This window comes from Pseudomonas sp. 22490, assembly GCF_052044465.1.
GTDB lineage: Bacteria > Pseudomonadota > Gammaproteobacteria > Pseudomonadales > Pseudomonadaceae > Pseudomonas > Pseudomonas aeruginosa.
The window spans coordinates 56,109-168,609 of the sequence record NZ_JBQENS010000006.1 but is presented as its reverse complement, the minus strand read 5'-3'; the positions used below and the strand labels follow the sequence as shown (position 1 = coordinate 168,609).

Below are 112,501 nucleotides of genomic sequence, written 5' to 3'. Positions count from 1 at the left end.
GGTTGTACTTGAGGATCGAATCGAACACCGACAGGCGCACGAACGGCTCGCCGAAGTGGAAGACCTTGTCGCCGTAGGGCACGTCGGTGGTACCGAGTACCGCCTGAGCCAGTTCGCGGAACAGTTCCTCGGTCAGGTCCATGTTGTCTTCGTAGTCGGCGTAGGCCTGGTAGAACTCGAGCATGGTGAACTCGGGGTTGTGCCGGGTCGAGACGCCTTCGTTACGGAAGTTGCGGTTGATCTCGAAGACCTTCTCGAAACCGCCGACCACCAGGCGCTTGAGGTACAGCTCCGGGGCGATGCGCAGGAACATGGCCATGTCCAGCGCGTTGTGATGGGTCTCGAACGGCTTGGCCGCGGCGCCGCCGGGGATGGTCTGCAGCATCGGGGTCTCCACTTCGAGGAAACCGCGCTCGCTGAGGAAACGGCGGATGTGGGCGATGACCTGGGAACGCACGCGGAAGGTGTGGCGGGTTTCCTCGTTGACCATCAGGTCGACGTAGCGCTGGCGGTAGCGCTGCTCGGTGTCGGTCAGGCCATGGTGCTTGTCCGGCAGCGGACGCAGCGACTTGGTCAGCAGGCGCACGCTGGTCATGTCGACGTACAGGTCGCCCTTGCCCGAGCGGGCCAGCACGCCTTCGGCGCCGATGATGTCGCCCAGGTCCCAGGTCTTGATCTCGGCCAGGGTTTCTTCCGGCAGGGTCTTGCGGTTGACGTAGACCTGCAGGCGCTCGCTGCTGTCCTGGAGGACGATGAAGGAACCGCGATTGAGCATGATCCGACCGGCCACCTTGACCGGGATCGCTGCAGCTTCCAGCTCTTCCTTGGTCTTGTCGGCGTACTGTTTCTGCAGGTCCGCGAAGTAGGCGTCGCGGCGGAAGTCGTTGGGGAAGGCGATGGCCCGGGCTTCGCGCACGGCGGCAAGTTTTTCCTTGCGCTGGGCGATCAGCTTGTTTTCTTCCTGTTGCAGTTCGTGCTGGTCGAGTTGTTGGTCGCTCATGGTCTTGGTGGTTCCTGGTTAGGCTCTCTTGCCTGTGGAAACGGATTGCAACAGGGGCGAAAAGCGTAGCGAACGCCGGCCAGGCAAGGCGGGAAATGGCGAGGACACGGAGTTCACGATCGTAAAAAACGAGCAGTCCGAACCATTTTCCAACGCGGCCTGGCCAGGCGCAGCAGCTTTATAGCCCCTGTTTGAGGCTGGCTTCGAGGTATTCGTCTAGATCGCCGTCGAGCACCTTGTCGCAGTCGCTGCGCTCGATACCGGTACGCAGGTCCTTGATCCGCGACTGGTCGAGCACGTAGGAGCGGATCTGGTGGCCCCAGCCGATGTCGGACTTGGAGTCCTCCAGGGCCTGGGACGCAGCGGTACGCTTCTGCATTTCCAGCTCGTACAACTTGGCCCGCAGCATCTTCATCGCGGTGTCCTTGTTGGCGTGCTGGGAGCGTTCGTTCTGGCACGCCACCACGGTATTGGTCGGCACGTGGGTGATCCGCACCGCCGAATCGGTGGTGTTCACGTGCTGACCGCCCGCGCCGGAGGAGCGGTAGGTATCGATGCGCAGGTCGGCCGGGTTGATCTCGATCTCGATGTTGTCGTCGATTTCCGGCGATACGAACACCGCGGTGAACGAGGTGTGGCGACGGTTGCCGGAGTCGAACGGACTCTTGCGCACCAGGCGGTGCACGCCGATCTCGGTGCGCAGCCAGCCGAACGCGTACTCGCCCTTGATGTGCACGGTGGCGCCCTTGATGCCGGCGACCTCGCCCTCGGACAGCTCGATGATAGTGGCGTCGAAGCCGTGCTTGTCGGCCCAGCGCAGGTACATGCGCAGCAGCATGTTGGCCCAGTCCTGGGCCTCGGTGCCGCCGGAGCCGGCCTGGATGTCCAGGTAGGCGTTGTTCGGGTCCATCTCGCCGCTGAACATGCGGCGGAACTCCAGCTTCTCGAGGATCTCGCGCAGACGCTCGACTTCGTTGGCAACGTCGTCGACGGCGCCCTCGTCGTCTTCCTCGACCGCCATGTCCAGCAGGTCGCGGGAGTCGGCCAGGCCGCTGGTCAGGTCGTCCAGGGTTTCCACCACCTGCGCCAGCTGGGCGCGCTCGCGGCCGAGGTTCTGGGCGTATTCGGGGTTGTTCCAGACGTTGGGGTCTTCGAGCTCGCGGTTTACTTCGACCAGGCGATCATGCTTCTGATCGTAGTCAAAGATACCCCCGAATGGTCTGGGTGCGCTCGGAGAGGTCCTTGATGCTGTTGAGGATCGGGTTGATTTCCATGGCTGGCGCTCACTCGCGGGAAAACGTCGAAAAGCTGCGAAGTATACTGCACTTGCGCCCCACAGGCAGTACGCCGGCCTCTATTTAATGCCGGCCGGCGACGCATGGCCGCCGCGCGCCGCTCAGCCCGCCGGGGCCGGCGGCACCGGCTGTTCCATCAGGCCGACCTGGTTGCGGCCATTGTTCTTGGCCTGGTAGAGCGCCTGGTCGGCCATCTCGATGAGAACCCGGAAGGTTTGCCCGCCGCCGCCCGGCACCAGGGTGCTGACGCCGATGCTGACGGTCAGGTGCGAGCCCGGGCGTGGCTGGTCGTGGCTGATCTGCAGGCTCTCCACCGTGCGCCGGACCTTCTCCGCCAGCAACCGTGCGCCGCCCGGCGAGGTGCCCGGGAGGACCATGGCGAACTCCTCGCCGCCGTACCGAGCCGCCAGGTCCGAGGACCGACTGCAGCCCTCGCGGATGGCCCCGGCGACCTGGCGCAGGGCCTCGTCGCCGGCGACGTGGCCGAAGGTGTCGTTGTAGCTCTTGAAATAGTCCACGTCGATCATCAGCAGCGACAGTTGCGACTGCTCGCGCAGCGAGCGGCGCCACTCCATCTCCAGGTATTCGTCGAAGTGACGACGGTTGGAGAGCCCGGTCAGGCCGTCGGAGTTCATCAGCCGCTGCAGCACCAGGTTGGTCTCCAGCAACTGCTGCTGGCTCTCGCGCAGCGCCCGATAGGCCTCGTCGCGTTGCTGCAGGGCGATGTACGAACGCGAGTGGTAGCGGATCCGCGCCACCAGCTCGATGGCGTCCGGCAGCTTGACCAGGTAGTCGTTGGCGCCGGCGGCGAACGCCGCGCTCTTCACCGTCGGCTCTTCCTTGGTCGACAGGACGATGATCGGGATGTCGCGGGTCGCCGGGTTGCCGCGGTAGGCAGCGAGCAGCGTGAGGCCGTCGACGCCGGGCATCACCAGGTCCTGGAGGATCACCGTCGGCTTGATCTGGTTGGCCACCGCCACCGCCTGCTGCGGATCGGAACAGAAGTGGAAGTCGATGCCCGCCTCGCTCGCCAGCGAGCGACGCACAGCCTCTCCGATCATGGCCTGATCATCGACAAGCAGTACCATGACCGCGCCGTCCAGAGGGGCGCCCAGGTCGGTCTTGCTCTCATGAGGGTTGTGCATGTTTCTCTCCGGGACCGGGGCCCCTCGTATCAAATTGAATGCTGTTCCACGCACCGCCGCGGCGGGCGCCGGCGCCTACCCTGGCGCCTGGCCGGACTCGCGCCCGGCTAATTGAATACCTCCGCCAGGCGCGGGGCGATCTTTTCCAGGGAAAGGATCTGCACCGCTGCATCGATCGCCGCCGCGGCCTTCGGCATCCCGTAGACCGCGCAACTGGCCTGGTCCTGGGCGATGGTGAGGAAACCGCGCTCGCGCATCTGCTTGAGGCCCTGGGCGCCGTCGCGGCCCATGCCGGTCAGCAGCACGCCCACGGCATCGCCACGCCAATAATTCGCCACGCTCTCGAAAAACACGTCGATGGACGGCCGGTAGACGAAAGAACGCGGTTCGGCGGTGTACACCAGCGAACCGTTGCGCAGCAGGCGGATGTGATTGTTGGTCCCCGCCAGCAGGATCTGCCCCGGTATCGGCGGCTCGCCATCGCGCGCCAGGCGCACCGGCAGCTTCGATTCGCTGGCCAGCCATTCGGCCATGCCGGCGGCGAAGACCTCGTCGACATGCTGCACCAGCACCACCGCGGCATTGAAACTGGCCGGCAGTTGCTTGAGCAACACCGCGAGCGACGCCGGACCGCCAGCCGAGGCGCCGATCGCCACCAGACGCTGGCGCGCCCCGCCGGCCTTCGGCGGCACCACCTGGACCTTGCCACGGTTATCGCGCTGGCCAATCAGCCAGCCGACGTTCTGAATCTTGCGCAACAACGGCGCCGCCGCCGTTTGCGGGTTGCCGATGCCCAGCGCCGGCGTGTTCACCGCATCGAGCGCCCCATATCCCATCGCTTCGAAAACCCGGTGCACATTCTGCTCGATATCGACGGTAACAATCACGATCGCGCAAGGACTTTCCGCCATGATCCGACGAGTTGCCTCGACGCCGTCCATCACCGGCATGAGCAGGTCCATCAGCACCACGTCGGGCGTATCGGCGGCGCACTGGGTCACCGCCTCGGCACCGTTGCTGGCGACCCAGACGATCTGGTGCTGCGGCTCGAAGGCCAGCGCGCGGCGCAGCGCCTCGACGGCCAACGGCATGTCATTGACGATTCCGATCCTCAACCCTGTGCTTCTCCGATCAGGACGACGACGGCATCCAGCAAGGCCTCATCGTGAAAACTGGCCTTCGCCAGATAATAGTCGGCGCCGGCGTCGAGACCGCGCCGACGGTCCTCCTCACGATCCTTGTAGGACACCACCATCACCGGCAGCGACTGCAGGCGGCTGTCGCGACGCACCAGGGTGACCAGTTCGATACCGTCCATGCGCGGCATGTCGATATCGGTGATGAGCAGGTCGAAATGCTCCGAGCGCAGGGCGTTCCAGCCGTCCATGCCATCCACCGCCACTGCCACGTCGTAGCCGCGGCCGAGCAGGAGCTTGCGTTCCAGCTCACGCACCGTGAGCGAGTCGTCGACCACCAGGATGCGCTTGCGTTGCGCCCCGCCGGCCTGCCGCCGGCTGCGATCGATGCGCTCCAGGCGGCCGCTGCTGAGCAGCTTGCCGACCGAATGCAGGAGGTCCTCGACGTCCAGGATCAGCACCGGCGAACCGTCGTCCAGCAAGGCGCCGGCGGAAACGTCGCGCACCTTGCCCAGGCGCGGATCGAGAGGCATCACCACCAGGGTACGCTCGCCGACGAAACGCTCCACGGCAACGCCGTAGACCGCATCGCGGTCGCGCACCACCACTACCGGGATGGCCCCTTCGGTGCGGCTGCTCTCGGGCCGCTGCAGCAGTTGCGCAGCCGAGACCAGGCCGACATGGCGCCCCTCGTACCAGAAGTGCTGGCGACCTTCGAGCTGGACGATCTCCTCCGCTTCCAGCTCGCACATGCGCTCGATGTGCGCCAGCGGGAAGGCGTAGGCCTCCTCGCCGATCTCCACCACCAGGCTGCGCACCACGGACAGGGTCAGCGGCACCTCGACGTGAAACAGCGCTCCCTGCCCCTGGCGTTGCTCCATGCGCACGCCGCCGCGCAACTGGCGGACCATGTGCTGCACGGCGTCCAGTCCGACGCCGCGACCGGACACCTCGGTGACCTGCTCGCGCATGCTGAAGCCGGGCAGGAAGAGAAACGCCAGGAGTTCCTCCTCGCTCAGTTGCGCCACGGTCTCGGCGGTGGCGAACTGGCGATTGAGCACGGTCTCGCGCAGGCGCTGCAGATCGATACCGCCGCCGTCGTCGCTCAGTTCCAGGACCAGCATGCCGGCGTGGTGGCGGGCGCGGATGGTGATCCTGCCCTCGGCCGGCTTGCCGGCGGCGAGGCGGGTTTCCGGCGCCTCGATACCGTGATCGACGGCATTGCGCAGCAGGTGGGTGAGCGGCGCTTCGAGTTTTTCCAGGACATCCCGGTCGACCTGGGTGCTTTCGCCCTCGACCAGCAGGCGCACCTGCTTGCCCAGCGAGCGGCCCAGGTCGCGAACCATCCGCGCCTGGCCGCTAAGGACGTCGGCGAATGGCCGCATCCGCGAGGCCAGCGCCGCGTCGTAGAGCACCTGGGCACGCTGGCCGCCCTGCCAGGCGAACTCGTCGAGATCGGCGATGTGCTGCACCAGCATCTGCTGGCATTCGCCAATCAGTTGCCGCGCCTCGCCGAGCATGGCCTGGGCCTGCGGGTCGAGGGCGGTTTCCTGGACCGTCTCGCGTACCACGTCGAGCGCGCGGCTGGCGCTGGACTGCAGGCGACGCAGGCGTTGCAGGGAATCGGCCAGCGGCTTGATGCGCTGGAACTCCACCAGCGACTTGCTGGAGATATCCAGCAGCCGGTCCAGGCGTTCGGCGGTGACCCGCAGGACCCGGCTGCGGCGCTCCTCGGCCTGTTCGCCGCCCGCCTGCCCGGCGGGCTCCTCGTCGTTGTCGTCGCTGGCGGCCGCTGACGCCGCTGGCGGCGCCTCGGGGACCGCTTCCGGCAGACCGGGAGTCGTCGCCGGCAGCTCCGCGCGGGCCAGCGGCAGGCCGCTGCGCACCAGGCCTTCGAGGCGCAGCACCAGGCCGTCGATCTCTTCCCGCCCGGCGCCTTCGGCCCAGCCTGCGTCGCCGGCTGGCGGGGTGCCGATACGCAGCAACAGGTCGCAGCCCTGGAGCAACGCATCGATATGTTCCGATTGCAGGAGCAGGCGTCCGTCCTGCGCCTCCACCAGGCAATCCTCCATGACGTGCGCCACGCGCACGCCGGCGTCCAGCCCGACGATCCGCGCCGCGCCTTTCAGCGAGTGCGCGGCGCGCATGCAGGCTTCCAGTTGGTCGGCCTGGGTCGGGCTGCGCTCCAGCGCCATCAGGCCGGCGTTGAGCACCTGGGTCTGGGCCTCCGCCTCGAGCCGGAACAGCTCGAGCAGGGACGCGTCTCTCATCTGGTCCGGGGTCATGCCAGGCTCCGCGCTACGGCTTGCAGGAGAGGGCCTTCGTCGAGCAGGGTGATGCTCCGCTCGCGCCATTGCAGCACGCCGGCCACGTGCCGGCGCGAGGCCTGGCCGTCGGCGTGGTTGGGCGGCAGTATCCGCGCCAGCGGAATCGCATGGATGCCGTCGACTTCCTCCACCGGCGCCACCACCGGACCGCCGGCGGCGGAAATGATCAGCATGCGCGGAACCACCCGGCGCTCGCTGACCGGCGCGGCGCCGGGTTCGAGATCCAGCAGTTCGCCGAGGGAAAGGCAGGCGACCAGCGCGCCGCGCACGTTGGTCACCCCTTGCAGGGCGCGCGAGCGCTGGTGCGGCAGGGAATGGATAGGATTCATCGGCGCCACTTCCACCAGGCTGCCGGTGGCCAGGCCGAACCACTCTTCGCCCAGGCGGAACACCAGGATCGAACGCGTCTCGCCGAGGTCGCTCTGTTCGCGCTGGCTGTCCATCGTTTCGGCGCTGTCGAGCTGGTCCTGGCGCAGGGCGATGCGGTCCAGCAAGTAGGTCGCCGCGGCAGCGTAAACCTCGCAGTTGCGGCAATGGACATGCTCGGCCAGGCGTTCGCAGGACTTGTCGCCATGCACGCCGATGCGGTTCCAGCAGTCATCCACCTGTTGGGTATCGAGCAAGGTCAGGCTCGCCTCAGCCATCTTTGTTCACTCCACGGGCCGCACGTTGCTGCAGGCGCCGGGCGCCGGCATGGTCGCCGCGAGCGGCGAGCAGCGCCGCCAGGTGCGCCAGCGCCTCGGCGTGCTGCGGCTCCAGGTACAGGGCCTTGCGGTAGAAATCCTGGGCTTCCTGCTCCTGCCCGGCGACATCGCTGAGCAGCCCGAGCCAGTAGAAGACCGTGGCCGACGGCCCACGCGCGGCCAGTTGGCGCTCGCAGGCGGCGCGCGCCTCGCGGTGCTGGCCGGCATCCGCCAGGCGGGCGATTTCGTCGAACTCGCCGACGGGACTGGCGAGGGGCTGGCCGCTGGCTGGCGGAACCAGGCTGGACAGCCGCTGGCGCGGTTTCGCCGGTGGCGGCGGCGAAGGCCGAATACCTCCAGGACGTTCGGTAACAACCGGATTCGACCGACTCTAGCCCTTCGCGTCCGCGCTGCCCGCCGGGAGTTTGCTTCGAGATATTGCCGGCCTCCCCGGACACCGTGGTAAAGCGCGACACATGTCACATTTCTCCAGATAGAGGCCTAGTGCCAGCAGAAAGCCCTTCGACGCGCCGGCATGGCCCTCTAAACTCCGCGCCCGCCCGCGACTGCGGGTCGGCGTCCGACGCCAGCCGCTCCGCGCGCATTCGCAACAGCAATCTGTGAACATGGCTCCCCCGAGCCACCCACTGCCTCGCAAAGGACTTCCCATGACCATCTCCCGCCGCGACTTCCTGAACGGCGTAGCCCTGACCATCGCCGCAGGCCTGACCCCCGCCGAGATCCTCCGCGCCGCCCCCGGCGGCCGCTACTATCCGCCCGCGCTCACCGGCCTGCGCGGTAGCCATCCGGGCGCCTTCGAAGTCGCACACCAGATGGGCTGGGAGAAGAAGACCTTCGATGTCGACCACCTGCCGATCGAAGAGGAATACGACCTGGTGGTGGTCGGCGGCGGCATCAGCGGCCTCGCCGCCGCCTGGTTCTATCGCGAACGGCACCCCGCGGCGCGCATCCTGGTCATCGAGAACCACGACGACTTCGGCGGCCATGCCAAGCGCAACGAATTCCAGGCCGGCGGGCGCACTATCCTCGGCTACGGCGGCAGCGAGTCGCTGCAATCGCCGAACGCCCTCTATAGCGAAGACGCCAAACACCTGCTGAAACGCCTGGGCGTCGAGCTCAAGCGCTTCGAGACAGCCTTCGACACCGACTTCTACCCCGGCCTGGGCCTGTCCCGCGCGGTGTTCTTCGACAAGGCCAGCTTCGGCGTGGACAAGCTGGTCAGCGGCGACCCGACGCCGATGGTTGCCGACGAGGTCCCCCGCGATCGTCTCAATGCCCGCTCCTGGCGCGCCTTCATCGGCGACTTCCCGCTGAGCCGCGAAGACCGGGAGGCGCTCATCGCGCTGTACGAGTCACCTCGCGACTATCTTGCCGGCAAGAGCGTGGAAGAGAAGGAAACCTACCTGGCGAAGACCAGCTACCGCGACTACCTGCTCAAGAACGTCGGGCTCTCGGAAACCTCGGTGAAGTACTTCCAGGGCCGCAGCAACGACTTCTCTGCCCTCGGCGCCGACGCCCTGCCGGCGGCCGACGCATACGCCGCCGGCTTTCCCGGCTTCGACGCCCTCGGCCTGCCGCAACCCAGCGAGGAGGCCCAGGCGGAAATGGACGAGCCGTACATCTACCATTTCCCCGACGGCAACGCCTCGCTGGCTCGGCTCATGGTGCGCGACCTGATCCCCGCGGTGGCGCCGGGCCGAGGCATGGAGGACATCGTCATGGCCCGCTTCGACTACTCGAAGCTGGACCTCGCCGGGCACCCGGTGCGCCTGCGCCTGAACAGCACCGCCGTCAGCGTGCGCAACCGCGCCGGCGGCGTCGATGTCGGCTACAGCCGCGCCGGCCACCTGCACCGGGTACGCGGCAAGCACTGCGTGATGGCCTGCTACAACATGATGGTGCCGTACCTGCTGCGCGACCTCTCCGAGGAGCAGGCCCACGCGCTGAGCCAGAACGTCAAGTTCCCGCTGGTGTACACCAAGGTATTGCTGCGCAACTGGCAGGCCTGGAAGACCCTCGGCATCCACGAGATCTACGCGCCGACCCTGCCCTACTCGCGGATCAAGCTGGACTTCCCGGTCGACCTCGGCAGCTACCGGCATCCACGCGACCCGCGGCAGCCGATCGGCGTGCACATGGTCTACGTGCCGACCACCCCGAACGCCGGCATGGACGCCCGCACCCAGGCTCGCGTAGGCCGCAGCAAGCTCTACGCGATGAGCTTCGAGCAACTGGAAAAGGACATCCGCGACCAGCTCCAGGCCATGCTCGGCCCGGCGGGCTTCGACCACCGCCGCGACATCACCGGCATCACCGTGAACCGCTGGTCGCACGGCTACTCCTACTTCATGAATACCCTCTACGACGACGAGGCGGAAAGCGAAGCGCTGATGGAACTGGCGCGAAGCAAGGTCGGCAATGTCGCCATCGCCAACTCGGATGCGGCCTGGGATGCCTACGCCCATGCCGCCATCGACCAGGCGGTGCGGGCAGTCCGCGAACTGGGTTGAAGGACGGCGACGGCAGCGGAACCCGCGCTGCCGTCGCGCCCTTCCGATGTCCAGCAAGACTGACAGAAATGTACTGACAGCGATTTCAACCCCTACTCCACGAAAGCCGTTCAAAGACCCTATGTTTCTCGGCCTCCCCTCGAAATAACCTAGGGAAAACACATAGGAAATTTCCTACTAGCATTCAGAAAAGTCCTGATTAAACCGACAGACACCATCGCTAGAATTCGAGCCCGTCCGGAGCTGCCTCCTGGCGGATTATCCGCCTGCCGGCGTTGCCGGTAGCCGCTGCGGAAACCTCCACCTCGATCGGGTTCGATTTCATGAAAACACGCGTCATCCTCGTCGACGACCACGCCCTCACCCTGATCGGCATGCGCTATCTGCTGAGTGCGTACGACGACCTGCGGATCGTCGCCCAGGCCCAGGACGCCGATGGCTTGCTGGCGCAGCTCGAAGCGCACCCCTGCGACCTGCTGATCACCGACCTGATGATGCCCGGCAGCCAGCAGGCCGACGGCTTGCGCCTGGTGCAGAAGGTCCGGCGGCGCTATCCGGACCTGCCGATCATCGTCGTCACCATGCTCGGCAACCCGGCACTCGTTTCATCCCTGCTCAAGCTGGGCATTCACGGCCTGGTGAGCAAACGCGGCATGCTCGACGATCTGCCCAAGGCGATCCGCCACGCCGGCCGTCGACCATTCATCTCGCGCTCCATCGCACACCTGCTGGAAGTGGGCGAAGCCGAGCACGGCAAGCCGCTGGCCAGCCTCGAACAACTCACCCCGCGCGAAGTGGAAGTGCTGCGCCTGTACGGCAGCGGCCTGGCGGTCGGGGAAATCGCCATCCGACTGTGCCGCAGCAAGCAGACCATCAGCGCGCAAAAGAGCAGCGCCATGCGCAAGCTTGGCCTGGACAGCAATGCCGGACTCTTTATCTACATCCGGGAAAACGGCCTGGCCTGAGCAGCGCGGCCGCGATATGTCCGCCCCGCCAGCCCGCGTCGCAAGGTCCGCGCAGCCGCTAGAATGTCCCGCAGCGCCGGGCGTCTTCCGTGCCCGCCTCCACCAAAGGACTCTTTTCACATGGACCGTAACCGCCGCCTCTCCGCCCGACTCTGCCTCCTGCTGCTGGGACTCGCGAGCCAGGCCGAAGCCCGCGAACCGCAGCCCTGCGCGTCGCGACTGCTTGACGCCGTAGCCAGGCAGGTCGGCCACGATGGCTGGATAGCCCCTTCGTACGAATCTTCCGGTCCGTTCCTCGCCGTGGCCTGCAAGCCCTGGCCGGACGACCCCGCGCAGACGGTGATCGCCATGGCCTACCTGGATCCGGGCGACACCGCCGTGGAAGGCGAACGCCACCCGCATCTGCTATTGGCCAAGGCCGACAGCCGCAGCGGCAGGCTGCTCGAACGCTACGACAGCGACTTCGAAGAAGACGCGTCCGTCGCCGTCGGCAGCGACAGCCTCTGGCTGGACACCGCGCGCTATCGCCTGAGCCCGACGGTGCGCGCCTTCGGCGTGGTATTCCATAGCGTGGCGCGTGGCGCCAGTTGTCCGGAAGCCGGCTTCGACAACCTGCTGACCCTGGTGGTGCCGGCCGGCGAAGGCAAGCTGCGGCCGGTGCTCAATACCTACCTGGATCAGTGGAGGACGCTGAAAGGCTCGGTCTGCTCCGCCGAGCCCGGGTTCGAACAGGAAGTCTCGCACCTGACCCTGGAACTCGGCCGCGGACGCTCCAACGGCTTTGCCGACCTGGTCGTCACCTCGCGGGTCAGCGACGGCGAAACGGAGAACGGCAAACCCTTGCGCACGGTGAAGCGCACGCTGCGCTATGACGGCGAGCGCTACCCGTTCGAGGAGTATTCGGACTTCTGGCACCGCCAGTGAGGGAAGGCCGTGGCCAGCAGCCACGGCGAAACAGCGGAACCGCGCGCCCGCCGCAAGGGGCGGACGCGCCCGGGGAACTCAGCTCTCGCTGGTTTCTTCGCTCTCTTCGGCGGGCTCCTGCTCCGGCTCGCCTTCGTCGCCCTGCTCCTCGTCCGACTGGCAATACGGCGTCGGGTCCTGCGGCCAGATCGCCTTGCCATTGCCGTCGAGCAACTGTTCGGCGCCGCAATCGGTGGTGGCCACGGTGAAGCGCGGCTTGCCGTTCAGGTCGTACAGTGCGCGCAAGGTTTCCGTCGCCTCGTCGCCAGTGCCGCTGACTTCGTAGCCCAGGATGTAACCCTGCTGCGGATTCACCTCCAGCTTCTGCCAGAGCGCCGGAACCAGCGTGCGTCCCTGGCGATCGAGCAACACGGTGTGGGCAGCGTTGTCCATACCGTCGAGAGCTTCCAGGAAACGACCGTCATACGCAGACTGGATGCTGATCAGTTCGCCCGGCTCCAGCAGCATCTTGCCGCTGCGGTCCATCAGGCCCACCACCGGCACCTGGCTTTCCGAACCCATGAAGCTGACGGTCTTCTGCGGCCCGCCCTTCTTCGCCACGACGAACAGGTCGTTGCCCAGCGCGCCGATCTGCGCATAACCCGGCTTCACCCACTCGCTGCCTTCGTCGAGGTTGAAGATGCCGAAGTCGGCGCTGAACAGGCCGGTGCTCACGCCGACGGCAGCCAGCCCGGGCACGTCGACGGTGTAGCCAAGCGCGGTGAGGCCGGCGCTGTCGGCCGAATCGTACTGCGGCTGCACCTTCCAGGCGCCGCTGCGATCGATCAGGCCGTACTTGCCCGACGAGCCATCTTCCATGCGCTGCTGGGCCAGCCCGCCCTGCTTGCCGAAGGCGCCGCAACCGGCGAACTGGGCGGCGATCGCCACCTTGCCCTGGTAGTCGAGGTAGCCACAGGGGCTGTCGTACTTCTCGCGGAACGCGACCAGGCCGTTGGCCGGGGTGCCCAGGTAATCGTAGCTCTTGCCGTCACCGACCACGTCGCCCTTGGCATCCACCAGTTGGGAGCCCTTGCCGATGACGCTGGCGCTCATCACGCCGTCGTGGAGGTCGCCCAGGCTCTCGTAGGCCACGGCCTTCTGTTCGCCGGTAGCGAGGTTGATGATCCACTTCTCCTCGCCACGCTCGGCGCTGATCAAGCCGCCGTGTTCGGCGACGCTGCCGTTGACCAGGGTGGTGTCGTAGAGCGCCTCGGTGAGCTGCTTGCCCTTGGCATCGAGGATGCCGCGCTTGCCATCGATCTCGTAGATGATGAATTCGTTGGCACTGTTGGGGTAGATGTCGTCGAAACGCGGCGCCTGGACTTCCTTGCCCTGGCCGTCGACCACGCCGTACTTGCCATCGCGGACGAAGCCATAGAGGTTGGGGGTGAGCAGCGACAGGGCTTCGCCGATATCGTCGCGCAACACCTTGCCGTCCTTCGCCTGGATCAGGTTCCAGCGCTCCTCGCGCGCCGCCATCAGGGTGCCCTGGTAGGCGCTGGCGACGATATTGTCGTAGTCGTTGTCGAACGGCACGAGCAGCTTGGCGTCCTGGTCGATCACCGCGCACTGGCCGTTGAGGCATAGCGGGATGCTCAGTGCAGCCATGCTCGGTGCGGCCGGTTGCGGCGCGACCGCCGCAGGCTTCGGCGCATCGTCGCCCTGGTTGCAGGCGCTGAGGAGCAAGGTGGAAACGGAGACGGCGAGGGTGTTGCGGCCGATACGCGACAGTCTTTGCATGCGGATATGTTCTCGTATGATCCCTGAGATATGTGTCCAGCCGCGATGCGCGCGACATCGCGGAACGCGGTAGCCTTCCCGACGGAAAGGCGCGGGCATGATGCCCGTGCCGCGGACCGCCTGGCAATGCCCTGATCCGTCGGCTCGGCGACAGGCGGCGCGCTTGCTGGCAGAATCGCGGCTTTCCGCAAACCGCGCAGGTACCGCCCCATGAACGACCGACTGCAGATCGAAGACCTCCTCCTGGGCGACGGCAAGGAGGTAGTGAAGGGTGCGCTGATCACCACCCAGTACAAGGGCACCCTGGAAGACGGCACGCTGTTCGACTCCTCCTACGAGCGCGGCCGGCCATTCCAGTGCGTGATCGGCACCGGACGAGTGATCAAGGGTTGGGACCAGGGCCTGATGGGCATGAAGGTCGGTGGCAAGCGACGGCTGTTCGTCCCTTCCCACCTGGCCTACGGCGAACGGCAGGTCGGCGCGCACATCAAGCCCCACTCCAACCTGCTGTTCGAGATCGAACTGCTGGAAGTGCTCACCCGCGACGACTGAGCCGAGGGACGGCGGCGGCCTCTGGCCGCCCGTGCCGAACCAATGCGCAGGACGAATAGTCGCTCGGCTACCCGCCCTGCACGAAGCCGGTTTCTCTTCTAATCCGCGGGGCGAGCCGCGGAACCCGTGGCAATGGCGCGAGGCAGGCCGTCCAGCGCACGCAGCAGGCAGAACCCCAGGACGGCCCCCGCCGCGCCCGCGACCAGCATCAGGCCGATCGCGCCCGACCAGTCGAAACGGCTGACGATCAGGCCGATCAGCAAGGGGCCGATCACCTGCCCCAGGTAGTTGCCCTGCATTACCCAGCCGATGGCCAGTGGCGTCAGCGAAGGCGCGGGCGAGGCCAGCGGCGCGGTCGCCAGCACGGTGGTGGGGAGCATGCCGGCGACCGCCGAGAAGACGAACCCCAGCGCAATCGCCAGGAGTCCCGGCGTCGCGGCATGGAAGAACGCCGCACCGGTGAGTCCCATCAGGATCGCGGTGCTCGCCAGCAAGGCGCCGGGACGTATGCCGCGGGAAAGGATGAAGCCCGCCGCGACATTGCCCAGGGCGTTCGCCGCGACGATGGCCGCGCCGATGAGTCCCGCAGTCTCCAGGGCGACGCCCAGGCGCTGCATGAGGAACACGGGGAGGAACGTCATCAGGGCGAAGAACTGCAGGTTGTAGGTGGTGAAGCCGAGCGCCAGCAGGGTGATCGCCGGAACCTTGAGCAACGTGCCAAGACCGGCCGGCCTCACGCCTGCCGCCCTGCGCCCATCGTCGGCAGGGACGCTGAGCGGCAGCAGCAGCGCCGCGACCAGTACCAGCAGTGCGCTCAGTTGCCAGTCGGCGCGCCAGTCCGCGAGCAGCGGCCCGAACAGCATCGAGAGGGCGATTCCGCCTGCCATGAAGGTGCTCCACAGACCGAACACCACGCTGCGCCGCGTCTCGCTGGTGATCCTGTGCAACACGGCGGGCGCCGCCACTACCACGATGAGGAAACCGAGCCCCTCGACGAAGCGAGTGGCAAGCAACCAGGCGAAGTCCTGCATCGACGCACCGAGCAGGCTCGCCCCGCCGAGAATCGCCAGCCCAACGGTCAGCAGCCGGCGATCTCCCCAACGACGCACCAGGAGGCCGGCGGCGATGCCGCCGAATACGCCGACGAACGGAAAGGCGGACATGATCCAGCTCAGCGCGGCGAGGTCGCCGCCGAAGCTCCGTTGCAGCGACGGCAGGGCGATGGTCGCCTTGCCGACATGCAGGGCAGCGGCGATGCCGGCGAAGATCACATTGGCAACTGCCAGCCATCGCGGGCTGGCCTGGGGGTGCGGACGAGCGAGAGTGGACGGGCTATCCATCGTTGCCTCCGGGCATGGAGTGGCGCCCGGCAAGATCGCCAGACGCTCTGCGCGGATTCTGATAGCTCAAGTTAACTTGAGGTAAAGAGCCCAGGAATCAAACGATGTGTTCCATCGCCCGCACCAATGGCAATCCGGCACGCCCGCTCAGTAGAAGTGCTCGCCGTAGAGGTCCCAGGCATTGCGCCGGGCTGCCCGGCGCAGCTGCTCGGTGTAATCCCGCCGGCCGACGGCGGATCGTCCCGAGCTGGCAGCGACAGCTTCGGTCTCGGTGCGGGACGGTTTGTTGCGCGGAGTGTTCAGGGACATGGCGGCGTCACCAGTTCATCCCCGTCGCCGGCCCGCTCAGCAGTGCCTTCGCCATGCCGCGGGCGGACGCCAGGTCCGGCGCCACGCTCACCGGCGGGCCGTAGACAGCCTGCAGCACCGGCGCCAGTTGCTGCAGGTCGGCGAGGTTGTCCGGCTGGCCGTTGGCACTGAGCAGGATGCCCCGGCAATGCTCGACGAAGCGCTGGCGATTTTCCTTGAGCCACAACACCAGGCGCTTGCGCGCCTGCTGGTCGCCTTCAGCTGTTTCCTGCGGGAGCGGCGGATAGACCAGGGCGAAATCGCGCTCGACGGCCAGCAGCGCCTCGACCTCCTCCAACCAGCGCTCGACATCGGCCAGCTCGCGGGGCATCTCGCGGACCTGGACCAGGGGAAAGGCATCGATATCCAACAGGCTCTTAGCGGGGGCATTCATGGGGGGACTCCTGCGGGGAGGCAAGGCGGAGGAATGAGCGGAAGTGCTTGCCAAAACAGTACTGTACGATACAGTTCTTAAATGACCAGCGTCAACCCTAACGAGAAACGCTCTCAGCAAACCGCCTGGAGGCTTGAACGGACCGTCCCGACGGCCCACCATGCGCACCTTCCGACCGCCACCCCGCGAGGCCCGATACCGCTCATGAACGATGCTTCTCCCCGTCTGACCGAACGCGGCAGGCAACGCCGCCGCGCCATGCTCGACGCCGCTACCCAGGCCTTTCTCGAACACGGTTTCGAAGGCACCACCCTGGACATGGTGATAGAACGGGCCGGTGGTTCACGGGGGACCCTGTACAGCTCCTTCGGCGGCAAGGAGGGCCTGTTCGCCGCGGTGATCGCCCACATGATCGAGGAAATCTTCGACGACAGCGCCGATCAGCCGCGCCCCGCCGCCACGCTGAGCGCCACCCTCGAGCATTTCGGCCGGCGCTTTCTCACCAGCCTGCTCGATCCCCGCTGCCAGAGCCTCTATCGCCTGGTGGTGGCGGAATCCCCGCGGTTTCCGGCGATCGGCAAGTCCTTCTACGAGCAGGGGCCGCAGCAGAGCTATCTGCTGCTCAGCGAGCGACTGGCCGCGGTCGCTCCTCACATGGACGAGGAAACGCTCTACGCGGTGGCCTGCCAGTTTCTCGAGATGCTCAAGGCCGACCTGTTCCTCAAGGCCCTCAGCGTGGCCGACTTCCAGCCGACCATGGCGCTGCTGGAAACCCGCCTCAAGCTGTCGGTGGACATCATCGCCTGCTACCTGGAACACCTGTCGCAGCGCCCCGCGCAGGGCTGAGCGACGCGCCGATCAGGCGGAGGGCGGCAGCGCCTGGCCCGGCAGTTCGGTGAGGTGGATCTCGGTGACCAGGGGTTCCTGGCGCGGCAGGGTACGTTCGAGCAGGGGTGAGAAACGCGCCAGCGCGCCGATCAGGTCCCACTGGGTCTCCAGGGCGGCCCCCAGCTCCGAGAGTTCGTTCAGGACCCGATGACCGACCCGTTGCAGGCGTGGCTCTTCGCTCTGGCTGAGCTCCACCGAAAGGTGCGCCAGCATGGTGGTCATGTTGTTCATGTTGCGTGTCGCCAGGACCAGGATATTGGCCAGCAGGGCGACATCGCTGTCAGGCAGGGAGGCGTGGGGAGAACCGGCGTTGGCGTGCATGCGAGCATCCTTTCTCGAAGTGCGGTCCGGAGCGAACGTCGCGGGAGAATAACATCATATTGCCATTACGCAATATCTCCCACGAAACGCTCAGGTTGATTTCCTGATGCCAGGCAGACCGCCAAGGTCGGCAAAGGTTTCCATCAGGTGGGCCGCCAGCGCCTCGCCGCGCCGACGGCCCCGACGGCTCACTGCATTTCCAGGGATTTGCGCGGCGGCGTGCTGCGATGAGCGGCTCGCAGGTACTGCGGCGGCCAGGGCATCTGCTCGTTGCGCAGTTCGTCGGCGGCGTGCAACGGCCAGTACGGATCGCGCAGCAGTTCACGGGCAAGCAGGATCAGGTCGGCCTGACCGGTGCGCAGGATATGCTCGGCCTGCACAGGCTCGGTGATCATGCCCACCGTGCCGCTGGCGATGCCGGCTTCCTTCTTCACCCGTTCGGCGAACTCGGTCTGGTAGCCCGGTCCTACCGGGATTTCCGCATTCGCCGCGGTACCGCCGGAAGACACGTCGATCAGGTCCACGCCCAGGTCCTTCAGGCGCCGGGCCAGTTCCACGGTCTCGTCGGGGTTCCAGCCATCCTCCACCCAGTCGGTGGCGGACAGCCGCACGAATAGCGGCAACTCTTGCGGCCAGGCCTTGCGCACCGCGGCGGTGACCTGCAGAAGCAGGCGGATGCGGTTCTCGAAGCAGCCGCCGTACTGGTCGCGACGCTGGTTCGACAGCGGCGAGAGGAACTGATGCAACAGGTAGCCGTGGGCCGCATGCACCTCCGCGACCTTGAAGCCGGCAGCCAGGGAGCGCTCGGCGGCGCGTACGAAGGCCTGCACCAGCGCCTCGATCTGCGCCTCGCTCAGGGCCTCGGGGGTCGTGTGCTGGGGATCGAACGGGATCGCCGACGGCGCCACCGGTATCCAGCCGCCGTCGCCGATCGGCACGCTGCCGTGCTTGCCCAGCCACGGCCGCCAGGTACTCGCCTTGCGCCCGGCGTGGGCCAGCTGGACCCCGGCGACCGCGCCCTGGGATTCGATGAAACGGGTGATGCGATGCAACGGCTCGACATGCGCGTCGCTCCAGATGCCGAGGTCGTCAGCGGTGATGCGCCCCTCGGGCAACACCGCGGTGGCTTCGACTATCACCAGGCCGGCGCCGCCCACCGCGCGGCTGCCCAGGTGCACGAGATGCCAGTCGTTGGCCAGGCCCTCCTGCGCCGAGTACTGGCACATGGGCGATACGGCGATGCGGTTGGGCAAGGTGATTTGACGCAGGCTAAGAGGCTCGAACAGCAGACTCATGGCAGGACTCCCGGTCGGTCTTGGAATAAGTGCTCACACCTGAACTTTAGACCGGGTTCGCGGAGGCCAACGGCCCAAGCGACATAAAGCAGCCGCCCTCCTGGCGGAAGACGGCTTGAGCGACCCCGACCGGCATTCCTTCCTGGAGTGCCGGCCGGGACCACCGAGCTTACAACGCGCTCGGGCAGGTCACGCCGACGGTGCTGAACGCCCGGGTGACGTCAGCCGCCGAGTAGTTGCGGTTCTGCGCCGAGCGAATCACCCCGCAGGCGCCGCTGTTGTAGTTGCTGGTGGCGGTCCAGTAGTAGCGGTTGGCGTCGACGAACACCTCGAAGGCCTTGCGGGTATCCCAGCCCGGCGAATTGGCCAACAGGTAGAACGCACGGTTGTACACGCCGCTGGAGTGGTGCACGTCGATGCCGTTGTAGTACTGCGACGCGTTGTCGATGGATCGCCCGTCGCGGCTGGGCTGGTCCATGTAGCGCAGCGCACCGCTGCCCTTCTTGATGTCGTAGCCGATCAGGAAGTCGTTCTTGCCGCGCATATAGAACTCGGCAGCCTCGCCGGCCATGTCGGAGAACGCTTCGTTCATTCCGCCTGATTGCCCGCGGTAGATCAGCCCGGAGTTCTGCTCGGTGAAGCCGTGGCTGACCTCGTGGGCCGCCACGTCCAGCGACACCAGCGGATAGAACATGGTGGCGCCGTCGCCGAAGAGCATCGCCGTGCCGTCCCAGTAGGCGTTCTCCACGCTGCGCCCGTAGTGCACCTTCATGTACAGCTTGTGGGTCAGCGGGCTGGTGCCGAACCAGTCCCGGTACAGTTTGAACACCACGCCGCCGAAGAAATGCGCGTCGTTCAGCGGCGAATAGGCGCCGTTGACCTGCTTGTAGGTGTTGGTCGGGCAGGCGAAGCGGAACGGCGTGGTCTTGCTGTCGTCGGTGCTGCTGTTCATGTCGACGGTGATGACGTTGCCGTCGTCCATCTCGCAGCGGTCGTTGACGATCAGCGGACCGTAGTCGCTACCGTAGGTGTACTTGCCGATCTTCTGGTTGCCGCCGGGGCCGCCCGCCTCGGCGTGGGCCAGGCCTTCCCACTGATCGAGCACTTCGCCGGTCTTGGCGTCGATGACGAAATGCGGCCGCGACAGTCCCTCGCCGGGAATCAGGTAGGAGACGTTGTAGACCAGTTGGGCGATGTTGTTCTCGCCCAGGCGGATCACCAGTTCCACTTTGTCATTCTCGGTCTTGCGGCCCTGGGCCTTCAGGCTCTTGGCCTGGGCCAGCACCTGCTCGGCGGATACCGCCGCGGTGGTGCTGCCCGGCAGGTCGGCAGCGATGTTGGCGACGAAATGGCCGCTGCGCTGCGCCGCCACGCTCTTGCCGGGACCCTTGACTTCGGTGATGGCTTCGCCGACCACCCGTACGCCGTTGTGGAATTGCTCGTAGCGGGTGACCTGCTTGCCGTTGGGCAGGGTCGTGCTGCGGATCGCTTTCAGTTCGTCGGCACCGCCAGCGCCGACCGCGGCTTGCAAGGTGACCGGGCCGGGCGCGCCCTGGGCAGCCTTGCTGGGGAGTTTGGACACGTCGATCAGGTCGGCGGCAAAAGCGGCCGGCGAAACACCCATGATCGCAACGAACAACAGGTCAAGCGTAGAAACCTTCTTCATCTTGTTCAGTTCTCCTGGTTTTTTCAGGCCGAAGTACTCGGCCGACGCTTACCGCCGCCTTGTGGGCTGATCGGAACAGCCGTATCAGTCCTTCGGGTAGAAGGAACTGCACTCCCCTGGCTCGGTCCCGTTTTCGACGGTGCTTTCGTGTACCAAAAAGAACCCGCGGCCAAACCTGCCAGAACTGGCAGGTAGCCTTGATTTCGCCGGAAATCTGTATGTTTTCGCTGGAATAGCTAGCAGAAAAGCAGGTGGCAGCTAGGTTGCCCCCAGCTCCGGGACGCGCTCAGCGAGGGGCCATGTGGACGATCATCAGTTGCACGCTTTCCTGGCCGCGGAATTCGTTGACGTCGAGCTTGTAGGCCAGCTCGGCCCAGCGCACGGTAGGGTTGGGCCACTGCTCGCGGTCGATGTTGAAGGCAATGCCATCCAGTTGCAGCGAGCCGCATTCGCTTTTCAGCACCAGCTTCAGGTGACGCTCGCCGACGATCCGCTGCTGCACCAGCTGGAACACCCCGTGGAACATCGGCTCGGGAAAGTGCTGGCCCCAGGGACCGGCCTGGCGCAACGCGCGCGCCAGCTCCAGGTGGAACTCCTGGATGCTCAACTGGCCATCGGAGAGCAGGCGCCCGGCCAGGTCCTCCTCGGCCAGTTGGCGGCGTACTTCGGCATCGAAGGCGGCGGAGAAAGCGCCGAAGTTTTCCTGCGGCAACGATAGTCCGGCAGCCATCGCGTGGCCGCCGAACTTGCTGATCAGCCCGGGATGACGGGCGGCTACCGCGTCCAGCGCGTCGCGGATGTGGAAGCCGGGAATCGACCGTGCCGAGCCTTTCAGGCTGCCGTCGCCGGCATCGGCGAAGGCGATGGTCGGCCGGTGGTAGCGCTCCTTCAGGCGCGAGGCGAGGATTCCGATCACGCCCTGGTGCCAGTCGGCGTCGAACAGGCACAAGCCGAACGGCAGTTGCTCCAGGCTCAGCTCCTTGAGCTGCGCCAGCGCCTCGCGCTGCATACCCTGCTCGATGGCCTTGCGGTCCTGGTTCAACTGGTCGAGCTGCACCGCCATGTCGCGGGCCAGCGCTTCGTCGTCGCAGAGCAGGCATTCGATGCCGAGGGACATGTCGTCGAGCCGACCCGCCGCGTTCAGGCGCGGACCGAGGATGAAACCCAGGTCGGTGGAGGTGATCCGTACCGGAGGCCGCCCGGCCACCTCCAGCAGCGCGCGCAAGCCCGGCCGGGCGCGGCCGGCGCGGATGCGCGCGAGGCCCTGGTGGACCAGGATGCGGTTGTTGGCATCGAGCGGCACCACATCGGCGACGCTGCCCAGCGCCACCAGGTCGAGCAGCTCGGCGAGGTTCGGTTCCTTCAGCCCGCGCCGGGCGAACCAGTCCAGCTCGCGCAGGCGCGCCCGCAACGCCAGCATCACATAGAAGATCACCCCGACCCCGGCCATGGCCTTGCTGGGGAATTCGCAGCCCGGCTGGTTGGGGTTGATGATCGCATCCGCCGCCGGCAGTTCCGGGCCAGGCAGGTGGTGGTCGGTGACCAGCACCTTGAGCCCCGCGGCTTTCGCCGCCTGGACGCCGTCCACGCTGGAGATGCCGTTGTCCACCGTCACCAGCAGGTCGGGACGCTTCTCCAGGGCCACGCCGACGATCTCCGGGGTCAGGCCGTAGCCGTACTCGAAGCGGTTCGGCACCAGGTAATCGACCCAGGCCGCGCCGAGCATGCGCAGGGCCAGCACGCCGACGCTGCTGGCGGTGGCGCCGTCGGCGTCGAAGTCGCCGACGATGAGAATCCGCTGGCCGCCCTCCAGGGCGTCCACCAGCAGCGCCACGCCCTCTTCGATGCCTTTCAGCCGCTGGTAGGGAATCAGCCGCGCCAGGCCCTTGTCCAGCTCCTCGGCGCAACGCACGCCACGAGCCGCGTACAGGCGCGCCAGCAATGGCGGAAGGTCGCCGAGATCGGGCAGGGTTTCGGGCAGGGGGCGGGGTTCGATACGCATCAGGTCACTCGTTCGGCTCGACGGAAGGAAACGGCGGCGGCGATCAACGCTCGCCCTGCAGCCACTCCAGCTGCAACTCGTGCTGGCCGTTCTCGTCGGTGACGAACAGGGTGCCCTCGCTGATCATCACGGTCCAGTTGATCGAACGCGGCAGGTCGCGGGACAGGCTCTCCAGGGGTTCCTGGGGCACTGCCGCGACGTTGATGTTCTTCAGGCTGCGCACACTGTCCAGCACCTTGGTCTGCCAGACCCGCAGGTTGCCATAGGCGAGCAGGCTGAAGCGCTCGCAGCGACGCGAGCACCAAGTGATGCGCTCGGCGTCCGGCTGGCCGACTTCGATCCAGTGCAGGACCCGGCCGTCCAGGCTCTTTTCCCAGAGCGCCGGTTCGTCCACGTCCGACAGGCCACGCCCGAAGGCGATCTGCTCGCCGTACCACAGCACGTAGGCCAGCAAGCGCACGGCCAGGCGCTCCTCGGTCTCGGAGGGGTGCCGGGCCACGGTCAGGCGCAACGTCTCGTAGACCCCGCGGTCCAGGTCGGTGAGGGAAATATCGGCTTTATAGGGCGTGGATTGCAGGGCCATGGGAATACCGGCGTGGGAAGCGAAAGGGCGCAAGTCTAACCTGAAACCCGCCCGCGTGCGGTCCGCCGGCCGACCGCCTGCCCTGCCTTTCTCGCGTCGCTGCCGCTCAGCGCGGGGCGTAGCGGCCCCAGAGTTCCTCGAACTCGCGCCGATAGGCGCCGATCAGCACGGCGTCGTCGGTTACCAGCAGGTTCTCTTCGTTGTTGACGCTGGCGCTGCGGGTCCAGTTGAAACTGCCGTTGAGCAGCCAGGCGCCATCCACCAGGGCGAACTTGTGGTGCATGTGGAAGGGACTGTCGTCGATTCGCAGCGGTACGCCGGCCTCGCGCAGCGCATGGATGTCGCTGCCTTCGTCGAACTGCTTGTCATCGTCGCTGATGATCCGCACCGGAACGCCGCGCCGATGGCAGGCCAGGATTTCCGCACTGAGCTGGTCGTCGGAGATGGTGAACACGCAGATGTCCAGGCTCTGCCTGGCCTGCCGGCACAGTTCGCGGATCTTCCGCCGACACTCCTCGCCGGGACTGAAATAGGCGCTGGCGCGGCTGCGCGGCGGCGCCGCGGTAACCTCCAGGGTGCGCACCACCTGCTCCAGCCACTTCAGGGCGGCTATCCGTTCGCCCTGCTCCTCCAGGAGGACCAGCTCACGCACCAGGTCGAAGGCACGGTTGCGCAGGAAACGCACCTGGTCGGGTGCCAGCTCGCTGCCCAGTTGGCGCAGTTCGTCCCGCTCCTCGTTGCTCAGCTTCAGATCGGCCAGGCTGTCGCGCAGCTGGCGGTCCAATCCGTCGAAGTCCATTTCCCGCTCCTCGTGTCCTCAGGGTTGATCGTTCTCCAGCGGCCTCTGCTCGCCGCCCAGCAACCGGCCCAGTTCGTCGAGGCGGCTGGATATCTCGTTGATGCGGTTGTGCGTGCGCAGGTCGACGTCGATCTTGCGGTCCATCACCTTGATCAGCGGCAGGAAACTGTCCTGCAGGCAGGCGGCAAGGCTCTCCAGCACCTGCTGCACGCCCGGCTGCGCAGGCGCCGTCACCTCGACATTCAGCGCCGGCGCACCCTGGCCGAGCTGGCGCAATCCAGCCAACAACTCGTCCCAGGGCGCCGGTTGTACCGGCTGGGGTTCGCGAGCCAGGCCACGGACGCTTTCCACAAGGTCGTTGAGCTGCGCAACCAGCCGTCCGCCGACGTCGGCGTCGCTGCCGCCCATGGACTTGTTGCGCAGGAAGTCACGCTTGATCTGCGCCCAGCGCTCGGCCTGCTCGGGGCTCTGGTTGCCGCGCAGTTCGGCGAGCTTCAGCAGGTTCTCCTCGGCTCCGGTGGTCAGCAGTTGCGACTCGCCCTGGTAGTGGTCGGCGATCAGTTGCAGCAGCTCGGCATCGTTCATCACCGCGGAGATCTTCTCCGCCATCTTGTTCATGTTGCGGTAGCTGCCCTGCAGCTTGAACGGCGGCTCGCTGCGGTACTGGTCGGCCTGGGCGGCGCTGGCGATGTACTGCTGGTTGACCTTGAGCACCACGTCGCGCACCTGCATGAGGCGTTGCAGGGTGCTGCTGATCTCGTTGATCTCGGCACCGCTGTAGCCGTGGGCCAGCTCGTTGCTGGAGAACGGCTTGCCCTCGGCCTTGGCGACGAAGCGATAGACGTCGGCCATGTCGCGGGTGGCCAGCGGCGCGAGAACCGGGTTGGAGGTCAGGGCGTTCTCGATGTAGCTGAGGGAGAACGCCTCCTGCATGCCGCTGAGGGTGTCGCCGAGGTTGTAGATGTCGGCGCGGTTGGCGAGCATGTCGGGAATGCGGAAGACCTCGCCGGACTCGGTGTAGGGGTTGCCCGCCATCACCACGCAGAACTTCCGCCCACGCATGTCGTAGGTCTTGGTCCGGCCCTTCCACACCCCTTCCACCCGGCGCGTGCCGTCGCAGAGGGAGATGAACTTCTGCAGGAACTCCGGATGGGTGTGCTGGATGTCGTCGACATAGAGCATCACGTTGTTGCCCATCTCCAGCGCCAGGTTGAGCTTCTCCAGTTCCTGCCGCGAAGTCGCGTCCGGCGCCTGCCCGGGGTCGAGCGAGCGCACCTCGTGGCCGAGGGCAGGACCGTTGATCTTCATGAAGATCAGCCCCAGGCGATGCGCCACGTACTCCATCAGGGTGGTCTTGCCGTAGCCTGGCGGGGAGATCAGCATCAGCAGGCCCATCAGGTCGGTGCGCTTGTTCTCGCCCACCGTCCCCATCTGCTTGGCCAGGTTGTCGCCGATGACACCCAGGTAGACGTCATTGATCAGCTTGTTGCGAACGAACGAGGACAGCGGTCGCGGCTTGAACTCGGCCAGGCGCAATGCCTCGCGCTCGCGTTCGACGATCTCCTGGCGCAGCGCCTGGTAGCGCCGCAGCCCCGGCAGGAATTGCTGGCGATGGCGACGCAGGCGGCCGAAGAAGTCGTCCACCGCCAGCGCCAGGTCGCGTTCGAAGATGCGCGGATGCTCGCCCATCAGGCCGTCGACCTGGAAGCGCAGGTCGACCTCGGTGATCCGTCGTGGCATCTCCTCGTCCAGCAACGAGAGCGCCACCGCCTCGTCCAGGTAGGCCGCCAGCGGCTGGAACTCGGCGTCGCCACATAGTCCGCGCAGCCAGTTGCCGGCCAGTTCCCACTGGGCGGCGGGCCGCTCGCCGAGACGCTCCAGGGTCTGCCGGTAGTCGTCCCATAGACGCGCGCCTTGCAGGCGCAGCTTGAGTCCTTCCTGCAATTGCCGGGCATATTTGCTGAAGGTGAATTCGGGACGCTCGGCGGACAATTCCCAGACCAGGTACTCGGCCGCCTCGTCGATATGCTGCGGGTCCAGCGCGATGGGCTGTTCGGCGAGCAGCGCACGCATCGCCGCGGCCACTTCGCCGCGAAGGGCGAGCAGGCCGTCGTCACGACCGAACATCTGCTGGATGCTGCGGCTGCTGCGTGCCCGCTCGGGCCAGCCGGCGACTTCCCGCTCCTCGCGCCGGCGGCTCCAGAACAGGCTGGCGAAGGCCCGCGCCGAGGGTGCGTAGCGTAGCAGTCCGGCGCTCTCGCGCAACGGCAGCAGGCGAACCAGGATCGCCGCCGCATCGTGGTCGTGAATGCCTTTCTCGTAGCCCTCCTTGTAGCGCGGTGCGGCGAAATCGCGGATCGCCCGCGCCAGCTCGTCCGGCTGCGCCAGCAGCGCCTGCAAGCGCTCCAGGCTGAAGCCATCGCGGCCCGCGTCGGCGGCGGCGAGCACTTCGCCGGCGAGATATTCGGCGCGGTACAGCGTCTCCGATTCGGATTCCAGGTTCACCTGCCAGAACTCGCGCAGCTCATCGAGCCGCGGGTCCTGCAGCGGTTCGAGGAAATCGGTGCCGGTCAGGTGCAGGTACAGCGCGTCGCCGCGCGGCATCAGGGTCAGGTCGAGTTCCTGGGTGTTGACGCTGAAGCGGTGGCGCGGGCCCAGGCGGATGACGTCGCCGCCCTCCTCGAACAGCTCGCTCTTGTCGCGCAATGCGCGGACCGCCTGGTCGCGCGCGGCCTTCAGGCGCGCCTCGACGTCGTCGGCCTTGACGCTGTCCTTCAATTCGCGAAGACGTTCGGCCAGTTCGCGCAACTTGAGGATCAGCGGGTCGGCGGCGAAGAACGCGTTCAGTTCCTCCGCCTGGGTGAAGCGCGCGGTGCGTCGTTGCAGGCTGTCGAGAATTCGCCGGGCGGCGTCGAGCAGTCCCTGGGCCTTGCGCTGGCGCTCGTCGAGCAGGGTCTGCTTGTGCGCTTCGAAGGTTTCCAGCAGCTCCTCGCGCTTGGCCAGGATGTCGCCGAGGAACTGCTCATGGTCGCCGAACTGGCTTTCCAGTTCCTCCAGTTGCACCAGCAGGCGCGACAGTTGCTCGTCGCAGCGCTCGGGGTCCTGGGCCTGGGCCAGGGCGTTGGTGATGCCCTGGCCGAACAGTTTGAACTGGGCGCCGAACTGGGCCACGGTCTCGCTCGAACCGAGTCCCTTGCGCCGCTGCTCGGCGCGCGCCTTGGCCTGGTTCAGGCGGGCGTAGATCTCCGAGATCGACTCGATGATGCGGGTCCGCTGGGTCGCGTCGTCGATGCGCAGCGAAGCCATCAGCGAGGACAGCATGTCGAGGTCGCCGGCCATCGCCTCCAGGGCCGCCAGCGGCTCGCCGAGCTGGGCCACGGTCTCGGCTTTCTGCGCCTCGCCATCGAGGCTCTGCAGGCGCTCCAGCAAGGGCTGCAGGGCCTGTTCGCTGGCGAGGAAGGTCGCGGTGGCGGCGGCCACCCGCTCGTGGGCCGCGAGCAGTTCGGCCTCCATGGCGTCGAGTCGCGCCACGTCGATGTAGCGGTACTCGCGGATGGTCAGCAGCAACCCACGCTGGGCGGTGATGCCGTTGAGCCCGTCGACGAACTGCTGCACCCGGTCCCAGCCGTCGGGCAGCAAGCCGGAGAGGAGCGCCTTGTGCCGCTCCTCCGCGTCGACCATCGCCTGGGCCGACTGGCGGCGGATACTTTCGACCTTCTCGTACTCGTCGAGCACCAGCTCGGCGGTCGCCGCCACTTCGCGCAACAGCGGCGCCAAGCCGTCCAGTTGGTCGCTGCCGAGCCAGTGGTAGACGTCGAACAGGCGCTGGGTGTTCTGGCACAGCAGCGAGTAGCGCTGGATCGAAACCGCCGGGGTCTCGATCTCCCGGCACAAGTCGTAGAGGTCGGAGACGCCGCGCACCAGCTCGGCATTGCCGATCCGCCCGAGAAAACCGCTACGCGCCGGTTGGCGGGCCGCGTACTCCTCGGTGCAGAACGGCGTCTGCCAGACCTGCATCGGATGGATGCGGGTCGGTTCCTCGCCTTCGGCGGCGAAGATCACCATGCGCCCGTCCTCCAGACGCGCGTAGCCGTGGCCGAACAGCGGATTCTGCAACTGGCGGTTGATCAGGTTGTAGGTGAGCAGCACGTTCCGCCCCTGCTCGGGATGGTAGAAAACGTACTGCACGTCCTCGCCGTTGGGCGAGCGTACCGAGCGCTTGAAGCGCATGCCTTCCATGGATTGCTCGAAGGTGCGGTACTCGCCGTTCTGCAGGTAGTAGCCGCCGGGGAAGATGATCCCGTGGTCCTCCGGCAACTGGATGCAGGCCAGGCCGATGGCGTCGATGCGCTCGACCTTGCCGGTCAGGCTGTTGAACACCAGGTAGCGCCACTGCTCCTCGCGATAGGGCAGGACCTTGAGCAGCAGCAGGCTGCCGAGGCGGGCGAACTCAACCTGCGCGTCGTCCAGCGACTGGGTCTTGTCCATCACCTCTTCGCGATAGATGCCCAGGCCGACCTCGGTGTTGTTCTCGACCTTGATGGTCAGGTCGCCGCCAATGGTCTCGACGAACAGGGTGTCGAGGATGTTCAGGTGCGGGAAGCGGCCCTCCACCACCATCTCGCGGGTAGCCCGCTGCCATTCGAAGTCGAACGGTGCCGGCAAGGCGATGTCGCGCTCGCCGCGGTTGTCGATGTAGCGGACCTCGCTGCCGTCGCTGGAGATCGACCAGCGGAACACGCGGATGTCGGTGATCCGCTCGCCGATCTGGAAGCTGGCCAGCAGCTTGCCGTCGCGGATCGCCAGTTGCAGCAGGCGGGTGTTCTTGTAGTAGGTGTAAAGCTCGTTGAAGTCGTTGACGAAGCCCGGCGCGGCGAGAAAGCTGTCCCCCAGTGGCACAGGCTCCGCCTCGTAGCCTTCGCTGCCCTCCACCAGGCGGTAGAGGGAGAACACGTCGGCCACGCCGGTTTCCTTGCGCAGGCCGATGAACACGTTGTAGCCGAACAGCAGGCAATCGCCGACCTGGACGATATCGCGGGCGATGCAGTTGTTCTCGGTACGGATGCGGACCCGGCCGATCACATCCATCTGGCTGTCGCCGAACTCCTCCAGGCGACTGGCGTTGAGCCTTTCGGCGGTCTGCCGCAGGCGCTGGCCCTGCTCCAGCAGGCGCTTGTGCAGCACCTCGTAGGCGCCGCCCTCGGCAACGGCCTTGTCCAATACGTCCTGCGCGGGAGTTGCGGCTTGAGTGTCCGACATCCTGGTCTTCCTGGGTCTACGGCGGTCATCGATGGAAACCGGCCCGAGCGGCCTGCCCCGGGCGCAGCCAACAGGCCACGCCAGGGGCTGCGCCGCTCAGGGCGCGGGCGGAACGCCTCCGCAGTTGGCGGAGGAGGCTGCGGGTCGACTCAGACTTCCGCCGCCGGCTCGTTCTCGTGGCCGCTCTTGCGTTCCGGCATCACCGCAGCGGCTGCGCCACGGCCGTTGAGCAGGCGGGCGAGGACGTCCTGCACCACCGGGCTCTTGCCGACCACACCTTCGATGGCCTTGCCCACCGACAGCGACTTGGCGAAGGAGTTGAAGAAGTCGCCCTCGCCGCCGACGATCTCGATGTTCGCCTTGCCCAGCGCGGTGGCGAGCACCTCGGCCTGCTCCTTGGCGATGTCCTTGTTCGCGGCGATGGCCGCCATGGCCTCCTCGAAGCTCTTCTCCAGCTGCATGCGGAACTCTTCGTGCTGGCGAGCGCTGTCGCTGAGGGCATCCAGGGCGCCGAACTTCTTGCCAAGCCCCTCGGCCTCGGCATTCAGGCGCTGCAGCAGTACTTCCGCTTCCGCGCTGCCCTGGTCCTTGGTGGCCTTGGCCTTGGCCGCGCCGAGCTGCTCCTCGCCGCGCGCCTGGGCGCCGAGCTTCTCGGCCAGCACCTTGGCTTCGGCCAGGCCGTCCTTCTCCTTGGCCGCGGCCTGCGCCTCGAGCACCCGGGCGTCGGCCAGGCCGCGCTCTTCGTCGCCCCTGGCTTCGGCGATCAGTTGTTCGGCACGTACCCGCGCCGCTGCCAAGCCATCCTTTTCCTTCGCCGCGGCGGTGACTTCCAGCACCCGCGCATCGGCCAGGCCCGGCGCTGCGCGCTCGGCCTCGATGCCCTCGGCCAGACGCTTCTTCGCCTCGGCCTGCTTCGACGCCGCTTCCAGCTCGGCCTGCGCCATGGTGTTGATTTCCACCGCCTTGTGCTTGGAGCGGGCCTCGTCGGCTTCCGCCTGCTTGACCTGGCGTACCAGCTCCTGCTCGGCTTCCGCCTGGGCCTGCAGCAGGATCACCTGCTTGACCCGCTCGGCCTCGGAAACCTCGCGCACCTCCTTGATCCGCTCCTCCTCCTGGGCCACGGTCTTTTCCACCGCGACGCGCTCGCGAATCACATTGGCGATGTTCTTGCGCTGCTCTTCCAGCGCCTTTTCCTTCTCGATCTTCTGCAGCTCCACCTCACGCTCGCGGGCGACGATCTCCAGGTCCTTGGCGCGGGTGACCTTCTCCACCTCGATGACCACCGCGCGCTGGCGGTTCTGCTGCGCCACCTCGACCTCGCGCTGGTGATTCTCGGTGCGCACGTCGATTTCCTGCTGCGCCTGGATCCGCGCCTGCTCGGCCTTCAGCCGCTCCTCTTCCTTGACCCGCGCGGTTTCCGCTTCCTCGCGGGCACGGATGGTCTCGATCTCGCGCTTCTGCCGGGCCTCGGCGTCAGCCTGCTGGCGCTCCAGGGCCAGGGCCGCCTCGCGGGTCTCGACGTTCTTCTTCTTGATCGCCAGCTCTTCGTTGCGCTCCAGTTCGTTGGTGATGACGTTCTGGGTGGCGGTCAGCTCGGTGATCTTGCGGATGCCCTCGGCATCGAGGATGTTGCTCGGGTCCAGCGAGTTCTTCGCGGTCTGCTCCAGGTAGTCGATGGCGACGTCTTCCAGGACGTAGCCGTTCAGGTCGTTGCCGATCACCTCGATGATGCGGTCACGGAAGTCCTGGCGATTCTCGAACAGCTGGACGAAGTCGAACTGCTTGCCGACGGTCTTCAGCGCCTCGGAGAACTTGGCATTGAACAGCTCGTTCACCGCCGAACGGTCGGAAGCACGGTCGACGCCGATGGCCTTGGCCACCTTGAGCACGTCGTCCTGGGTCTCGTTGACCCGCAGGTAGAAGGCAACGGTGATGTCCGCGCGCATGTTGTCGCGGCAGATCAGGCCGTCCTTGCCGCGCCGGTCGACCTCCAGGGTGATCAGCGAGATGCGCATGAACTCCTTCAGGTGGATCACCGGATAGACCAGCGCACCGGTGAAATGCACCTTGGGCGTCGACGACATGTCGTTGACGATCAGCGCGGTGCCTTGCGGGACCTTGATGTAGAAGGCCTTGAACAGGGCCAGCAGGCCCACGACCAGCAGAACGACCAGGCCCACTCCCAGCAGGAGGGGCATCAGCGACGTCATATCCATAGCAGCAGTTCTCCTTGATTCTCACCGAGCCCGGGTCAGATACCGCGGAACTCTTCCTCGGTAACGACCCGATAGGCGTGCTCCGCCTCCAGGTACTCCAGCAGCACGACGCGATCGCCGCGCTTGAAGCCTTTGTTCTCTTCCGCACGAACTTTCAGGATCAGCCCGGCGCCGCCGTCTTCCAGCAACGCCTCGCCATGTTGCAGGGTGACCCGCCCGCTGCGCACCACCGCGACCTGGCCCAGCACCGACTTGCTGCTGGTGCTTTCCAGCTTGCGGAACAGCGGCCGCAACGGCCGGCACAGCGTGGCCGCCAGCGGCGCCGCCAGGAACAGCGCGCCCACCGCCACCACGGCGCCCAACGGGTAGCGCAGCCAGCCGAGCGGCAATGCGCTGAGCAGCCACAGCTGGACGAAGTAGCAGAGGAACCAGGCGAAGAAGGACAGCAGGGTCAGCACCAGGGTGACCGGTACGCCGTTGAGTTTCAGCTTCGCCAGCAGCGCGGCGAGGCCTTCGGCCTGGCCGGCGCCATCGACGACCGACTCGGCGTCGAGATCGAGCACATCGATCTCGACCATGCCCAGGGCGACGATGCCCCAGTAGATGATCGCTAGGATCAGAAGAAAGCTGAACAGCACGGTCGGGAACGACAGCGCCGTCTGCAGGAAACCTTCCATTGTCGCTCTATCCCTGAAAAACGGGCCCGGACGCCTTCGCCGGGCCGCGGGCCTATCAGGCCTTGCCCTTTTCCTTCAGGCGCGCCAGCACGCCATCCACGCTGTTGCCCGAGGCCTTGATCCCAGCCGCGCGCAGCTTGGCGTCCAGCGCATCGTCCGGCGCCGCCGCGCTGGCCAGTTCGGCCGCGGCATCCATGGTCGCCGCGCGTTCGGCCTGGCGCTGCTTGATCCGCTCCAGGGAGTCCACCGCGGTCTGCAGCTTGCTCTTCGAGTTGCCGTAGCGCTGGGCAACGGCCATCTGCGCCTTCTGCACGCTCTCGGTGGCCTTGACCGTATCCACCTGTTGCTTGAGCTGGCGGATGTTGCCCTCGGCCTGGCTCACCGACTTGCGCAACTGGGCTACGCTGGCGGCGAATTCCGCGACCTGGGCACGCTCGCCCTCGAGCTGGTTCTCCAGGGTCGCGATCTTCTCCGCGACCTCCCGGGCCAGCTCCTCGTTGCCGGCCTCCAGTGCCTTGATCGCGTATTGCTCGTACTCGGCGACCTGGGCCGCGCCCTTCTCGACGCGCTCCTGGGCCAGGCGGTGGCGGGCCATGATCGAGGCCAGCGCTTCCCGCGACTTGCGCAGTTCGACGTCGGCGTCGCGGATCTCCTGGTCGAGGATGCGCAGCGCCTGGCTGTCGACGATCGCCTCGCCAACCTCGTTGGCTCCGCCGCGCAGGGCGCTCAGCAGCTTGCTCCATACCGTCATGATGGTGTCCTCCCTCAGGCCCGGGCTTTCAGGTAGCCGGCGTAGACTTCCGTGGCGCGGATCACGTTGCCGGCCAGGGTTTCGATTTCGTGCAGCACGCTGGCCAGCGACGAAGTCGTGCTCAACGCGCCGAACATGCTGTAGCAGCGCTCCTCGCCCGGCAGGTTGAGCAGGCCGATGCTCGACAGCGGGAACAGTTGCCGGCTGAGCAGGACCTCTTCGTTGAAGGCGGTCGCGTCGGTAACGTCGCTTTCCGGCCAGAGCAGCGCCTCGACGATGATCTGCTCGCCCTGGGGCGCGACGAACACCGGCAGGTCGCCGTATTCGCGCATGATCACGTAGAGACTCGCTTCCGCCCCCTCGATCAGCTCGATCTGGGCCTCGCCGCTGCTGAACAGCTCGGTGCCGCTCAGGGCCTCGGCCAGCGAGCGAGCGTTCCATACCCGGGCTTCCGTCATGTCTTCCTCCTTCTCCAAATGAGCCGCTCCGGCAGCCGGGCGACGCAGCATCCGCTCGATGCCGGCGAGCGCCGCGGCGTTCTCCGGCAAGATCCAGACTTCCTTCTTCACCAGGCCCTGCTCGCGCAGGCGCTGGCGAAAGACACGCTGATAATGGGCTGATGATTTCCGTTGCATGGACTCACACTACGAGATCACATGTAAGATTTCAACAGATCACATGTAATAAAACCCAACGCACGCGCATATCTACGCCGGGCCGGCCGGAGCATGGAAAAGAAACACGGGGAGGAAAGAGAGAAAGAAATGGCACGAGGGGCCTCCCTGGCTCGGTGTCTGGCGCGCTACATCCTGTATCGACTCCCGCATTAAACCCTCTATGCAAAAGGAATTGAAGGACCGCCGGGCATATCGGGAAAAAACGGGAAACGTCTCACCCTACCGCGGCACCCGCCCGCACCGCCGGCAAATGCTCTAGGCTATGCGCACACTGCAGCCTGACGGACACCGCATGGAACATTCGCCCAAACCGCTGGCCGGCCTGAAGGTGGTCGAGCTCGGCACCCTGATCGCCGGCCCTTTCGCCTCGCGGATCTGCGCCGAGTTCGGCGCCGAAGTGATCAAGATCGAGTCGCCCGACGGCGGCGATCCACTGCGCAAGTGGCGCAAGCTCTACGAAGGCACCTCGCTGTGGTGGTTCGTTCAGGCACGCAACAAGAAATCCCTGACCCTCAATCTCAAGCACGCCGAAGGCCAGGCGATCCTGAAACGCCTGCTCGGCGATGCCGACATCCTGATCGAGAACTTCCGCCCCGGCGTACTGGAAAAGCTCGGCCTGGGCTGGGATGTCCTCCACGCGCTGAACCCGCGCCTGGTGATGGTGCGCCTGTCGGGCTTCGGCCAGACCGGCCCCTACAAGGACCAGCCGGGCTTCGGCGCGGTCGGCGAGTCGATGGGCGGACTGCGCTACATTACCGGCTTCGAGGACCGCCCGCCGGTTCGCACCGGGATTTCCATCGGCGACTCGATCGCCGCCCTGTGGGGCGTGATCGGCGCGCTGATGGCGCTGCGACACCGCGAGGTCAACGGCGGCGAGGGACAGATGGTCGACGTCGCCCTCTACGAGGCGATCTTCGCCATGATGGAAAGCATGGTTCCGGAATTCGACGTGTTCGGTTTCATCCGCGAGCGCACCGGCAACATCATGCCGGGCATCACCCCCTCCTCCATCCACACCAGCGCCGATGGCCGCCACGTACAGATCGGCGCCAACGGCGACGCGATCTTCCGCCGCTTCATGCAGGCCATCGGCCGCGACGACCTGGCCAGCGACCCGCAACTGGCCAGCAACGACGGGCGCGATGCGCGCCGCGACGAACTCTATGGGGTTATCGACCGCTGGGTCGCCTCGCAGTCCCTGGAGGAAGTGCTGGCGGTGCTGGCGCGAGCCGAAGTCCCGGCCAGCCGCATCTACTCCGCCGAAGACATGTTCCGCGATCCGCAATTCCTTGCCCGCGAGATGTTCCTCTCGGCACGCTTGCCGGACGGCAAGCCATTCCGCATGCCTGGCATCGTGCCCAAGCTGTCCGCCACGCCAGGCTCCGCGGATTGGGTAGGCCCGGAACTGGGCGAGCATACCGATGCCCTGCTCGCCGAGCTGGGCTACGACAGCGAGGGCATCGCCGCCCTGCGCCGGGAAGGCGCCATCTGAACGGTACGCGGAGCCCTTCATCGGTGCTCCGCGGACAGGGCGGCCCCTCTCCCCTATCCAGCCAGGGAGAGGGGGTTATCCGCACGCTTCCACGAGCATGGCGCCATCCGGCAAGAGCCGCTGCACCGGCGCGCGCCTTCGGCCTGACCGCCCGATGCGCAACGCGCCCTCGAACGAGACGGTGCTAGCGCGACGAATACAGCAGCACGTGATCCCGCTCGCGGAAGGTCGCCAGCACGTCTTCCTCCATCCGCCCGACCAGCACCTGCAATTCCCGGCGAATGGTCTGCACGGCATCCTCGAGATAGCTTTCGTCGTTCAACTGCACCTTGGCGATGACCCGCTGCAACAGGGTTTCCCCCTGCGGATCGACCAGCGTGACCACCCGTCCGCCATCGGGCCGGGGCTGGCTGAGGGTGAAGGGATGGGGAGCGAAGGCATCGGCCAGTCGTTGCTTCAGGCTGTCCAAATCAGGTCTCCTGTTTCGACGAATAAGACTCGTCAAAGACCGAAAAAACGCGAATAGGGTTCGTCGATGCAAGCATTTACCGGACTAACGGCAGCATCTGGCGAAAGGCCACGTGCCGGCGCAAATAGCCATTCGAGCCGAACCAGGCCAACGCAACGATCAGCCCGCTATAAGGGAAGCACCGGGAAAAACTCCAACCATCCCACCCTCGCGCAACGCCTTCACCTGCTTGAAATTGCAGTATCCGGCGCGTCCGTCAGGCAGTAACAACGAGACTTCCCCCTGCGCATCGAACAGCGAGGATCTCATGACTGCCTTCGCATCCCCCCGCGGCGCCTGGCGCGCCTTCATCCTCGCGCTGGCATTCGCCGCCGGCACGGCACAGGGCTCGCTGCTGTTCGGCGCCGTGGGCCTGGCCAACGACCAGTACGCGCGTCCGGTCGCCGACACCGAGATCGCCAGCACCGCCGTGCTCGCCGATTGTCGTGGCTTCGTCGGGACCATCGCCAGGATCGTCCTGCTGGACGGCTCGATCCGCTGCAATGAGGCTTTTCCCTATGGCTTCGCCAGCCCGATCAGTACCAGCGTCTACTATCCGGCGGACATCGCCGCGTCCGACGCCAAGCTTCCGGTCATCACTTTCGTCGGCGGCATACTTTCCAACGCCGGCAACTATCACGAACTGATGAAACTGTGGGCCAGCCACGGCTTCATCGTGGTGATCTCCTCCGACTTCATCAATTCCTTCCCGCTGATGCACGCCCTCGGCATCCTTGAGGTCGCGAAACTGGACAGGGACCCGGGCTCGGCCCTGCATGACCGGGCCGACTTTTCCCGGACGCTGGTCGCCGGGCACTCCGCCGGCGGCCAGGCCACACTGCAGAGCGCCAGCCTCTCTGCACAAGCCCTGCAACTCATCGAGCCACGGTTGAAGCTGGTCGGCGCCCTGCCGATCGAGCCAGGCCCCCTGGCCATCGGTTCCACGGTAAAGACCCCGACCCTGCTGCTGACCGGACTGGCCGATGTGGTCGTGCCGCCGCTCAGTTGGCCGATCCTCTGGCAGGGCCCGTTGATCCGCGACGTGCCCGCCTGGGGCGCCACGGCCACCACGGCGACCCACTTCAGCCCGCTGCGACAGATCGAGTACAACGAGTTCGCCGGCATCAGCGTCGCCTGGGTGCTGTACCAAGGAAAGAACGATGCCCAGGCCCGCGACTATTTCGTCGGGCGCTACTACAAGCTGGCCAGCGACATCCAGTTCAACGATCCACTGAGGCTGCTCCGCCCCTCGCGCAACAAACTCGCCGCTGCCCTTTGAGAAGACATGAAAAGCCCGCCATCAAGGCGGGCTTCTTCCTTTCACGACAGGCTCAGAGCGGCTTGCCGCGATTGCCGTGCTGGCTGACGAAGGCCTGTACCTTGGCCAGCTCGTTCGGCAATACGGTGCAGCGCTCCTCGCGCTCGAACAGGTCGGCGAGGTGCGCAGGCAGCGCCGGCGCCTGGCCGATGCCGGCCTTCTCCACCGCTTCGGGGAACTTGACCGGATGCGCAGTGCCCAGGGTCACCATCGGCACGCTCAGGCTGCGCCGGCATTCGCGGGCGGCACGCACGCCAATGGCGGTGTGCGGGTCGAGCAACTCTCCACAGGAGCGGTATACCTCGGCGATGGTCTCGCAGGTCTGCTCGTCGCTGACCGCCAGGGAGTCGAACAGCTTGCGCGCCTCGGTCCAGCGCTGGTCTTCCACCGACAGCTTGCCGCTGGCCTTGAAGGCACCCAGCAGTTCGGCGACGGCCTTGCCGTTGCGGCCGTGCAGGTCGAACAGCAGGCGTTCGAAGTTGGACGAGACCATGATATCCATCGACGGCGACAGCGAGGGATGCAGGGTGTCCTTGTCGTAGCGATTACCGCTCATGAAGCGGTGCAGGATGTCGTTGCGGTTGGTCGCGACGATCAGCTGGCTGACCGGCAGGCCCATGTTGCGCGCCAGGTAGCCGGCGAAGATGTCGCCGAAGTTGCCGGTCGGCACCGAGAACGCCACCGAGCGATGCGGCGCGCCGAGCTGCAGCGCGGCATGGAAGTAGTAGACGATCTGGGCCATGATCCGCGCCCAGTTGATCGAGTTCACCGCTACCAGGCGGGTACCCTTGAGGAAGCCCTGGTCGGCGAAGCTGGCCTTGACCATCTCCTGGCAGTCGTCGAAGTTGCCTTCGATGGCGATGTTGTGGATGTTGTCGCCGAGGATGGTGGTCATCTGCCGGCGCTGCACCTCGGACACGCGGTTGTGCGGGTGCATGATGAAGATGTCGACGTTGTCGCAACGGCGGCAGCCTTCGATGGCCGCGGAGCCGGTATCGCCGGAGGTGGCCCCCATGATCACCACGCGCTCGCCGCGCTTGGCCAGCACATGGTCGAGCAGGCGGCCGAGCAGTTGCAGGGCGAAGTCCTTGAAGGCCAGGGTCGGGCCGTGGAACAGCTCCAGCACCCATTCGTTGCCGTTCAACTGGCGCAGCGGCGCCACTGCGTCATGGGCGAAGACGCCATAGGTTTCCTCGAGGATCTTCTTGAAGTCGGCATCGGCGATGCTGCCGGCGACGAACGGGCGCATCACCCGGAAGGCCAGCTCGTGGTAGGGCAGGCCGACCCAGGAGGCGATCTCCTCGAGGGTGAAGCGTGGCAGGTTTTCCGGGACGTAGAGGCCGCCGTCGCTGGCCAGGCCGGCGAGGAGGACATCTTCGAAGTTCAGGGCGGGCGCTTGGCCGCGGGTGCTGATGTAACGCATGTTCAAAACCTTCGCTGTTGACGCGGGCCCGCGAGCGGCGCCCGGCGTTCGATCAATTCAGTTGTTCGACACGGATACGGACCACCGGCCCGGACACGCCTTCCAGCGCTTCCAGGGCGGCGATGGCATCGTTGATGCGTTGTTCGATGACCCGGTGGGTAACCAGGATCATCGGCACCAGGCCGTCCTGTTCCTCGGCCTCCTTCTGCATGATCGATTCGATGTTGATGCCGCGCTCGGACAGGATGGTGGCCACCTGGGCCAGTACGCCCGGGTGGTCCTTGGCCTGGATGCGCAGGTAGTAGGCGCTTTCGCAGGCTTCGATCGGCAGGATCGGGTGGTCGGACAGCGCGTCCGGCTGGAACGCCAGGTGCGGTACGCGGTTCTCCGGATCGGAGGTCATGGCGCGGACCACGTCGACGAGGTCGGCCACCACCGAGGAAGCGGTCGGCTCCATGCCGGCACCGGCGCCGTAGTAGAGGGTCGAGCCGACGGCGTCGCCGTTGACCATCACCGCGTTCATCACGCCGTTGACGTTGGCGATCAGGCGATCCGAGGGAATCAGAGTCGGGTGCACGCGCAGCTCGAAGCCGCTCTCGGTGCGACGCGCCACGCCCAGGTGCTTGATGCGATAGCCGAGGGCGTCGGCGTAGTTGACGTCAGCGCTGGTCAGCTTCGAGATGCCTTCGGTGTAGGCCTTGTCGAACTGCAGCGGAATGCCGAAGGCGATCGAGGCGAGGATGGTCAGCTTGTGGGCGGCGTCGATGCCTTCCACGTCGAAGGTCGGGTCGGCCTCGGCATAGCCCAGGGCCTGGGCCTCGGCGAGCACGTCGGGGAAGGTACGGCCCTTCTCGCGCATTTCGCTGAGGATGAAGTTGCCGGTACCGTTGATGATCCCGGCCAGCCAGTTGATGCGGTTGGCCGACAGCCCCTCGCGGATCGCCTTGATCACCGGGATGCCGCCGGCGACAGCGGCCTCGAAGGCGACGATCACGCCCTTCTCGCGGGCCTTGGCGAAGATCTCGTTGCCGTGCACGGCGATCAGCGCCTTGTTCGCGGTGACCACGTGCTTGCCGTTCTCGATGGCCTTGAGCACCAGCTCGTGGGCCAGGGTGTAGCCGCCGATCAACTCGACGACCACGTCGATCTCGGGATTGCACGCTACGTCGAAGATATCGGCGGTGATGGGGGTCACACCGGTATCGCACTTCGGGTTCGGCCGGCGGGCGGCGATCTGCGCAACCTCGATACCGCGCCCGGCACGGCGGGCAATCTCCTCGGCGTTGCGTTTGAGTACATTGAAGGTACCGCCACCGACGGTCCCCAACCCACAGATGCCTACTTTGACCGGTTTCACGCTGGAACTCCCCATCTCACCTACGACGGCCGGACGCGCCGGCCTGCTATGGTTCCCCGATCGAATCGAGGTTGACGCGACCACTGTACGGGCCACGACACATCCTGGCGATGGATTCCGCCAGCGGGCGGCGGAAATCGCCAATGATGAAAACAAAAGAGCCGCACATTACGAAGCGGCTCTTTATTAGTCAATTGTTCGGCAGACCCGGCGCTATTTGGCCTCCAGCGCCAGCTTGGCCAACTGCTTGGCCGGCTGGTAGCCGGGGAGCAACTGGCCATTGGCAAGGACGATCGCCGGCGTTCCCTGCACCCCGACCATCTGGCCCATCTGGAACTGCTTGTCGACCGGGTTCTTGCACTCGGAAGACTTGATCTCCTTGCCGTTCATCATGGCGTCCATCGCCTTGGTCGGCTCCTTCGCACACCAGACCGCCTGCAGTTGCTTGTCGCCCGCCGACTGCGGCCCCTGGCGCGGGAACGCCATGTAGCGCACCTCGATCCCCTGCTCGGTCAGGTCCGGCACCTCGGCATGCAGCTTCTGGCAGTACGGGCAGGTGGTATCGGTGAACACCGTGATGTGCGCCTTGGCCTGGCCCTTGGCCGGATACACCACCATCTCGCTGGCGGGCACGCCGTTGATCGCCTTGGCGATCGCCTGGCTCTCGGCCTTCTCGGTCAGGTTGACCGGCTTGCCGTCCTTCACCTGGTAGAGGTAGCCCTGCATGACGAACTGGCCGTCGGCGCTGGCGTAGAGCACCCGGCCGCCCTTCAGCTGCACCTGGTAGAGCCCCTGCAGCGGGCTGCTGGCGATGGAGTCGATAGGCAGGTCCGGTTGCAGGGCCTGCAGGGTCTTGCGGATGTTCTGATCGGCATTGTCTGCCAGGGCCAGGGTACTCATCAGGCCGAGGGCGGCAGCAGCCAGAAAACGGGTCACGCGCATGTGTCACTCCTGTCGTGCGGTCGGCGAAGCCTACCATAGACCGCTATCCCGACGGGCCCGACGCTTGTCGCAGAACGCTACGAAAGCGCCTCTTTTCGGGTAGGTACGGATTTTTCGGACAAAGCGTCAGCCTCGCGGGTGGTGGCGTGCGTGCAGATCCTGGAGGCGGGCCCGGGCGATATGGGTATAGATCTGGGTGGTCGACAGGTCGCTGTGGCCGAGCAGCATCTGCACCACCCGCAGGTCGGCGCCATGGTTGAGCAGGTGGGTGGCGAAGGCGTGGCGCAGGGTGTGCGGCGAAATCGACGTGCCGATCGCCGCCACCTGCGCGTGATGCTTGATGCGATGCCAGAAGGTCTGGCGGGTCATCTGTTCGCCGCGCAGGCTGGGGAACAGCACGTCGCTGGGCCGCCCGCCGAGCAGGTCGCCGCGGGCCTCGCGCAGGTAGCGTTCGAGCCAGCCGATGGCTTCCTCGCCGAGCGGCACCAGGCGCTCCTTGCTGCCCTTGCCGAACACCTTGACCACGCCCTGGCGCAGGTTGACCTGCTCCAGGGTCAGGCCGACCAGTTCGCTGACCCGCAGGCCGCAGGCATACAGCACTTCGAGCATGGTGCGATCGCGCAGGCCCAGCGGGTCGTCGACTTCCGGCGCCGCCAGCAATGCCTCGACGTCCGCTTCGGAGAGGGATTTCGGCAACGGCTTGCCCAGTTGCGGCAGGTCCACCTGCAAGGTGGGATCCTCGGCGATCAGGCCATCGCGCAGGCAATAGCGGTAGAAGCCACGCAGGCCGGAGAGGAAGCGCGCGGTCGAGCGAGCCTTGTAGCCCTGTTCCAGGCGCCAGGCCAGGTGATCGAGGATGGCGTCGCGGCCGATGCCCTCCAGGCGCAGCCCGCGGCCATCGAGCCAGGCGTTGAACTGCTGGAGGTCGTTGCGATAAGCCTCGCGGGTGTTGTCGGCAAGGCCTTTTTCCAGCCACAGGGCATCGAGGAAACGGTCGATCAGGGGATGTTCGAGGGTACTCATGGATGAAGGCTGCGAACCAAATGAAAGCGCGGCTAGTCTTTCATAGCCTGGGCGCTATCGCGAGCGTTGGCCGTCATCGCCACGTAATGGTTAGTCAGGCCGGTCGACAGGAGGTCGGCCGGCTTCCCGTGCCCGCGGGAAAAAGCGGAGCCATGTGGCTCGATGGTTCGCCCCGGCTCAGGACGAGCGGAGCGACGCTGACAAGGAATCCTCGATGGACCAGAACGCTATCCTGCTCGCCCTCGGCGGCATCGGTGCCGCCGCCCTGCTCAGTCAATGGCTGGCCTGGCGCCTGCGCCTGCCAGCCATTCTTTTCCTGCTGCTATCCGGGATCGTCGCCGGCCCGCTACTCGGCTGGCTCGATCCGGACGAGATGTTCGGCCCCCTGCTGTTCCCACTGGTATCCCTGGCAGTGGCGCTGATCCTCTTCGAGGGCAGCCTGACCCTGCATTTCAGCGAATGGAAGGAAATCGGCACCGTGGTGCACCGAATGGTGACCATCGGCGCGCTCTCGACCTGGGGCGTGATCGCCCTGGCCGCCCACTACCTGCTCGACTTCAGCTGGGAAATGGCCCTGCTGTTCGGCACCCTGACCCTGGTCACCGGGCCCACGGTGATCGTTCCGATGCTGCGGGTGGTCCGGCCCAAGGCCGCGGTGGCGAACATCCTGCGCTGGGAAGGCATCGTCATCGATCCCATCGGCGCCCTGCTGGCGGTAGTGGTGTACAGCTTCATCATCTCCAGCGGCGAAGGCGATGGCTGGCTACACAGCCTGCAGACCTTCGGTGGAGTGATCCTCTGCGGCAGCCTGTTCGGCATCCTCGGCGGCTGGGCGCTGGGCATCGTCCTGCGCCGCCACTGGCTGCCGGACTACCTGCACAACCTGGCGACGCTGGCCGCGGTGCTGGGCGTATTCATCGCCTCGAACCGGGTGATGCACGAATCCGGACTGCTCGCCGTCACCCTGATGGGCATGGGCCTGGCCAACATGAAGGGCGTCGACGTACGGCAGATCCTGCACTTCAAGGAAAACCTCAGCGTCCTGCTGATTTCCGGCCTGTTCATCCTCCTGGCCGCGCGCCTGGACATCAATGCCCTGCTCGGCCTGGGCCCGGCGGCGCTGCTGGTGCTGCTGCTGATCCAGTTCGTCGCCCGGCCGCTGAACGTGGCGCTGTCGACCTGGGGTTCGCCGCTGAGCTGGCGCGAGCGCGCCCTGCTCAGCTGGATCGCCCCGCGCGGGATCGTCGCCGCGGCGGTCTCGGCGATCTTCGCCATCCGCCTGAGCGCCGAAGGCCATGCCCAGGCGGCGCTGCTGGTGCCGCTGACCTTTCTGGTGATCATCGGCACGGTGGTCCTGCAAAGCGCCACCGCCCGCCCCCTGGCGCGCCTGCTGAAGGTCGCCGAGCCCTCGCCCAGCGGCTACCTGATCGTCGGCGCCAATCCGGTCGGGCGCGCCATCGGCAAGGCCCTGAAGAGCCTCGGCAGCCGCGTGCTGCTGACTGATTCGAGCTGGGAAAACATCCGCGCCGCCCGCATGGACAACCTGCCCACCTATTTCGGCAATCCCACCTCGCAGCACGCCGAAGCCCACCTCGACCTGGTCGGCATCGGGCATTTGCTGGGGGTTTCTCCAGCCGGCGAGCTGAATACCCTGGCGGCCATGCGCTTCCGCCACGAGTTCGGCCATCGCCAGCTGTTCGGCCTGCCGACCAGCCAGGAAGCCAAGCGTACCGACAAGCACCGCTCCAGCGACGAACACCGTGGCCGTCCGCTTGGCCAGCGACCGCTGACCTACGCGCAGTTCGCCAGCCTGCTGTCGCGCGGCGCCGAAATCCGCACCACCCTGCTCACCGACACCTTCGGCTGGAACGACTACCAGGCGCTGCACGGCGAGTCCGCGATCCTGCTGTTCGCCCGCGATCCGAACGGCAGGATGCACGTCGCCACGCCACAGTCCACGCTGGCGCCGGGCACCGGCTGGACGCTGCTGTCGCTGATCGACGCGGAACCGTCAGTCAGCAAGTCGCAGGCCACGGAAATCGCCGACTAGACTTCAACGAACCGACGAAAGACCGTCGTCACCCTATCCAAGGTTGGGTGACAAACGAAGCCCACGAAGAGGATGATTGCATCTAGCCATCATCCTCTTTTTTCATCAGGCCATGACCATGTCCAATCAACAACATTCCCGCCTGGGCCAGATCCTGATCAACAAGGGGCTGATTAGCGCCGCCCAACTGGACGCCGCGATCCAGGCGCAGTTGAGCAACCACAAGCGCCTGGGCGAAACCCTGATCGAGCAGGGCCTGCTGAGCGAACGGCAACTGAAGAAGGCGCTGAAGAAGCAGACCAACCTGCGCCTGGCCGCGACCCTGGTCGCCGCCCTGCTCAGTCCGTTCCAGATGGCCAGCGCCGACATCCAGCGCATGCAGCCGCCAGCGGCCATGAGCCGCCAGGAACTGCCGAAGAACCTGCGTCCGCTGACCGACGTCGAGATGAGCAACGTCAACGCCCAGGGCCTCAACGAAAGCCTCGAGGGCCTGTTCCTGAAGGCCGAGGGCGGCGACGGACTGGCCGCGGTGAAGCAACTGGCGAAGCTGGTGATGCCGATGCTCGACAGCCTGGAGGCGGAAACCTCGATGAGCGACGTTCGCTACGAAACCGGCAAGACGCAAAGCACGCTCAACCCCGACGGCTCGGTCAACCTGCGCCTGCCGAGCAGTATCGGCGAGGTGCGCTTCGACAATATCCGCATTGCCGGCGCGCCGCGCGAGCAGACGTTCGGCAGCGTCAGCCTGCAACAGATCGACCTGTCCCAGGCCTCCCTGAAGATCAGCCTGCGGCCCTGATCCCAACCCAGGGCCGGATCGTCCGGGGATATGGAAAAGGCACCCGTGGGTGCCTTCTTTCTGCCTGTATCAAGCCGCCTGGCTGGCCGGGAACCCCGGCAGGACCGGAACCGGCCGCTTTTCGTCGTCGATGGCAACGAAGCTGAACAGGCCGTGTATGGCCTTCTCGCGACCGTCGGCGTACATGCTTTCCAGGTACACCTCGACCTCCACCTTGAGGCTGGTGTTGCCGACCTTGACCACCCGTCCGACCAGTTCGACGATCGAGCCCGCCGGGATCGGGTGGTTGAAGTCGATGCGATCGGTGGAAACGGTCACCAGCGGCAGGCGGCAGAAACGGGTCGCGGTGATGAACGAGACCTCGTCCATCCAGGCCAGCGCAGTCCCGCCGAACAGGGTGTTGTGGTGATTGGTGGTGGGCGGGAATACCGCCTTGGTCACACGGGTTTCGGAAAGCTCGGTGCGACGCAGGATTTCTTGCTCTCTGGGGGTCATGCCACGAATACCGGATGGAGTGGCTGCCTGGGTGCCGCGGATGTTGTACTGGTTATGCGCTGCCGTGGGCAGTAGGAAACGCCGCCGGAAAGGCGAACGCCAGACATGAAAAAAGCAGCCCTCGGGCTGCTTTTCTCGGAGAAGAACCGGATTAGACCAGTTTTTCCTTGATGCGCGCGGCCTTGCCGGACAGGGCGCGGAGGTAGTACAGCTTGGCCTTGCGCACGTCGCCGCGACGCTTGACGCTCAGGCTGTCGACGATCGGGCTGTAGGTCTGGAAGGTACGTTCCACGCCCACGCCGTTGGAGATCTTGCGCACGGTGAAGGCGCTGTTCAGGCCACGGTTGCGCTTGGCGATGACGACGCCTTCGAAGGCCTGCAGACGCTGACGGTCGCCTTCCTTCACCTTGACCTGGACGATCACGGTATCGCCGGGGGCGAACGCCGGGATCTCTTTGTTCATCTGTTCAGCTTCGATCTGCTGAATGATCTTGTTGGTCATGCTGTGCTCCTAAGACCGGCAATCGGCCAGCCATCGATACGTTAACTATCGTCCCGCTGACGGATATATTCCGCCAGCAGCTTCTGCTCTTCTCCAGAAAGCGAGCGGCTATCCAGAAGATCGGCGCGTCGTTCCCAGGTCCGCCCAAGGGCCTGCTGCAAACGCCAACGCCGGATGTGTTCATGGTTGCCACTGAGCAACACTTCAGGAACACGTTTGTCCGCGTACACCTCGGGTCGGGTGTAGTGCGGGCAGTCGAGCAGGCCATCCGTGAAGGAGTCCTCCTCGGCGGAATCTGCATGACCCAATGCACCGGGCAGCAACCGCGTCACTGCATCGACCAGCACCATGGCCGGCAACTCACCGCCGGACAGGACATAATCGCCGATCGACCATTCTTCATCGACGTGCTCTTCGATGAAGCGCTCGTCGATGCCTTCGTAGCGCCCGGCGATGAGGATCAACGCTTCCTCTTCGGCCAGTTCGCGTACGCCCGCCTGCGTCAGCTGGCGGCCTTGCGGCGAAAGGTAGATCACCTTCGCCTTCCTGCCCCCGGCGGCTTGCCTGGCATCCGCCAGCGCGCCCTCCAGAGGCTTGATCTTCATCACCATGCCAGGGCCACCGCCGAAGGGCCGGTCGTCCACCGTCTGGTGGCGGTCCTCGGTGTAGTCCCGTGGATTCCAGCAGGTCAGCGTGAGCAACCCCTGCTTTACCGCACGGCTGGTGATGCCATAGTCACTGATCGCGCGGAACATCTCCGGAAAGATGCTGACGACGCCCACCCACAAACGCTTGTCCATGGATGATCAGAAGTCCGCGTCCCAGTCCACCCGCATCTCGCCAGCGGCCAGGTCGATCGACAGCACGCACTGCCCGGTGTAGGGCAACAGGCGCTCGCGGTCGTCCAGGCTGCCCGCGCAGGGCTTGACCACCATGACATCGTTGGCACCGGTTTCCAGCAGATGGTCGATCACGCCGAGCAACTGCCCGCCCTGGTCGATCACCTTCAGGCCTTCCAGCTGGTGCCAGTAGTACTCACCTTCCTCGAGAGAGGGCAACTCGCTACGCGGGATGCAGATCTCGTAACCGGTGAAGGTGCGGGCCTCTTCGCGATCGTCGAGCCCCTTGAGCTTGGCGGCCAGGACCTTGCCATGCAGGCGCCCCCTGACCAGCTCGGCCTGCCGAATCTCGCCGTCGCGCCGGAGCGTCCAGCGGCGATAGTCCAGCAGGTTGTCCAACGGGTCGGTAAAGGAATACACCTTCACCTCACCGCGGATGCCGTACACCGAAACGATCTTGCCGATCACGACCAGGTCGTCGGCGGGTGTCGGCATTTCACTCATGACGGCTTAGGCGTTTGCCTTGGCAGCGTCCTTGAGCAGCTGAGCAACGCGCTCAGACGGCTGTGCACCCTGGCCGAGCCAGTAGGTAGCACGCTCCTGGTCGACGGACAGACGCACTTCGCCACCAGTCGCAACCGGGTTGAAGAAACCGATGCGCTCGACGAAGCGACCATCGCGCGCATTGCGGCTGTTGGTCACGGTCAGGTGGTAGAAGGGGCGCTTTTTGGAGCCGCCACGAGCAAGACGGATGGTTACCATGTGAACTTCGTTCCTGTAGTCGGTGCTTGCAAAATGAATGCACGCTGGGCCCACGGCCCGAAAGGCCGCATATTCTAAGGATTATCGGGGAATTTGCAAATCTCTTTTTCGGCCACCCATCGGCCGGCGCGGAGAGCGCGGGAAGCACACGGTCCGCCCGCCGGCCGACGGCGCGAAACCGCCGGCGTGGCCAGCGGCCGCGCGTCCGATCAAAGCTTGGGCATGCCCCCCGGGAACATACTGCCCATGCCTCGCATCATCTTGGCCATGCCGCCCTTGGCGGTGACCTTCTTCATCATCTTCTGCATCTGCTTGTGCTGCTTGATCAGCCGGCCGACGTCCTGCACCTGGGTACCGGAGCCAAGGGCGATGCGGCGCTTGCGCGAGCCGCTGATCATTTCCGGATCGCGCCGTTCGCCGGGCGTCATCGAGTTGATGATCGCCTCCATCTGCTTGAACTGTTTCTCCGCAGCACCCTGGGCATTGCCCATCTGCGCCAGGTTGACCCCGCCGAGCATCGGCAGCTTGTCCATGAGCCCGCCGAGGCCGCCCATGTTCTTCATCTGTTGCAACTGGTCGCGGAAGTCTTCCAGGTCGAAGCCCTTGCCCTTCTTGATCTTCTTCGCCAGCTTCTCGGCCTTGTCGCGGTCGAGGTTCTGCTCGGCCTGTTCGATCAGGCTGAGCACGTCGCCCATGCCGAGGATGCGCGAGGCCACGCGGTCGGGATGGAACGGATCGAGCGCTTCGCTCTTTTCGCCCATGCCGAGGAACTTGATCGGCTTGCCGGTGATCGCCCGCACCGAGAGCGCGGCACCACCACGCGCGTCGCCGTCGACCTTGGTCAGGACCACGCCGGTCAGCGGCAAGGCGTCATTGAAGGCCTTGGCGGTGTTGGCGGCGTCCTGGCCGGTCATGGCATCGACCACGAACAGGGTTTCCGCCGGCTTGATCGCCGCGTGCACCTGCTTGATCTCGTCCATCATGTCGGCATCGATGTGCAGGCGGCCTGCGGTATCGACGATCACCACGTCGATGAACTTCAGTCTCGCCTCGCGGATCGCCGCCTCGGCGATGGCCACCGGCTTCTGGCTGACGTCGGAAGGGAAGAAGGTTACGCCAACCTCGCCCGCCAGGGTTTCCAACTGCTTGATCGCGGCGGGTCGGTAGACGTCGGCGGAAACCACCATCACCGACTTCTTCTTGCGTTCCTTAAGGAAGCGCGCCAGCTTGCCCGCGGTGGTGGTCTTGCCCGCGCCCTGCAGGCCGGCCATCAGGATCACCGCCGGCGGCGCGACGCTCAGCGCCAGGTCCTCGTTGGCCGCCCCCATCAGCTCCTCGAGCTCGGCGCGGACGATCTTCACGAACGCCTGTCCCGGGGTCAGGCTCTTCGAGACCTCGGTACCGACGGCGCGCTCCTTGACCTTGTTGACGAAGTCCTTGACCACCGGCAGGGCCACGTCGGCCTCGAGCAGGGCCATGCGCACTTCGCGCAGAGTGTCCTTGATGTTGTCCTCGGTCAGCTTGGCCTTGCCGGTGACATGGCGAAGCGTCTGCGAGAGGCGGTCTGTAAGGTTTTCGAACATGCGCGATCCTTCCACGGGGGTTGCGGCAAGCGGCGGATTATAACCAAGAGCGCGTCGCGGGACACGCGATGAAAGACGGAGTGTGTGTCCGGCGACGACCGGAGGCCAGCCTCAAGTCCTTGATTTGCCGATGCGTTCCGTCTTTGCCGAAGCGACCGCCGGACCATGAGGTCGCGGCGCCCGCGGCAGGCGGTCCGCCAACCCGGCCACAGGTACGAGAGAACTGTTCGCAACGGCTTTCTCGCGACGCTCGATCTATGCCAAACTCCCATCCTTTCGGGCCCGCGATTACAAGGACTTATGCATCCCCTGCTGCCCAGCCTCATCGCTGCTGTTCTCTATCTCGGCACCGCCGCCTACCAGGGTGCCTGTGTGTCCAAGCGCACCGCGCCGGGCAAACCCCTGCTGCTCCTGTTCGGACTCCTGGCACTGGTCGCCCACGCCTTCAGCCTCTACCAGCAATTGCTGACCCCGGCCGGCCTGGTGCTGGACTTCTTCAACGCCGCCAGCCTGATCGCCGCCGCGGTAATTCTCCTGACCCTGCTGGCGACCTTGCGGATACCGGTGGAGAACCTGCTCCTCCTTCTATTCCCGCTGGGTGCCCTCACCACCCTGCTGGCGGTACTCATCCCCCACGGCACCGTCGAGCCGATCAACGAACAGCCAGGCATTCTGGCCCACATCCTGCTCTCGATCCTGGCCTACGGCCTGCTCACCATCGCGGTGTTCCAGGCGCTCTTGCTGCTGCTCCAGGACTACCGCCTCAAGCACAAGCATCCGTCCGGGCTGATCCGCAACTTCCCGCCCCTGCAAACCATGGAAAGCCTGCTGTTCGGCTTCCTCTGGGGCGGCTGGTCGCTGCTTTCGCTGTCGCTGCTGTCCGGATGGCTGTTCGTCGACAACCTGTTCGCCCAGCACCTGGCGCACAAGACCATCCTGTCCTGCTTCGCCTGGGTGGTCTTCGCCGTGCTCCTCTGGGGTCGCCACCAGCTCGGCTGGCGGGGCCACAAGGCGATCCGCTGGACCCTGGCCGGTTTCTGCCTGTTGATGTTGGCGTACTTCGGCAGCAAGCTGGTGCGGGAATTCATCCTGCACATCTGATGGGCCTCCTTCATGGATGAGCTGCACCCCGGGTACCTGGTCGGCCTGCTGGTTCTCCTGGTCGCCTGCTCGGCGTTCTTCTCCTGCGTCGAGACCGCCCTGCTCAACCTCGACCGTTACCGCCTGCGCCTGCAGGCCAAGCAAGGCCTGCGCGGGGCCCGGCGCAGCAGTTGGCTGCTGCTGCACGACGACCGCCTGCGCGGCACCCTGTTGTTCGGCCGCACCCTGGTCAACGTCAGCGCCGCCGCCCTGGCCAGTTGGGCCGCGCTGCGCCACTGGGGCGTCATCGGCCTGGCCGTCGCCATCCCCGGCATGACCCTGCTCCTGCTGCTGTTCGGCGCCCTGCTGCCGCGCCGCTACGGCGCCCTTCGCTCGGAACGCGTCGCCCTGCCGCTCAGCCTGCCGCTCCTGATCCTGCAGCGCCTGTGCTGGCCCCTGCTGTGGCTGCTGACCCTGCTGAGCAACGCGCTGCTGCGCCTGCTCGGCGTCGCCGCGGCGGAACAGGACGACAGCGGACGCAGCCGCGACGAAGAGGCCCTGCATCCGGCCGACAATCCCCAGGCCAGCGAGGTCAACCGGCATGACATGCTGCTCGGCCTGCTGGACCTGGAGAAGGTCACGGTCAACGACCTGATGATCCCGCGCAACGAAATCGAAGGCATCGACCTCGACGACGAACTCGAGGTCATCGTCGAGCAGTTGCGCACCACCAGCCACACCCGCCTGCCGGTCTACCGCGACGACGTCAACCAGATCGAAGGGGTCGTGCACATGCGCCAGATCGCGCGCCTGCTGACCCAGGGCCGCCTGACCAAGGAGAATCTCCGCCAGGCCTGCATGGAGCCGTATTTCGTGCCGGAAAGCACGCCGCTGTCGACCCAGTTGGTGAACTTCCAGAAGGAGAAGCGCCGTATCGGCGTGGTGGTCGACGAATATGGCGAGGTGATCGGCATCGTCACGCTGGAGGACATCCTCGAAGAGATCGTCGGCGACTTCAACGACCTCGACAGCCTCGACAACCCGGATATCCAGGCCCAGGAGGACGGCAGCTTCGTCATCGACGGCAGCGCCAACCTGCGCGAGCTGAACAAGTCGCTTGGCTGGCAATTGCCCTGCGACGGCCCGAAGACCCTCAACGGCCTGGTCACCGAAGCCCTGGAGCAGATCCCCGATTGCGCGGTGTGCCTGCGCATCGGCCCCTACTGCCTGGAAATCCAGCAGTCGGCGGAAAACCGTGTGAAAAGCGTGCGCGCCTGGCATCCCCGCGCGCTGACCCCGCTGGTCGAAAGCGACGCCAGCGTCTGATCCGGGATTGCCGAACCGGCCCCGCGGCGCTCTATAATCGACCCCAGCTTATCCAGCCCTGCCGCCGGTTCCGCCGCTACCCGCAGCCCGAGCCCCGGCCAGTCACCCGCCAGTCCCGCCTGCCCGCCCGGCCCCGATGCCGACGGTACCAGCCGGCGCACGGCGCGCAGCCCCATCCTCCCTGCGCGACCGATCTCGTCCGCCCCACCCGGGCGCCGCGCCGCCGCATCGGCGCACTGGCCATAACCATCCGGCCGCACGGAAGCACTCCGTCGTGCCCCGACTGCCAGGGACCTTCCCACCATGACCGCCGCCACCCTCGCCGCCGACGCCGCTCCGGAACCGGCCAACTCGACCACCCGGGTCGCAGTCGCCAGCTTCATCGGCACCGCCATCGAGTTCTACGATTTCTACGTCTATGCCACTGCCGCCGCCCTGGTGATCGGTCCGGTATTCTTCCCGCAGACATCCGGCACCGCGCAGATGCTCAGCGCCTTCCTCACCTTCGGCATCGCCTTCCTCGCCCGTCCGCTGGGCTCGGCGCTGTTCGGCCACTTCGGCGACCGCATCGGGCGCAAGTCGACCCTGGTCGCCTCGCTGCTGCTGATGGGGGTGTCCACCACCCTGATCGGCGTCCTCCCCGGCTACGACAGCATCGGCTACTGGGCGCCGTTGCTGCTCTGCGTGCTGCGCTTCGGCCAGGGCCTCGGCCTCGGCGGCGAGTGGGGCGGCGCCGCGCTGCTGGCCACGGAGAACGCGCCGGCCGGCAAGCGCGCCTGGTTCGGCATGTTTCCCCAGCTTGGCCCGTCGATCGGCTTCCTCGCCGCCAACGGCCTGTTCCTGGCCCTGGCGATGCTGCTCAGCGAGGAGCAGTTCCGTGAGTGGGGCTGGCGGATCCCGTTCCTGCTCAGCGCGGCGCTGGTTGTGGTCGGCCTCTACGTACGCCTGAAGCTGGCGGAAACCCCGGTGTTCGCCAAGGCCATGGCCAAGCACGAGAGGGTCCGCCTGCCGATCGCCGAGCTGTTCGCCCAGCACTGGCGGCCGACCCTGCTCGGCGCCCTGGCGATGGTGGTGTGTTATGCGCTGTTCTATATCTCCACGGTGTTCTCGCTGAGCTACGGGGTGGCCAGCCTCGGCTTCAGCCGCGAGGAGTTCCTTGGTCTGCTGTGCCTCGCGGTGCTCTTCATGGCCGCCGCCACGCCGCTGTCGGCCTGGCTCAGCGACCGCTTCGGACGCAAGCCGGTACTGCTGCTCGGCAGCCTGGCGGCGATCGCCTCCGGCTTCGCCATGGAGCCGCTGCTCAGCCAGGGCTCGACGTTCAGCGTCGCCCTGTTCCTCTGCATCGAGCTGTTCCTGATGGGGGTCACCTTCGCCCCGATGGGCGCGCTGCTGCCGGAAATATTCCCCACCCACGTGCGCTACACCGGCGCGTCGGCGGCCTACAACCTGGGCGGCATTCTCGGCGCCTCGGTGGCGCCCTATATCGCCCAGAAGCTGGTCGGCATCGGCGGCCTGGGCTGGGTCGGCGGCTACGTCTCCGCAGCGGCGCTGCTCAGCCTGCTGGCGGTGCTGTGCCTGAAGGAAACCCGCGACAACGACCTCGGCGCAGTGTCCTGAGTCTCGCTCAGGCTACCGCGACGCCGCCCTTCTCCCTCGCCGCCAACCAGTCGGCGAGGGCCCCGGCCCAGACCTGGTAGCCCAGCTGCGACGGATGAAAGCCGTCGATGGCCAGGTAGCCCGGAAGCAGGTCCAGCGAGATCGGGCAGTAGCCGGCGCCGGTCGCGCCAGCGAGATCGCACAGCGCCTCGTCGAGCAGCCGCCCGCGCCACCCCAGCAGGGCCCGCAGCAACCCGGGCAAGGCGGAAAAATGCTGCAGCGGCGGCACCGCGGTGCAGGTCACCTGCGCGCCGGCCGCCTGGAAGCCGTCGATCAGGGCCGCGCAGTCGGCGCGCCAGCGTTCGAGGGAGCGCAGGCTGGTGGTGTCATTGACGCCGAAGACCAGGATCACCTGGTCGAAGAAACGTCCCGCCACCTGCGGTAGCAAGCGTTCGCGCGCCTCGCCGCTGGTGATGCCGTTCTCGCCCAGCGCCTGCCAGGCCACCGGGCGCCGCAGACGCTCGCCCAGCGCCGCGGCCAGGCGGCCGGCCAGGGCGTAGTCCAGGCAACTGGCGCCGACCCCGGCCACTGTCGACTCACCGAACAACAGCAAGCGCAGCGGCTCTTCGGCACCGGACCCACCGACCAGCCCTTCGCGAGGTCCCGCCGCGGGCGCCAGGCGCAAGGCTCGGCGGCGGGTGCGGATAGCCAGCGGCACCGCCAGCGGCAGCAACGGCAGAGCCGCCGCCCACCAGGCCAGCGTTGCCAGCCGGCGCATCTCAGAGTTCGACGCGAACCGCCTGGGCGGCCCGGGTCGCCTTGGCGCGGGCGGCGTCGATAGACTCGTCGCGCGCCAGGGCCACGCCCATCCGCCGCTGGCCATCCACTTCCGGCTTGCCGAACAGGCGTAGCGCCGTATCCGCCTCGCTCAGCGCGGCACCGAGGTTGGCGAAAGCGACCTGCCGGGACTTGCCTTCCACCAGGATCACCGCCGAGGCCGACGGGCCGAGCTGGCGGATCACCGGGATCGGCAGGCCGAGGATCGCCCGCGCGTGCAGCGCGAACTCGGAAAGATCCTGGGAAATCAGGGTCACCAGGCCGGTATCGTGCGGGCGCGGCGACACCTCGCTGAACCACACCTGGTCGCCCTTGACGAACAGTTCGACGCCGAACAGCCCGCGTCCGCCGAGGGCCTCGGTCACTGCCCGGGCGACCCGCTCGGACTCGGCCAGGGCCTGCGCGCTCATCGCCTGCGGCTGCCAGGACTCGTGGTAGTCGCCCTTGACCTGGCGGTGACCGATCGGCGCGCAGAAAGTGGTGCCGTCGACGTGGCGCACGGTGAGCAGGGTGATTTCGTAGTCGAAATCGATGAAGCCCTCGACGATCACCCGGCCCTTGCCGGCGCGCCCGCCTTCCTGGGCATAGTCCCAGGCCGCCTGCAGGTCGTCGGGGCCTTTCAGGACGCTCTGGCCCTTGCCCGACGAACTCATGATCGGCTTCACCACGCAGGGGTAGCCGACGCGCTCGACGCCACGGCGGTAGTCCTCGAAGGTATCGGCGAAGTGATAGGGCGAGGTCGGCAAGCCGAGCTCCTCGGCAGCCAGCCGGCGGATACCCTCGCGGTTCATGGTCAGTTGCGCGGCGCGGGCGGTGGGCACCACGGTGTAGCCTTCGGCCTCCAGCTCGACCAGGGTCGCGGTGGCGATGGCCTCGATCTCCGGCACGATGTAGTGCGGCTTCTCCTGCTCGATCACCGCGCGCAGGGCGGCGCCGTCGAGCATGCTGATCACGTGGCTGCGATGTGCCACCTGCATGGCCGGCGCGTTGCCATAGCGATCGACGGCGATCACTTCGCAACCCAGGCGTTGCAGCTCGATGGCGACTTCCTTGCCCAGCTCGCCGGAGCCACAGAGAAGGACGCGGGTCGCGCTCGGCGACAGGGGGGTACCGATACGGGTCATGGAAGAACCTCGGAAATGAAAGAAAACGGAATCAGCTTCAGGCGGAACCGCTGACCAGCCCTTGCGCCTTGGCGCGCTCGAAACAGCGACCGAGCACCTCGCGGCGCTCGTCGTTGCTCATCAGGCCCCAGCGGGTGATCTCGGCCGCCGTGCGCTGGCAGCCGATACAGATGTCCTGCTCGTCCAGCGCGCAGACATGCACGCAGGGCGAAGCCACCGGTCGCTCGTTCACGCCGGGTCCTCGACGAGGTCGCGGGCGTAACGGCGGGCATTGTGCACATAGTGGGCGGCGCTGGCCTCGAGCATTTTCTTCTGCGGCTCGCTCAGCTCGCGCACTACCTTGCCCGGCGAGCCCATCACCAGCGAGCCGTCGGGAATCTCCTTGCCCTCGGGAATCAGCGCGTTGGCGCCGATGATGCAGTACTTGCCGATCTTCGCCCCATTGAGGATCACCGCGTTGATCCCCACCAGGCTGTAGTCGCCCACGCTGCAACCATGCAGCATGGCGTTGTGGCCGACGGTGACGCCCTTGCCGAGGGTCAGCGGATAGCCCATGTCGGTGTGCATCACCGAGCCGTCCTGGACGTTGCTGTGCTCGCCGATATGGATCAGCTCGTTGTCGCCGCGCAGCACCGCGCCAAACCAGACGCTGGCGCCGGCATCCAGGCGAACCTTGCCGATCACCGCTGCGCTGGGCGCGATCCAGCTGTCGGGATGGGTTTCGACGCGGGCATCGCCCAGGCGGTATTTCATCGCGATCTCCTCATGGCCGGGGTCTGCGCCCCGTCGGTCAACTCAGTTTGATGAACGAAGCCGGCGGCGTGTGCAGGTCGATGGGGTCGTCGTACAGCAGGTTGACCAGCTCCACCACCATGATGGCCGTCAGGCCCCAGATCTTGAACTCGCCGAAGCGATAGCTGGGCACGTACCAGCTGCGGCCGAAGTAGTCGATACGGTGGGTGACCTCGCGCGGGTCGTCGCGAAAGAAACTCAGCGGCACGTTGAACACCGCGGCGATCTCGCCGTCGTTGGGCTGGTACTCGACGAAGTCGGGAATGAAGGCGACATAGGGAGTGACCTCGATGCCATGCCGCGAGACCAGGGTGCTCAGCGGCCCGACCACTTCCACCAGGCCCGGCGGCAAGGCGATCTCCTCCTCCGCCTCGCGCAGGGCGGTGCGCACCAGGTCGGCATCTTCCGGGTCGCGCCGCCCGCCGGGGAAGGCGACCTCGCCGCCATGGGTGGACAAACCGGCGGCGCGCAGGGTCAGCACCAGCTCCGGATCGTCGCTGCGGGTGATGGGCACCAGCACGGCCGCTTGGGGGAAGCGCTGGTCGGTATCCAGTTGGCGGGGGCGGTGCGCCTCGATGCGTTGGCGCAGCTCGTCGAGCGTGCAGTTCATACTGCCGGGGTTTCCGAGGTCTTGTCGTTTCCCCGAGATCATGGCACGAAAGCCCCGGCCAGCCCACCCCTCCCGCACGGGGCCTTGTCGCCTCCCGGCCAGCCGAGCAAGATAGGCCTTTCCCCGAAGAAGAACCTGGCATGAAATTCTGCAGCCTGTGCGGCGCCACGGTGGTCCAGCGCATCCCGGACGGCGACAACCGCCTGCGCTACGTCTGCGACGCCTGCCACACCGTGCACTACCAGAACCCGCGTATCGTCGCCGGCAGCCTGCCGGTGTGGGACGGCCAGGTCCTGCTCTGCCGTCGCGCCATTGCGCCGCGCCTGGGCTACTGGACGCTGCCGGCCGGCTTCATGGAGAACGGCGAGACCCTCGCCCAGGCGGCGGCCCGCGAGACAGAGGAAGAAGCCAACGCGCGGATCGGCGACCTGCAGCTCTATACCCTTTTCGACCTGCCGCACATCAGCCAGGTCTACCTGTTCTTCCGCGCCGAGCTGCTCGACCTGGATTTCTCCGCCGGCGATGAAAGCCTGGAGGTGCGGCTTTTCGACGAAGCGGAGATTCCCTGGTCGGAGCTGGCTTTTCCGACCATCGGCCGTACCTTAGAATGCTACTTCAGCGACCGCCGCGAAGGCTGCTTCCCGGTGCGCAACGAAGCCATTGCACCTATGCTGGCTTCCTATAAGAAAGACTGAACGCCAAACACTCGAACACCGCCGCCGTTGCGGCTCAAGGGAACATCGGGGATTTCACTTCCATGCGCTGGTTGCTTGCTTTGCTGTGCTTGACCTTCGCCAGTCTGACCCAGGCCAATGCCGCGCCGAGCCTGGAAGGCAAGGTGGACAAGGTCCTGGTGCTCAAGTCCGAGCGAAAACTGCTGCTCCTCAACAAAGGCAACGTCCTGAAAAGCTACCGTGTCTCGCTGGGCAAGCGCCCGACCGGCCCGAAGCTGGCCGAAGGCGACAACCGCACCCCGGAAGGCTTCTACTGGATCGACTGGCGCAAGACCAGCAACAACTACAACCTCTCCATGCACATTTCCTACCCCAACGCCCGCGACGTGGCCAAGGCCCGGGAAAAGGGCCTGCCGGCCGGTGGCATGATCATGATCCACGGCACCCCGCTGGATGACGAATACCCGGAGTGGTACTTCTCCACCCTGGACTGGACCAATGGCTGTATCGCCATGAACAACACCGACATGCGCGAAGTCTGGAGCGTGGTGAAAGACGGCACGCTGATCGAGATCCGCCCCTGACAGAACCAGGCTGATACCACTCGTCAGCCGTCAGCCACGCCAGGAACGCCGCCGCGAGATTTTCCGGCGGCGTTTTCTTTTATCCGTCAAACCCTTGCATCCCTTACTCAGGCCGAGTCAATCGACGGGACGGCTGGCTGACGCGTGCGCGACGCACAACTGGCATTGACGTGGTATTCAAGTGGTATTAGTTTTCCCAGCATTACCGGGCGACAACAACACAATCCGCATCGGAACCTCTCATGAAGACAGCCCACGACCTGCTCCTGGCCCTGCGTCCCGACGAGGCGCAACCCACCCCCCTCTATCTGCAGCTGGCGCGCAATCTCGAGAGCGCGATCCATGCCGGCCAGTGGAAAGCGGAGGAAGCGCTGCCCTCCGAACGCAACCTCAGCGAAACCCTGAACATTTCCCGCGTCACCGCGCGCAAGGCCCTCGAAGTACTCTTCGAGCAGGGCCTGATCCGCCGCAACCAGGGCTCCGGCACCTTCATTACGCCGCGTCTCGAACAACCGTTGTCGCGTCTCTCCAGCTTCAGCGAGATGCTCCGCCTGAAAGGCTTCACCCCCGGCTCCACCTGGCTGGAGCGCGGCATCGCCCTGCCCACCCACGACGAACTGATCCGCCTCGGCCTCTCGCCGACCGAGAAGGTCACGCGCATGAAGCGCCTGCGCAAGGCCGACGGCACAGTGATGGCGATCGAGAACAGCACCCTGCCGGCGCGCCTGCTGCCGGACCCGACAGCGGTCGGCGATTCCCTCTACGAATACCTGGACGGCATCGGTCGCCCAGTGGTCCGCGCCCTCCAGCACGTGCGCGCGATCAACGCGTCCGCGTCCGATGCCGCGCTGGTCGGCATCGCGCCGGGCACCGCGATGCTGCTGATGACCCGGATCGGCTACCTCGAGGACAACACCCCGATCGAGCTGACCGACACCTACTGCCGCAACGACTACTACGACTTCGTCGCCGAACTGCGACGCTGACCGACACGGAGCCGCCATGCTCGAAGGCAACATTCTCACCCCGCAAGGCTGGGTCCTCGGCCGCCTACACATCCAGGACGGGCGTATCCAGCGGATCGAAGGCGAGCCCTGCGACCCGGCCGGCAACGCCGATCCGTACCTGCTGCCAGGCTTCATCGACCTGCATGTGCACGGCGGCGGCGGCCGCGACATCATGGAAGGCGGCGACGCCTTCGCCACCATCGCCCGCACCCACCGGCGCTTCGGCACGACCTCGCTGCTGGCCACCACCATGACCGCACCGCGCGAGGAGATCGCCGACATCCTCAGCCAGCTCGGCGCTTACTGCCGCCGCTCGCTGGAGGGCGGTTCACGGATACTCGGCGTGCACCTGGAAGGCCCCTACATCAACTCCGGCAAGCTCGGCGCGCAGCCCAACTTCGCCCATGCCGCGGTGCTCGAGGAAGTCGAGGACTACCTGCGCCGCGCGCCGATCCGGGTGATCACCATCGCCCCCGAGATCGCCGGACACCGGCCGCTGATCCGCGCCCTCGCCGAGCGCGGCGTACGCCTGCAGATCGGCCATACCCTGGGCAGCTACGAGGACGGCGTGGCCGCACTGGAAGCCGGCGCCAGCAGCTTCACCCACCTCTACAACGCGATGACCGGCCTGCACCACCGCGAACCGGGTATCGTCGGCGCGGCCCTGGCCCACGCACGCTACGCCGAGCTGATCCCCGACCTGCTGCATGTCCATCCCGGCGCCATCAGGGTGGCCCTGCGTTCGATCCCGTGCCTGTACTGCGTGACCGACTCCACCGCCGCCGCCGGCATGCCCGACGGCCAGTACAAGCTCGGCAGCCACACGGTGACCAAGTGCCTGGGCGGCGTGCGCCTGCCCGACGGCACCCTGGCCGGCAGCACCCTGACCATGGACCAGGCGCTGCGCAACCTGGTGAAGATCGGCCTGCCCCTGGCCGAAGCCTCGCAACGCCTTTCGCAATTCCCCGCCGATTACCTCGGCCTCGCCGAGCGCGGCCGCCTGGCGCCCGCAGCCTGGGCCGATGTGGTGCGCCTGGATCGCTCCCTGGAACTCGACGCCGTGATGGTGGAAGGAGAACTCGAATGACTTCGCTGATGCTCGAGGAAGCGCTCTCCGCCGCCGCGGTGGCGAGCCGTCAACTGGCCGTGCTCGACGCTTGCCTGCCGGCGCTTGGCCAGCGCCTGCGGGAGGTCGATCCAAACCTGGCGCTGACCGTCGCGCGCGGCAGCTCCGACCATGCCGCCAGCTACTTCGCCTACCTGGCCATGCAGCACGCCGGCTTGCCGGTGGCCTCGCTGCCCATGTCGGTAGTGACCCTGAACCGCTCGCCGCTGCGTGTCGCCGGGCAGGCCGTCTTCGCTTTCTCGCAGTCAGGACAGAGCCCCGATCTCGTGGACAGCCTGCGCATCCTGCGCGAACGCGGCGCCCTGGGCATCGCCCTGGTGAATGCCGAAGATTCGCCGCTGGAAGCCGCCAGCGAATTCGTCGTGCCGCTCTGCGCCGGCACCGAGCGCAGCGTCGCAGCGACCAAGAGCTTCATCGCCACGCTCAGCGCCAGCGCCCGCCTGCTCGCCCACTGGCAGCGCGACAATGCCCTGCTGGCCGCCGGCCAGGGCCTGGCGGCCGGGCTGGAGCAGGCCGCCAGGCTCGACTGGTCGCCGGCCATCGAGGCCCTGCGCGACTGCCAGCGGCTGATGGTGATCGGTCGCGGCGCCGGCTACGCCATCGCCCAGGAGGCCGCGCTGAAATTCAAGGAAACCTCGGCGATCCAGGCCGAGGCCTTCAGCAGCGCCGAGGTCCGCCATGGACCGATGGCGCTGGTCGAGGAGCGCTATCCGCTGCTGGTGTTCGCTCCCCGCGGCCCGGAGCAGGAAGGCCTGCTGGCGCTCGCCGAGGATATGCGCCAACGCGGTGCGCAGGTATTGCTCGCTGCCCCGGACGACATCGCCGAACGCGACCTGCCGCTGCAGCGCGCCGCGCATCCGGCGCTCGATCCGATCCTGGCGATCCAGAGCTTCTACGTCATGGCCGCCGGCCTGGCCGAAGCCCGCGGCATGGACCCGGACCAGCCACGGCACCTGAGCAAAGTCACCCGAACCCACTGAGCCTGAGCGCGCGCCCATGAACAACAAGAATCTCGCCCTCAAAGCGCCCCTGAGCGGCCCCGTGATGCCGCTCAACCGAGTACCCGACCCGGTGTTTTCCAGCGGCACCCTGGGCGAAGGCATCGCCATCGACCCACTCAACGACTGCCTGCACGCGCCCTGCGCCGGGCTGGTCAGCCACCTGGCGCGAACCCGCCACGCGCTCAGCCTGCGCGCCGACAACGGTGCCGAGCTGCTGCTGCACGTCGGCCTCGATACAGTACAGCTGCAAGGCGAAGGCTTCGAGGCGCTGGTCGAGGAAGGTGCGCGGGTGATCGAGGGCCAGCCGCTGCTGCGCTTCGACCTGGACCGCGTCGCCCGCGGCAGCCGCAGTCTGATCACGGTGATGATCCTGACCAACGGCGACGGCTTCCAGGTACGCCCGCTGACCACCAACCCGGTGGAGGTCGGCGCGCCGCTCCTGCAACTGAGTCCGGAGAAGGCCGAGCAACGTCCGGCCAATCCCGCGCCTGGCGAAGGCTCCGCGCAGCGCCAGGTCCGCGGGCGGGCGCGGGTCGCCCATCATGGCGGTCTGCACGCACGCCCGGCAGCGCTGCTACGGAAGACCGCGCAGGGCTTTTCCAGCCAGGCCGAACTGCACTTCGCCGGGCAGGTGGCCAGCGTCGACAGCCTGGTCGGCATCATGGGCCTGGGGGTCGCCGAACAGGACGAGGTAGAGGTGATCTGTCGCGGCGAAGACAGCGAGGCGGCCCTCGACGCCCTGCTCGCGGCCCTCGCCAGCGCCACCGCGGGGGCTCCGAAGGAGGCCCCGCGCGCCATCGCCTCGGGCGAGCCGGCGCGACCTGCGGCTGTCGCCGGTACCCTGGCCGGCGTCTGCGCTTCGCCCGGCCTGGCCAGCGGTCCCCTGGCGCGGCTCGGCGCCATCAGCCTGCCGGCGGATGACGGCCGGCATCGTCCCGAGGAACAGCACCTCGCCCTGGACCAGGCCCTGCAACGGGTGCGCGACGACGTACAGGGGAGCCTGCAGCAGGCCAGGCTCGGCGGCGACGAGAACGAAGCGGCGATCTTTTCCGCGCATCTCGCGCTGCTGGAAGACCCGGGTCTGCTGGACGCCGCCGACATGCTGATCGACCAGGGCGTCGGCGCCGCCCACGCCTGGCACCGGGCGATTCAGGCCCAGTGCGAGATTCTCCAGGCGCTGGGCAACCTGCTGCTGGCCGAGCGCGCCAACGACCTGCGCGACCTGGAAAAACGCGTGCTGCGGGTGCTGCTCGGCGACACCGCACCGTTGCGGGTGCCTGCTGGGGCCATCGTCGCCGCCCGGGAGATCACCCCCTCCGACCTCGCGCCGCTGGTGGATGCCGGCGCGGCTGGCCTGTGCATGGCCGAAGGCGGCGCCACCTCCCACGTGGCCATCCTCGCCCGTAGCAAGGGCCTGCCGTGCCTGGTGGCGCTCGGCGCCGGGCTGCTGGAGCTGGAGGAAGGCCGGCAGGTAGTACTGGACGCCGGCCAGGGCCGGCTGGAACTCAGCCCCGACGCTCGACGCCTGGAGCAGGTCGCCTTGCAAGTGGCGCAGCGCGAGGAACAACACCGCCGCCAGCAGGCCGATGCGCAGCGCGAGGCGCTCACCCGCGACGGCCGGCGCATCGAGATCGGCGCCAACGTCGCCTCGCCGCGCGAGGCCGCCGAAGCCTTCGCCAACGGCGCCGACGGGGTCGGCCTGCTACGCACCGAGTTTCTCTTCCTCGAGCGCCGCGCCGCGCCCGACGAAGAGGAGCAGCGCAACGCCTACCAGGAGGTCCTGGACGCCATGGGCCAGCGCAAGGTGATCATCCGCACCATCGATGTCGGCGGCGACAAGCACCTCGACTACCTGCCGCTGCCGGTGGAAGAAAACCCAGCACTGGGCCTGCGCGGCATCCGCCTCGGCCAGGCGCGCCCGGAGCTGCTCGACCAGCAGTTGCGCGCGCTGCTGAGGGTCGAACCACTGGAACGCTGCCGGATACTGCTGCCGATGGTCAGCGAGGTCGACGAACTGCGCGCCATCCGTCGCCGCCTCGGCGAGCTGGCCACGCAGTTGGGGATCGAGCGCCTGCCCGAACTCGGGGTGATGATCGAGGTGCCCTCCGCCGCCCTGCTCGCCGATCAACTGGCCGAACACGCCGACTTCCTCTCCATCGGCACCAACGACCTGTCGCAGTACGCCCTGGCCATGGACCGTTGCCACGCCGGCCTGGCCGACCGCATCGACGCCCTGCACCCGGCGCTGCTGCGGCTGATCGCCCAGACCTGCGCCGGAGCAGCCCGCCACGGCCGCTGGGTCGGCGTCTGCGGTGCGCTGGCCTCGGACCCGCTGGCGACACCGGTACTGGTCGGCCTCGGGGTCGAGGAATTGTCCGTCGGGCCGAACCTGGTCGGCGAGATCAAGACCCGGGTGCGCCAGCTCGACGCCGCCGAATGCCGCCGCCACGCCCAGGCGCTACTGGACCTGGGCAGCGCCCGGGCGGTGCGCGACGCCTGCCTGCAACACTGGCCGCTGGCCTGACAAGAACAATCGGAGACCACCGCCATGCCCCCGTTCCTGATCGAAAGCCTGCAACGCCTGGGCCGCGCCCTGATGCTGCCGATCGCGATCCTGCCGATCGCCGGCCTGCTGCTGCGCCTGGGCGACGTCGACCTGCTCGACATTCCGCTGGTCCACGACGCCGGCAAGGCGATCTTCGCCAACCTGGCGCTGATCTTCGCCATCGGCATCGCCGTCGGTTTCGCTCGCGACAACAATGGCACCGCCGGCCTCGCCGGCGCCATCGGCTACCTGGTGATGATCTCGGTGCTCAAGGTGATCGATCCGGGCATCGACATGGGCGTGCTCTCCGGCATCATCAGCGGCCTGGTGGCTGGCGCCCTGTATAACCGCTTCAAGGACGTGAAGCTGCCGGAATACCTGGCGTTCTTCGGCGGCCGCCGCTTCGTGCCGATCGCCACCGGGATCAGCGCGGTCTGCCTGGGCCTGCTGTTCGGGGTGATCTGGCCACCGCTGCAACAGGGCATCAACGGCCTCGGCCAACTCATGCTGGAAAGCGGCAGCTTCGGCGCCTTCGCCTTCGGCGTGCTGAACCGCCTGCTGATCGTCACCGGGTTGCACCACATCCTCAACAACCTGGTGTGGTTCGTCTTCGGTAGCTTCACCGACCCGGAAACCGGGCGCGTCGTCACCGGCGACCTGGCGCGCTATTTCGCCGGCGACCCGAAGGGCGGCCAGTTCATGGCCGGGATGTTCCCGGTGATGATGTTCGGCCTGCCCGCCGCCTGCCTGGCGATGTACCGCAACGCCCGTGCGGAGCGGCGCAAGCTGATCGGCGGGCTGCTCCTGTCGATGGCCTTGACCGCCTTCCTCACCGGCGTCACCGAGCCGGTGGAGTTCGCCTTCATGTTCCTCGCGCCGCTGCTCTACCTGCTGCATGCGCTGCTCACCGGCCTGTCCATGGCCCTCACCGACCTGCTCGACATCCGCCTCGGCTTCACCTTCTCCGGTGGCGCCATCGACCTCGCCCTGGGCTGGGGCCGCTCCACCCACGGCTGGATGCTCTGGCCGCTGGGCCTGCTCTATGCCGGCATCTATTACCTGGTGTTCGACTTCTGCATCCGCCGCTTCAACCTGAAGACCCCGGGCCGCGAAGACGACGCGAGCAGCGAATCGGGCGACAACGCCGAAGCCGAGCGCGCCCCGGCATTCATCCGCGCCTTGGGTGGCGCAGCCAACCTCGAAGTGGTGGACGCCTGCACCACGCGCCTGCGTCTGCGCCTGGTCGACCGCGACAAGGCCTCGGACGCCCAACTCAAGGCCCTCGGTGCGATGGCCGTGGTACGTCCGGGCAAGGCCGGCAGCCTGCAGGTGGTGGTCGGCCCACAGGCCGACAGCATCGCCGACGAGATCCGCCGCGCCCTGCCCTTCGATACGCAACCGGGCGAAGCCGTACCGCCGCTGGGCAGTCCGCACACAGCCGAAGAGGTGGTGGCGATGCAGGCCACCGTCGACGCCGCCGAAGCCCAGGCCTGGCTCGGCGCCCTCGGCGGCGCCGGCAACCTGCGCGAGGTACGGGACGTCGCACTGACCCGCCTGCGGGTCAGCGTGGCGGACGAACGCAAGCTGGCCACCGAGCAACTGCGTCGTCTCGGCGGACAGGGCGTCAGTTCCCTCGCCGGCGGCATCTGCCATATCCTGGTGGGCCCCCGCGCCGCGGCCCTGAGCCAGGCCCTGCAACCGCTGCTGCGGCGCTGACGGCAGGAGGGCTGGACCTCGGCCAATCGGCGGATAACCGCCAAGCGGTTATTCGCCCCACGCCACAGCTCCCCCGTTCGGGTTCGATAATCGCGAAGCGGTTGTTCGCGCCACGCCACAGCCCCGGGTCGGGCTCTCCCCGTGAGGCGGATAACGAAAAGGGCGGCCACTGGCCGCCCTTCTTGCTTGTCCGAGGAAAACTCAGAAGACCATGTCGGTCAGGCGCCAGACTTCGTAGGCCGGGGTCTCATAGGGATGCGCCGCCTTCAGCGCCTTGACGCTGGCGTGGATGAGCTCGTCGGCCACCACCAGCTCCACTTTCCACTCCGCCACGTGCTCGACCTGGCCGACCTGGCCCAGGTAGGGTTGGCTACCGTCCAGGGGCCGGAACTGGCCCTGGCCAAGGGACTGCCAGCAGCAACTGTCGTACGCCCCGATGCGCCCGCCACCCGCGGCGAACACCGCTTGCTTGACGACATCCAGATGGCTCTCAGGCACATAGAAACACAGCTTGTACATCGTTTTCTCCGCACGAATCGAATGCTGCACGAGGCGGTCGGTGGTTGTGCGACTGCCGACGCCAAATAATGGCACTTTGCCTTGACATGATGAATATTTGACGCTGCCTTTACGACAGATAAGCGCAACATTTGTTCGCTCGTCACAACACCTTCGTGCGGGCGTTCACAGATTTACGTTCAGCCGCGGAAACGCCGCCACCTGGCCTTCAGCCCGGAGGCGGAAGGCGCATGGCTGCCGTCGCAATACGGCAGGTCGGCGGAGCGCCCGCAGCGGCACAACAGCAACAGGCGCTCGCGGGTCGCGTGGAGCGTCAGGCCGTTGCGGCAGTCGGCGGGACAATCGGGAAGCGAAGCCGAAGCCCCGCAGGTACAGAGCCGCAAGGTGTCGCCGGGAGAGACCCGGCGAACCTCGGGAAGAAGGTCGGGCGACGAGTTGGAGTCCGCATCGCCCGCCATGCCGGATCAGTCCACCCAGACCCGGGCGTTGCGGAACATGCGCAGCCAGCCGCCGTCTTCCTGCCAGTCGTCCGGACGCCAGGAATTCTGCACGGCGCGGAACACCCGCTCGGGGTGCGGCATCATGATGGTGACCCGGCCGTCGCGGCTGCTCAGCCCGGTGATGCCGCGCGGCGACCCGTTGGGGTTGGCCGGGTAGGCTTCGGTGACCTTGCCGTGGTTGTCGACGAAACGCAGCGACACGCAGCCGGAAAGGTCGGCCTCGAGCAACGCTTCCTCCGACTCGAACTCCGCATGGCCTTCGCCATGGGCGATGGCGATCGGCAGGCGCGAACCGGCCATGCCCTGCAGGAAGATCGACGACGACTCCTGCACCTGGACCATCGCCACCCGCGCCTCGAACTGCTCGGAACGGTTGCGCACGAAGTGCGGCCAGAACTCGGTGCCGGGAATCAGCTCGTGCAGGTTGGACATCATCTGGCAGCCGTTGCAGACGCCGAGGGCGAAGCTGTCCTTGCGCGCGAAGAACGCCTGGAAGCCGTCGCGGGCGCGGGCGTTGAAGAGGATCGACTTGGCCCAGCCCTCGCCGGCGCCGAGCACGTCGCCGTAGGAGAAGCCACCGCAGGCCACCAGGCCCTTGAAGGCGTCCAGGTCGACCCGCCCGGCGAGGATGTCGCTCATGTGCACGTCGATCGCGGCGAAGCCGGCGCGGTCGAACGCCGCGGCCATCTCCACCTGGCCGTTGACGCCCTGCTCGCGGAGGATCGCCACTTTCGGCCGCACGCCCTTCTTGATGTAGGGCGCGGCGATGTCGTCGTTGACGTCGTAGCTGAGCTTGATCGACAGCCCGGGGTTGTCTTCGTCCAGCAGCGCGTCGAACTCCTGCTCGGCGCAGTCGGCGTTGTCGCGCAGACGCTGGATCTGGTAGCTGGTCTCGCTCCAGATGCGTTGCAGGATGCGGCGCTGGGCGCTGTAGACGGTCTCGCCGTTGTAGTTCAGGTTGATCTCGTAGCCGTTGACCGGCTGGCCGATCACCGCCACGCAGTCGTCGAGACCGGCGGCGCTGAACTGCGCGAGGACTTCCGGAGTGGCACCCTCGCGAACCTGGATCACCGCGCCCAGTTCCTCGCTGAACAACACGGCCGCCAGCTCTTCGCGGCTATCGGCCAGGGCATCGAGGTTCAGCTCGACGCCGCAGTGACCGGCGAAGGCCATCTCCAGCACGCTGGTGATCAGGCCGCCGTCGGAACGGTCGTGGTAGGCGAGGATATGGCCGTCGGCATTGAGCCCCTGGATCACCGCGAAGAAGGCTTTCAGGTCCTCGGCGTCGTCGACGTCCGGCACGGCGCGGCCGAGCTTGCCGTGGACCTGGGCCAGGATCGAGCCGCCGAGACGGTTCTTGCCGCGGCCGAGATCGATCAGGATCAGGTCGGTCTCGCCCTTGTCCAGGCGCAGTTGCGGGGTCAGGCTCTGGCGCACGTCGGCGACCGGGGCGAAGCCGGTGACGATCAGCGAGACCGGAGAAGTGACGCTCTTGTCCTCGCCATTGTCCTGCCAGCGGGTCTTCATGGACATCGAGTCCTTGCCCACCGGGATGGTGATGCCCAGTTCCGGGCACAGTTCCATGCCCACGGCCTTGACCGTGTCATACAGGCGCGCGTCCTCGCCGGGGTGGCCGGCGGCGGCCATCCAGTTGGCGGAAAGCTTGATGTCGGACAGCTTGCCGATACGCGCGGCAGCCAGGTTGGTGACCGTCTCGCCGATGGCCATGCGTCCGGAAGCCGGGGCGTCCAGCAGCGCCAGCGGGGTACGTTCGCCCATCGCCATGGCCTCGCCGGTGTAGACGTCGAAGCTGGTGGCGGTGACGGCGCAGTCGGCCACCGGCACCTGCCAGGGCCCGACCATCTGGTCGCGGGCCACCAGCCCGGTGATGGTGCGGTCGCCGATGGTGATCAGGAAGCTCTTGCTGGCCACGGCGGGATGGCGCAGGACGCGCTCGACGCTTTCCTGCAGCTCCAGCCCGGCGGCGTCGAAATCGTCGCCCAGCTCGGCCTCGCGGGTGACCGCGCGGTGCATGCGCGGCGCCTTGCCGAGCAGGACTTCCAGCGGCATGTCCACCGGCTTGTTGTCGAAATGGCTGTCGGCGACGGTCAGCTGGCGCTGCTCGATGGCCTCGCCGACCACCGCGAACGGGCAGCGCTCGCGCTCGCAGATGGCCTTGAAGGTCTCGAAGTCGGCGGCGTCCACCGACAGCACGTAGCGCTCCTGCGACTCGTTGCACCAGATTTCCAGCGGGCTCATGCCCGGCTCGTCGTTGGGCACCGCGCGCAGCTCGAAGCGACCGCCGCGGCCGCCGTCGTTGATCAGTTCCGGCAGGGCGTTGGACAGGCCGCCGGCACCGACGTCATGGATGAAGCTGATCGGGTTGCGCTCGCCGAGCTGCCAGCAGCGGTCGATCACTTCCTGGCAACGTCGCTCCATTTCCGGGTTGTCGCGCTGCACCGAGGCGAAGTCGAGGTCGGCGGAGCTGGCGCCGGTGGCCATCGAAGAGGCGGCGCCGCCGCCCAGGCCGATCAGCATGGCCGGGCCGCCAAGGACGATGAGCTTGGCGCCGACGCTGATCTCGCCCTTCTGCACGTGTTCGTCGCGAATGTTGCCCATGCCGCCGGCGAGCATGATCGGCTTGTGGTAGCCGCGCACTTCCTCGCCGTGAGGGGTAGCGATCTTCTGCTCGAAGGTACGGAAGTAGCCGGTCAGCGCCGGACGGCCGAACTCGTTGTTGAACGCGGCGCCGCCCAGCGGGCCCTCGATCATGATGTCCAGCGCGGTGACGATGCGCTCGGGCTTGCCGTAGGGCACTTCCCAGGGCTGTTCGAAACCGGGGATCTGCAGGTTGGACACGGTGAAGCCGGTCAGGCCGGCCTTCGGCTTGGCGCCGCGGCCGGTGGCGCCCTCGTCGCGGATCTCGCCGCCGGAACCGGTGGAGGCACCGGGGAACGGCGCGATGGCGGTCGGGTGGTTGTGGGTCTCCACCTTCATCAGGATCTGCACCGGCTCGCGGCTGGCGGCGTATTCGCGGGTCTGCGGATCGGGGAAGAAACGCCCGGCGACATGGCCGACGATGACCGCGGCGTTGTCCTTGTATGCGGACAGCACGCCTTCGCGGTTCATCTCGTAGGTGTTCTTGATCATGCCGAACAGGCTCTTGTCCTGGGCCTGCCCGTCGATGTCCCAACTGGCATTGAAGATCTTGTGCCGGCAATGCTCGGAGTTGGCCTGGGCGAACATCATCAGCTCGACGTCGTGCGGGTTGCGCCCCAGTTCGCCGAAGCTCTTCAGCAGGTAGTCGATCTCGTCCTCGGCCAGGGCCAGGCCCAACTCGACGTTGGCCTTCTCCAGCGCGGCGCGACCGCCGCCAAGCACGTCGACGGCGGTGAGCGGGCGGGGCTGCGCATGGCTGAACAGCTCGGCGGCGCCTTCCAGGCGGTCCAGCACCAGTTGGGTCATGCGGTCATGCAGGCGGGCGGCGACCTGCTGGGCGTCGCTCTCGGACAGTTCGCCCTGCACATAGTAGGCAATGCCGCGCTCCAGCCGGTCGATCTTCGCCAGGCCGCAGTTGCGGGCGATGTCGGAGGCCTTGCTCGACCACGGCGAGATGGTGCCGAAGCGCGGCACCACCAGGAACAGCCGTCCGCTGGGCTCCTGCACCGGCACGCTCGGGCCGTATTTCAGCAGCCGCGCCAGCACCTGCTCCTCGTCGGCGGTGAGCGCGCCGGTGACGTCGGCGAAATGCGCGAACTCAGCGTACAGCCCGGTAACGGCAGGTACGTGCTGGGTCAGTTGCTCGAGCAGTTTGCCGTGGCGGAAAGCGGAAAGGGCGGGAGCGCCGCGCAGGATCAGCATTGTCGGAACAGCCTCTGGAGACGGGAAGGTGTGGGGGCCGGCCGGGCCGGCCCGCAGAGGCCGTGCATTCTACCGTAAAGCACCGTCCGGCGGCACCCGCGCCGATGGCTATCGCATAGCCCTCCATCGGATCCGCGGCGGCCCGCTTCGAAGCACTTCGAGAACGGCGCCGCAGCGCTCTGCGACGGGGCAAGCGAAACGGCGGACGAACGGTATCCCGGCGATAGCAGAGAAGGTCCCGGCTGTCGAGATATGGCGCCGTCTCGCCTTTGCGTATACTGCGCCGATGTTTGCCCTGACCGCGTACCGCTTACGTTGCGCCGCCTGGCTGTTGGCGACCGGCATCTTTCTGCTGCTTGCGGGCTGTAGCGAGGCGAAAGCCCCTACCGCCCTGGAGCGCGTGCAGAAGGAGGGCGTACTGCGCGTGATCACCCGCAACAGCCCGGCCACCTACTTCCAGGACCGCAACGGCGAAACCGGCTTCGAATACGAACTGGCCAAGCGCTTCGCCGAGCGCCTCGGCGTCGAGCTGAAGATCGAGACCGCCGACAACCTCGACGACCTCTATGCCCAGCTTTCCCGCGAGGGCGGCCCGGCGCTCGCCGCGGCCGGCCTGACCCCGGGACGCGAAGACGACGCCAGCGTGCGCTACTCGCACACCTACCTCGACGTCACCCCGCAGATCATCTACCGCAACGGCCAGCAGCGCCCGACCCGCCCGGAAGACCTGGTCGGCAAGCGCATCATGGTGCTCAAGGGCAGCAGCCACGCGGAGCAGCTCGCCGAGCTGAAGAAGCAGTATCCCGAACTGAAGTACGAAGAATCCGATGCTGTCGAAGTGGTCGACCTGTTGCGCATGGTCGACGTCGGCGACATCGACCTGACCCTGGTCGACTCCAACGAACTGGCGATGAACCAGGTGTACTTCCCCAACGTCCGCGTCGCCTTCGACTTCGGCGAAGCCCGCGGGCTGGCCTGGGCCTTGCCGGGGGGCGACGACGACAGCCTGATGAACGAGGTCAACGCGTTCCTCGACCAGGCCAAGAAGGAAGGCCTGCTGCAACGCCTGAAGGACCGTTACTACGGGCATGTCGACGTACTCGGCTACGTCGGCGCCTACACCTTCGCCCAGCACCTGCAGCAACGCCTGCCGCGCTACGAAAGCCACTTCAAGCAGAGCGGCAAGCAGCTGGATACCGACTGGCGCCTGCTCGCCGCCATCGGCTACCAGGAATCGCTGTGGCAGCCCGGCGCCACCTCCAAGACCGGCGTGCGCGGCCTGATGATGCTGACCAACCGGACCGCCCAGGCGATGGGCGTGTCCAACCGGCTCGACCCGAAGCAGAGCATCCAGGGCGGCAGCAAGTATTTCGTGCAGATCCGCAGCGAACTGCCCGAGAGCATCAAGGAACCGGACCGCAGCTGGTTCGCCCTGGCCGCCTACAACATCGGCGGCGCGCACCTGGAAGACGCGCGCAAGATGGCCGAGAAGGAAGGCCTCAACCCGAACAAGTGGCTGGACGTGAAGAAGATGCTGCCGCGCCTGGCGCAGAAGCAGTGGTACGCCAAGACCCGCTACGGCTATGCGCGCGGCGGCGAGACCGTGCACTTCGTACAGAACGTGCGGCGCTACTACGACATCCTCACCTGGGTGACCCAGCCGCAGATGGAAGGCAGCCAGATCGCCGAGAGCGGGTTGCACCTGCCCGGCGTGAACAAGACGCGCCCGGAAGAAGACAGCGGCGACGAGAAACTCTAGCCGCCCCCTCCCCTCAGGATTCTCCGTCGCTTGCCAGCCAGGCGGCGTGCTCGCGCACATCGGTCGGCCAGCCGGCGATCCGCTCGGCGAAGCCCTCGCGATCCCCGGCGAACAGCGCACGCGTCGCCTCCTCGAAGCCCGGCAGGTCGCCGGCCATCGCATTCATGAAATGGTAGGCGCGCTCCTGCGCCTGCCGCGCACGCCCGGACTGGCTGCGGCGCGCCTCCTCGACCAGCTTGCGCAGCGCCACCGAGGCGCCCCCGGGCTGCGCGGCGAGCCATTCCCAGTGGCGCGGCAACAAGGTCACCTCGCGCGCCACCACGCCCAGCTTCGGCCGCCCGCGCCCGCGCGGCGCGGCCTCCTCCGCCGGTTGCCGCTCGCCTGCGACGACCAGGCGCGCCAGCTGGTCCTCGCTGGAACCACGGATATCGAGATCGACGGAGCGCCCAGTGGCATTGTCGAATACCAGCAGCGGTCCGGCTGCACCGCCGGCGACCGCTTGCTTCAAGGCCAGCGCGACCTCCGGCAGCGCCGCCGTCAGCAGCCGGCGCGTGCCGTCGAAGCAGGTGAAGGATTGGATGTATGGATCATTGGCCATGACAGGCTCCCATGGATGGAACGCCCGAATAATACCCGGATATAAATAGAGCGACAATATTATCCGGATAAAATAAATCCCATGAAAAAGGCCGCCCTATGGCGGCCTCTTCCGGCAGCGATGACCTACCAGCCGGCCGGCAGCAGGTTCATGGCGCTGCAAATGGCGTAGGCGGCGCTGGCCAGGTAGATCGTCACGATCACCGCCTGGATCGCCGGATGGGCGATCCAGCCGCATTTCCAGGCCGGCTCGAAGTCGCCGTTCCTACGCGCCGAGCGCAGCATCAGGATCGGCATGATCGAGAGAATCACCCCGCTGAAGGCCCCGGCGAAGTACAACGCGTTGACGAAGCCGACCAGCCCGCTGTAGGCCAGGACGAACGGCGGCAGCGCGACGATCGCCAGCACCAGCAGGCGGGTCTTCGGCCGGTTCTCCGGACCGAGCTTGTGGAACTTGTCGAAGATGTTGGTCAGGAAGCTACCGCCCAGGCCCCAGTAGGACGTCAGCATGGCGCACAGGGCGAAGGTGTTGGCGGTGAAGAAGGCCCATTCGCCGAGCGCCTTGCCCCAGGCCAGGGTGGCGACTTCGGACTGGTTCTCCAGGCCGGTCAGGGCGATCACCGAGAGCGGCACGATGCTGAGCAGGACGAAGGTGGTCAGCATCCCGGTGATCACCGCCTTCGGCAGGCGCTCCGGGGCGTGGCTGAAACCACGGGCCATCTCCGGGACGATGTACTGGGCGGAGAAGCAGAACACCGCGATGTTGAATACCGGCACCATGTAGATCCAGTCGCCGTCGAGCAGACGGGCGAACTCGGTATTGTCGTTGAGCAGGGTGGCCGCCACCAGGATCAGGATCATGCTGACCATGCCGATGCTGATGAACTTCTCGCCCTTGCCGATGGCGCTCAGCCCCAAGTACAGCACGCCGGCGGCCGGAATGAAGAACAGCACGCTGCCCAGGGCCGGGCTGATGCCGAAGAAGGCGCTGAGGATCTTGCCGCTGCCGCTCATGTAGGCGATCAGCGCGCCGATGCTGTTGACCGCCACGGACAGGAAGATCGCCCAGGCGCCGAAGGAGCCGACATAGCGCTGGGCAAGGCCGCTCAACTGGTTGTGGGTGCGCGTGCGCAGGGCGGTTTCCGAGACGTAGAGCATGGAAATGGTGGTGAACAGGCCGGCCACCGCCAGCCAGAGCAGCAATGGCATGAAGCCGGCCTTGCGGCTGGCGTAGGCCATGGACAGCACGCCTGCGCCGATGTTGGTTCCGACGATCATCGCCACCGCCTCGAGGAACGTCAGGCGCTTGACCTCCAGTCCCGAGGAATCGACGGCTTCCGCCCCGGCGTGATCCTGATACTGCTGGACCCGGGTATCACTCATGACAACAACTCCCTGCATTTCGAATTGGCATTGTGCGGGAGGCGGCCAGGACCGCCGTACCGATGGCCTTCTTCGAGGACAATGCAGGGCCGGGAATCGCGGACGCCTCCGGACCGGCCGCGCTTTTCGGCTGCGCGGTCCGGCGGGGGTATCCGCAGGCGGGCTCGCTCTCACCTGAAGCCATTGCCTGCGGGCCGCTTGCTCAAGCGGCCGTGCAAAATATCACACAATTCGACGAAGGAAGCGCGCGGCGACTACGACTTTACGCCTATGCCGATCGTCCGAAATATCCGGATAAATAATTGATGCAGATGGCTTTTGAAGGAGAGGAAGGGGCAAGGACGTGCTTTAACGTTTCAGCCGGAGCGTTCGAAAAGAGAAACATCCGTCAGTCTTCGCGAGGCTTCTTCGCCGCTTCGCGCCGCGCGCGGAAGAACGCCGAGAGCGCCTGGCTGCATTCTTCCGCCAGCACGCCACCCTCGACCATGACCCTATGGTTGAGATGCTCCTGCTCGAAGAATCGCCCACGGCTTTCCACTGCGCCCGACTTGGGCTCGACCGTGCCGTACACCAGGCGCTGGATGCGTGCGTGCACCAGCAGTCCGGAACACATGCTGCAGGGTTCCAGGGTCACATACAGGGTGCTGCCTGGCAGCCGGTAGTTGCCCGCCTCCGCCGCTGCCATGCGGATCGCCAGCATTTCGGCGTGGGCACTGGGATCGTGGCTACTGATCGGCCGGTTGAAGCCCCGCCCGATGATCTCGCCCTCGCGCACCAGGACCGCGCCCACCGGCACTTCGCCGAGGGCCGCGGCCTTTTCCGCCTCTGCCAGGGCCTCGCGCATGAAATGCGGGTCCCGGCTGCGATCGATGATCGGACGCACGCCTTTTACCGTCGGGTAGCCCTTGCCGTTGCTGATCAGCTTAGTCACCCGCACCAGGCCTCGCCGACCGCGATGGTCCCCATCAGGCCGGTCTCCATATGGTCGATGACGTGGCAGTGGAACATCCACAGGCCCGGATTGTCCGCCACCAGCGCCACGCGGGCAGTCTCGTTCTTGCCCAGCAGGTAGGTGTCGGTGAAGTACGGGATGATCTCCCGGCGATCCGAATCCAGCACCTTGAAGGCCATCCCATGCAGGTGGATCGGGTGCTGGTACTGCGCCATGTTGCGCAGCTCGAAGATGTAGCTCTGGCCTTCCTTGAGCTTGGCCAGCGGCGGCGCGTTGTGCTTGTGCTCCTCGCCGCCTTCCCAGGCCTTGCCGTTGATCTGCCAGAACGACGGATAGGGATTCTTGCCGCTGGTATCGGACATCGCCCCGACCCACTCGAAACGGAAACCGATCTTCTCGGCATTGGCCAGGTCCGGTTCGCTCACCGGATTCGCCGGCAACGGCTTCGGCCAGTCGCCGGCAGGTGCCTCGGCGCTGGCCACGCTGCGGATCGTCGCCAGGCGTACCGGCCCGTCGCGCAGGGACAGCTCGGTGCCCGCTTCCGGCACCTTCAGCGCCAGCTCCAGGCGCATCCCGGGACCGATCCAGTACTGCCCCTCGAAGCCGCGTGGTTCCACCGGATGGCCATCGATGGCATAGATCCTCGCCTCGCCGTTGGGCAGGTTGAGACGGTAGGTGACGGTGTTGTCGACGTTCAGCAGGCGCACCCGGACGATCTGCCCGGCCGGCAGGTCGATGGTCGGCACATGCTTGCCGTTGATCGTCGAATAGCGCCCGCGGGTGCCTTCGCGCGCGGCCTGGCGCGGCACGCTGAAGGGGGTGAAGGCGCCCTGCTCGTCCACGTGCCAGGTCTTCAGGCAGAGAACCTTCTCGTGGCGGAACCCGGTGGGTTCGCGCTCCTCGATGATCAGCGGGCCGACCAACCCGCGGCCGAGCTGCTCGCTGCTCATCAGGTGCGGGTGGTACCAGTAGCTGCCGGCGTCCTGGGTCTTGAACTGGTAGATGAAACTCTCGCCCGGCTGCACCGGCGGCTGGGAAATGTACGGCACGCCGTCCATCTCGATCGGCAGGCGGATGCCGTGCCAGTGGATGGTGGTCGGTTCGTCCAGCCTGTTGGTGAAGCGCACCCGCAGCCACTCGCCCTGCTTCGCCCGCAACTCCACGCCGGGGCACTGGCCGCCATAGGCCAGCGCCGGACTGCTGAAGCCCGGGACGATCTCCAGGTCCAGCGGCGCGGCGATCAGTTCGTAGTCGTACTCCTGCGCCACCTGCGGACGCGCCAGCCAGAAGCGCGCGCCGCCGGCGCCGAGGCCGACCACCGCCAGCCCGGCGAGGCCGCCGAGCACTTGTCTACGGGTAAATGTCATGGAGCCTTCACCTTCGCGGTACTGCGGCTGGGAAATGATAGATTTTCTCATTTCCACGCCCACAAGGCGAGTTCTCGCTCGGAACAAATACACTCCCGCTGACCTGCAGCAAGCAAAAGAGCTCCCCAGCGCCAGCGGCGGATCGCTGGTCGCGGACTACGCTCAGGCTACCTTCACGATGCGCTTGCCGAAGTTCTCGCCATTCAACAGGCCGACCAGAGCCGCCGGCAGGCTTTCCAGCCCGTAGAGCACATCCTCGTATACCTTGATCTGCCCGGAGTCGACCCATGCCTTGAGATCGGAGAGCGCCCGCTCTCTGCTCTCGAGAAAGTCGCCAAGAAGGAATCCGCGCAACGTCAGGCGCTTGATGATGAGTAGCCCGGGGATCCCGGCAGGACCGGCGGCGGGTCGGTCCAGGTCGTATTGCGAAATCGCGCCGCAACAGGCGACCCGTCCATGCTCCGCCATGTTCGGCAGGCAGGCATCGAGGATTGCACCGCCAGTGTTGTCGAAATACGCGTCGATCCCGTCCGGACAGGTCCGCCGCAAGTCATCGGCCAGCGTCCCCGTCTTGTAGTCGAGTGCCGCGTCGAAACCCAGTTCACGAACCAGCCAGGCGCATTTGCTGGCGCCTCCCGCAATGCCGATGGTACGGCAGCCCCTGATCCTGGCGATCTGCCCGACGATAGAGCCGACGGCACCGGCGGCGGCAGACACTACCAGCGTTTCGCCCTGCACCGGCCTGGCGCATTCGAGAAGGCCGAAATAGGCCGTCAGGCCTGCTACGCCGTAGACGCTGAGCAGATGCGTGAGGGGCTCCAGGCGCGGCAGCCTGATGAGCCCGGCCGCCGGCACGACCGCGAAAGTCTGCCAGCCGGTCTCGGCACAGACCAGGTCGCCGGGCTGGAACGACGCCGAGCACGATTCCACCACCTCGGCCAGTCCCAACCCCGCCATCACCTCCCCGGCCACGAGGCCGGGGCGATAGGTCGCGCCTTGCATCCAGGCCCGGCTGGCGGCGTCCAGCGGTATGTACAGGACACGAAGCAACAGCTCACCGTCGGCCGGAACCGGACAACGCACCTCGCGCCCCTGAAAATGCCGGACAGCGAGCGCAGTCCGGGGAAGCTCGCTCAGAACGATCTGACGGTTGATCATCGCTTCTCTCCCGCCGCGAGAGCGACACTGTCGCTGGCCTCACCGCCGAAAGCGGGAGGCATGTGAAACTGTCTGTCGTGCATGCTGTTCTCCGAGTCGATGGCAACCTGATGCAATCTCATTGTGAGAAAACATCTCCGGACTTAGAATGCAAAAAACTCCTATCTTCTATCGCGATCGTCCAGCATCAATGGATCCTCTCTCCGAAGTCCTTTCCCTGGTCAACAGCCAGGACTCCTCCTTCGGCGCCCTGAAGACCGGCGGCGATTGGGCACTCCGCTTTCCGGCACCGGAAGGTGTGAAGTTCAACGTGGTAGTCCGTGGCGCTTGCCTGCTGGCCACCGACGGCATGGAAGAGCCGATCCGACTGGAAGCGGGCGACTGCTTTCTGGTGTCCTGCCGCAGTCCGCTGCTGGTCGGCAGCGATCTATCCCTTCCCGCCGCCGACGCCACGCTGCTCTACCGAGATGCCCCTGACGGCGTCGCGCACTATGGGGAAAGCGAGGATTGTTTCCTGATCGGCGGTCGCTTCGCCTTTGGCGAAGAAGCCAACCTGCTGTTCGACGGGCTGCCTCCGGTGACCGTCGTGAAAAGCGATTCGGACCAGGCATCCGTACTGAGCTGGGCGCTGCACCGACTGGCCCATGAGTTTTCCTGCCCGTCACCCGGTAGCGCGCTGATCGCTCACCACCTGGGCCACATCATGCTGGCGCAGGTGCTGCGCCTCTATCTCGCCGGCAAGGGCAGCGACACGCCCAGTTGGCTGCTGGCGTTGTCCGATCCGCGCATAGGCGCGGCGATCCGGGCGATCCACGCCGAGCCGGCCAAAGTCTGGACGGTCGAGCGCCTGGCCGACGTAGCGGGTACCTCGCGCTCCACGCTGGCCCTGCGTTTCAAGCAAACCGCGGGACTGGCGCCGCTGGAATATGTATCGCACTGGCGTATGCAATTGGCGGCTCGCGCCCTGCGCGACAGCAAAGCGACGATTTCCTCGATCGCGCAAACCCTGGGCTACGGCTCGGACAGCGCCTTCAGCAACGCCTTCAAACGCATCATGAAATGCTCGCCCAGAGACTATCGCAGCCGGCAGGCCAGCAGGGCATAGCGCTCGGCGAACCGCCCATGCGGCAGGTTCCCCGAGCGGTCGAGCGCATGGTCAAACGACCGACGGAGCTTGCCACGGTATCTTTCCCGCCCGAAGGATGATCCCGATGGCCAGGACCACGCACGCGCCGAAGGCATAACGCAGGCCGAACGCTTCGGAGAGAAAGCCGATCAGCGGCGGGCCGATCAACGTGCCCAGGAATCCGATCGTCAGAACGGCTGCGATAGCCGAACTCGGCGCCATGCTCGAGGAGCGGGCGGCGGCCCCCGCCACCAGCGGAATGACGGTACAGATGCCGAGACCGACAAGGCAGAAGCCAATGATCGACGCCAGCAGGCTCGGATAGGCGATCGTCGTGACCATGCCGATCAAGGCGAGCCCCCCGCTCCACTGCAAGGTGCTGCGCGTACCGAAACGGTCGGCGACTCGGTTCAGCAGAAGCCGGCCGACAGTCATGGCGCCCATGAACACCATGAAGCCGACTCCGACCAGTTGCCGCTCGGCCGAGACCACGTCCTGGAAATAGACGACGCTCCAGTCATACATGATGCCTTCGCAGGCCATCGAGAAAAAAACGATCAGCCCGTAGTTGAAAAGCCTCCTGTCCGGCATCGTGAAGGCCCGCCCGACCCGCTCCGCGCCAGGCTGGTCGTGGAGAAAGCGCCAGCAGGCCAGGGCGGCCAGGAAGGCGATCACCGATATCACGCCGAAATGCGTGGACAAGGCAAAGTCCTGCCCGATCATCAACGCCCCGAACCCGGCGCCGACGAATCCCGCCAACCCCCATATACCGTGGAAAAACGGTAACTCGGTCTTTCCGATGAGCGCCTCCGACAGGCTTGCCTGGGTATTGTTCGACACATTGACCGCGCTATAGGAGAACCCCGATACGAACAACAGAGCAGCAAGCTGGTAGACGCTAGAAGCCAAGGGAACCAACGACAGCAGAACGGCGTTCGCGAGAATCGCCGTTACTCCAACGTTTCTGCTGCCGAGCTTCGCGATCATCCAGCCGGATACCGGCAACGAGAGCACCACCCCGGCCGACATGGCGAAAAGCGCACTGCCGAACACCCCGTCGGAAAGCTGGAGTCCGTCTTTTATCGTGGCCATCCGGGAGCTGAGGCTCCCGAAACACAATCCGAGCATGAAGAACATGCCGGAGATGGCAATACCTTTCCCTACGCTGCTGGAGGTCATTCGATCGATCCCGGTGCTTGTTTGATGGACAGAAAGCGCGGTATCCGCGACGTCTTCCGTGTGCTCGACTAGGACGCGAATGCGTCGATCCCGGTGAGCGTCGCCGAAAGCCTCCAGAGACGGCGGGCCTGCTCCGGATCGATCGCATGCTCGCGTACGCCGGCCAGGGTGCGCGAGTCGTCCGGCGCGATGCCTGCGATGTCGCAATCCTCGCAGTAGAGCCCGCCCATCCCCGCCAGCAGCGGAGAGGTCGCAGCCCACAGCTGGGTGGCAGCCCCCTGCTGCGGGGTCTTGAGCGTGTCGGGGCTGGCCGGATTGCCGGCTTCGTCCATCCAGCCCAGGGCGATCATCTCCGCCCGTGGAACATGGCGTTGCAACGGTGTGGCGATGCTGCCCGGATGCAATGCGAAGGCATGCACACCCCTCTCGCGACCCAGCGCATCCAACTGGATGGCGAACAGGGCGTTGGCAGTCTTCGACTGCGCATAAGCCAGCCACTTGTCGTAGCCCCGTTCGAACTGCACGTCGTCCCAGCGGATCGCCGAGTAGCGGTGCCCGGCGGAGGACACGGCGACCACTCGCGCGTCATCCGCGAGCGACGGCCACAAGAGGTTCACCAGGGCGTAGTGGCCAAGGTGATTGGTCGCGAACTGCGCTTCCCAGCCCGGGCCTACGCGGGTCTCGGGACAGGCCATCACACCGGCGTTGTTGATGACGATATCGGCACGACGGCGCGAGGCGGAGAAGGCCTCGGCGAACCGACGCACGCTGGCCAACTCGGCCAGGTCGAGCGCCTGCACCTCGACTTCGTCGAGCCCGAGCAGCGCCTCCCTTGCCACATCCGGTCTGCGCGCCGTAACAATGACCCGCGCGCCCGCGTCGGCCAGCGCCTTCGTGGTTTCCAGGCCAAGACCGGAGTAGCCGCCGGTCACGATGGCGGTCTTTCCGGAGAGGTCTCGCCCCGCCATCACCTCGCTGGCCTGCGTTTTCGCTCCGAATCCCGAATTGATGGGGGTTTGCCTGATAGCCATGAGAACTCTCCTCGCATGCGGAAGCGGCCAGGCGGATAGCGCTGGCTCTTGGGACGAGGGTCATTATCGAAGTGGAAAACTGGATTCCGAATGCAGCGGAATCCAGTTTCCTATCGAGATCGTCCGATCCCGTAAGCAGCTGTTTCATCACCGCTGCAAGAAAAGCACGGGACGGCGCAGAATTTGCTGTACGTTGGCGAACTCGCCAACAGCAGCTGAAGCAGGAAAAATTGATATCAACCCCAGGGCCTACTAACTAGGCAGCTGTACTAAAACTGGGGGCAGGTCACTCCACCGAACACTTCCGGGAAGGCATGGAACACAATGACGGAAAGCACCGCCACTGCGCGCAAGCCATCAATATCAGAGCGATACTTTGGTGGATAACCGTTCGACATGAGCCTGACTTGTACTTGCTTGTTGAAGCCGCTCCCTCGCTTGCTCGGGAATAGGTAAAACCACAGAAGCTTCCGCCGCCGAGCGAAGAAAATCGATGGCTAACATCACAAATTCGCCGGCCTGCCAAGACGCATACATAGAAGACGGCGACCTGTCGGCCACCCTGCCCCATGTGCGTCTCTACGACCAGTAGTCGCTCCGCCCAGTTCGTGGGTAACTTGCTGGCGACGCGGAAATGGCTCAGCCCTTGCTGAGCAGCCTGGCCACCAAACGGCGATACCCCGCCAGAAGCGAAAATCTGTCCTGGTAGAAATCGAGGATCATGGTTTGCCCATGAATGTCGATGGTATGCGGACCGCGTGCGTCCTGGAACGCCAGGTTTGCTACACGCTTCTCCGAATAATGCTCTGGATCGAGCACCTCGATTTCGTTTACGGCCAGACTGCTTCCATAACCATAGGAGTTGTTCTGACCGAACCGGTAAAGCTTTCCTCCCTCCTTGAAGATACGCCCGCCCATTCGTGCGGAGCCGGGATTCATCACCACAGGGTTACAGGGATGGGAAGTGTAGGGTCCTTCCAGGCTCTCGCCGACATAAAGATAAAGGTTGTCCGAACCTGATACCGCCTGGCCGCAGAACAGGTAGTACCTGCCCCCGTGTTCGAAAAGCGTGCCATCCAGAATCCGCTCACCCTCCATTCCCTGGAATAGCTTCTTGCTCTCCAGAGCGAAAGGAGGAGGCAGAAGACAGGGAGCGGAATGAGAGGCGACTTCCGGTATCAGATATTCGACACCAGACGCCTCGAACGAATAGGGATAGGAAAAATGATTCCCCTTCAAGATCACACGTGAAAAGTCAAGACTCTGGGCCTTCAATTCAATGATTTCACCCAGACCGTTGCTAGCATTCAAGGCTTCGAGACGTATCAGCTTACCGTCCGCACTAAAGAAAGGATCGGCGTAGAAAGTATACCCCTTCTCCACCTTCGGAATCTTTCCTGCTGAGACGGACAATTCTTGCAACGAAGGAATATCGTTGTAAGGAAGCGCAACGACATTCCATTTTTTTTCGAAAAACGCCCCGTACGATAGCCGGGCAAGCCCCCGGAAGATAGTCTTGCAGAAAAACTTGAAGACGGTGAAATTGCTGGGCAGACGGTAGTTTTTGCCCAGCTTTTCTAATACCACCTGCTCTCCCCGAGAGTAATTGACAAGCGCCTTGCGAAGCAGCACGACCGAATTCAGATAAAAGTTTCTTGAGGTTTTCTTGTAGGAGTGGTGATGAACCTTGGAGTACCCGCGCACCAAGACCTCGCCGGCGTCCAGTTTGTTGGAGAGCTTCTGGACTATGATCCCGACGCTGTCTGCATTTTCATAGATCTCATAAAAGCCCGCGGGCCGCCCCCTGTAGTACTCTGGATCGCCATGGTGGTAGGAAAGAATGTCCAGCCTCTGCAATCCTCCATCGATGCGGAGCAGAGACATGCCAAACTTGATGACCAGCTTTATTCCCTTATCCAGAATTCGGGCGCAGACATCTTCCGGGATGCGCTGCCAGGCCCCTTCGTAATCAGAATCGAAATGAATGACTTCTGAGCCACGAGAGTCTAACTGCACTCGACGAGTCATATCATTCTTCAGGGAAAGAATATTGAGAAAATAATACCCGCAATGCTTGATGACACTTTTCTTGGTCGCGCTATTACGACAACTGAGAACCAATTGAATATCAAGATACTCAGAAGAGTCTTCAATCGCCCGCTTTTGCCACTCACTCAATGAAAGATCATCAACAATCAACGCGGCCTTTATTTTCATCCCGAAACTCGCCTCTGAAACAATGAAACCCCAAAAATGCTGCGAAATTTCGACAGCCCCGAGAAACCGACACTTTTCACTGAAAAGCTGCCATGACAATTAGCAAAGCATCATTAAAGCGAAGCAGTATATCTCATGATCGACGGGCCGATTCAACCGTAAAACGGCCGTTAAACAGTTGCTGGACCACCAGCCAACGCTATACAGACATCATTTGGCGGAGCCACAAGGCTTTCGGCGGAGCCATAAAAGACAACGGCCTTACGGCCGTTGTCTTTCGGATGAATCACCAGGGAAGAAGTGGCTTCACTCCCACTCGATAGTCGCCGGCGGCTTGCTCGACACGTCGTAGGTGACCCGGGAGATACCGGCAATCTCGTTGATGATGCGGTTCGAGACCTTCTCCAGCAGTTCGTAGGGCAGGTGCGCCCAGCGCGCGGTCATGAAGTCGATGGTCTCCACCGCGCGCAGGGCGACGACCCAGGCGTAGCGACGGCCGTCGCCGACCACGCCGACCGATTTCACTGGCTGGAACACCACGAACGCCTGGCTGGTCTTGTGGTACCAGTCGAAGGCGCGCAGTTCCTCGATGAAGATGTGGTCGGCCTGGCGCAGCAGGTCGGCGTACTCCTTCTTCACCTCGCCGAGGATGCGCACGCCCAGGCCCGGGCCGGGGAACGGGTGGCGGTAGACCATGTCGTAGGGCAGGCCCAGCTCCAGGCCGATCTTGCGCACTTCGTCCTTGAACAGTTCGCGCAGCGGCTCGACCAGTTCGAACTGCATGTCCTCCGGCAGGCCGCCGACGTTGTGGTGCGACTTGATCACGTGGGCCTTGCCGGTCTTGGCGCCGGCCGACTCGATCACGTCGGGGTAGATGGTGCCCTGGGCGAGGAACTTCACGTCCTGCAGCTTGGTGGCTTCTTCGTCGAAGACTTCGATGAAGGTGCGGCCGATGATCTTGCGCTTCTCTTCCGGGTCGGCGACGCCGGCCAGGCGGCCGAGGAACTTGTCCTCGGCGTTGGCGCGGATCACCTTCACGCCCATGTTCTCGGCGAACATGGCCATCACCTGGTCGCCTTCGTGCAGGCGCAGCAGGCCGTTGTCGACGAACACGCAGGTCAGTTGGTCGCCGATGGCCTTGTGCAGCAGCGCGGCGACCACCGAGGAGTCCACGCCGCCGGAGAGGCCTAGCAGGACCTTGGAGGAACCGACCTGGGCGCGCACGGTGGCGATGGCGTCGTCGACGATGTTCGAGGGGGTCCACAGCGCGGCGCAACCGCAGATGTCGAGGACGAAGCGCGAGAGAATGCGCAGGCCCTGCTTGGTGTGGGTGACTTCCGGGTGGAATTGCACGCCGTAGTAGGCGCGGGCATCGTCGGCCATGGCGGCGATCGGGCAGCTCGGGGTGCTGGCCAGGATGTGGAAGCCGGCCGGCATCTCGGTGACCTTGTCGCCGTGGCTCATCCACACGTCGAGGCCGAGCACGCCGTCGTCGTCCACGTGGTCCTCGATGCCGTCCAGCAGGCGCGCCTTGCCGACCACGTCGACGCGGGCGTAGCCGAACTCGCGCAGGTCGGAGCCCTGCACCTTGCCGCCCATCTGCTCGGCCATGGTCTGCATGCCGTAGCAGATGCCGAACAGCGGCACCTTCAGGTCGAACACCGCCTGCGGCGCGCGCGGGCTGTCGGCTTCGTGTACCGACTCGGGGCCACCGGCGAGGATGATGCCGCGCGGCGCGAAGGCGATGATCGCCTCGTTGCTCATGTCGAAGGGATGGATTTCGCAATACACGCCGATCTCGCGCACGCGGCGGGCGATCAGTTGGGTGTACTGGGAGCCGAAATCGAGGATCAGGATACGGTGGGCGTGAATGTCTTGGGACATGGCCATCTCTCGCTACGGAATTCGAAAACGACACGGGGCTGAATCGAACAGCCCCGTGCAGCACTCATTTCAATCAGCCTCAACCAACCCGGTAGTTGGGGGCTTCCTTGGTGATCTGGACGTCGTGGACATGGGACTCGGCCATGCCCGCGCCGGTGATCCGGACGAACTGCGGCTGCGTGCGCATCTGCTGGATGTCGGCGCTGCCGGTGTAGCCCATGGCGGCGCGCAGGCCGCCCATCAGCTGGTGGACGATGGCGGACAGGGCGCCCTTGTACGGCACGCGACCCTCGATGCCTTCCGGCACCAGCTTCTCGGCGCCGGCGGAGGCGTCCTGGAAGTAGCGGTCGGACGAGCCCTGGGAGCCGGACATGGCGCCCAGCGAACCCATGCCGCGGTAGGACTTGTAGGAACGGCCCTGGAACAGCTCGATCTCGCCCGGCGCTTCCTCGGTACCGGCGAACATCGAGCCCATCATCACACAGTAGGCGCCGGCGACCATGGCCTTGGCCAGGTCGCCGGAGAAGCGGATGCCGCCGTCGGCGATCAGCGGTACGCCGGTGCCTTCGAGGGCGGCGGCAACGTTGGCGATGGCGGAGATCTGCGGCACGCCGACACCGGCGACGATGCGGGTGGTGCAGATCGAGCCCGGGCCGATGCCGACCTTGACCGCGTCGGCGCCAGCCTCGGCGAGGGCCTTGGCGGCCTCGGCGGTGGCGATGTTGCCGCCGATCACCTGGACGTCCGGGAAGGTCTGCTTGACCCAGCGCACACGCTCGATCACGCCCTTGGAGTGGCCGTGGGCGGTGTCCACCACCACCACGTCGACCCCGGCGGCGACCAGCGCGGCAACGCGCTCGCCGGTATCGGCGCCGGTGCCGACGGCGGCGCCGACGCGCAGGCGGCCCTGCTCGTCCTTGGACGCCAGCGGGTAGGTCTTGGCCTTCTCGATGTCACGGAAGGTCACCAGGCCACGCAGGTAGAAGTTCTCGTCGACCACCAGCATCTTCTCGATGCGGTTCTCGTAGAGCTTGGCCTTCATCTCTTCCAGCGGGGTGCCTTCGCGGGCGGTGACCAGCTTGTCCTTCGGGGTCATGATCGCGGCGACGGTATCGCCGGCGTTCGGCTTCACCCGCAGGTCGCGACCGGTGACGATACCGACCAGCTCGCCCTGCTCCACCACCGGGAAACCGGAGAAGCCGTACTCGCGGGCCATCTGCAGCAGTTCGATGATCTTGGTCGAGGGGGTCACGGTGACCGGGTCGCGGACGATGGCCGTTTCGTGCTTCTTGACCTTGCGGACTTCCGCGGCCTGCTGCTCGATGCCCATGTTCTTGTGGATGATGCCGATGCCGCCTTCCTGGGCCATGGCGATGGCCAGGCGGGCTTCGGTCACGGTATCCATCGCGGCGGATACCAGCGGGATGTTCAGTTCGATGCCGCGGGTCAGGCGAGTTTTCAAACTCACGTCCTTGGGCAGGACTTCGGAATAACCGGGGATCAGAAGGACGTCGTCGAAAGTCAGGGCTTCTTGACTGATTCGCAGCATGGCGGGCGCTCCCAGACGGGAAAAATGGAAGCGCGACATTATACCCAGCCACGGGCTTCCGCTCAACGCAGTTGATCGCCGAAAACGGCGAATGGGCAAATATCTTGCAAGGCGCCCGCCAGGCCCCGTTCCGCCTGTCCTATCCCGCATTTGCAGGATGGCAGCGCGGCGGCGGATGGCCGGATACTGCGTACGTCACCCAGCGACCGCCCAGGCGGCGGGACGCCGATTCCAAGAACTATAAAAGTGGGACGGGGGAGAGAATGAAAGGGAGCACTGACCCGCATTCGTCATCCGCAGCCTTGCTCGCGGCGTTCGGCGCCGCCGTGCTGGACATCAACCGGCTGGCGCGCGACAAGACCCTGGAGCGTTTCCATCGCACCGCGCTGGAACGTCTGCAGCAACTGGTGCCGTTCCAGCGTGCCTGGTGGGGCCGCGCGGCGCTGATCGACGGCGTGCCGGTGGAGCACAGCGCACACCTGTTCAACCTCGAAGAGCACTATGTCGAGGACTGGAAATCGATCAGCCACGACGACATCACCGTCGGACTGGTACACGCCCGCCCGGGCACCGCCGTGGCCGTCGACATGCAGGCCACCGCCGGGCTGCGCTGGCTTGGCGCGCGTCACGACATCGGTGAGCTGCTCTGCGTGATCCACGTCGATCCGATCACCCGCCTCAGCGACCATGTCGCCCTCTATCGCACGCCTGGCGGCCCGCCCTTCGCGGACCAGGAGAAGCTGCTCCTCGGGCAACTCTCGGCGCACCTGGCCGCGGCCGTCTCGGCCAACCAGATCCGTACCCTGGTGGCCCTGCGCGAATCCCTCGAACGCCAGGCTCTGGCCATGGCGGTATGCGATCGCTACGGCGTGCTGCATTGCGCCGAACGCGGCTTCGTCGACCTGCTGCTCGGCGCCTGGCCGGGCTGGACCGGTCCGCAGTTGCCGGAGGAAACCAGCCCGCAGGGCTATCGCGATGCGCGCCTGGTGATCGACTCGCGGCAGGTCGGCGACCTCTACCTGCTCACCGCGCGGCAACCGAGCGCGATCGAACAGTTGAGCAATCGCGAAGGCGACGTCGCCCTGCTGTTCAGCGAAGGCAAGACCTACAAGCAGATCGCCCGCGACCTCGGCCTGGCGCCGAACACCGTGCGCCATCACATACGCACCATCTATTCCAAGCTGGGCGTCAACGACAAGGCGAGCATCGCCCACCTGCTGCACCAGTTCCCGCCTGGCTGACAGCCCTCCACCCCTGCCATCACCGCTTCGCCCGCCCCGCCATGGGCGGCATGGGCGCCCTTTCGCCTGCGAAAAGGCGCAACCACCACCGGCGCGACGAACGCCGGGCACACAACGACCGGGGAGACCGACACATGACCCACCGCACCGCCTCGATGGCCGCACCGACCGCCAGCGCCCTCGCGCTGCTCGGCATCCCGCTCCTGCTGGGCGCCGAGGCCGGCGCCGCCGACCTCAACGCCCGCGATTTCTTCGGCGCCCCGGCGGGCACCACGCTCGGCGTGCTCTACCTGCCGGCGACCCGCGCCCATGAGTTCCACGGACCGGCCGATCGCAACGGCAAGGCCGAACTCAAGACCAACGCGATGGCCTACCGCCAGGTGTTCTTCAGCGACATCTGCGGCACTCTCTGCACGCCGCAGTTCATCATTCCCTTCGTCGACATCGATGCGCGCCTGCCCGGCAGCGCCGGGCATACCGGCGAGACCGGTTTCGGCGATCCCCAGGTCGGCGGCACCCTGTTCTTCATCAACGACCCGGAACGGCGCCGCTACAGCGGCCTGCTGACCCTGATCACCCTGCCGCTGGGCGAGTACCACGCGAAGAACCCCGATGTCTCGCCCGGCGCCAACCGCTGGGGCGCCACCTTCGTCTACAACTACACCCAGGGCATCGGCCGCGACTGGGTGCTGGAAGCCAACCTGGAAGCGCAGTTCTACGCGAAGAACGACGACTACTTCGGCAGCGACCTGGAACAGAAACCGCTCTATCGCCTGCAGGCCTTCGCCTCCTACGACTTCAGCCAGAGCACCTACGGCGCCCTCAAGCTGGTGCACGCCGATGGCGGCGAACTGAAGCTGCAGGGCCATACCCTCGACGACACCCACCAGCGCTACACCCAACTCGGCTTCGAGCTAGGCCACTGGCTGGACCGGCGCAACAGCCTGATGTTCGGTCTCTCGCGCAACGTCGCCACCGACAATGCTTTCCATGGCAGCCAGGCCCTGTTGCGCCTGGTCCATGTGTTCTGAGGAGGCGCAGCCATGAGCGCTTCCGACAAGACTCTCGCCAGCGCCTCTCCGGCGTCCGGCAACCTCGCGCTGCTCGCGGCCATCGTGGTGTTCGCCGCGATCACCCCGACCATCCTGATGACCGCCCCCGCCGTCGCCGCGCAACTGGCGACCCAGTGGCAACTGAGCCCGGCGCGGGTCGGCGACCTGTTTTCGGTGGAGCTGGGCGCCATGAGCCTGGCGACGCTGCCGGCCTTCCATTGGCTGAAACGCGTCGATTGGCGCCACGCGGCGCTGCTCGCCGGCCTGCTGTTCATCGCCGCCAACCTGGCCTCGGCGCTGGCCGGCAGCTACCCGCTGCTGCTCGCCCTGCGTTTCTGCAGCGCCCTCGCCGGCGGCTCGCTGATGATCCTCTGCCTGTCCAGCGCCGCCAGCACCGCCATCCCGAGCCGGGTCTACGGGCTCTGGGTGATGGGCCAACTGGTGGTCGGCGCCGTCGGCCTGGCACTGCTGCCGGCGCTGTTCGAACGCTTCGGCCTAGCCGCCTGCTACCTGTTGCTGGCCGGCCTGATGGGCCTCGCCCTGCCGTTGTCGCGGGCCTTCCCCAGTGGCAGCCCGCCAGCGGAAGCCCGCGCCAGTACCGGCGCGGTTCACTCGCGACTGCGGGTCGGGCTGGGTATCCTCGCCGTGCTCACCTTCTATATCAGCCTCAGCGGCGTCTGGACCTTCATCGGCGCCATCGCCGAAGGCGCGGGGATCGGTGCCGGCGCCAGCGGCGAGGTACTCGCCGTCGCCACCCTGATGGGCATCGCCGGGGCGGCCTGCGCCTCCTTCATCGGCAACCGCCTGCCGCGCGACCTGATGCTGCTCGGCGGCTACCTGGCGATGGCCGCGGCGATCCTCCTGCTGATCGGCCAGCCACCGCTGGCGCGCTTCGCCCTGGCCGCGCTGCTGTTCAAGTTCACCTGGACCTTCGCCCTGCCGTTCATCCTCGCCTGCCTCGCCGACCTGGACCGATCCGGCCGCCTGATGAACGCCTCCAACCTGGTCATCGGCGGCGGGCTGGCCATCGGCCCGGCGCTGGCCGGACGACTCATCGAAGGCAGCGGCGGTTTCCTCCCGCTGCTGCCGATCGCCGCCGGCCTGGCCGCCCTCTCGCTGCTGCTGGCCCTGGCCTGCCGGCCACGCTGAAACCCTTTCCCGAACCACGGATACCCGCCATGACCCGACGTACCGCTTTCTTCTTCGACGAACTCTGCCTCTGGCACGCCGCCGGCCCGCACGCGCTGACCCTGCCGGTCGGCGGCTGGGTGCAACCGCCTGCCGCCGCCGGACACGCCGAATCACCGGAAACCAAGCGCCGGCTGAAAAGCCTGCTCGACGTGTCCGGCCTGACCGCCCGCCTGCAACTGCGCAGCGCACCGCCGGCGAGCGACGAGGACCTGCTGCGCGTGCATCCGGCGCACTATCTGGAACGCTTCAAGGCGTTGAGCGACGCCGGCGGCGGCAGCCTCGGCCAGGACGCGCCGATCGGCCCGGGCAGCTACGAGATCGCCCGGCTCTCCGCCGGCCTGGCCATCGCCGCGCTGGACGCGGTGCTCGCCGGCGAGGCGGACAACGCCTACTCGCTGTCGCGGCCGCCAGGTCATCACTGCCTGCCGGACCAGGCGATGGGCTTCTGTTTCTTCGCCAACATCGCCGTGGCCATCGAGGCGGCCAAGGCGCGCCACGGCGTCGAGCGGGTCGCGGTGCTGGACTGGGACGTGCACCACGGCAACGGCACCCAGGCGATCTACTACCGGCGCGACGACGTGCTGAGCATTTCCCTGCATCAGGACGGCTGCTTCCCGCCTGGCTACAGCGGCGCCGAAGACATCGGCGAGGATCGCGGTCGTGGCTTCAACCTCAACGTGCCGCTGCTTCCCGGCGGCGGTCACGACGCCTACATGCAGGCCATGCAACGCATCGTGTTGCCGGCGCTGGAGCGCTTCCGCCCGCAATTGATCGTGGTCGCCAGTGGCTTCGACGCCAACGCGGTGGACCCGCTGGCACGCATGCAACTGCACAGCGACAGCTTCCGGGCGATGACCGCGATGATCCGCGACGCGGCCGAGCGGCATGCCGGCGGACGCCTGGTGGTGGTCCACGAAGGCGGCTACTCGGAAGCCTACGTGCCGTTCTGCGGCTTGGCTGTGATCGAAGAACTCAGCGGCGTGCGCAGCGCGGTGCGCGACCCGCTGCGCGACTTCATCGAGTTGCAGCAGCCCAACGCGGCGTTCCGCGACTTCCAGCGCCAGCGCCTCGAAGAGCTGGCCGCACAGTTCGGCCTGTGCCCGGCGCAGCCGCTTCAAGCGGCCAGGTAGCGCCCGACCAGCGCCAGGCCGCTGCACAGCACCAGCCAGGTGACCAGGCGGACGAAGGCTTCACGCGACAGACGCAGAGTCACCCGACGGCCGATCCACAGGCCCAGCGCCATGCCCGGCAGCAGGCAGGCGGCGAGCAGCCAGGGCTCGCGCGCGGCATACAGCCCGGCGAGCAGGAACAGCCCCAGGCGGACGAAGGTGCTACAACCGATCAGCGCGCTCTGGGTGGCACGCATCTGCTCCTTGCTCGCCAGGCGTCCGTTCAGGTACAGCGAATAAAGGAAGCCGCCGCTGCCGAACAACGCGCCGAACAGCCCGCCGAAGACACCGAAGGGCAACGCCCAGGTCGCCCGCCAGCGCGGCTGGCCGCGTGGCTGGAGGAACAGCGCGTAGAGCGCATAGAAACTGACGAACACGCCGAGGGCCAGCATCAGCAGCTCCGCGCGTAGCGCCAGAAGTCCGTACGCCCCGAGCGCACAGCCCAGCAGCATGCAGGGCAGCAGACGCTTGAGCTCAGTGACGGCGATCTGCCGCCGCGCCGGCAGCCAGTTGCCGAACGACGCGCTGAAATCCAGCAGGACCAGCAGCGGAATGATCTGCGACAGCGGCAGCACCCCGGCCAGCAACGGGCCGGCGACCAGCGCGGTGCCGAAGCCGGCGATGCCGAACACCACATAGGCGAGGACGATGGCCAGTTCGACCAGCAGCCATTGCCATAGGCTGAACGGCAGGGCGGCGAACAGGACTGACGGATCGAGCGAGGACATGGCGACTCCCGGAACGACGACCTGCGCACTCTAGCGAGCGCAACGGCGCGCCAGCCAATACAATCCGAGCCCTGTAGCCATCTCGAAAAGGCATGGGGAATCTTCCGATGATCTCTTTGCGGCAACTCCATTACTTCGTCGAAATCGTCGAGTCCGGCGGCTTCAGCCGTGCCGCCGAACGCCTGTTCGTCGCCCAGTCGGCGCTCAGCCGGCAGGTGCGCGAACTGGAGGACAGCATCGGCACCCCACTGCTCCGCCGCGGTCCGCGCCAGGTCGAGCTGACGCCGGCCGGTCGCGCCTTCCTGCCACGCGCGCAGCGCCTGCTCGGCGACCTGGAGGCCGCCCGGCGCCTGGCTCGCGAGGTCGGCGAAGGCGGCCATGGCCTGCTGCGCCTGGGGCACTCCAGCTCGGTGCCGCTGGTGGGCGGCCTGCAAGCGGCGCTGCGCGGCTACCTCGCGGCGCAGAGCGGCGTCCGCCTGGAACTGACCCAGCAATCCTCCGAGCAGCAACTCGCCGATCTCGCCGAAGGACGCCTGGACCTTGGCCTGCTGCGCCTGCCGGTGCTGCGCCAGCATCCCCGGCTGCACCTCCGCGCCCTGTACCGCGAGCCGTTGCTCCTGGCTCTCGCCGCCGACCATCCGCTGGCCCGGCGTGAAGCCCCCGTGGCCCTGGCCGCCCTGGCCGGAGAAACCTTCGTCTCCATTCCCCACCTGCAACGCGGCGGCCTCAGCTATCGCGCCGCCGAACTCTGCCTCGGCGCCGGTTTCTACCCACGCCCGGCGCGCGCGCTGTCGCGCAAGACCAGCCAGTTGCAACTGATCGAGGCCGGCTTCGGCGTCGCCCTGGTGCCCGCCTCGATGCGCGCCATCGCACCGCCCGCCGTGCGCTTCATGTCTCTGGCCGAGGCCGAGGCATACAGCGAGGTGGCGCTGGCCTGGCGACGCGACGATAGCCCCCTGGTGGAAGGCTTCGTCGAATATTTCCTGGAGAATCTGCCGAACGAAGCCAAGGATTGATCGCACATCCCGGTGCGCCGCCTTATCATGCCGCCCATGCGTAACGATCCCTTCCAACGGCTCGGCCTCGATCGCGAGGTGCTGACCGTCAGCCAACTGAACCAGCGCGCCCGCCTGCTGCTGGAAGACGTGTTCCCGCAGGTCTGGGTCGAGGGCGAGCTGTCCAACCTCGCCCGGCCGGCCTCCGGCCATGTCTACTTCACCCTCAAGGACAGCAACGCGCAGATCCGCTGCGCGCTGTTCCGGCAGAACGCCCTGCGCGTACGCCAGGCCTTGCGCGACGGGCTGGCGGTAAAGGTGCGCGGGAAGATCTCGCTGTTCGAGGGACGCGGCGACTACCAGTTGATTGCCGATACCGTCGAGCCGGCCGGCGACGGCGCCCTGCGCCTGGCCTTCGAGGCATTGAAGGAAAAACTCGCCGGCGAAGGCCTGTTCGCCAGCGAACGCAAGCGTCCGCTGCCCGCCCATCCGCGCCGCATCGGTATCGTCAGTTCGCCCAGCGGGGCGGTGATCCGCGACATCATCAGCGTGTTTCGCCGCCGCGCACCGCAGGTCGAGCTGACCCTGGTGCCCACCGCAGTCCAGGGCCGCGAGGCCGTCGCGCAGATCGTCCGCGCGCTGCAACTGGCCGACCGGCAGGGCTTCGACGCGCTGATCCTGGCCCGTGGCGGCGGTTCCCTGGAAGACCTCTGGTGCTTCAACGAAGAAGCGGTGGCGCGCGCCGTGGCGGCCTGCGCCACGCCGATCGTCAGCGCGGTCGGACACGAGACCGACGTATCGATCAGCGACTTCGTCGCCGACGTGCGCGCGCCGACGCCTTCGGCCGCCGCCGAACTGCTGGCGCCCAACGCCGGCGACCTGCAGCAGCGTCTCGACGGCCTGCGCCGGCGCCTGGTGCTGCGCATGCGCGACCAGTTGCTGCGCGAACGCCTGCGCCTGGAAGGCGTCGCCCGCCGCCTGCGCCATCCCGGCGAACGCCTGCGCCAGCAGGCGCAGCGCCTGGACGACCAGGACATGCGCCTGCGCCGTGCCTTCGAGCGCCAGCTGGCGGTCCGCCACGAACGCCTGGTCCGCCTGGAGACACGTCTCGCCGCACAGCATCCGGGCCGCACCCTGGCGCTGCTCCGGCAGAAGCTCGACAGCCTCGCCGCGCGCCTGCCGCGCGCCGCCCGTGAGGTACTGAAGGATCGTCGTCAGCGCCTCGAAGGACTGGCGCAGACGCTCAACGTGGTCAGCCCGCTGGCGACCCTGGGCCGCGGCTACAGCATCCTCCTCGACGAGCGTGGCCGGGCGATCCGCGATGCCGGCCAGACCCAGCCGGGACAGCGCCTGAAGGCGCGCCTGGCGGAAGGCGAACTGGAGGTGCGGGTCGAGGACAACCACCGGACGCCGGTGACCCTGTCGCTGCTGGACTGAGCCGCGATGATCCGCCTCAGCCAGCGCGCCCTGGCCTACCTCAACGAGGTGATCCACCACGGTTCTCTTCGCCGCGCCGCCCAGCACCTGAACATCGACCCCTCGGCCATCAGCCGGCAGCTCGCCAGCCTGGAGGAACATCTCGGCGTGCGCCTCCTGCAACGCACCCCGCAAGGCGTGGCGCCTACCGAGGCCGGCGAGCTGCTGGTGGCGCACTACCGCCAGCAACGGGCCAACGAAGAGGGCGTGCTGTCGCGTCTGTCGGCCCTGCAGGGGCTGCGCCAGGGCAAGGTGCGCCTGGCGGTCGGCGAGGGCTTCATCGCCGACCTGATCTCCCAGCCATTGCAGAGTTTCATCCTGCGCTACCCCGGCATCGAGCTGGAGGTCCGCATGGCCGGGGCCAACGAAGGCGTGGCGCTGGTCAAGGAAGACGCCGTCGACCTGGCCCTGGTCTACGCCCCGGTCGAGGACGGCGAGTTGGACGTGCACGTCGACACCCGCCAGCCCCTCGACCTGATCATCCCCGCCAACCATGCCCTCGCCGGACACCGCGGCGCGGTGCCGATGCGCGCGCTGCGCAACGAGTCGCTGGCGTTGATCCACAACAGCACCGGCATGGGCCAACTGGCGGTGATCGCCGCCCAACTGGAGCGCATCGAGCTAAGGCCGAAGCTGCGCACCAACTCGGTGGCGGTGCTGACCAATTTCGTCAAGTCCGGCATCGGCGTGGCCTTCATGCCGGAGTTGACGGTCAGCCACGAGATCGAGGCCGGGCATATCCGTTGCCTGCCGCTGGCCCACCCGGCGCTGCGCGACGCCCGCGCGCGGATCGTCAGCCACAAGGGCCGCGAGCTGACCGTGGCGGCGATCGCCTGCCTGGAACACCTGCGCCGCGGCATGCGCTTCTTCAGTGGCGACGCGCCCGGGCTCTCGCAGCGCTGAGGCGTTGTCTTTTTCGCATCACGTCCGGACTTGAATAGTCAACGAGACAACGGCTAGCGTTGCTTCGCTTTCGTGCGAGCACCCGGCCCCGCGCCCCGACAAGAAGTGCCGCCGATCCCCCGACCGTTCGGACTGCCATAAGGAAAACAACATGCACACGAATCCGCGCCGCGGCCTCGCCCGCCGCTTCGCCGCCGGACTGCTGGCCGCCGCCCTGGGCCTGGGCGGCAGCCTCGCCCAGGCCGCCACCACCCTCAACCTGAGCTATAACGGCGCCGCCGACAGCGAGAAGAACCTGGTGCACCTGTTCGCCAGCAACCTCAAGCGCCTGGCCGAGGAAAAGAGCGGCGGCGAACTGCAGTTCAAGCTCTACCCCAACAGCATGCTCGGCGAAGAGGAGCAGCGCATGGAACAGGTGATGACCGGCCCCGGCCTGAACATCGCCTCCTTCGCCGGGATCGCCCCGCTGTTCCCGGAGATCTACGTCAGCGCCACGCCCTTCATGTTCAAGGACGCCGCCGCGGCCCACGCCTTCTTCGACAGCGGCAGCTACTGGCAGGCCGCCCGCGAGGCCTTCCGCGAGCGCACCGGCACCGAGCTGCTGGCGGTGGTCGAGGAAGGCGGCTTCCTCAACTTCACCAACGGCAAGAAGCCGATCCACGGCCCGGCGGACTTCCAGGGCCTGCGCTTCCGCGCCATGGATCCCAGCCAGGTGGCGCTCTACGAAGCCTTCGGCGCCTCCGGCACGCCGATCCCCTGGACCGAGTTGTACATGGGCCTGCGCACCGGCGTCGCCGACGGCCAGATGAACCCGACCTCCTACATCATCCTCGGCAGCCTCTACCAGGTGCAGAAGTACCTGACCCTGGCCAACATCCAGTACTCCGACCAGTTCCTGGTGGCCAACGGCGATCTGCTCGCCAGCCTCCCGGCAAAGGAGCGCCAGGCCCTGCTCGACGCCGCCGCCGAAGCCACCCGGCTGAACCGCGAGGCGGTCGCTGCCCAGCAGGAGCGCGACCTCGCGTTCCTCAAGGAAAAGGGCATGCAGATCATCCAGCCGTCCGCCGATGACCTCGCCGCCTTCCGCGAGAAAGGCCAGCCGTCCTACCTGGCCTGGCTGAAGACCCAGGACATCGAGCCGCGCTGGACCGAGATGGCCTTCCGCGACGCCGGTCTCGCCACCGCCCCCTGACCTTCGCGCGTTGCCCCCCCGACGGCCGCTGCCGTCGGCCGGGCGCGCCTGTCCGACTTTCCGGAGTACCTCCCATGCCGTCATTGCTCAAGGGCATGCGCGCCGCGTTGCTGAACCTCGCCACGCTGCTGTTGCTGCTCGACCTGGTCCTGCTCATCTACGGCGTGTTCGCCCGCTACCTGCTCGGCAGCTCGCCGATCTGGATGGACGAACTGGCCCGCTACCTCATCATCGGCGCAGTAATGCTGGCGCTCGGCGCGGTATGGATGGAAGGCGGGCACATGCGCGTCAACCTGCTGGAACAACGCCTGCCGCCGCGCCTGGCGCAGGCCCTCAGGCTCTACCAGTGGCTGCTGGCGCTGGCCTTCTTCGCCTTCGCCGCCTGGGTCAGCACCCGCTACGCGCTGAACGCCGGGCGCTTCCGCAGCCTCGGCCTGGGCGTCAGCCGCACCTGGCCGTTGCTCAGCCTGCCGCTCGGCTTCGGCCTGCTGACCCTCATGCTGTTGCTCCAGGGGCCCTGGCCGCGGCAGCCGGCCAGCACCACCGTCGAGGGAGGGTCGCAGGCATGATGGCCATCGCCATGATCGCAGCCTTCGTGGTCAACCTCCTGCTCGGCCTGCCGCTGTTCCTCTGCCTGCTGCTCACCGCGCTGGTGGGGTTCCTCTTCGTCGACCCGGCGCTGTTCGCCAACACCCTGCCGCAGCGCTTCTTCGGCGGCATGGACATCTTCTCGCTGATGGCGATCCCGCTGTTCGTGCTGGCCGGCAACCTGATGAACCATTCCGGCATGACCCCGCGCCTGATGCGCCTGGCCAACGCCCTGGTCGGCCACTTCCGCGGCGGCCTCGGCCACGTCAACGTGGTCGCCGGGGTGTTCTTCGCCGGGGTCAACGGGTCCGCCGCGGCCGACGCTTCGGCACTCAGCACCCTGCTGGTGCCGGCCATGGAAAAGGAAGGCTACTCGCGGCGCTTCGCCGCCGGGCTGACCGCGGGCAGCTCGCTGATCGGTCCGATCATCCCGCCGAGCATCTTCATGATCCTCTACTCCTCGCTGACCAACACCTCGGTGGGCGAGCTGTTCCTCGCCGGGGTGATTCCCGGCCTGCTGCTGGCCGCCGCCTTCATGCTGCTGAACGCGGTGTACGCCTACCGCAACGGGCTGCAGGCGCGCCATGCGGCTCCGGCCTGGGGCGAGATCCTGGCGGCGCTGTCCGGCGCCCTGACCGCGCTGATCGCGCCGGTGATCATCGTCGCCGGAATCGTCCTGGGACTGGTCACGCCCACCGAGTCGGGCGCCCTGATCGCTCTCTACGTGGCACTGGTCGGTCTGCTCCAGCGCCAACTTAGCCTGGTCGGGCTGTGGAACTCGCTGCGCGAGACGGTACGCCTGACCGCCAGCATCTACGTGATCATCGCCGCCGCTTCGGTGGTCAACTGGTTGCTCAACTACGCCCAGGTCGCCAGCGAGTTCGCCCAGTTGCTGGAGCCGTTCGGCCACTCGCCGACCCTGATGCTGTTCATCATCAGCGCGGTGATCTTCGTCTGCGGCATGCTCATGGAAGAAGTCTCGGTACTGATGCTGCTGACGCCGATAGTCGCTCCGGTGGCGCTGGCCGCCGGCGTGGATCCGGTGCACCTGGGGCTGATCTTCACCCTGAACATCACCATCGCCCTGATCACCCCGCCAATGGGCGCCTGCCTGTTCATCGTGGCGACCATCAGCCGCCTCGATATCCTGGAAATGTTCAAGGGTATCTGGCCGTTCATCCTCGTGGCCCTGGGGGTGCTGTCGCTGCTGATCCTGTTCCCGTCCCTGACCCTGTGGCTGCCACGCCTGCTCAATTGACGCCATGACCGACTTCACCCAAGCCATCCCCGTTCTCCCGGAGCCCGACTGGCACGCCGTGGCCGGCATCCCCATCGTCGATGCCGGCACGCCGCTGGAGGCGCTCGGGCTGAGCCGCGAGTTCAGCGTCTGGCCGGCCTACCACAAGCTCGGCATTCCTCACGCGATCCCGGAGTGCCACGCTCGCGGCGAGGTCTTCGAGCGTCTCCTGCGGGTCGCCGCCGCCCTCCCCGGCGGCGTGCGCCTGGTGGTGCTGGACGCCTGGCGGCCGTTCGCCGTGCAGCAGTATCTCTACGACAGCCTGTCCAGCGCCCTGGCCGCGCACTACCCACGGGCCGGCGAGGCCGAGCTGGAACGGCTCACCCGCCAGTTCGTCTCGCCGCCGAGCAGCAGCCGCGAGGCGCCCAGCCCGCATCTCACCGGCGGCGCGGTGGACGTCACCCTGTGCGACGCCCAGGGCCGCTGGCTGGACATGGGCAGCGCCTTCGACGAAGCCGTTCCGGCCTCCTACACCGCCTACTTCGAACGCCTGGCGGAGCCCGACACGCGCCAGCGACGCGTCCGCGATCACCGTCGCCTGCTCTATCACGCGATGCTCGACGCCGGTTTCAGCAACCTGCCCAGCGAATGGTGGCACTACGATTTCGGCGACCAGCTCTGGGCCTGGCACACCGGCGCGACGCAGGCGCTGTTCGGCCCGGTGCAGTTGCAGGCGATGGACGCGCTCTGGCGCCAGCAGTTGCAGAAGCGCCCTCCGGCGGACTAGGAGGCGAAGGCGCGCCGGTAGCCCAGCGGCGGCAGGCCGAACGCGGCGGAGAACTGCTGGCGCAACGACACCGCCGAACCGAAGCCGGCCAGCCCGGCGATCGCCTGCACCGAATGCTCGGTGGTTTCCAGCAGGCGCTGGGCCAGGGCCAGGCGTTCGGCCTGCAGCCACTGGTTGACGGTGGTGCCGGTGAGCTGGCGGAAATGCCGGGTGAAGGTCCGCCGGCTCATCAGCACCCGCTGTGCCAGGCTGTCCAGGCTGTGCGCCTGGTCGAGGTTCTGCCGCAGCCACACCAGCAGCTCGCCGAGACGGCCGTCCTGGGCACTGTCCGGCAGCGGCTGCTCGATGAACTGGGCCTGGCCGCCCTGTCGATGCGGCGCCACCACCAGGCGCCGGGCCAGGTGATTGGTAGTCTGCGCACCGAGCCGCTGGCGGACCAGGTGCAGACAGCAGTCGATGCCGGCGACGGTGCCTGCCGAGGTCAGCAGGCCGTCGTCCTCGATGTACAGCACGTCGGGCTCCACCCGCACCGCAGGGAAGCGCCCGGCGAAATCCTCCGCCCACATCCAGTGGGTGGTGGCGCGGCGACCGTCGAGCAACCCGGCCTCGGCCAGCACGAAGGCCCCCAGGCACAAGCCCACCAGTTGCGCTCCGCGTGCACGGGCCGCGATCAACGCATCCAGCAGCGCTTGTGGCGGACGCTCGTGTGGATCGCGCCAGCTCGGCACGATCACGGTCTGCGCCTCGGCCAGCGCTTCCAGCCCGGCCTCGGCCTCGATGGTGAACCCCACCGTGGTTCGCAGCCGGCCCGGCTCGGCGGCGCAGACACGCAGGTCGAAGGCCTGCGCGCAGGGGTCGTAGCACTCCTGGCCGAACACCAGGCAGGGCACCGACAGGTGGAACGGACTGATGCGGTCGAAGGCCACCACGGCCACGGACTGGCGGGACATGCGCACCTCGGTGGGTATGAGCGGGTTGGCCCGATTCTAGCGAAAGTTGTCTCTCAGGCCACTCACTCGCTACGCCGCGCCGGGACCAGAATCTGCCTCACCCACTCAGGAGGAAACGCCATGTCCGCACGTCAACCCAAACGCGCCTTGCTGGTCATCGACGTACAGAACGAATACGTCAGCGGCAACCTGCGTATCGAATTTCCCGCCATCCAATCGTCGCTGGAACGCATCGGCGCCGCCATGGATGCCGCCCACGCGGCGGGCATCCCGATCGTCGTGGTGCAGCACCTGGCACCGGCGGACTCGCCGTTGTTCGCGCGCGGCAGCCGGCAGGCCGAGCTGCACGAGGTGGTCGCCTCGCGGCCCTACCAGCACAAGGTGGAAAAGCAACTGGCCAGTTCCTTCGTCGGCACCGGGCTGGCCGACTGGCTGCGCGAGCGCGACATCGACACCCTCGCCGTGGTCGGCTACATGACCCAGCACTGCGACGACTCGACCATCCGCCAGGCGATCCACGAAGGCTGGCAGGTGGAATACCTGCACGACGCCAGCGGCTCGGTGCCCTACCGCAACCGCGCCGGCCAGGCCAGCGCGGAAGAGATCCACCGGATCTTCGGCATCGTCCTGCAGTCCTCCTTCGCCGCCGTGCTCAGCACCGAGGAGTGGCTGGAAAGCCTCGCCGGCCGGCACGTTCCGGAACGCGACAACATCTACGACTCCAACCAGCGAGCCCTGGCCAACCGCTGAAACGGCGCCGCCCCCCCCACGCGGGGCGGCGAGCGCTCAGCCGACCAGCGAGCCGCGCGCCGGCAACGGCTTCCAGCCCGGGAACTCGCGCAGCCGCGGGTCGGGCACCGCGCAATAGGCGAATGTCCAGTTCGGCGCCGGCAGGTCCAGGCGCTCCAGCGGCACACGCGTGCCGGCGCCGGCCTGCGGCGCCTTCCAGTCCTGGGTGATGTGCACACCGCCCTGGCTGGCCAGGAGGATGCCGCGGTTGGCGCTGGTGTCGTCCACCGTCCAGCGCGCGGCGGAGGCGTCCATCAGCACCTCCAGATGCTCGTCGGTCACCTTGGCGCCGAACGGCGACTGCAACAGCCAGCAGTACAGGCGCAGGTGCATCGCCCAGTTCCAGGCGGCCTTCTGCTCGGCCGCCCATTGCAGGAAACCACGGAGGATGGTCAGGCCATCCGGCGGATCGATCTTCAGCAGTTCCGGGCAAAGGTCGTAGAGATGGTGCCAGGCGCTGCTCAGGCGCTTGTTGAGCTGGTCCGGACGCAGGGTGGAGTTCTTCGGCGGCAGGCCGGGAGCCACCACCAGGCCGGTCTGCGCCGGCAAGGGATATCTGTTGCTGTTCATGCTCTGAACCTCGCACGCAAAGGCGGGGCGCCGGGCGCCCCTGCTCGACACGGCGCTCAGTGGCCGTGCTGCTCGTGCCCGCCCTGTTCGGCCGGCGCCTTGGACTCGACGACGATTTCCACCGGCACGTCGCCGGCCTTGCGGAAATGCAGCGTCAGCGGGAAGCGCTCGCCGGCCACCAGTGGCTGCTTCAGGCCCATCAGCATCAGGTGGTAGCCGCCGGGAGCGAAGCGCAGGTCCTTGCCTGGTGCGACGTCGACGCTGTCGACTTTCTGCATGCTCATCATGCCGTTCTTGTGCACATGCTCGTGCACCTCGGCGGAAGCCGCGCGCGGCGTGTCGGCGCCAAGCAGGGTGTCGTTTTCCTTGCCGTGGTTCTGCACCACGAAGTAGGCCGCGCCGTTCGGCGAGGTCGGCGGCAGGGCCAGCGCCCAGGGATGCTCGATGTGCAGCTGGCCGGCGTTGTACTCGTGGGCCTGGGCGAAAGCGGAAACGGCCAGCAGGGCCGCGGCAGCAAAGAAGGATGTGCGCATGGTGACTCTCCAGTAGCGTATGACCGGTCTTTTTCCGTCGGACCGGCGATTCCAGGGGGGAAGCTAGGGTATTGCGCCGCGACCTGCCCCGACCCGAAGGTCCAGGTTGTCGAAGGCGCGGGGGAGGAGTCAGGCGACAGGAGAAGCGCGCGGATTGGCGAGGCGCCAATAGCGCAGGGGAGGCAGGTCGGTGGCGGAGAAGGCGTTACGGGCCGGGCTGGCCAGCGGCGCCAGCGGCAATGCCGGCCAGGAGGCGACCAGTCCGGGCGTGCCGGCGGCGCCGGCGCAGCAGCAGAGGTGCGGGGCCAGGCTCTCGTGGTCGTCGGGAAGATCGATGTCCTTGAGCGCGGCACCCAGCTTCAGGCGCAGCAGCGAATCGGACGAGGTGCTGCAGAAGCCGCCGAGCAGCAACGAGGCGCGCTCCTGCGTCGTCAGCGCCTGCGAAAGCGGCACCACGAACAGGTTCATCAGCACGGCCAGGCTGGCCAGCCAGGCCACGGGGCGCCGTGACAGGGGCATCGTCGGTTCTCCGGAGAATGGGCCCTTTATGCCTGAGCGCGGGGCAAAAGTAAAAACGCCGGGCGCGACAGAGTGCCGCAGGTGAAAACGTTTGCAACCCTTGCGGGCTTTCCCCCGCCGCGCTCTTCCGCCAGCATAGACGGCTTTGACGCCCGACGAGTCGAGAAGCCGATGCCCCGCACCCTAGCCTTCGTTTCCACGCTGTTGCTCGCCGCTTTCTGCGCCCTGCCCACCCAGGCCGACAGCTTCATCATGCGCCTGCTGAACAAGCCGGTGCCCGGCGGGGTGGCGGTGGTCGACCTCGGCGAGGAAGGCCCGCCGCCGCGGGCCTTCTACCAGGGCAAGCCGGTGCTGGTGGTGCGCGAGGAAGGCCGCCGCTGGATCGCCGTGGTCGGCATCCCGCTGAGCACCAAGCCCGGCCCGCAGAAGCTGGAAGTGCGAGCGGCGACCGGCAACCACGAGGAACGCTTCAGCGTCGGCAGCAAGCACTACCGCGAGCAGCGCATCACCCTGAAGAACAAGCGCCAGGTCAATCCGCTGCCGGAAGACCTCAAGCGCATCGAACGCGAACTCGCCGAGCAGACCGCCGCCTACCGCCGCTTCAGTCCCGGCCTGCCCAGCAACCTGATGCTCGACAAGCCGGTCGACGGTCCGCTCTCCAGCCCCTTCGGCCTGCGCCGCTTCTTCAACGGCGAAGAGCGCAACCCGCATTCCGGTCTAGACTTCGCGGTACCGGCCGGTACGCCGATCAAGGCGCCGGCGGCCGGCAAGGTGATCCTCATCGGCGACTACTTCTTCAATGGCAAGACGGTGTTCGTCGACCATGGCCAGGGCTTCATCAGCATGTTCTGCCACCTGTCGAAGATCGACGTGAAGCTCGGCCAGCAGGTGCCGCGCGGCGGCGTACTCGGCAAGGTCGGCGCCACCGGCAGGGCCACCGGACCGCACATGCACTGGAACGTCAGCCTGAACGACGCGCGAGTCGACCCGGCAATCTTCATCGGTGCCTTCCAGCCCTGAGAAGTGAGCAACGCGGCACCGGCTGAGGTCAGAAGGAACAGGGGGCGCGTCGATGCGCCCCTTTCATGACCAAGGGAGACACCGCATGACTCACCCGCTTCGCCTGCTCTGGCTGTGCTCGGCACTGTTCGTGGTCCTCGGCCTGGGCTTCGTCTTCTTCCCCGGCCCGCTCGCCTCCCTGCTCACCAGCGGCGAACCGCTCACCCCCGCCGCCCTCACCGACCTGCGCGCCAGCTACGGCGGCACCAGCTTCGGCATCGGCCTGCTGCTCGGCTATGCCGCCCTGCGCCCCCGCTACCTGGTGCTCGGCCTGCTCGCCGCCCTGGCGGTGATCGCCAGCGGCGGCGCGGCGCGTCTCTACGGTGTGCTGATCGACGCCTCGCCGGCGCTAACCACCTTCCTCTGGCTCGGCGCCGAGGCGCTGCTCTGCGTGCTGTTGCTGGCGGCACTCTGGAAGACCCGCCAGCTCGACCTCGACTGAGCGCCGGGCAGCAGGTCTCAAGCCAGGACCCGGCGAACCGCCGGCAGCCGCGACAGCACCAGCCAGTCCAGCGCCCAGACCAGCAGGAGCGAGGCCCCCACCAACGGGAAGGCCACGCCCAGCGCCAGCATGATGGCGATGCCGCTCTTCCAGCGCGGCAGCTCGTGGCGCAGCGGCGGCACGCCAAGGCGTCCGGCCGGCTTGCGCTTCCACCAGATCCACAGGCCGCTCGCCGAGCTGAGCAGGATCGCCAGGCAGACCGCGAGCATCAGCAACTGGTTGCCGAGGCCGAAGAGCTTGCCTTCGTGCAGCACGACGCCCATCTGCACGCTCCTCGCCACCGCGTTGTAGTCCTGCCAACGCACGTCGGCGAGAACCTTGCCGCTGTACTGGTCGATGTGCAGGGTGGCGTCGTGGCGCGGATCGTCGGGGAACACGGAAATCGTGTAGACCCCCTCCATCCCGCTCGGCAGGGCGATCCCGTAGCCCGCCGCCACGCCGCGCTCGCGGGCGATATCCACCACCCTTTGCAGAGGGATGCCCGCCGGCATCGGCATGTCCATCGGCATCGCGTGCCCGGCCTGGGCGGAATGCCCGCGATGCTCGGCATGGGCGTCGGCCGCCGGCGGCTGCGAGCGCGGCAGCGGAGTGTTCTCCAGCGGCCAGGGCACCTGCTGGCGCGACGCGCTGTTGAGGCTACCGGCCTGCATGTCGGAGGTCGGCACATCGTTCCACATCGCCGCCGGGAAGCGGTTCCAGACATCGGCGAACTGCTTGCCCCAGTAGCCGGTCCAGGTCATCCCGCTGAGCAGCATGAACAGCAACAGCAGGCTGCCCCAGAAACCGGCGAGCACATGTAGCTCGCGCCACAGCGGTCGTCCGCGCAGGTGCAGGCGCGGCCAGAACAGCGCGCTCGCCGCCCGCCCGCGCGGCCACCACAGATAGAGACCGGAGACCACCAGGACGATGCCCCAGCCGGCGGCCAGCTCGATCAGCCGGTCGCCGACGGTCCCGACCATCAGCTCGCCATGCAGTGCCCGGGCCACCGCCTGGAGATTCAGCTGCGCATCCTGGCGGCCGAGTTCGCGCCCGCTGTAGGGATCGACGAAGAGGTTCCATTGCCTGCCCTCTTCGCCAATCACGAATTGCGCGCTGCGCCCCGCCTCGCTCGGCGGCAGGTACTGGCTGACGGCGGCCTGCGGGTGCGCCTGGCGCACCCCGGCGAGCAACTGGTCGGCGCTGCGCATCTGCGCACCGGCCTCGACCCGCAGCAGTTGCGGATAGAGCAGCGCATCCAGTTGCGGCTTGAACAGGTAGACGATTCCGGTCAGCGCCAGCAGGATCATGAAGGGCGCGACGAACAGGCCAGCGTAGAAATGCCAGCGCCAGGCCAGCGCGTAGAAGTCACGGCCGTTCTTTTCGTTCGATTGCATGGATCACCTCATCGGAGCGCACACAGGCAAGGCGGGCCCCGCTGGACGGGGCCTCGTTGAAGGTTCAGAAGCTGAAGTCGACCTTGGTCCAGAAGGTCCGGCCCGGCTCGGGAACCGTTTCGTTGGCGGAGAAACCGAAGCCGGCGTCGCCGGCCTTGTTCAGGTGCTCGGTGTAATCCTTGTCGAACAGGTTATCGACACCGGCGCTCAGCTTGACGTTGCGAGTCACCCGGTAGGCGCCGTTGAGCGAGAAGACGCCGAAGCCGGCGCTCTTGTCGAAGTCCTTGCCGACCACGTTGCCCTGGTCCCTGGCGATGCGATTCTGCGGCGCGACCACCCGCCACAGGCTGCCGGCACTCCAGTCGCCTTCCTCGTAGGTCAGGCCGAAGCGCGCTTCCAGCGGCGGGATCTGCGGCAGCGCGCGGTCGTCGGAGCTGTTCTTGCCCCAGGCATAGGCCAGGCTGGCGTCGGTCTTCCAGTTGCCGGTGAGCTGGTAGGAAGCGCCCAGCTCGCCGCCCATGATCCGCGCGTCGACGTTGGTCGCCTGGGTCGAGGAACCCATCATGCCCTCGCGATAGCTGAACAGGATGAAGTCCTGGACCACCCCGACGTAGCCGGAGGCCCAGGCCTGCAGCTTGTCGCCGTTGTACTGGAGGCCGAAGTCGAGCTGGGTGGTCTTTTCCGGCTTGATCTTGTCGAAGGCGTTGACCGACCCGTTCGGCCCGCGCTTGGGCGAGAACAGCTCCCAGTAGTCGGGGAAGCGCTCGGCATGGCCGAGGCCGGCGTAGAGGGTGGTCGGCGAGTCGGCGAGGTCGTGCTCGTAGCGCACGAAGCCGCTGGGCAGGGTATCGGCGCGGGTGTCGTTGGCCGTCGGGTTGGCCATGGCGTGGCTCATGTGCCCGGACTTCAGGGTCTGCCGGTAGTCCTTGACCGAGGCGCGGTCCAGGCGCAACCCGCCGATCAGCCGGTCGCGCTCGGCGGCGAACCAGGTCAGTTCGCCGAAGGCCCCGTAGTTGTGGAACACCGCGTCCTTGTTCCAGGGGAACTGGTCGGCGTCGGTGTAGTAGTCGGTCATCATGTCGTACTTGGAGCCGCGCGCGCGGTGCTCGTTGCGCATGGCGTCGACCCCGGTGACCAGCTTGAAGTCGTCCCAGCGCCAGGTGGCCGCCAGGCGACCGCCGAGGGTGCGTCGGTCCACCTGGGACGCCATCGGCATGGGCATCATGCTGGATGGGTCGGGAGTGCGCAGGCGGAAGTTGTCCATGATGTGGTCGGCGTAGTTGTAGTAGACCTGTGCCTCGACCTTCTCCAGCACATCGCTGACGTTCGATTTGACGAAGCGCAGGCCCAGGCTCTCGCGCTTGAACTGCGAGCCGTCCATGCCGCGCCCGGCGTAGCGTGCCTCGCCGTCGCCCTTGCCGGCGGTGAGTTCGATCAGGGTGTCCTCGTCGGGGGTCCAGCCGACCGCGACGTCGCCGTTCCACTTCTTCCAGCGCGACGGCACGGTATTCCCGGCGCCGTCCTCGTAATCGTCGGACTGCGCGTGGTTGCCGGTGAAGCGCAGGTAGCCGAGCCGGTTGCCGGCGGCGGCGTCCAGCACCTTGTCGAAGCGGCCATTGGAGCCGGCCAGCAGGCTGGCGTTGACCCGCGAGCCGAGTTCGCCGAAGCGCTCCGGCTCACGCTCGAAGAGGATCGTCCCGGCCGACGCGCCCGGCCCCCAGAGCACCGTCTGCGGGCCCTTGATCACGGTGAGCTTGTCGTAGGTTTCCGGCGAGATGTAGGAGGTCGGCGCGTCCATCCGGTTCGGACAGGCACCGAGCATCATGCCGCCGTTGGTGAGGATGTTCAGGCGCGAACCGAACATCCCGCGCAGCACCGGGTCGCCGTTGCTGCCGCCGTTGCGGATCACCGCGAAGCCGGGAATGGTCTTCAGGTAGTCGGCCCCATCGCTGGCCGGCACCGGTTGGCGCGGCTCCTTGGGATTGGTGACAATGGTCAGCGGCGAACTCTGGGCGACTCCGGTGACCACGCTCGGCGCCAGCTCCACGGCGTGATCCTGGTACTGTGAGTGTTCCTCGGCCAGGAGCGCCGACGGAGACAGGGCCAGGCCGCACAGAGCGGCGAAGGCTCCCGCCCAGCGGCGGCGTTGTGCGAGACGGGCAGGGTCGAAGCTGAAAGCGGCGGTCGGGCAGGCGTTGCCGGCCGCTCGTTGTTGAGTAGACATACGTTTTTCCATGATCTATGTGACTTCCGCCCCGCCCCCACGGCGAGCAGGCACGCGGCCAGGCTCGCGTCACCGGCGCGGCGAAGACGCGCCGGTGCCCCCAGGAAGCGGCGGCTATCGGATTGAAAGAGGTCAGGCGATCAGGAACGGCGGCGCACGGGTACGGGCGCCGGGAAACACCGGCGAGGCGACGAACGCCTCGTTCAGGAAAGCGACGGCGGGCGCCGTCGCGAAGGGAACGGAGAACAGCGCCAGGCAGGCGTCTTCGGTGAGCGGCGGGCTGTGGAACAACAGGCTGCAATAACCGCACTTCTCCCAGAGCACGTCGCTGGCCAGGCGATTGCCTTCCTCGCCGCCCATCCCCGGCATGCCGGCATGGACGACGGAGCGCTGGGTATCGGAACAGCCGGCATGGGCCATGTCGCCATGGTCCATGTTCTCGTGGGACATGCCTTCGTGGCCCATCCCCACGCCCATCGGCATCGGGTGGTCCATCGGCATCGACTGGGAGATCAGCGGCCCGACGAAGATCATCAGCATGGCGAACAGAGCCAGCCATGCACCGATGCCTTGTCGTTTCAGAGTGGTCGCCACCTGCGACTCCCGCCGTCTTGAATGAAGACCACCGCGTAGCGGGCCGGATGGCCGCTCGCGCCGGGTCATGCCGAAAAGAAGAATGCGCCTGTCGTTATACGCCCCAGGCACGGGGAACGAAATGATCGCACAAGGGCGGCTGGCTCTTCTGCGGCATGGGGCCGCAGAATTTTCCGTTGCGGAGAGCGTCCCGGCGGCGCAATCGAGGACAAGCTTTCACCGCAGAGAAAGAATAAAAACCCACAAAAGCCGCACAAATGGGAAATTCTACTAATTTTCCTTTAATGCTTGCCATTCAAATGCAGTCTCACTAGTGTGGTACGCATGAAAACACCACACACCCTCATCCTGCTCCGCCAACACGCCTGCCTGTGCCTGGTCAGCCCGCGACTGCGTGGCTGAGCGACGCTTCTCTTCATCTCGTCACTGCGTTCGCCTGGCCCCGCCGGCCCAGGAACCGACTCCAAAGGATTAGCCCCATGAGCATGTTGAAAGACCCTTCGCAGAAATACCGCCCATTCCCGGCCATCAATCTGCCCGACCGCACCTGGCCGTCGAAGACCATCACCGAGGTGCCGATCTGGTGCAGTTCCGACCTGCGCGACGGCAACCAGTCGCTGATCGAACCGATGGACGCGGCGAAGAAGATGCGATTCTTCAAGACCCTGGTGCAGGTCGGCCTGAAGCAGATCGAAGTGGCCTTCCCGTCGGCTTCCGATACCGACTTCAACTTCGTCCGCGAGTTGATCGAAGGCAACCACATCCCGGACGACGTCACCATCCAGGTGCTGACCCAGGCCCGCGAAGACCTGATCACCCGCACCTTCGAATCCCTGCGCGGGGCGAAGAAGGCCATCGTCCACGTCTACAACGCCACCGCCCCGTCGTTCCGCCGCATCGTCTTCAACCAGGACAAGCAGGGCGTCGTGGACATCGCCACCAACGCCGCGAAACTGATCAAGAAGCTGGCCGCCGAGCAACCGGATACCCAGTGGTCGTTCCAGTACTCGCCGGAAATCTTCAGCTCTACCGAGCTGGAGTTCTCGGTGGAGGTCTGCAACGCGGTGATCGACGTCTGGCAACCGACCCCGGACAACAAGATCATCCTCAACCTGCCGGCCACCGTGGAGTGCGCCACGCCGAACGTCTACGCCGACCAGATCGAATGGTTCGGCCGCCACGTCGACAAGCGTGACAGCGTGATCATCAGCCTGCACACCCACAACGACCGTGGCACCGGCGTGGCCGCCACCGAGCTGGGCCTGATGGCCGGCGCCGACCGCGTCGAAGGTTGCCTGTTCGGCAACGGCGAGCGCACCGGCAACGTCGACCTGGTGACCCTGGCCTTGAACATGTACACCCAGGGCCTGCATCCGCAACTGGACTTCTCCGACATCGACGCGGTGCGCAAGGTGGTCGAAGAGTGCAACCAGTTGCCGGTCCACCCGCGCCATCCATATGTCGGCGACCTGGTCCATACCGCTTTCTCCGGCTCGCACCAGGATGCCATTCGCAAGGGCTTCGCCCAGCAGAAGGAAGACGCGATCTGGGAAGTGCCGTACCTGCCGATCGATCCGGCCGACATCGGCCGCGACTACGAAGCGGTGATCCGGGTCAACAGCCAGTCCGGCAAGGGCGGCATCACCTTCCTGCTCGAACAGGAGTACGGCATCAGCCTGCCGCGGCGCATGCAGATCGAGTTCAGCCAGGTAGTGCAAGGCGAGACCGACCGTCTCGGCCTGGAAATGACCGCACAACAGATCTACTCGCTGCTGGAAAACGAATACCTCAAGGCGACCTCGCCCTACATCCTCGCCAGCCATCGCCTGCAGGAAGAGAACGGCACCAGCGCCGTCGACCTGGAAGTCTCCTTCGACGGCGAGAAGCAGCACTGGCGCGGGATCGGCAAGGGACCGCTGGAAGCCTTGGTGGCCGCCCTGCCGGTCAAGGCGGAAATCATGGACTACCATGAGCACGCCATCGGCGCCGGCGCCAATGCCAAGGCCGCGGCCTATATCGAGATCCGCCTGGAGGGCCAGCGCCCGCTGCACGGCATCGGCATCGACGAGAACATTACCACCGCCAGCTTCCGCGCCCTGTTCAGCGCGCTGAACCGCGCGGTGACCCAGGCCGAGGCCAAGGCGGCCTGACCGGCACGGAAGGGAAAAAGGGAGCCAGGCGGCTCCCTTTTTTCATGGGCATCTTTCAGCTGAGTCGCTTCACTCATCCTCGCCGCTGGCGCTGACCGCTCCCAGGCAACGGAGCTGGTACGCCCCCTCCCCTGTGGTCAGGCGCCAGGACTCGCCATCGGCCTGGGGCTCGGCTTCCATCACCGCGTTGTAGGAAAAACGCCACTCGCGACGGGTGCGTCCATCCAGGCTTTCCACCGCCAGCACCCAGTCTTCGCTGGCGAACGGCTGGTCGGCTTCCGCCGCCAGGTCCGCCTGGTCCAGCAGGTTCTCGTTGAGTTCGAAGCGCCAGGCGTGCAGACCGTCGATCTCGAGCATGTCGGCGGTTTCCAGTTCATCGAGCAGGTAGCGTTGTGTAGTCATGGCCAGTCATCGCGGATAAAGAACTCATGATAAGGCAAAGCGCGGGCTGCCCCTCACACCACCAGCATCACCACCGGGATCGCTACCGACAGGACCACCAACATGAACAGCAGGCCGATCCCCGCCGCCCGCCAGTTGGAAATGAACGCTCCGCCCGCTGCCTTGTGGCTGTCCAGGGCCGGACCGAAGGCTGATTTGGCGTAGTAGACCATGCCGAATATCTGCGCCACCGTGAAGCCGATCGAGGGGATGTTCTCCGGCAGTATCGCGCCCAGAACTGGCAGCAGGACAAACAGGCAGAGGCCGACCAGCCAGGTTTTCCCGACTTCCTGCGCCCGTCCCAGGCGACGGAGATTCACCGCCGCGAGGAAGGCACCGGCCAGGGGCGTGCCGATGAAGGTACCCAGACCGATCGCGGAAAGCCTGTACAGCGGCTCGCCATGGGTGGCGTCAGGCTCGTCCAGGCGGGCCTCCGGTGGGCGGAACGGATTCTCGGTGTCGCTGTTCATGCGTGTGCTCCCTGCGGATATTTACTGAAGCTTTACCAGGGCCGGCATTGGAAAATCCCGGCAACCGGCAGAGTCTATAGGACGCTGCGCGCCGGCTGAACATTCCGCACCCGCCGGGAGTCACAGCAAGACGTGCGAACGAAAGCGCCCACACAGGACCGCACTCAGGAGGGATGACGCATGACCACACGCAAACTCGGCAACTCCGGCCTGGAGATACCGGCACTGGTATTCGGCGGCAACGTCTTCGGCTGGACTGCCGACGAAAGCACCTCCTTCAGGCTGCTGGACGCCCTGCTCGACGCCGGCCTGAACTGCATCGACACCGCCGACGTCTATTCGCGCTGGGTTCCCGGGCACCAGGGCGGCGAGTCGGAAACCCTCATCGGCAAGTGGCTGAAACGCACCGGCAAACGCGACCGCATGGTGATCGCCAGCAAGGTCGGGATGGACATGGGCAATGGCCACAAAGGTCTCTCCGCCGCCTATATCGAGCAGGCCCTGGAGCGCTCGCTACGACGCCTGCAGACCGACTACCTGGACCTCTACCAGTCGCACACCGACGATCCCCACACCGACCTGGAGGAAACCCTTTCCACCTATGGCGAACTGATCAAGAAAGGCAAGGTACGGGTCATCGGCGCCTCCAACTACGACGCCCGGCGCCTCCTCGAAGCACGCCAGGTCAGCGCCCGGCTTAACCTGCCGAGCTACCAGAGCCTGCAACCCGAATACAACCTGTACGATCGCGCCGACTACGAGACCAACCTGGAGCCGACGGTGGAAGAACTCGGTATCGGGGTGATCAGCTACTACTCGCTGGCCAGCGGCTTCCTCAGCGGCAAGTACCGCAACCAGGCCGACACCGCCGGGCGAGCCCGGGGAGAGAAGGTGAAGGGTTATCTCAACGAGCGCGGCGTGGCCATCCTCGCGGCGCTCGACGAAGTGGCCGAGCAGTACAACGCCAACCCGACCCAGGTCGCCCTGGCCTGGCTCATCGCTCGTCCGACGGTGACCGCGCCGATCGCCAGCGCCACCAGCCTGGAACAGCTCGACGACCTGATCGCCGCCACCCACCTGAAGCTCGACGAACAGGCGATCCACCGCCTGGACAGCGCCAGCGCCTATTGACCGACCTGCCGTCGAGGGCGGCCTCGCCCCGTTGAGTGGAGCGGATAACCGTATCGCGGCTATCCGCTCCGCATCGACGGGAAAGCCTTAGCTGAAGCGCGCCAGCAGCGAACCGATGTCCAGGTCGCCCTGCGGCGCCTGGCCGTCCGGCGTCAGCTTGTTGACCAGTTCCGGCAGCAGGCTGCTCAGGTGTTCGGCCGCCTCGCCCTGGCTGACTCCGGCGGAGTCCGCCAGTTGCTGCAATTGACCGTCGCCGAAGACCCGGGAAATGTCCGCCGCCGACACCGACTGGTTCGGCCCACCGCCGATCCAGGAATTCAGGGCATCGCCCAGGCCTGCGTTCTGGAGCATCTGGAACAACCCGCCGAGTCCGCCCAGTGAGCCGGCCTCCACGCCCGGCGCCGCCTGCCCGGCACCGCCCGCGGCGCCACCGAGCAGATCGCCGAGGACGCCACCCAGCCCGCCGCTCGCGGCCCCGCCGCCGGCACCACCAAGGATGCTGCCCAGCGAACCGAGCAGACCACCGCCATCGCCACCGCCCTGTGCCGCACCGCCCTGGCGCGACATCAGCATGGTCACCAGCCCGATCAACAGGGCCACTTTCGGATCGCGAGCACCTCCCTGTCCTTCAGAGCCACCCAGCGCCGAACCGAGAATCGAATCGAGCAGTCCCATTGGTCTTCCTCCTGATCTGATGCCCACGGCGCGGCGCCGCGGGATACGGGTAACTCCATTCCCGGCACTGCGCCATCATGCGCAGCGCCGGGTCATGGCCTCGGACATCGACCGGAAGCGGACGTTCCGGCACTCAAGGATGGATTTCGAAGCGATCCGCGTCCATGTAGGCCGGGAAACGCTGGCGATAGGCCGCCAGTGCCGCCGCGTCCAGCC

Annotated in this window: 100 protein-coding genes and 1 pseudogene (2 of these 101 only partly in view); 38 read left to right on the top strand and 63 right to left on the bottom strand. The window is 66.5% G+C overall.

Annotation, left to right across the window (positions count from 1 at the left end; translation table 11 throughout):
- The 7 genes and pseudogenes from lysS to ACTJJX_RS08970 all read right to left on the bottom strand — a co-directional run.
- Positions 1-1,000: the 5' portion of a lysine--tRNA ligase gene (lysS, locus tag ACTJJX_RS09000; protein ID WP_003103728.1), read on the bottom strand. The gene continues 506 nt to the left of window position 1, outside the view; only the first 1,000 of its 1,506 coding nucleotides appear in the window; its start codon is at positions 998-1,000; its stop codon lies beyond the left edge, outside the window.
- Positions 1,001-1,178: 178 nt separating this feature from the next.
- A protein-coding gene (gene prfB / locus ACTJJX_RS08995) for a peptide chain release factor 2 (protein WP_010895661.1) occupies positions 1,179-2,274 on the bottom strand; the annotation gives its coding sequence in 2 pieces (ribosomal slippage) (positions 1,179-2,201 and positions 2,203-2,274; 1,095 coding nt in all).
- A gap of 122 nt (positions 2,275-2,396) precedes the next feature.
- Positions 2,397-3,440 carry a Wsp signal transduction system regulator diguanylate cyclase WspR gene (gene wspR / locus ACTJJX_RS08990; protein ID WP_003103734.1) on the bottom strand — a complete coding sequence of 348 codons (1,044 nt, stop codon included), beginning with the start codon at positions 3,438-3,440 and terminating at the stop codon, positions 2,397-2,399.
- A gap of 107 nt (positions 3,441-3,547) precedes the next feature.
- Positions 3,548-4,555: a Wsp signal transduction system protein-glutamate methylesterase WspF gene (wspF, locus tag ACTJJX_RS08985; protein ID WP_003119328.1), complete on the bottom strand. Its 1,008-nt coding sequence runs from the start codon at positions 4,553-4,555 to the stop codon at positions 3,548-3,550.
- Positions 4,552-6,861 carry a Wsp signal transduction system sensor histidine kinase WspE gene (wspE, locus tag ACTJJX_RS08980; RefSeq protein ID WP_003103736.1) on the bottom strand — a complete coding sequence of 770 codons (2,310 nt, stop codon included), beginning with the start codon at positions 6,859-6,861 and terminating at the stop codon, positions 4,552-4,554. Before wspE ends, wspF begins: the two co-directional genes overlap by 4 nt.
- On the bottom strand, positions 6,858-7,547 hold the full coding sequence (locus tag ACTJJX_RS08975) for a chemotaxis protein CheW (RefSeq protein WP_016852521.1): 690 nt from the start codon (positions 7,545-7,547) through the stop codon (positions 6,858-6,860). The genes wspE and ACTJJX_RS08975 overlap by 4 nt, the downstream gene beginning before the upstream one ends.
- Positions 7,540-7,938, bottom strand: a pseudogene (locus ACTJJX_RS08970) (tetratricopeptide repeat protein); the annotation flags it as partial. The gene ACTJJX_RS08975 and the pseudogene ACTJJX_RS08970, both read right to left, overlap by 8 nt.
- Positions 7,939-8,254: 316 nt before the next feature.
- Here ACTJJX_RS08970 and ACTJJX_RS08965 point away from each other — a divergent pair.
- The 3 genes from ACTJJX_RS08965 to ACTJJX_RS08955 all read left to right on the top strand — a co-directional run bounded on the left by ACTJJX_RS08965 (position 8,255) and on the right by ACTJJX_RS08955 (position 12,006).
- Positions 8,255-10,117 (top strand): NAD(P)/FAD-dependent oxidoreductase, encoded by a 1,863-nt coding sequence (locus ACTJJX_RS08965; protein ID WP_003159430.1) that lies wholly within the window; start codon positions 8,255-8,257, stop codon positions 10,115-10,117.
- 323 nt (positions 10,118-10,440) lie between these two features.
- Complete coding sequence (gene ttsR, locus ACTJJX_RS08960) at positions 10,441-11,082, top strand: two-component system response regulator TtsR (protein ID WP_003092560.1); 642 nt, start codon at positions 10,441-10,443, stop codon at positions 11,080-11,082.
- Positions 11,083-11,202: 120 nt separating this feature from the next.
- Positions 11,203-12,006 carry a hypothetical protein gene (locus ACTJJX_RS08955; RefSeq protein ID WP_016253060.1) on the top strand — a complete coding sequence of 268 codons (804 nt, stop codon included), beginning with the start codon at positions 11,203-11,205 and terminating at the stop codon, positions 12,004-12,006.
- A gap of 78 nt (positions 12,007-12,084) precedes the next feature.
- Here ACTJJX_RS08955 and ACTJJX_RS08950 read toward each other — a convergent pair whose 3' ends face one another.
- The gene (locus tag ACTJJX_RS08950; protein WP_016852519.1) at positions 12,085-13,785 is read right to left on the bottom strand and encodes a WG repeat-containing protein; all 1,701 of its coding nucleotides are present in this window, start codon (positions 13,783-13,785) and stop codon (positions 12,085-12,087) included.
- Positions 13,786-13,995: 210 nt separating this feature from the next.
- On the opposite strand from ACTJJX_RS08950, the gene ACTJJX_RS08945 reads away from it, so the two are divergent.
- Positions 13,996-14,337: an FKBP-type peptidyl-prolyl cis-trans isomerase gene (locus tag ACTJJX_RS08945; protein ID WP_003092567.1), complete on the top strand. Its 342-nt coding sequence runs from the start codon at positions 13,996-13,998 to the stop codon at positions 14,335-14,337.
- A 98-nt stretch (positions 14,338-14,435) separates the two neighbouring features.
- On the opposite strand, the gene ACTJJX_RS08940 is transcribed toward ACTJJX_RS08945, so the two are convergent.
- The 3 genes from ACTJJX_RS08940 to ACTJJX_RS08930 form a co-directional block, all read right to left on the bottom strand.
- Positions 14,436-15,677 carry an MFS transporter gene (locus ACTJJX_RS08940; protein WP_003159429.1) on the bottom strand — a complete coding sequence of 414 codons (1,242 nt, stop codon included), beginning with the start codon at positions 15,675-15,677 and terminating at the stop codon, positions 14,436-14,438.
- 147 nt (positions 15,678-15,824) lie between these two features.
- Positions 15,825-15,986 carry a MexR antirepressor ArmR gene (gene armR, locus ACTJJX_RS08935; protein ID WP_003100689.1) on the bottom strand — a complete coding sequence of 54 codons (162 nt, stop codon included), beginning with the start codon at positions 15,984-15,986 and terminating at the stop codon, positions 15,825-15,827.
- A gap of 7 nt (positions 15,987-15,993) precedes the next feature.
- Positions 15,994-16,419, bottom strand: coding sequence for a hypothetical protein (locus tag ACTJJX_RS08930; protein WP_003100688.1), 426 nt, complete (start codon positions 16,417-16,419; stop codon positions 15,994-15,996).
- 204 nt (positions 16,420-16,623) lie between these two features.
- Between ACTJJX_RS08930 and nalC the strand changes: the two genes are divergently transcribed.
- Positions 16,624-17,265, top strand: coding sequence for an efflux system transcriptional repressor NalC (gene nalC / locus ACTJJX_RS08925; protein ID WP_003109635.1), 642 nt, complete (start codon positions 16,624-16,626; stop codon positions 17,263-17,265).
- Positions 17,266-17,277: 12 nt separating this feature from the next.
- Here nalC and ACTJJX_RS08920 read toward each other — a convergent pair whose 3' ends face one another.
- From ACTJJX_RS08920 to bacA, 11 genes are all read right to left on the bottom strand, one after another.
- Positions 17,278-17,628, bottom strand: coding sequence for a hypothetical protein (locus ACTJJX_RS08920; RefSeq protein WP_003100685.1), 351 nt, complete (start codon positions 17,626-17,628; stop codon positions 17,278-17,280).
- Between the two features lie 188 nt (positions 17,629-17,816).
- Positions 17,817-18,923: an NADH:flavin oxidoreductase/NADH oxidase gene (locus tag ACTJJX_RS08915; RefSeq protein WP_003100683.1), complete on the bottom strand. Its 1,107-nt coding sequence runs from the start codon at positions 18,921-18,923 to the stop codon at positions 17,817-17,819.
- A 169-nt stretch (positions 18,924-19,092) separates the two neighbouring features.
- Positions 19,093-20,589, bottom strand: a complete 1,497-nt coding sequence (gene lasB / locus ACTJJX_RS08910; RefSeq protein WP_003113835.1) for a M4 family elastase LasB — start codon at positions 20,587-20,589, stop codon at positions 19,093-19,095.
- A 286-nt stretch (positions 20,590-20,875) separates the two neighbouring features.
- Positions 20,876-22,591, bottom strand: coding sequence for a single-stranded-DNA-specific exonuclease RecJ (gene recJ / locus ACTJJX_RS08905; protein WP_003100681.1), 1,716 nt, complete (start codon positions 22,589-22,591; stop codon positions 20,876-20,878).
- Positions 22,592-22,634: 43 nt separating this feature from the next.
- Positions 22,635-23,174 carry a YaeQ family protein gene (locus ACTJJX_RS08900; protein ID WP_003092594.1) on the bottom strand — a complete coding sequence of 180 codons (540 nt, stop codon included), beginning with the start codon at positions 23,172-23,174 and terminating at the stop codon, positions 22,635-22,637.
- 106 nt (positions 23,175-23,280) lie between these two features.
- Positions 23,281-23,973, bottom strand: a complete 693-nt coding sequence (locus ACTJJX_RS08895) for a phospholipase D-like domain-containing protein (protein ID WP_003100680.1) — start codon at positions 23,971-23,973, stop codon at positions 23,281-23,283.
- Positions 23,974-23,991: 18 nt separating this feature from the next.
- Complete coding sequence (locus ACTJJX_RS08890) at positions 23,992-29,232, bottom strand: DNA repair ATPase (RefSeq protein WP_016852518.1); 5,241 nt, start codon at positions 29,230-29,232, stop codon at positions 23,992-23,994.
- 149 nt (positions 29,233-29,381) lie between these two features.
- Complete coding sequence (locus ACTJJX_RS08885) at positions 29,382-31,448, bottom strand: flotillin family protein (protein WP_003119319.1); 2,067 nt, start codon at positions 31,446-31,448, stop codon at positions 29,382-29,384.
- 35 nt (positions 31,449-31,483) lie between these two features.
- The gene (locus ACTJJX_RS08880; protein WP_003100672.1) at positions 31,484-32,125 is read right to left on the bottom strand and encodes a hypothetical protein; all 642 of its coding nucleotides are present in this window, start codon (positions 32,123-32,125) and stop codon (positions 31,484-31,486) included.
- A 55-nt stretch (positions 32,126-32,180) separates the two neighbouring features.
- Positions 32,181-32,876, bottom strand: coding sequence for a PspA/IM30 family protein (locus tag ACTJJX_RS08875; protein WP_003092609.1), 696 nt, complete (start codon positions 32,874-32,876; stop codon positions 32,181-32,183).
- Positions 32,877-32,890: 14 nt separating this feature from the next.
- The gene (bacA, locus tag ACTJJX_RS08870) at positions 32,891-33,511 is read right to left on the bottom strand and encodes a biofilm formation regulator BacA (RefSeq protein WP_003092612.1); all 621 of its coding nucleotides are present in this window, start codon (positions 33,509-33,511) and stop codon (positions 32,891-32,893) included.
- A gap of 304 nt (positions 33,512-33,815) precedes the next feature.
- Between bacA and ACTJJX_RS08865 the strand changes: the two genes are divergently transcribed.
- Positions 33,816-35,045, top strand: coding sequence for a CaiB/BaiF CoA transferase family protein (locus ACTJJX_RS08865; protein WP_004351428.1), 1,230 nt, complete (start codon positions 33,816-33,818; stop codon positions 35,043-35,045).
- A gap of 184 nt (positions 35,046-35,229) precedes the next feature.
- Here the strand turns inward: ACTJJX_RS08865 and ACTJJX_RS08860 are convergent, their stop codons facing one another.
- Positions 35,230-35,514 carry a DUF3509 domain-containing protein gene (locus ACTJJX_RS08860; RefSeq protein WP_003092618.1) on the bottom strand — a complete coding sequence of 95 codons (285 nt, stop codon included), beginning with the start codon at positions 35,512-35,514 and terminating at the stop codon, positions 35,230-35,232.
- A gap of 112 nt (positions 35,515-35,626) precedes the next feature.
- On the opposite strand from ACTJJX_RS08860, the gene ACTJJX_RS08855 reads away from it, so the two are divergent.
- Positions 35,627-36,832: a poly(ethylene terephthalate) hydrolase family protein gene (locus tag ACTJJX_RS08855; protein WP_016852517.1), complete on the top strand. Its 1,206-nt coding sequence runs from the start codon at positions 35,627-35,629 to the stop codon at positions 36,830-36,832.
- A gap of 52 nt (positions 36,833-36,884) precedes the next feature.
- Here ACTJJX_RS08855 and thrC read toward each other — a convergent pair whose 3' ends face one another.
- The 4 genes from thrC to xerD all read right to left on the bottom strand — a co-directional run bounded on the left by thrC (position 36,885) and on the right by xerD (position 41,616).
- Entirely contained in the window at positions 36,885-38,294 is a 1,410-nt protein-coding gene (gene thrC, locus ACTJJX_RS08850; protein ID WP_016852516.1) for a threonine synthase, read from the bottom strand.
- Positions 38,295-38,346: 52 nt separating this feature from the next.
- Positions 38,347-39,651 (bottom strand): homoserine dehydrogenase, encoded by a 1,305-nt coding sequence (locus ACTJJX_RS08845; RefSeq protein WP_016852515.1) that lies wholly within the window; start codon positions 39,649-39,651, stop codon positions 38,347-38,349.
- Positions 39,652-39,864: 213 nt separating this feature from the next.
- A complete protein-coding gene (gene dsbC, locus ACTJJX_RS08840; protein WP_003092626.1) occupies positions 39,865-40,593 on the bottom strand; it encodes a bifunctional protein-disulfide isomerase/oxidoreductase DsbC in 729 nt (242 codons plus the stop codon).
- Between the two features lie 126 nt (positions 40,594-40,719).
- Positions 40,720-41,616, bottom strand: coding sequence for a site-specific tyrosine recombinase XerD (gene xerD, locus ACTJJX_RS08835; RefSeq protein ID WP_003092629.1), 897 nt, complete (start codon positions 41,614-41,616; stop codon positions 40,720-40,722).
- 214 nt (positions 41,617-41,830) lie between these two features.
- Between xerD and ACTJJX_RS08830 the strand changes: the two genes are divergently transcribed.
- Both ACTJJX_RS08830 and ACTJJX_RS08825 read left to right on the top strand, forming a co-directional pair.
- A complete protein-coding gene (locus tag ACTJJX_RS08830; protein ID WP_003100653.1) occupies positions 41,831-43,666 on the top strand; it encodes a cation:proton antiporter in 1,836 nt (611 codons plus the stop codon).
- A 112-nt stretch (positions 43,667-43,778) separates the two neighbouring features.
- On the top strand, positions 43,779-44,465 hold the full coding sequence (locus ACTJJX_RS08825; RefSeq protein ID WP_003119314.1) for a hypothetical protein: 687 nt from the start codon (positions 43,779-43,781) through the stop codon (positions 44,463-44,465).
- A 69-nt stretch (positions 44,466-44,534) separates the two neighbouring features.
- Here ACTJJX_RS08825 and ACTJJX_RS08820 read toward each other — a convergent pair whose 3' ends face one another.
- The 6 genes from ACTJJX_RS08820 to ffh all read right to left on the bottom strand — a co-directional run bounded on the left by ACTJJX_RS08820 (position 44,535) and on the right by ffh (position 48,646).
- Positions 44,535-44,960 (bottom strand): acyl-CoA thioesterase, encoded by a 426-nt coding sequence (locus tag ACTJJX_RS08820; protein WP_003092635.1) that lies wholly within the window; start codon positions 44,958-44,960, stop codon positions 44,535-44,537.
- A gap of 151 nt (positions 44,961-45,111) precedes the next feature.
- The gene (gene rplS, locus ACTJJX_RS08815; RefSeq protein WP_003092637.1) at positions 45,112-45,462 is read right to left on the bottom strand and encodes a 50S ribosomal protein L19; all 351 of its coding nucleotides are present in this window, start codon (positions 45,460-45,462) and stop codon (positions 45,112-45,114) included.
- Between the two features lie 41 nt (positions 45,463-45,503).
- Entirely contained in the window at positions 45,504-46,262 is a 759-nt protein-coding gene (trmD, locus tag ACTJJX_RS08810) for a tRNA (guanosine(37)-N1)-methyltransferase TrmD (protein WP_003119312.1), read from the bottom strand.
- Positions 46,263-46,268: 6 nt separating this feature from the next.
- Positions 46,269-46,796 carry a ribosome maturation factor RimM gene (rimM, locus tag ACTJJX_RS08805; RefSeq protein ID WP_003092640.1) on the bottom strand — a complete coding sequence of 176 codons (528 nt, stop codon included), beginning with the start codon at positions 46,794-46,796 and terminating at the stop codon, positions 46,269-46,271.
- A 15-nt stretch (positions 46,797-46,811) separates the two neighbouring features.
- On the bottom strand, positions 46,812-47,063 hold the full coding sequence (gene rpsP / locus ACTJJX_RS08800) for a 30S ribosomal protein S16 (RefSeq protein WP_003092643.1): 252 nt from the start codon (positions 47,061-47,063) through the stop codon (positions 46,812-46,814).
- Positions 47,064-47,272: 209 nt separating this feature from the next.
- The gene (gene ffh / locus ACTJJX_RS08795; RefSeq protein ID WP_003092645.1) at positions 47,273-48,646 is read right to left on the bottom strand and encodes a signal recognition particle protein; all 1,374 of its coding nucleotides are present in this window, start codon (positions 48,644-48,646) and stop codon (positions 47,273-47,275) included.
- A 300-nt stretch (positions 48,647-48,946) separates the two neighbouring features.
- Here ffh and ACTJJX_RS08790 point away from each other — a divergent pair, with 300 nt between their 5' ends.
- The 3 genes from ACTJJX_RS08790 to ACTJJX_RS08780 all read left to right on the top strand — a co-directional run bounded on the left by ACTJJX_RS08790 (position 48,947) and on the right by ACTJJX_RS08780 (position 52,669).
- Complete coding sequence (locus ACTJJX_RS08790; protein ID WP_003092649.1) at positions 48,947-49,747, top strand: cytochrome C assembly family protein; 801 nt, start codon at positions 48,947-48,949, stop codon at positions 49,745-49,747.
- Between the two features lie 12 nt (positions 49,748-49,759).
- Entirely contained in the window at positions 49,760-51,052 is a 1,293-nt protein-coding gene (locus tag ACTJJX_RS08785) for an HlyC/CorC family transporter (protein WP_003111904.1), read from the top strand.
- A gap of 303 nt (positions 51,053-51,355) precedes the next feature.
- Positions 51,356-52,669, top strand: coding sequence for an MFS transporter (locus ACTJJX_RS08780; protein WP_003113829.1), 1,314 nt, complete (start codon positions 51,356-51,358; stop codon positions 52,667-52,669).
- A gap of 7 nt (positions 52,670-52,676) precedes the next feature.
- On the opposite strand, the gene ACTJJX_RS08775 is transcribed toward ACTJJX_RS08780, so the two are convergent.
- From ACTJJX_RS08775 to ACTJJX_RS08755, 5 genes are read right to left on the bottom strand one after another with little or no spacing between them, the layout of a single operon-like run.
- Positions 52,677-53,426, bottom strand: coding sequence for an SGNH/GDSL hydrolase family protein (locus tag ACTJJX_RS08775; RefSeq protein ID WP_016852514.1), 750 nt, complete (start codon positions 53,424-53,426; stop codon positions 52,677-52,679).
- A gap of 1 nt (position 53,427) precedes the next feature.
- Entirely contained in the window at positions 53,428-54,609 is a 1,182-nt protein-coding gene (gene purT, locus ACTJJX_RS08770) for a formate-dependent phosphoribosylglycinamide formyltransferase (RefSeq protein WP_003092658.1), read from the bottom strand.
- 37 nt (positions 54,610-54,646) lie between these two features.
- Positions 54,647-54,841: a DUF1289 domain-containing protein gene (locus ACTJJX_RS08765; protein ID WP_003092660.1), complete on the bottom strand. Its 195-nt coding sequence runs from the start codon at positions 54,839-54,841 to the stop codon at positions 54,647-54,649.
- Entirely contained in the window at positions 54,838-55,362 is a 525-nt protein-coding gene (locus ACTJJX_RS08760; RefSeq protein ID WP_003092662.1) for a gamma carbonic anhydrase family protein, read from the bottom strand. Before ACTJJX_RS08760 ends, ACTJJX_RS08765 begins: the two co-directional genes overlap by 4 nt.
- A gap of 37 nt (positions 55,363-55,399) precedes the next feature.
- The gene (locus tag ACTJJX_RS08755) at positions 55,400-56,011 is read right to left on the bottom strand and encodes a CoA pyrophosphatase (protein WP_003092664.1); all 612 of its coding nucleotides are present in this window, start codon (positions 56,009-56,011) and stop codon (positions 55,400-55,402) included.
- Positions 56,012-56,151: 140 nt separating this feature from the next.
- Between ACTJJX_RS08755 and ACTJJX_RS08750 the strand changes: the two genes are divergently transcribed.
- The 7 genes from ACTJJX_RS08750 (at position 56,152) to nagE (ending at position 64,664) form a co-directional block, all read left to right on the top strand.
- The gene (locus tag ACTJJX_RS08750; RefSeq protein WP_003092665.1) at positions 56,152-56,706 is read left to right on the top strand and encodes an NUDIX hydrolase; all 555 of its coding nucleotides are present in this window, start codon (positions 56,152-56,154) and stop codon (positions 56,704-56,706) included.
- 62 nt (positions 56,707-56,768) lie between these two features.
- On the top strand, positions 56,769-57,269 hold the full coding sequence (locus ACTJJX_RS08745) for a L,D-transpeptidase family protein (protein WP_003092667.1): 501 nt from the start codon (positions 56,769-56,771) through the stop codon (positions 57,267-57,269).
- Between the two features lie 242 nt (positions 57,270-57,511).
- On the top strand, positions 57,512-58,255 hold the full coding sequence (locus ACTJJX_RS08740; RefSeq protein ID WP_003117452.1) for a GntR family transcriptional regulator: 744 nt from the start codon (positions 57,512-57,514) through the stop codon (positions 58,253-58,255).
- A 16-nt stretch (positions 58,256-58,271) separates the two neighbouring features.
- A complete protein-coding gene (gene nagA, locus ACTJJX_RS08735) occupies positions 58,272-59,363 on the top strand; it encodes an N-acetylglucosamine-6-phosphate deacetylase (RefSeq protein ID WP_003113826.1) in 1,092 nt (363 codons plus the stop codon).
- A complete protein-coding gene (locus ACTJJX_RS08730; RefSeq protein WP_003119309.1) occupies positions 59,360-60,382 on the top strand; it encodes an SIS domain-containing protein in 1,023 nt (340 codons plus the stop codon). The genes nagA and ACTJJX_RS08730 overlap by 4 nt, the downstream gene beginning before the upstream one ends.
- A gap of 16 nt (positions 60,383-60,398) precedes the next feature.
- On the top strand, positions 60,399-62,927 hold the full coding sequence (gene ptsP / locus ACTJJX_RS08725; protein ID WP_016852513.1) for a phosphoenolpyruvate--protein phosphotransferase: 2,529 nt from the start codon (positions 60,399-60,401) through the stop codon (positions 62,925-62,927).
- Positions 62,928-62,951: 24 nt separating this feature from the next.
- Complete coding sequence (gene nagE, locus ACTJJX_RS08720; protein ID WP_016852512.1) at positions 62,952-64,664, top strand: N-acetylglucosamine-specific PTS transporter subunit IIBC; 1,713 nt, start codon at positions 62,952-62,954, stop codon at positions 64,662-64,664.
- Positions 64,665-64,865: 201 nt separating this feature from the next.
- Here the strand turns inward: nagE and ACTJJX_RS08715 are convergent, their stop codons facing one another.
- The 3 genes from ACTJJX_RS08715 to purL all read right to left on the bottom strand — a co-directional run bounded on the left by ACTJJX_RS08715 (position 64,866) and on the right by purL (position 69,544).
- Positions 64,866-65,183 (bottom strand): Nif3-like dinuclear metal center hexameric protein, encoded by a 318-nt coding sequence (locus ACTJJX_RS08715; protein WP_003092679.1) that lies wholly within the window; start codon positions 65,181-65,183, stop codon positions 64,866-64,868.
- Between the two features lie 179 nt (positions 65,184-65,362).
- Positions 65,363-65,641, bottom strand: a complete 279-nt coding sequence (locus ACTJJX_RS08710) for a CDGSH iron-sulfur domain-containing protein (RefSeq protein ID WP_003113822.1) — start codon at positions 65,639-65,641, stop codon at positions 65,363-65,365.
- Between the two features lie 6 nt (positions 65,642-65,647).
- Positions 65,648-69,544, bottom strand: coding sequence for a phosphoribosylformylglycinamidine synthase (gene purL / locus ACTJJX_RS08705; protein WP_003104809.1), 3,897 nt, complete (start codon positions 69,542-69,544; stop codon positions 65,648-65,650).
- A 286-nt stretch (positions 69,545-69,830) separates the two neighbouring features.
- Here purL and mltF point away from each other — a divergent pair, with 286 nt between their 5' ends.
- Positions 69,831-71,303 carry a membrane-bound lytic murein transglycosylase MltF gene (gene mltF, locus ACTJJX_RS08700; RefSeq protein ID WP_003104806.1) on the top strand — a complete coding sequence of 491 codons (1,473 nt, stop codon included), beginning with the start codon at positions 69,831-69,833 and terminating at the stop codon, positions 71,301-71,303.
- Positions 71,304-71,316: 13 nt separating this feature from the next.
- On the opposite strand, the gene ACTJJX_RS08695 is transcribed toward mltF, so the two are convergent.
- Positions 71,317-71,901, bottom strand: a complete 585-nt coding sequence (locus tag ACTJJX_RS08695) for a DUF2239 family protein (RefSeq protein WP_003122118.1) — start codon at positions 71,899-71,901, stop codon at positions 71,317-71,319.
- A gap of 125 nt (positions 71,902-72,026) precedes the next feature.
- Positions 72,027-73,283 carry an aromatic amino acid transport family protein gene (locus tag ACTJJX_RS08690; RefSeq protein WP_003105913.1) on the bottom strand — a complete coding sequence of 419 codons (1,257 nt, stop codon included), beginning with the start codon at positions 73,281-73,283 and terminating at the stop codon, positions 72,027-72,029.
- Positions 73,284-73,345: 62 nt separating this feature from the next.
- Here ACTJJX_RS08690 and ACTJJX_RS08685 point away from each other — a divergent pair, with 62 nt between their 5' ends.
- A complete protein-coding gene (locus ACTJJX_RS08685) occupies positions 73,346-73,585 on the top strand; it encodes a hypothetical protein (RefSeq protein WP_152959661.1) in 240 nt (79 codons plus the stop codon).
- Positions 73,586-73,671: 86 nt separating this feature from the next.
- Here ACTJJX_RS08685 and tadA read toward each other — a convergent pair whose 3' ends face one another.
- The 3 genes from tadA to ACTJJX_RS08670 all read right to left on the bottom strand — a co-directional run bounded on the left by tadA (position 73,672) and on the right by ACTJJX_RS08670 (position 76,760).
- Positions 73,672-74,220 carry a tRNA adenosine(34) deaminase TadA gene (gene tadA / locus ACTJJX_RS08680; protein ID WP_003092697.1) on the bottom strand — a complete coding sequence of 183 codons (549 nt, stop codon included), beginning with the start codon at positions 74,218-74,220 and terminating at the stop codon, positions 73,672-73,674.
- Positions 74,211-75,602, bottom strand: coding sequence for a multicopper oxidase family protein (locus tag ACTJJX_RS08675; RefSeq protein ID WP_003092698.1), 1,392 nt, complete (start codon positions 75,600-75,602; stop codon positions 74,211-74,213). Before ACTJJX_RS08675 ends, tadA begins: the two co-directional genes overlap by 10 nt.
- A 162-nt stretch (positions 75,603-75,764) precedes the next feature.
- Positions 75,765-76,760 carry an NADP-dependent oxidoreductase gene (locus tag ACTJJX_RS08670; RefSeq protein WP_016852511.1) on the bottom strand — a complete coding sequence of 332 codons (996 nt, stop codon included), beginning with the start codon at positions 76,758-76,760 and terminating at the stop codon, positions 75,765-75,767.
- A gap of 190 nt (positions 76,761-76,950) precedes the next feature.
- On the opposite strand from ACTJJX_RS08670, the gene ACTJJX_RS08665 reads away from it, so the two are divergent.
- Complete coding sequence (locus tag ACTJJX_RS08665) at positions 76,951-77,865, top strand: AraC family transcriptional regulator (protein WP_003162432.1); 915 nt, start codon at positions 76,951-76,953, stop codon at positions 77,863-77,865.
- Positions 77,866-77,916: 51 nt separating this feature from the next.
- Here ACTJJX_RS08665 and ACTJJX_RS08660 read toward each other — a convergent pair whose 3' ends face one another.
- The 5 genes from ACTJJX_RS08660 to guaB all read right to left on the bottom strand — a co-directional run bounded on the left by ACTJJX_RS08660 (position 77,917) and on the right by guaB (position 85,746).
- A complete protein-coding gene (locus ACTJJX_RS08660) occupies positions 77,917-79,065 on the bottom strand; it encodes an MFS transporter (protein WP_016852510.1) in 1,149 nt (382 codons plus the stop codon).
- Between the two features lie 68 nt (positions 79,066-79,133).
- Positions 79,134-80,096 (bottom strand): SDR family NAD(P)-dependent oxidoreductase, encoded by a 963-nt coding sequence (locus ACTJJX_RS08655; RefSeq protein WP_016852509.1) that lies wholly within the window; start codon positions 80,094-80,096, stop codon positions 79,134-79,136.
- Positions 80,097-80,735: 639 nt separating this feature from the next.
- Positions 80,736-82,313 (bottom strand): glucosamine inositolphosphorylceramide transferase family protein, encoded by a 1,578-nt coding sequence (locus ACTJJX_RS08650; protein ID WP_016852508.1) that lies wholly within the window; start codon positions 82,311-82,313, stop codon positions 80,736-80,738.
- 306 nt (positions 82,314-82,619) lie between these two features.
- Positions 82,620-84,197, bottom strand: coding sequence for a glutamine-hydrolyzing GMP synthase (gene guaA, locus ACTJJX_RS08645; RefSeq protein ID WP_003105901.1), 1,578 nt, complete (start codon positions 84,195-84,197; stop codon positions 82,620-82,622).
- 79 nt (positions 84,198-84,276) lie between these two features.
- The gene (gene guaB / locus ACTJJX_RS08640) at positions 84,277-85,746 is read right to left on the bottom strand and encodes an IMP dehydrogenase (protein ID WP_003092702.1); all 1,470 of its coding nucleotides are present in this window, start codon (positions 85,744-85,746) and stop codon (positions 84,277-84,279) included.
- 263 nt (positions 85,747-86,009) lie between these two features.
- Here guaB and ACTJJX_RS08635 point away from each other — a divergent pair, with 263 nt between their 5' ends.
- The 4 genes from ACTJJX_RS08635 (at position 86,010) to ACTJJX_RS08620 (ending at position 90,360) form a co-directional block, all read left to right on the top strand.
- Positions 86,010-86,987, top strand: coding sequence for a helix-turn-helix transcriptional regulator (locus ACTJJX_RS08635; RefSeq protein WP_003119304.1), 978 nt, complete (start codon positions 86,010-86,012; stop codon positions 86,985-86,987).
- A 134-nt stretch (positions 86,988-87,121) separates the two neighbouring features.
- The gene (locus ACTJJX_RS08630; protein WP_004345610.1) at positions 87,122-88,018 is read left to right on the top strand and encodes a transporter; all 897 of its coding nucleotides are present in this window, start codon (positions 87,122-87,124) and stop codon (positions 88,016-88,018) included.
- Between the two features lie 12 nt (positions 88,019-88,030).
- Complete coding sequence (locus ACTJJX_RS08625; protein WP_016852507.1) at positions 88,031-89,188, top strand: MFS transporter; 1,158 nt, start codon at positions 88,031-88,033, stop codon at positions 89,186-89,188.
- A gap of 29 nt (positions 89,189-89,217) precedes the next feature.
- Positions 89,218-90,360: a class II histone deacetylase gene (locus tag ACTJJX_RS08620; RefSeq protein WP_003119301.1), complete on the top strand. Its 1,143-nt coding sequence runs from the start codon at positions 89,218-89,220 to the stop codon at positions 90,358-90,360.
- On the opposite strand, the gene ACTJJX_RS08615 is transcribed toward ACTJJX_RS08620, so the two are convergent.
- Positions 90,345-91,127 carry a sulfite exporter TauE/SafE family protein gene (locus ACTJJX_RS08615; RefSeq protein ID WP_003118316.1) on the bottom strand — a complete coding sequence of 261 codons (783 nt, stop codon included), beginning with the start codon at positions 91,125-91,127 and terminating at the stop codon, positions 90,345-90,347. The two genes, ACTJJX_RS08620 and ACTJJX_RS08615, sit on opposite strands and share 16 nt — an antisense overlap.
- 107 nt (positions 91,128-91,234) lie before the next feature.
- On the opposite strand from ACTJJX_RS08615, the gene ACTJJX_RS08610 reads away from it, so the two are divergent.
- From ACTJJX_RS08610 to ACTJJX_RS08580, 7 genes are all read left to right on the top strand, one after another.
- Complete coding sequence (locus ACTJJX_RS08610; protein WP_003137872.1) at positions 91,235-92,143, top strand: LysR family transcriptional regulator; 909 nt, start codon at positions 91,235-91,237, stop codon at positions 92,141-92,143.
- A gap of 36 nt (positions 92,144-92,179) precedes the next feature.
- Positions 92,180-93,559, top strand: a complete 1,380-nt coding sequence (gene xseA, locus ACTJJX_RS08605; RefSeq protein WP_003105402.1) for an exodeoxyribonuclease VII large subunit — start codon at positions 92,180-92,182, stop codon at positions 93,557-93,559.
- Between the two features lie 6 nt (positions 93,560-93,565).
- Positions 93,566-94,501: a LysR family transcriptional regulator gene (locus tag ACTJJX_RS08600; protein WP_003092728.1), complete on the top strand. Its 936-nt coding sequence runs from the start codon at positions 93,566-93,568 to the stop codon at positions 94,499-94,501.
- A gap of 151 nt (positions 94,502-94,652) precedes the next feature.
- Entirely contained in the window at positions 94,653-95,693 is a 1,041-nt protein-coding gene (locus ACTJJX_RS08595; RefSeq protein ID WP_003105399.1) for a TRAP transporter substrate-binding protein, read from the top strand.
- Between the two features lie 74 nt (positions 95,694-95,767).
- Positions 95,768-96,262, top strand: coding sequence for a TRAP transporter small permease (locus ACTJJX_RS08590; RefSeq protein WP_003105397.1), 495 nt, complete (start codon positions 95,768-95,770; stop codon positions 96,260-96,262).
- On the top strand, positions 96,259-97,539 hold the full coding sequence (locus ACTJJX_RS08585; protein WP_003105394.1) for a TRAP transporter large permease: 1,281 nt from the start codon (positions 96,259-96,261) through the stop codon (positions 97,537-97,539). The genes ACTJJX_RS08590 and ACTJJX_RS08585 overlap by 4 nt, the downstream gene beginning before the upstream one ends.
- A gap of 4 nt (positions 97,540-97,543) precedes the next feature.
- Positions 97,544-98,305 carry a M15 family metallopeptidase gene (locus tag ACTJJX_RS08580; protein ID WP_003105392.1) on the top strand — a complete coding sequence of 254 codons (762 nt, stop codon included), beginning with the start codon at positions 97,544-97,546 and terminating at the stop codon, positions 98,303-98,305.
- On the opposite strand, the gene ACTJJX_RS08575 is transcribed toward ACTJJX_RS08580, so the two are convergent.
- The gene (locus tag ACTJJX_RS08575; RefSeq protein ID WP_003092735.1) at positions 98,302-99,255 is read right to left on the bottom strand and encodes a GlxA family transcriptional regulator; all 954 of its coding nucleotides are present in this window, start codon (positions 99,253-99,255) and stop codon (positions 98,302-98,304) included. The two genes, ACTJJX_RS08580 and ACTJJX_RS08575, sit on opposite strands and share 4 nt — an antisense overlap.
- A 120-nt stretch (positions 99,256-99,375) precedes the next feature.
- Between ACTJJX_RS08575 and ACTJJX_RS08570 the strand changes: the two genes are divergently transcribed.
- Complete coding sequence (locus ACTJJX_RS08570) at positions 99,376-100,005, top strand: cysteine hydrolase family protein (RefSeq protein WP_003105389.1); 630 nt, start codon at positions 99,376-99,378, stop codon at positions 100,003-100,005.
- A gap of 36 nt (positions 100,006-100,041) precedes the next feature.
- Here the strand turns inward: ACTJJX_RS08570 and ACTJJX_RS08565 are convergent, their stop codons facing one another.
- The 3 genes from ACTJJX_RS08565 to ACTJJX_RS08555 all read right to left on the bottom strand — a co-directional run bounded on the left by ACTJJX_RS08565 (position 100,042) and on the right by ACTJJX_RS08555 (position 101,666).
- Positions 100,042-100,614, bottom strand: coding sequence for a putative natural product biosynthesis protein (locus ACTJJX_RS08565; protein WP_003105387.1), 573 nt, complete (start codon positions 100,612-100,614; stop codon positions 100,042-100,044).
- Positions 100,615-100,670: 56 nt separating this feature from the next.
- Positions 100,671-101,147 (bottom strand): copper chaperone PCu(A)C, encoded by a 477-nt coding sequence (locus tag ACTJJX_RS08560; protein ID WP_003105385.1) that lies wholly within the window; start codon positions 101,145-101,147, stop codon positions 100,671-100,673.
- Positions 101,148-101,276: 129 nt separating this feature from the next.
- The gene (locus ACTJJX_RS08555; RefSeq protein ID WP_003105383.1) at positions 101,277-101,666 is read right to left on the bottom strand and encodes a DUF2946 family protein; all 390 of its coding nucleotides are present in this window, start codon (positions 101,664-101,666) and stop codon (positions 101,277-101,279) included.
- 171 nt (positions 101,667-101,837) lie between these two features.
- Between ACTJJX_RS08555 and ACTJJX_RS08550 the strand changes: the two genes are divergently transcribed.
- Both ACTJJX_RS08550 and ACTJJX_RS08545 read left to right on the top strand, forming a co-directional pair.
- On the top strand, positions 101,838-102,686 hold the full coding sequence (locus tag ACTJJX_RS08550; RefSeq protein WP_003105381.1) for a M23 family metallopeptidase: 849 nt from the start codon (positions 101,838-101,840) through the stop codon (positions 102,684-102,686).
- Positions 102,687-102,771: 85 nt separating this feature from the next.
- Positions 102,772-103,167, top strand: coding sequence for a DUF4345 domain-containing protein (locus ACTJJX_RS08545; RefSeq protein ID WP_003092748.1), 396 nt, complete (start codon positions 102,772-102,774; stop codon positions 103,165-103,167).
- 17 nt (positions 103,168-103,184) lie between these two features.
- On the opposite strand, the gene ACTJJX_RS08540 is transcribed toward ACTJJX_RS08545, so the two are convergent.
- The 3 genes from ACTJJX_RS08540 to ACTJJX_RS08530 form a co-directional block, all read right to left on the bottom strand.
- Positions 103,185-104,600, bottom strand: coding sequence for a PepSY-associated TM helix domain-containing protein (locus ACTJJX_RS08540; protein WP_003105378.1), 1,416 nt, complete (start codon positions 104,598-104,600; stop codon positions 103,185-103,187).
- 64 nt (positions 104,601-104,664) lie between these two features.
- A complete protein-coding gene (locus tag ACTJJX_RS08535; protein WP_016852505.1) occupies positions 104,665-106,836 on the bottom strand; it encodes a TonB-dependent copper receptor in 2,172 nt (723 codons plus the stop codon).
- Between the two features lie 120 nt (positions 106,837-106,956).
- Positions 106,957-107,418, bottom strand: a complete 462-nt coding sequence (locus ACTJJX_RS08530) for a DUF2946 domain-containing protein (RefSeq protein WP_003158780.1) — start codon at positions 107,416-107,418, stop codon at positions 106,957-106,959.
- Between the two features lie 479 nt (positions 107,419-107,897).
- Here ACTJJX_RS08530 and leuA point away from each other — a divergent pair, with 479 nt between their 5' ends.
- The gene (leuA, locus tag ACTJJX_RS08525) at positions 107,898-109,568 is read left to right on the top strand and encodes a 2-isopropylmalate synthase (RefSeq protein ID WP_023082207.1); all 1,671 of its coding nucleotides are present in this window, start codon (positions 107,898-107,900) and stop codon (positions 109,566-109,568) included.
- A 69-nt stretch (positions 109,569-109,637) separates the two neighbouring features.
- Here the strand turns inward: leuA and ACTJJX_RS08520 are convergent, their stop codons facing one another.
- A complete protein-coding gene (locus ACTJJX_RS08520; RefSeq protein ID WP_003092770.1) occupies positions 109,638-109,970 on the bottom strand; it encodes a DUF5629 family protein in 333 nt (110 codons plus the stop codon).
- 53 nt (positions 109,971-110,023) lie between these two features.
- Complete coding sequence (locus ACTJJX_RS08515; protein ID WP_003107363.1) at positions 110,024-110,479, bottom strand: hypothetical protein; 456 nt, start codon at positions 110,477-110,479, stop codon at positions 110,024-110,026.
- A gap of 180 nt (positions 110,480-110,659) precedes the next feature.
- Between ACTJJX_RS08515 and ACTJJX_RS08510 the strand changes: the two genes are divergently transcribed.
- Positions 110,660-111,610 (top strand): aldo/keto reductase, encoded by a 951-nt coding sequence (locus tag ACTJJX_RS08510; protein WP_003107361.1) that lies wholly within the window; start codon positions 110,660-110,662, stop codon positions 111,608-111,610.
- 87 nt (positions 111,611-111,697) lie between these two features.
- Here ACTJJX_RS08510 and ACTJJX_RS08505 read toward each other — a convergent pair whose 3' ends face one another.
- Both ACTJJX_RS08505 and ACTJJX_RS08500 read right to left on the bottom strand, forming a co-directional pair.
- A complete protein-coding gene (locus ACTJJX_RS08505; protein WP_003113804.1) occupies positions 111,698-112,285 on the bottom strand; it encodes a YidB family protein in 588 nt (195 codons plus the stop codon).
- Positions 112,286-112,418: 133 nt separating this feature from the next.
- Positions 112,419-112,501, bottom strand: partial view of an amidohydrolase gene (locus tag ACTJJX_RS08500; protein WP_003106646.1) — the 3' end only. It continues 712 nt past the right edge of the window; the window shows 83 of its 795 coding nt (coding positions 713-795); the start codon falls outside the window, past its right edge; the stop codon is at positions 112,419-112,421.

Bases quoted from the DNA above. Each gene is read 5' to 3' on its own strand.
- ACTJJX_RS08635 (WP_003119304.1), top strand. From the start codon at position 86,010: ATGAAAGGGAGCACTGACCCGCATTCGTCATCCGCAGCCTTGCTCGCG.
- ACTJJX_RS08585 (WP_003105394.1), top strand. From the start codon at position 96,259: ATGATGGCCATCGCCATGATCGCAGCCTTCGTGGTCAACCTCCTGCTC.
- bacA (WP_003092612.1), bottom strand. From the start codon at position 33,511: ATGCAACGGAAATCATCAGCCCATTATCAGCGTGTCTTTCGCCAGCGC.
- ACTJJX_RS08625 (WP_016852507.1), top strand. From the start codon at position 88,031: ATGAGCGCTTCCGACAAGACTCTCGCCAGCGCCTCTCCGGCGTCCGGC.
- xerD (WP_003092629.1), bottom strand. From the start codon at position 41,616: ATGAGTACCCTCGAACATCCCCTGATCGACCGTTTCCTCGATGCCCTG.
- ACTJJX_RS08920 (WP_003100685.1), bottom strand. From the start codon at position 17,628: ATGCACGCCAACGCCGGTTCTCCCCACGCCTCCCTGCCTGACAGCGAT.
- ACTJJX_RS08965 (WP_003159430.1), top strand. From the start codon at position 8,255: ATGACCATCTCCCGCCGCGACTTCCTGAACGGCGTAGCCCTGACCATC.
- ACTJJX_RS08670 (WP_016852511.1), bottom strand. From the start codon at position 76,760: ATGATCAACCGTCAGATCGTTCTGAGCGAGCTTCCCCGGACTGCGCTC.
- armR (WP_003100689.1), bottom strand. From the start codon at position 15,986: ATGTCCCTGAACACTCCGCGCAACAAACCGTCCCGCACCGAGACCGAA.
- ACTJJX_RS08930 (WP_003100688.1), bottom strand. From the start codon at position 16,419: ATGAATGCCCCCGCTAAGAGCCTGTTGGATATCGATGCCTTTCCCCTG.
- ACTJJX_RS08945 (WP_003092567.1), top strand. From the start codon at position 13,996: ATGAACGACCGACTGCAGATCGAAGACCTCCTCCTGGGCGACGGCAAG.
- xseA (WP_003105402.1), top strand. From the start codon at position 92,180: ATGCGTAACGATCCCTTCCAACGGCTCGGCCTCGATCGCGAGGTGCTG.
- ACTJJX_RS08560 (WP_003105385.1), bottom strand. From the start codon at position 101,147: ATGCGCACATCCTTCTTTGCTGCCGCGGCCCTGCTGGCCGTTTCCGCT.
- ttsR (WP_003092560.1), top strand. From the start codon at position 10,441: ATGAAAACACGCGTCATCCTCGTCGACGACCACGCCCTCACCCTGATC.
- ACTJJX_RS08565 (WP_003105387.1), bottom strand. From the start codon at position 100,614: ATGAACAGCAACAGATATCCCTTGCCGGCGCAGACCGGCCTGGTGGTG.
- ACTJJX_RS08515 (WP_003107363.1), bottom strand. From the start codon at position 110,479: ATGAACAGCGACACCGAGAATCCGTTCCGCCCACCGGAGGCCCGCCTG.
- leuA (WP_023082207.1), top strand. From the start codon at position 107,898: ATGAGCATGTTGAAAGACCCTTCGCAGAAATACCGCCCATTCCCGGCC.
- ACTJJX_RS08830 (WP_003100653.1), top strand. From the start codon at position 41,831: ATGGACCAGAACGCTATCCTGCTCGCCCTCGGCGGCATCGGTGCCGCC.
- thrC (WP_016852516.1), bottom strand. From the start codon at position 38,294: ATGCGTTACATCAGCACCCGCGGCCAAGCGCCCGCCCTGAACTTCGAA.
- ACTJJX_RS08880 (WP_003100672.1), bottom strand. From the start codon at position 32,125: ATGGAAGGTTTCCTGCAGACGGCGCTGTCGTTCCCGACCGTGCTGTTC.
- ACTJJX_RS08760 (WP_003092662.1), bottom strand. From the start codon at position 55,362: ATGAAATACCGCCTGGGCGATGCCCGCGTCGAAACCCATCCCGACAGC.
- ACTJJX_RS08890 (WP_016852518.1), bottom strand. From the start codon at position 29,232: ATGTCGGACACTCAAGCCGCAACTCCCGCGCAGGACGTATTGGACAAG.
- ACTJJX_RS08900 (WP_003092594.1), bottom strand. From the start codon at position 23,174: ATGGCCCTGCAATCCACGCCCTATAAAGCCGATATTTCCCTCACCGAC.
- ACTJJX_RS08610 (WP_003137872.1), top strand. From the start codon at position 91,235: ATGATCTCTTTGCGGCAACTCCATTACTTCGTCGAAATCGTCGAGTCC.
- ACTJJX_RS08675 (WP_003092698.1), bottom strand. From the start codon at position 75,602: ATGACATTTACCCGTAGACAAGTGCTCGGCGGCCTCGCCGGGCTGGCG.
- ACTJJX_RS08755 (WP_003092664.1), bottom strand. From the start codon at position 56,011: ATGAACTGCACGCTCGACGAGCTGCGCCAACGCATCGAGGCGCACCGC.
- ACTJJX_RS08775 (WP_016852514.1), bottom strand. From the start codon at position 53,426: ATGCGCCGGCTGGCAACGCTGGCCTGGTGGGCGGCGGCTCTGCCGTTG.
- nagA (WP_003113826.1), top strand. From the start codon at position 58,272: ATGCTCGAAGGCAACATTCTCACCCCGCAAGGCTGGGTCCTCGGCCGC.
- ACTJJX_RS08535 (WP_016852505.1), bottom strand. From the start codon at position 106,836: ATGGAAAAACGTATGTCTACTCAACAACGAGCGGCCGGCAACGCCTGC.
- ACTJJX_RS08745 (WP_003092667.1), top strand. From the start codon at position 56,769: ATGCGCTGGTTGCTTGCTTTGCTGTGCTTGACCTTCGCCAGTCTGACC.
- ACTJJX_RS08650 (WP_016852508.1), bottom strand. From the start codon at position 82,313: ATGAAAATAAAGGCCGCGTTGATTGTTGATGATCTTTCATTGAGTGAG.
- ACTJJX_RS08715 (WP_003092679.1), bottom strand. From the start codon at position 65,183: ATGTACAAGCTGTGTTTCTATGTGCCTGAGAGCCATCTGGATGTCGTC.
- ACTJJX_RS08950 (WP_016852519.1), bottom strand. From the start codon at position 13,785: ATGCAAAGACTGTCGCGTATCGGCCGCAACACCCTCGCCGTCTCCGTT.
- ACTJJX_RS08820 (WP_003092635.1), bottom strand. From the start codon at position 44,960: ATGACCCCCAGAGAGCAAGAAATCCTGCGTCGCACCGAGCTTTCCGAA.
- ACTJJX_RS08785 (WP_003111904.1), top strand. From the start codon at position 49,760: ATGGATGAGCTGCACCCCGGGTACCTGGTCGGCCTGCTGGTTCTCCTG.
- ACTJJX_RS08690 (WP_003105913.1), bottom strand. From the start codon at position 73,283: ATGAGTGATACCCGGGTCCAGCAGTATCAGGATCACGCCGGGGCGGAA.
- ACTJJX_RS08550 (WP_003105381.1), top strand. From the start codon at position 101,838: ATGCCCCGCACCCTAGCCTTCGTTTCCACGCTGTTGCTCGCCGCTTTC.
- ACTJJX_RS08555 (WP_003105383.1), bottom strand. From the start codon at position 101,666: ATGCCCCTGTCACGGCGCCCCGTGGCCTGGCTGGCCAGCCTGGCCGTG.
- ACTJJX_RS08955 (WP_016253060.1), top strand. From the start codon at position 11,203: ATGGACCGTAACCGCCGCCTCTCCGCCCGACTCTGCCTCCTGCTGCTG.
- nagE (WP_016852512.1), top strand. From the start codon at position 62,952: ATGCCCCCGTTCCTGATCGAAAGCCTGCAACGCCTGGGCCGCGCCCTG.
- ACTJJX_RS08575 (WP_003092735.1), bottom strand. From the start codon at position 99,255: ATGTCCCGCCAGTCCGTGGCCGTGGTGGCCTTCGACCGCATCAGTCCG.
- purT (WP_003092658.1), bottom strand. From the start codon at position 54,609: ATGACCCGTATCGGTACCCCCCTGTCGCCGAGCGCGACCCGCGTCCTT.
- ffh (WP_003092645.1), bottom strand. From the start codon at position 48,646: ATGTTCGAAAACCTTACAGACCGCCTCTCGCAGACGCTTCGCCATGTC.
- purL (WP_003104809.1), bottom strand. From the start codon at position 69,544: ATGCTGATCCTGCGCGGCGCTCCCGCCCTTTCCGCTTTCCGCCACGGC.
- ACTJJX_RS08615 (WP_003118316.1), bottom strand. From the start codon at position 91,127: ATGTCCTCGCTCGATCCGTCAGTCCTGTTCGCCGCCCTGCCGTTCAGC.
- ACTJJX_RS08510 (WP_003107361.1), top strand. From the start codon at position 110,660: ATGACCACACGCAAACTCGGCAACTCCGGCCTGGAGATACCGGCACTG.
- ACTJJX_RS08665 (WP_003162432.1), top strand. From the start codon at position 76,951: ATGGATCCTCTCTCCGAAGTCCTTTCCCTGGTCAACAGCCAGGACTCC.
- ACTJJX_RS08660 (WP_016852510.1), bottom strand. From the start codon at position 79,065: ATGACCTCCAGCAGCGTAGGGAAAGGTATTGCCATCTCCGGCATGTTC.
- ACTJJX_RS08730 (WP_003119309.1), top strand. From the start codon at position 59,360: ATGACTTCGCTGATGCTCGAGGAAGCGCTCTCCGCCGCCGCGGTGGCG.
- ACTJJX_RS08540 (WP_003105378.1), bottom strand. From the start codon at position 104,600: ATGCAATCGAACGAAAAGAACGGCCGTGACTTCTACGCGCTGGCCTGG.
- wspR (WP_003103734.1), bottom strand. From the start codon at position 3,440: ATGCACAACCCTCATGAGAGCAAGACCGACCTGGGCGCCCCTCTGGAC.
- ACTJJX_RS08780 (WP_003113829.1), top strand. From the start codon at position 51,356: ATGACCGCCGCCACCCTCGCCGCCGACGCCGCTCCGGAACCGGCCAAC.
- ACTJJX_RS08750 (WP_003092665.1), top strand. From the start codon at position 56,152: ATGAAATTCTGCAGCCTGTGCGGCGCCACGGTGGTCCAGCGCATCCCG.
- mltF (WP_003104806.1), top strand. From the start codon at position 69,831: ATGTTTGCCCTGACCGCGTACCGCTTACGTTGCGCCGCCTGGCTGTTG.
- ptsP (WP_016852513.1), top strand. From the start codon at position 60,399: ATGAACAACAAGAATCTCGCCCTCAAAGCGCCCCTGAGCGGCCCCGTG.
- ACTJJX_RS08695 (WP_003122118.1), bottom strand. From the start codon at position 71,901: ATGGCCAATGATCCATACATCCAATCCTTCACCTGCTTCGACGGCACG.
- ACTJJX_RS08620 (WP_003119301.1), top strand. From the start codon at position 89,218: ATGACCCGACGTACCGCTTTCTTCTTCGACGAACTCTGCCTCTGGCAC.
- ACTJJX_RS08865 (WP_004351428.1), top strand. From the start codon at position 33,816: ATGCGCACACTGCAGCCTGACGGACACCGCATGGAACATTCGCCCAAA.
- nalC (WP_003109635.1), top strand. From the start codon at position 16,624: ATGAACGATGCTTCTCCCCGTCTGACCGAACGCGGCAGGCAACGCCGC.
- ACTJJX_RS08580 (WP_003105392.1), top strand. From the start codon at position 97,544: ATGACCGACTTCACCCAAGCCATCCCCGTTCTCCCGGAGCCCGACTGG.
- guaA (WP_003105901.1), bottom strand. From the start codon at position 84,197: ATGTCCCAAGACATTCACGCCCACCGTATCCTGATCCTCGATTTCGGC.
- trmD (WP_003119312.1), bottom strand. From the start codon at position 46,262: ATGGACAAGCGTTTGTGGGTGGGCGTCGTCAGCATCTTTCCGGAGATG.
- ACTJJX_RS08600 (WP_003092728.1), top strand. From the start codon at position 93,566: ATGATCCGCCTCAGCCAGCGCGCCCTGGCCTACCTCAACGAGGTGATC.
- ACTJJX_RS08790 (WP_003092649.1), top strand. From the start codon at position 48,947: ATGCATCCCCTGCTGCCCAGCCTCATCGCTGCTGTTCTCTATCTCGGC.
- recJ (WP_003100681.1), bottom strand. From the start codon at position 22,591: ATGCGTATCGAACCCCGCCCCCTGCCCGAAACCCTGCCCGATCTCGGC.
- ACTJJX_RS08915 (WP_003100683.1), bottom strand. From the start codon at position 18,923: ATGAGTCTGCTGTTCGAGCCTCTTAGCCTGCGTCAAATCACCTTGCCC.
- ACTJJX_RS08975 (WP_016852521.1), bottom strand. From the start codon at position 7,547: ATGGCTGAGGCGAGCCTGACCTTGCTCGATACCCAACAGGTGGATGAC.
- ACTJJX_RS08895 (WP_003100680.1), bottom strand. From the start codon at position 23,973: ATGGACTTCGACGGATTGGACCGCCAGCTGCGCGACAGCCTGGCCGAT.
- ACTJJX_RS08570 (WP_003105389.1), top strand. From the start codon at position 99,376: ATGTCCGCACGTCAACCCAAACGCGCCTTGCTGGTCATCGACGTACAG.
- rimM (WP_003092640.1), bottom strand. From the start codon at position 46,796: ATGCCGACACCCGCCGACGACCTGGTCGTGATCGGCAAGATCGTTTCG.
- ACTJJX_RS08595 (WP_003105399.1), top strand. From the start codon at position 94,653: ATGCACACGAATCCGCGCCGCGGCCTCGCCCGCCGCTTCGCCGCCGGA.
- ACTJJX_RS08875 (WP_003092609.1), bottom strand. From the start codon at position 32,876: ATGACGGTATGGAGCAAGCTGCTGAGCGCCCTGCGCGGCGGAGCCAAC.
- ACTJJX_RS08545 (WP_003092748.1), top strand. From the start codon at position 102,772: ATGACTCACCCGCTTCGCCTGCTCTGGCTGTGCTCGGCACTGTTCGTG.
- ACTJJX_RS08825 (WP_003119314.1), top strand. From the start codon at position 43,779: ATGACCATGTCCAATCAACAACATTCCCGCCTGGGCCAGATCCTGATC.
- rplS (WP_003092637.1), bottom strand. From the start codon at position 45,462: ATGACCAACAAGATCATTCAGCAGATCGAAGCTGAACAGATGAACAAA.
- ACTJJX_RS08740 (WP_003117452.1), top strand. From the start codon at position 57,512: ATGAAGACAGCCCACGACCTGCTCCTGGCCCTGCGTCCCGACGAGGCG.
- ACTJJX_RS08630 (WP_004345610.1), top strand. From the start codon at position 87,122: ATGACCCACCGCACCGCCTCGATGGCCGCACCGACCGCCAGCGCCCTC.
- ACTJJX_RS08710 (WP_003113822.1), bottom strand. From the start codon at position 65,641: ATGGCGGGCGATGCGGACTCCAACTCGTCGCCCGACCTTCTTCCCGAG.
- wspE (WP_003103736.1), bottom strand. From the start codon at position 6,861: ATGACCCCGGACCAGATGAGAGACGCGTCCCTGCTCGAGCTGTTCCGG.
- ACTJJX_RS08505 (WP_003113804.1), bottom strand. From the start codon at position 112,285: ATGGGACTGCTCGATTCGATTCTCGGTTCGGCGCTGGGTGGCTCTGAA.
- ACTJJX_RS08885 (WP_003119319.1), bottom strand. From the start codon at position 31,448: ATGGATATGACGTCGCTGATGCCCCTCCTGCTGGGAGTGGGCCTGGTC.
- ACTJJX_RS08590 (WP_003105397.1), top strand. From the start codon at position 95,768: ATGCCGTCATTGCTCAAGGGCATGCGCGCCGCGTTGCTGAACCTCGCC.
- dsbC (WP_003092626.1), bottom strand. From the start codon at position 40,593: ATGCGCGTGACCCGTTTTCTGGCTGCTGCCGCCCTCGGCCTGATGAGT.
- lasB (WP_003113835.1), bottom strand. From the start codon at position 20,589: ATGAAGAAGGTTTCTACGCTTGACCTGTTGTTCGTTGCGATCATGGGT.
- ACTJJX_RS08520 (WP_003092770.1), bottom strand. From the start codon at position 109,970: ATGACTACACAACGCTACCTGCTCGATGAACTGGAAACCGCCGACATG.
- ACTJJX_RS08685 (WP_152959661.1), top strand. From the start codon at position 73,346: ATGGCCTTCTTCGAGGACAATGCAGGGCCGGGAATCGCGGACGCCTCC.
- ACTJJX_RS08655 (WP_016852509.1), bottom strand. From the start codon at position 80,096: ATGGCTATCAGGCAAACCCCCATCAATTCGGGATTCGGAGCGAAAACG.
- ACTJJX_RS08940 (WP_003159429.1), bottom strand. From the start codon at position 15,677: ATGGATAGCCCGTCCACTCTCGCTCGTCCGCACCCCCAGGCCAGCCCG.
- rpsP (WP_003092643.1), bottom strand. From the start codon at position 47,063: ATGGTAACCATCCGTCTTGCTCGTGGCGGCTCCAAAAAGCGCCCCTTC.
- guaB (WP_003092702.1), bottom strand. From the start codon at position 85,746: ATGCTGCGAATCAGTCAAGAAGCCCTGACTTTCGACGACGTCCTTCTG.